The sequence below is a fragment of the Streptomyces sp. LaBMicrA B280 genome (assembly GCF_049222185.1).
GTDB classification, from domain to species: domain Bacteria; phylum Actinomycetota; class Actinomycetes; order Streptomycetales; family Streptomycetaceae; genus Streptomyces; species Streptomyces murinus.
The window spans coordinates 57,672-171,456 of the sequence record NZ_JBMJCT010000064.1 but is presented as its reverse complement, the minus strand read 5'-3'; the positions used below and the strand labels follow the sequence as shown (position 1 = coordinate 171,456).

96 protein-coding genes, 2 pseudogenes and 1 riboswitch (2 of these 99 only partly in view) are annotated in these 113,785 nt (G+C 71.9%); of the genes and pseudogenes, 30 read left to right on the top strand and 68 right to left on the bottom strand.

Translation table 11 applies throughout. The annotated features are described in order from the left end of the window. Both ACLF5H_RS35190 and ACLF5H_RS35185 read left to right on the top strand, forming a co-directional pair. On the top strand, positions 1–291 hold the end of the coding sequence (locus ACLF5H_RS35190; protein ID WP_421680061.1) for an aromatase/cyclase. The gene continues 651 nt to the left of window position 1, outside the view; 291 of the gene's 942 nt are visible here — the last part of the coding sequence; the start codon falls outside the window, past its left edge; its stop codon occupies positions 289–291. Positions 292–496: 205 nt separating this feature from the next. Then, the gene (locus tag ACLF5H_RS35185; RefSeq protein ID WP_365200010.1) at positions 497–1,318 is read left to right on the top strand and encodes an AfsR/SARP family transcriptional regulator; all 822 of its coding nucleotides are present in this window, start codon (positions 497–499) and stop codon (positions 1,316–1,318) included. 105 nt (positions 1,319–1,423) lie between these two features. Here the strand turns inward: ACLF5H_RS35185 and ACLF5H_RS35180 are convergent, their stop codons facing one another. After that, positions 1,424–1,564, bottom strand: a complete 141-nt coding sequence (locus ACLF5H_RS35180; RefSeq protein WP_421680060.1) for a hypothetical protein — start codon at positions 1,562–1,564, stop codon at positions 1,424–1,426. Between the two features lie 13 nt (positions 1,565–1,577). After that, positions 1,578–2,155: pseudogene (locus ACLF5H_RS35175) on the bottom strand (transposase). A 194-nt stretch (positions 2,156–2,349) separates the two neighbouring features. Between ACLF5H_RS35175 and ACLF5H_RS35170 the strand changes: the two are divergent. Further along, complete coding sequence (locus ACLF5H_RS35170) at positions 2,350–2,493, top strand: hypothetical protein (RefSeq protein WP_421680059.1); 144 nt, start codon at positions 2,350–2,352, stop codon at positions 2,491–2,493. A 125-nt stretch (positions 2,494–2,618) separates the two neighbouring features. Here ACLF5H_RS35170 and ACLF5H_RS35165 read toward each other — a convergent pair whose 3' ends face one another. The 3 genes from ACLF5H_RS35165 to ACLF5H_RS35155 all read right to left on the bottom strand — a co-directional run bounded on the left by ACLF5H_RS35165 (position 2,619) and on the right by ACLF5H_RS35155 (position 7,330). Further along, on the bottom strand, positions 2,619–3,089 hold the full coding sequence (locus ACLF5H_RS35165; RefSeq protein WP_421680058.1) for a hypothetical protein: 471 nt from the start codon (positions 3,087–3,089) through the stop codon (positions 2,619–2,621). 642 nt (positions 3,090–3,731) lie between these two features. Further along, positions 3,732–5,060 carry a class I SAM-dependent RNA methyltransferase gene (locus tag ACLF5H_RS35160; protein WP_421680057.1) on the bottom strand — a complete coding sequence of 443 codons (1,329 nt, stop codon included), beginning with the start codon at positions 5,058–5,060 and terminating at the stop codon, positions 3,732–3,734. Positions 5,061–5,218: 158 nt separating this feature from the next. Then, a complete protein-coding gene (locus ACLF5H_RS35155; RefSeq protein WP_421680056.1) occupies positions 5,219–7,330 on the bottom strand; it encodes an APC family permease in 2,112 nt (703 codons plus the stop codon). A 420-nt stretch (positions 7,331–7,750) separates the two neighbouring features. On the opposite strand from ACLF5H_RS35155, the gene ACLF5H_RS35150 reads away from it, so the two are divergent. Next, positions 7,751–8,422, top strand: a complete 672-nt coding sequence (locus ACLF5H_RS35150; RefSeq protein WP_128792054.1) for a potassium channel family protein — start codon at positions 7,751–7,753, stop codon at positions 8,420–8,422. Further along, positions 8,422–9,096: a potassium channel family protein gene (locus tag ACLF5H_RS35145; protein ID WP_421680055.1), complete on the top strand. Its 675-nt coding sequence runs from the start codon at positions 8,422–8,424 to the stop codon at positions 9,094–9,096. Before ACLF5H_RS35150 ends, ACLF5H_RS35145 begins: the two co-directional genes overlap by 1 nt. A gap of 226 nt (positions 9,097–9,322) precedes the next feature. Here the strand turns inward: ACLF5H_RS35145 and ACLF5H_RS35140 are convergent, their stop codons facing one another. The 7 genes from ACLF5H_RS35140 to ACLF5H_RS35110 all read right to left on the bottom strand — a co-directional run bounded on the left by ACLF5H_RS35140 (position 9,323) and on the right by ACLF5H_RS35110 (position 16,011). Beyond that, positions 9,323–10,120 carry a DUF3159 domain-containing protein gene (locus ACLF5H_RS35140; RefSeq protein WP_421680054.1) on the bottom strand — a complete coding sequence of 266 codons (798 nt, stop codon included), beginning with the start codon at positions 10,118–10,120 and terminating at the stop codon, positions 9,323–9,325. Positions 10,121–10,123: 3 nt separating this feature from the next. Then, positions 10,124–10,522 (bottom strand): OB-fold nucleic acid binding domain-containing protein, encoded by a 399-nt coding sequence (locus ACLF5H_RS35135; RefSeq protein ID WP_078967283.1) that lies wholly within the window; start codon positions 10,520–10,522, stop codon positions 10,124–10,126. A gap of 68 nt (positions 10,523–10,590) precedes the next feature. After that, on the bottom strand, positions 10,591–11,304 hold the full coding sequence (locus ACLF5H_RS35130) for a response regulator (RefSeq protein ID WP_421680053.1): 714 nt from the start codon (positions 11,302–11,304) through the stop codon (positions 10,591–10,593). Further along, positions 11,298–13,892 carry an ATP-binding protein gene (locus ACLF5H_RS35125; RefSeq protein ID WP_421680052.1) on the bottom strand — a complete coding sequence of 865 codons (2,595 nt, stop codon included), beginning with the start codon at positions 13,890–13,892 and terminating at the stop codon, positions 11,298–11,300. The genes ACLF5H_RS35130 and ACLF5H_RS35125 overlap by 7 nt, the downstream gene beginning before the upstream one ends. 193 nt (positions 13,893–14,085) lie before the next feature. Next, complete coding sequence (locus tag ACLF5H_RS35120) at positions 14,086–14,850, bottom strand: DUF3710 domain-containing protein (protein ID WP_421680051.1); 765 nt, start codon at positions 14,848–14,850, stop codon at positions 14,086–14,088. A gap of 1 nt (position 14,851) precedes the next feature. Further along, positions 14,852–15,430, bottom strand: coding sequence for a dUTP diphosphatase (gene dut, locus ACLF5H_RS35115; RefSeq protein WP_421680050.1), 579 nt, complete (start codon positions 15,428–15,430; stop codon positions 14,852–14,854). Next, positions 15,427–16,011: a PaaI family thioesterase gene (locus tag ACLF5H_RS35110; protein ID WP_421680049.1), complete on the bottom strand. Its 585-nt coding sequence runs from the start codon at positions 16,009–16,011 to the stop codon at positions 15,427–15,429. The genes dut and ACLF5H_RS35110 overlap by 4 nt, the downstream gene beginning before the upstream one ends. An 81-nt stretch (positions 16,012–16,092) precedes the next feature. On the opposite strand from ACLF5H_RS35110, the gene ACLF5H_RS35105 reads away from it, so the two are divergent. Continuing rightward, the gene (locus tag ACLF5H_RS35105) at positions 16,093–16,575 is read left to right on the top strand and encodes a DUF3093 domain-containing protein (RefSeq protein WP_421680048.1); all 483 of its coding nucleotides are present in this window, start codon (positions 16,093–16,095) and stop codon (positions 16,573–16,575) included. Positions 16,576–16,658: 83 nt separating this feature from the next. Here the strand turns inward: ACLF5H_RS35105 and ACLF5H_RS35100 are convergent, their stop codons facing one another. From ACLF5H_RS35100 to ACLF5H_RS35085, 4 genes are all read right to left on the bottom strand, one after another. After that, a complete protein-coding gene (locus ACLF5H_RS35100) occupies positions 16,659–17,573 on the bottom strand; it encodes a hypothetical protein (RefSeq protein ID WP_421680047.1) in 915 nt (304 codons plus the stop codon). A gap of 13 nt (positions 17,574–17,586) precedes the next feature. Further along, a complete protein-coding gene (locus ACLF5H_RS35095; RefSeq protein ID WP_037654155.1) occupies positions 17,587–17,883 on the bottom strand; it encodes a DUF4193 domain-containing protein in 297 nt (98 codons plus the stop codon). Between the two features lie 402 nt (positions 17,884–18,285). Then, positions 18,286–19,533 (bottom strand): sensor histidine kinase, encoded by a 1,248-nt coding sequence (locus tag ACLF5H_RS35090; RefSeq protein WP_421680046.1) that lies wholly within the window; start codon positions 19,531–19,533, stop codon positions 18,286–18,288. 6 nt (positions 19,534–19,539) lie between these two features. Then, the gene (locus ACLF5H_RS35085) at positions 19,540–20,193 is read right to left on the bottom strand and encodes a response regulator transcription factor (RefSeq protein WP_094216398.1); all 654 of its coding nucleotides are present in this window, start codon (positions 20,191–20,193) and stop codon (positions 19,540–19,542) included. Positions 20,194–20,606: 413 nt separating this feature from the next. On the opposite strand from ACLF5H_RS35085, the gene ACLF5H_RS35080 reads away from it, so the two are divergent. Beyond that, positions 20,607–20,780 carry a hypothetical protein gene (locus ACLF5H_RS35080; protein ID WP_164932606.1) on the top strand — a complete coding sequence of 58 codons (174 nt, stop codon included), beginning with the start codon at positions 20,607–20,609 and terminating at the stop codon, positions 20,778–20,780. Positions 20,781–20,890: 110 nt separating this feature from the next. Here the strand turns inward: ACLF5H_RS35080 and ACLF5H_RS35075 are convergent, their stop codons facing one another. Both ACLF5H_RS35075 and ACLF5H_RS35070 read right to left on the bottom strand, forming a co-directional pair. Continuing rightward, a complete protein-coding gene (locus ACLF5H_RS35075; protein ID WP_421680045.1) occupies positions 20,891–21,706 on the bottom strand; it encodes an inositol monophosphatase family protein in 816 nt (271 codons plus the stop codon). Between the two features lie 8 nt (positions 21,707–21,714). After that, the gene (locus ACLF5H_RS35070) at positions 21,715–22,842 is read right to left on the bottom strand and encodes a ferrochelatase (RefSeq protein WP_421680044.1); all 1,128 of its coding nucleotides are present in this window, start codon (positions 22,840–22,842) and stop codon (positions 21,715–21,717) included. 173 nt (positions 22,843–23,015) lie between these two features. On the opposite strand from ACLF5H_RS35070, the gene ACLF5H_RS35065 reads away from it, so the two are divergent. Continuing rightward, entirely contained in the window at positions 23,016–24,272 is a 1,257-nt protein-coding gene (locus ACLF5H_RS35065; RefSeq protein ID WP_421680043.1) for an MFS transporter, read from the top strand. After that, the gene (locus tag ACLF5H_RS35060; RefSeq protein ID WP_421680042.1) at positions 24,220–25,551 is read left to right on the top strand and encodes a D-arabinono-1,4-lactone oxidase; all 1,332 of its coding nucleotides are present in this window, start codon (positions 24,220–24,222) and stop codon (positions 25,549–25,551) included. Before ACLF5H_RS35065 ends, ACLF5H_RS35060 begins: the two co-directional genes overlap by 53 nt. Here ACLF5H_RS35060 and ACLF5H_RS35055 read toward each other — a convergent pair. Beyond that, a complete protein-coding gene (locus ACLF5H_RS35055) occupies positions 25,475–26,254 on the bottom strand; it encodes a hypothetical protein (RefSeq protein WP_421680041.1) in 780 nt (259 codons plus the stop codon). The two genes, ACLF5H_RS35060 and ACLF5H_RS35055, sit on opposite strands and share 77 nt — an antisense overlap. Positions 26,255–26,734: 480 nt before the next feature. Between ACLF5H_RS35055 and sepH the strand changes: the two genes are divergently transcribed. Further along, the gene (gene sepH / locus ACLF5H_RS35050) at positions 26,735–27,778 is read left to right on the top strand and encodes a septation protein SepH (RefSeq protein ID WP_086809847.1); all 1,044 of its coding nucleotides are present in this window, start codon (positions 26,735–26,737) and stop codon (positions 27,776–27,778) included. Positions 27,779–27,846: 68 nt separating this feature from the next. On the opposite strand, the gene ACLF5H_RS35045 is transcribed toward sepH, so the two are convergent. Then, positions 27,847–28,698, bottom strand: a complete 852-nt coding sequence (locus ACLF5H_RS35045) for a sulfurtransferase (RefSeq protein WP_421680040.1) — start codon at positions 28,696–28,698, stop codon at positions 27,847–27,849. A gap of 347 nt (positions 28,699–29,045) precedes the next feature. On the opposite strand from ACLF5H_RS35045, the gene ACLF5H_RS35040 reads away from it, so the two are divergent. Beyond that, entirely contained in the window at positions 29,046–29,837 is a 792-nt protein-coding gene (locus ACLF5H_RS35040) for a VOC family protein (RefSeq protein ID WP_421680039.1), read from the top strand. Between the two features lie 37 nt (positions 29,838–29,874). Here ACLF5H_RS35040 and ACLF5H_RS35035 read toward each other — a convergent pair whose 3' ends face one another. The 5 genes from ACLF5H_RS35035 to ACLF5H_RS35015 are packed head-to-tail and all read right to left on the bottom strand — an operon-like array spanning position 29,875 to position 35,705. After that, positions 29,875–30,525, bottom strand: coding sequence for a thymidine kinase (locus ACLF5H_RS35035; RefSeq protein ID WP_085566940.1), 651 nt, complete (start codon positions 30,523–30,525; stop codon positions 29,875–29,877). Positions 30,526–30,577: 52 nt separating this feature from the next. After that, positions 30,578–31,768, bottom strand: coding sequence for an alkaline phosphatase family protein (locus ACLF5H_RS35030; RefSeq protein WP_421680038.1), 1,191 nt, complete (start codon positions 31,766–31,768; stop codon positions 30,578–30,580). Beyond that, positions 31,768–32,364 (bottom strand): DUF5998 family protein, encoded by a 597-nt coding sequence (locus ACLF5H_RS35025; RefSeq protein ID WP_172636838.1) that lies wholly within the window; start codon positions 32,362–32,364, stop codon positions 31,768–31,770. Before ACLF5H_RS35025 ends, ACLF5H_RS35030 begins: the two co-directional genes overlap by 1 nt. A 1-nt stretch (position 32,365) precedes the next feature. Then, positions 32,366–32,818, bottom strand: coding sequence for a hypothetical protein (locus tag ACLF5H_RS35020; RefSeq protein WP_421680037.1), 453 nt, complete (start codon positions 32,816–32,818; stop codon positions 32,366–32,368). A 10-nt stretch (positions 32,819–32,828) separates the two neighbouring features. Continuing rightward, entirely contained in the window at positions 32,829–35,705 is a 2,877-nt protein-coding gene (locus ACLF5H_RS35015) for a GNAT family N-acetyltransferase (protein WP_421680036.1), read from the bottom strand. 145 nt (positions 35,706–35,850) lie between these two features. Here ACLF5H_RS35015 and ACLF5H_RS35010 point away from each other — a divergent pair, with 145 nt between their 5' ends. Beyond that, a complete protein-coding gene (locus ACLF5H_RS35010) occupies positions 35,851–36,132 on the top strand; it encodes an HPr family phosphocarrier protein (RefSeq protein WP_037654141.1) in 282 nt (93 codons plus the stop codon). Positions 36,133–36,365: 233 nt separating this feature from the next. On the opposite strand, the gene ACLF5H_RS35005 is transcribed toward ACLF5H_RS35010, so the two are convergent. The 4 genes from ACLF5H_RS35005 to ACLF5H_RS34990 all read right to left on the bottom strand — a co-directional run bounded on the left by ACLF5H_RS35005 (position 36,366) and on the right by ACLF5H_RS34990 (position 41,198). Then, positions 36,366–37,052, bottom strand: coding sequence for a GntR family transcriptional regulator (locus ACLF5H_RS35005; protein ID WP_421680035.1), 687 nt, complete (start codon positions 37,050–37,052; stop codon positions 36,366–36,368). Positions 37,053–37,274: 222 nt separating this feature from the next. After that, on the bottom strand, positions 37,275–38,018 hold the full coding sequence (locus ACLF5H_RS35000; protein WP_421680034.1) for a M23 family metallopeptidase: 744 nt from the start codon (positions 38,016–38,018) through the stop codon (positions 37,275–37,277). 13 nt (positions 38,019–38,031) lie between these two features. Continuing rightward, positions 38,032–38,189, bottom strand: a riboswitch (cyclic di-AMP (ydaO/yuaA leader). Positions 38,190–38,415: 226 nt separating this feature from the next. Next, positions 38,416–39,786: a M16 family metallopeptidase gene (locus ACLF5H_RS34995; protein WP_421680165.1), complete on the bottom strand. Its 1,371-nt coding sequence runs from the start codon at positions 39,784–39,786 to the stop codon at positions 38,416–38,418. A 17-nt stretch (positions 39,787–39,803) separates the two neighbouring features. Further along, positions 39,804–41,198: a M16 family metallopeptidase gene (locus tag ACLF5H_RS34990; RefSeq protein ID WP_421680033.1), complete on the bottom strand. Its 1,395-nt coding sequence runs from the start codon at positions 41,196–41,198 to the stop codon at positions 39,804–39,806. A 294-nt stretch (positions 41,199–41,492) separates the two neighbouring features. Between ACLF5H_RS34990 and ACLF5H_RS34985 the strand changes: the two genes are divergently transcribed. Further along, entirely contained in the window at positions 41,493–43,952 is a 2,460-nt protein-coding gene (locus tag ACLF5H_RS34985; protein ID WP_421680032.1) for a DNA gyrase/topoisomerase IV subunit A, read from the top strand. Here ACLF5H_RS34985 and ACLF5H_RS34980 read toward each other — a convergent pair whose 3' ends face one another. Further along, positions 43,953–45,056: a CobW family GTP-binding protein gene (locus tag ACLF5H_RS34980; protein ID WP_421680031.1), complete on the bottom strand. Its 1,104-nt coding sequence runs from the start codon at positions 45,054–45,056 to the stop codon at positions 43,953–43,955. A 224-nt stretch (positions 45,057–45,280) separates the two neighbouring features. Further along, entirely contained in the window at positions 45,281–46,444 is a 1,164-nt protein-coding gene (locus ACLF5H_RS34975) for a citrate synthase/methylcitrate synthase (protein ID WP_421680030.1), read from the bottom strand. Positions 46,445–46,565: 121 nt separating this feature from the next. On the opposite strand from ACLF5H_RS34975, the gene ACLF5H_RS34970 reads away from it, so the two are divergent. The 3 genes and pseudogenes from ACLF5H_RS34970 (at position 46,566) to ACLF5H_RS34960 (ending at position 50,615) form a co-directional block, all read left to right on the top strand. Then, positions 46,566–47,828: a citrate synthase gene (locus tag ACLF5H_RS34970; RefSeq protein ID WP_421680029.1), complete on the top strand. Its 1,263-nt coding sequence runs from the start codon at positions 46,566–46,568 to the stop codon at positions 47,826–47,828. Between the two features lie 130 nt (positions 47,829–47,958). Then, positions 47,959–48,914: pseudogene (locus tag ACLF5H_RS34965) on the top strand (sucrase ferredoxin). A gap of 36 nt (positions 48,915–48,950) precedes the next feature. Further along, the gene (locus ACLF5H_RS34960; RefSeq protein ID WP_421680028.1) at positions 48,951–50,615 is read left to right on the top strand and encodes an ATP-binding protein; all 1,665 of its coding nucleotides are present in this window, start codon (positions 48,951–48,953) and stop codon (positions 50,613–50,615) included. Between the two features lie 21 nt (positions 50,616–50,636). Here ACLF5H_RS34960 and ACLF5H_RS34955 read toward each other — a convergent pair whose 3' ends face one another. The 3 genes from ACLF5H_RS34955 to ACLF5H_RS34945 form a co-directional block, all read right to left on the bottom strand. Beyond that, complete coding sequence (locus ACLF5H_RS34955) at positions 50,637–51,689, bottom strand: ABC transporter substrate-binding protein (RefSeq protein ID WP_421680027.1); 1,053 nt, start codon at positions 51,687–51,689, stop codon at positions 50,637–50,639. Positions 51,690–51,800: 111 nt separating this feature from the next. Next, positions 51,801–52,664 (bottom strand): ABC transporter permease, encoded by an 864-nt coding sequence (locus ACLF5H_RS34950; RefSeq protein ID WP_421680026.1) that lies wholly within the window; start codon positions 52,662–52,664, stop codon positions 51,801–51,803. Further along, a complete protein-coding gene (locus ACLF5H_RS34945; RefSeq protein WP_421680025.1) occupies positions 52,654–53,469 on the bottom strand; it encodes an ABC transporter ATP-binding protein in 816 nt (271 codons plus the stop codon). Before ACLF5H_RS34945 ends, ACLF5H_RS34950 begins: the two co-directional genes overlap by 11 nt. Positions 53,470–53,627: 158 nt before the next feature. Between ACLF5H_RS34945 and ACLF5H_RS34940 the strand changes: the two genes are divergently transcribed. Then, positions 53,628–54,320 (top strand): response regulator, encoded by a 693-nt coding sequence (locus tag ACLF5H_RS34940; protein ID WP_421680024.1) that lies wholly within the window; start codon positions 53,628–53,630, stop codon positions 54,318–54,320. A gap of 19 nt (positions 54,321–54,339) precedes the next feature. Here ACLF5H_RS34940 and ACLF5H_RS34935 read toward each other — a convergent pair whose 3' ends face one another. The 6 genes from ACLF5H_RS34935 to ACLF5H_RS34910 all read right to left on the bottom strand — a co-directional run bounded on the left by ACLF5H_RS34935 (position 54,340) and on the right by ACLF5H_RS34910 (position 60,011). Further along, a complete protein-coding gene (locus ACLF5H_RS34935) occupies positions 54,340–55,944 on the bottom strand; it encodes a cation acetate symporter (RefSeq protein ID WP_421680023.1) in 1,605 nt (534 codons plus the stop codon). Next, positions 55,941–56,489, bottom strand: coding sequence for a DUF485 domain-containing protein (locus ACLF5H_RS34930; RefSeq protein ID WP_421680022.1), 549 nt, complete (start codon positions 56,487–56,489; stop codon positions 55,941–55,943). Before ACLF5H_RS34930 ends, ACLF5H_RS34935 begins: the two co-directional genes overlap by 4 nt. Positions 56,490–56,559: 70 nt before the next feature. Next, on the bottom strand, positions 56,560–57,258 hold the full coding sequence (locus tag ACLF5H_RS34925; RefSeq protein WP_421680021.1) for a response regulator transcription factor: 699 nt from the start codon (positions 57,256–57,258) through the stop codon (positions 56,560–56,562). Beyond that, positions 57,255–58,406, bottom strand: a complete 1,152-nt coding sequence (locus ACLF5H_RS34920) for a sensor histidine kinase (protein ID WP_421680020.1) — start codon at positions 58,404–58,406, stop codon at positions 57,255–57,257. The genes ACLF5H_RS34925 and ACLF5H_RS34920 overlap by 4 nt, the downstream gene beginning before the upstream one ends. Then, a complete protein-coding gene (locus tag ACLF5H_RS34915; protein ID WP_421680019.1) occupies positions 58,403–58,954 on the bottom strand; it encodes a DUF1453 domain-containing protein in 552 nt (183 codons plus the stop codon). The genes ACLF5H_RS34920 and ACLF5H_RS34915 overlap by 4 nt, the downstream gene beginning before the upstream one ends. Positions 58,955–59,360: 406 nt before the next feature. After that, entirely contained in the window at positions 59,361–60,011 is a 651-nt protein-coding gene (locus ACLF5H_RS34910; protein ID WP_421680018.1) for a TetR/AcrR family transcriptional regulator C-terminal domain-containing protein, read from the bottom strand. Between the two features lie 119 nt (positions 60,012–60,130). On the opposite strand from ACLF5H_RS34910, the gene ACLF5H_RS34905 reads away from it, so the two are divergent. Further along, positions 60,131–61,603 (top strand): FAD-dependent monooxygenase, encoded by a 1,473-nt coding sequence (locus ACLF5H_RS34905; protein WP_421680017.1) that lies wholly within the window; start codon positions 60,131–60,133, stop codon positions 61,601–61,603. Between the two features lie 501 nt (positions 61,604–62,104). On the opposite strand, the gene ACLF5H_RS34900 is transcribed toward ACLF5H_RS34905, so the two are convergent. Beyond that, complete coding sequence (locus tag ACLF5H_RS34900) at positions 62,105–64,228, bottom strand: DNA gyrase/topoisomerase IV subunit B (protein ID WP_421680016.1); 2,124 nt, start codon at positions 64,226–64,228, stop codon at positions 62,105–62,107. Between the two features lie 439 nt (positions 64,229–64,667). On the opposite strand from ACLF5H_RS34900, the gene ACLF5H_RS34895 reads away from it, so the two are divergent. Then, positions 64,668–64,898, top strand: a complete 231-nt coding sequence (locus ACLF5H_RS34895; RefSeq protein ID WP_421680015.1) for a DUF7455 domain-containing protein — start codon at positions 64,668–64,670, stop codon at positions 64,896–64,898. Positions 64,899–65,007: 109 nt separating this feature from the next. Here the strand turns inward: ACLF5H_RS34895 and ACLF5H_RS34890 are convergent, their stop codons facing one another. The 6 genes from ACLF5H_RS34890 to ACLF5H_RS34865 all read right to left on the bottom strand — a co-directional run bounded on the left by ACLF5H_RS34890 (position 65,008) and on the right by ACLF5H_RS34865 (position 73,702). Beyond that, positions 65,008–65,904 carry a serine protease gene (locus ACLF5H_RS34890; protein ID WP_421680014.1) on the bottom strand — a complete coding sequence of 299 codons (897 nt, stop codon included), beginning with the start codon at positions 65,902–65,904 and terminating at the stop codon, positions 65,008–65,010. A gap of 155 nt (positions 65,905–66,059) precedes the next feature. Next, positions 66,060–67,595, bottom strand: a complete 1,536-nt coding sequence (locus tag ACLF5H_RS34885; protein WP_421680013.1) for an RNA polymerase sigma factor — start codon at positions 67,593–67,595, stop codon at positions 66,060–66,062. 408 nt (positions 67,596–68,003) lie between these two features. Beyond that, positions 68,004–68,891 (bottom strand): FadR/GntR family transcriptional regulator, encoded by an 888-nt coding sequence (locus ACLF5H_RS34880; RefSeq protein ID WP_421680012.1) that lies wholly within the window; start codon positions 68,889–68,891, stop codon positions 68,004–68,006. 166 nt (positions 68,892–69,057) lie between these two features. Beyond that, a complete protein-coding gene (locus tag ACLF5H_RS34875) occupies positions 69,058–71,265 on the bottom strand; it encodes an ATP-binding cassette domain-containing protein (protein WP_421680011.1) in 2,208 nt (735 codons plus the stop codon). 148 nt (positions 71,266–71,413) lie between these two features. After that, entirely contained in the window at positions 71,414–72,172 is a 759-nt protein-coding gene (locus ACLF5H_RS34870; protein WP_421680010.1) for an NUDIX hydrolase, read from the bottom strand. Between the two features lie 108 nt (positions 72,173–72,280). After that, complete coding sequence (locus tag ACLF5H_RS34865) at positions 72,281–73,702, bottom strand: DUF4192 domain-containing protein (RefSeq protein ID WP_421680009.1); 1,422 nt, start codon at positions 73,700–73,702, stop codon at positions 72,281–72,283. A gap of 133 nt (positions 73,703–73,835) precedes the next feature. Between ACLF5H_RS34865 and ACLF5H_RS34860 the strand changes: the two genes are divergently transcribed. Continuing rightward, positions 73,836–76,016, top strand: coding sequence for a RecQ family ATP-dependent DNA helicase (locus tag ACLF5H_RS34860; RefSeq protein ID WP_421680008.1), 2,181 nt, complete (start codon positions 73,836–73,838; stop codon positions 76,014–76,016). 1,248 nt (positions 76,017–77,264) lie between these two features. Continuing rightward, entirely contained in the window at positions 77,265–77,879 is a 615-nt protein-coding gene (locus ACLF5H_RS34855) for a hypothetical protein (protein WP_421680007.1), read from the top strand. Positions 77,880–78,128: 249 nt separating this feature from the next. Here the strand turns inward: ACLF5H_RS34855 and ACLF5H_RS34850 are convergent, their stop codons facing one another. The 5 genes from ACLF5H_RS34850 to ACLF5H_RS34830 all read right to left on the bottom strand — a co-directional run bounded on the left by ACLF5H_RS34850 (position 78,129) and on the right by ACLF5H_RS34830 (position 82,456). After that, the gene (locus ACLF5H_RS34850) at positions 78,129–78,752 is read right to left on the bottom strand and encodes a hypothetical protein (RefSeq protein ID WP_421680006.1); all 624 of its coding nucleotides are present in this window, start codon (positions 78,750–78,752) and stop codon (positions 78,129–78,131) included. 69 nt (positions 78,753–78,821) lie between these two features. After that, positions 78,822–79,523, bottom strand: a complete 702-nt coding sequence (locus ACLF5H_RS34845; protein ID WP_421680005.1) for a ribonuclease HII — start codon at positions 79,521–79,523, stop codon at positions 78,822–78,824. Between the two features lie 605 nt (positions 79,524–80,128). Further along, positions 80,129–81,034, bottom strand: a complete 906-nt coding sequence (locus tag ACLF5H_RS34840; RefSeq protein WP_421680004.1) for an ADP-ribosylglycohydrolase family protein — start codon at positions 81,032–81,034, stop codon at positions 80,129–80,131. Between the two features lie 12 nt (positions 81,035–81,046). Next, positions 81,047–81,706 carry a histidine phosphatase family protein gene (locus ACLF5H_RS34835; RefSeq protein ID WP_421680003.1) on the bottom strand — a complete coding sequence of 220 codons (660 nt, stop codon included), beginning with the start codon at positions 81,704–81,706 and terminating at the stop codon, positions 81,047–81,049. 144 nt (positions 81,707–81,850) lie between these two features. After that, positions 81,851–82,456 (bottom strand): YdbC family protein, encoded by a 606-nt coding sequence (locus ACLF5H_RS34830; RefSeq protein WP_421680002.1) that lies wholly within the window; start codon positions 82,454–82,456, stop codon positions 81,851–81,853. Between the two features lie 150 nt (positions 82,457–82,606). On the opposite strand from ACLF5H_RS34830, the gene ACLF5H_RS34825 reads away from it, so the two are divergent. Further along, entirely contained in the window at positions 82,607–83,134 is a 528-nt protein-coding gene (locus ACLF5H_RS34825) for a TerD family protein (protein ID WP_421680001.1), read from the top strand. Between the two features lie 11 nt (positions 83,135–83,145). Continuing rightward, complete coding sequence (locus tag ACLF5H_RS34820; RefSeq protein WP_421680000.1) at positions 83,146–84,243, top strand: protein kinase family protein; 1,098 nt, start codon at positions 83,146–83,148, stop codon at positions 84,241–84,243. Between the two features lie 151 nt (positions 84,244–84,394). Here ACLF5H_RS34820 and ACLF5H_RS34815 read toward each other — a convergent pair whose 3' ends face one another. Together ACLF5H_RS34815 and nrdR are read right to left on the bottom strand one after the other, a co-directional pair. After that, positions 84,395–87,295 (bottom strand): vitamin B12-dependent ribonucleotide reductase, encoded by a 2,901-nt coding sequence (locus tag ACLF5H_RS34815; protein ID WP_421679999.1) that lies wholly within the window; start codon positions 87,293–87,295, stop codon positions 84,395–84,397. A 165-nt stretch (positions 87,296–87,460) separates the two neighbouring features. Then, positions 87,461–88,030, bottom strand: coding sequence for a transcriptional regulator NrdR (nrdR, locus tag ACLF5H_RS34810; protein WP_421679998.1), 570 nt, complete (start codon positions 88,028–88,030; stop codon positions 87,461–87,463). 586 nt (positions 88,031–88,616) lie between these two features. Here nrdR and lexA point away from each other — a divergent pair. Further along, positions 88,617–89,396 carry a transcriptional repressor LexA gene (gene lexA / locus ACLF5H_RS34805; RefSeq protein ID WP_037663236.1) on the top strand — a complete coding sequence of 260 codons (780 nt, stop codon included), beginning with the start codon at positions 88,617–88,619 and terminating at the stop codon, positions 89,394–89,396. A gap of 82 nt (positions 89,397–89,478) precedes the next feature. Here lexA and ACLF5H_RS34800 read toward each other — a convergent pair whose 3' ends face one another. The 4 genes from ACLF5H_RS34800 to ACLF5H_RS34785 all read right to left on the bottom strand — a co-directional run bounded on the left by ACLF5H_RS34800 (position 89,479) and on the right by ACLF5H_RS34785 (position 95,965). Continuing rightward, positions 89,479–91,464 carry an ATP-dependent DNA helicase gene (locus ACLF5H_RS34800; RefSeq protein ID WP_421679997.1) on the bottom strand — a complete coding sequence of 662 codons (1,986 nt, stop codon included), beginning with the start codon at positions 91,462–91,464 and terminating at the stop codon, positions 89,479–89,481. A gap of 76 nt (positions 91,465–91,540) precedes the next feature. Next, positions 91,541–92,233 (bottom strand): GNAT family N-acetyltransferase, encoded by a 693-nt coding sequence (locus tag ACLF5H_RS34795; protein ID WP_421679996.1) that lies wholly within the window; start codon positions 92,231–92,233, stop codon positions 91,541–91,543. A 31-nt stretch (positions 92,234–92,264) separates the two neighbouring features. Then, positions 92,265–94,214 carry an IucA/IucC family protein gene (locus tag ACLF5H_RS34790; protein ID WP_421679995.1) on the bottom strand — a complete coding sequence of 650 codons (1,950 nt, stop codon included), beginning with the start codon at positions 94,212–94,214 and terminating at the stop codon, positions 92,265–92,267. A 254-nt stretch (positions 94,215–94,468) separates the two neighbouring features. Beyond that, positions 94,469–95,965: a diaminobutyrate--2-oxoglutarate transaminase family protein gene (locus tag ACLF5H_RS34785; protein ID WP_421679994.1), complete on the bottom strand. Its 1,497-nt coding sequence runs from the start codon at positions 95,963–95,965 to the stop codon at positions 94,469–94,471. A 307-nt stretch (positions 95,966–96,272) separates the two neighbouring features. Between ACLF5H_RS34785 and ACLF5H_RS34780 the strand changes: the two genes are divergently transcribed. Then, positions 96,273–97,514 (top strand): trypsin-like serine peptidase, encoded by a 1,242-nt coding sequence (locus ACLF5H_RS34780; RefSeq protein WP_421679993.1) that lies wholly within the window; start codon positions 96,273–96,275, stop codon positions 97,512–97,514. Positions 97,515–97,638: 124 nt separating this feature from the next. Here ACLF5H_RS34780 and hflX read toward each other — a convergent pair whose 3' ends face one another. The 6 genes from hflX to miaA form a co-directional block, all read right to left on the bottom strand. Beyond that, a complete protein-coding gene (gene hflX, locus ACLF5H_RS34775; protein WP_148026251.1) occupies positions 97,639–99,129 on the bottom strand; it encodes a GTPase HflX in 1,491 nt (496 codons plus the stop codon). Between the two features lie 220 nt (positions 99,130–99,349). Further along, positions 99,350–101,080: a M1 family aminopeptidase gene (locus tag ACLF5H_RS34770; RefSeq protein WP_421679992.1), complete on the bottom strand. Its 1,731-nt coding sequence runs from the start codon at positions 101,078–101,080 to the stop codon at positions 99,350–99,352. A gap of 95 nt (positions 101,081–101,175) precedes the next feature. After that, positions 101,176–103,374 (bottom strand): RelA/SpoT family protein, encoded by a 2,199-nt coding sequence (locus ACLF5H_RS34765; protein ID WP_421679991.1) that lies wholly within the window; start codon positions 103,372–103,374, stop codon positions 101,176–101,178. A 282-nt stretch (positions 103,375–103,656) separates the two neighbouring features. Beyond that, a complete protein-coding gene (dapF, locus tag ACLF5H_RS34760; protein WP_421679990.1) occupies positions 103,657–104,526 on the bottom strand; it encodes a diaminopimelate epimerase in 870 nt (289 codons plus the stop codon). A gap of 110 nt (positions 104,527–104,636) precedes the next feature. Next, entirely contained in the window at positions 104,637–105,269 is a 633-nt protein-coding gene (locus tag ACLF5H_RS34755; RefSeq protein ID WP_421680164.1) for a hypothetical protein, read from the bottom strand. A gap of 108 nt (positions 105,270–105,377) precedes the next feature. Continuing rightward, a complete protein-coding gene (gene miaA / locus ACLF5H_RS34750; protein ID WP_421679989.1) occupies positions 105,378–106,316 on the bottom strand; it encodes a tRNA (adenosine(37)-N6)-dimethylallyltransferase MiaA in 939 nt (312 codons plus the stop codon). A 189-nt stretch (positions 106,317–106,505) separates the two neighbouring features. Here miaA and ACLF5H_RS34745 point away from each other — a divergent pair, with 189 nt between their 5' ends. Both ACLF5H_RS34745 and ACLF5H_RS34740 read left to right on the top strand, forming a co-directional pair. Further along, positions 106,506–106,667, top strand: coding sequence for a hypothetical protein (locus ACLF5H_RS34745; RefSeq protein ID WP_421679988.1), 162 nt, complete (start codon positions 106,506–106,508; stop codon positions 106,665–106,667). Between the two features lie 20 nt (positions 106,668–106,687). After that, positions 106,688–106,972 (top strand): antitoxin, encoded by a 285-nt coding sequence (locus tag ACLF5H_RS34740; RefSeq protein WP_421679987.1) that lies wholly within the window; start codon positions 106,688–106,690, stop codon positions 106,970–106,972. Between the two features lies 1 nt (position 106,973). On the opposite strand, the gene ACLF5H_RS34735 is transcribed toward ACLF5H_RS34740, so the two are convergent. Both ACLF5H_RS34735 and miaB read right to left on the bottom strand, forming a co-directional pair. Further along, positions 106,974–107,690, bottom strand: coding sequence for a class III extradiol dioxygenase subunit B-like domain-containing protein (locus ACLF5H_RS34735; protein WP_421679986.1), 717 nt, complete (start codon positions 107,688–107,690; stop codon positions 106,974–106,976). A 104-nt stretch (positions 107,691–107,794) separates the two neighbouring features. Next, entirely contained in the window at positions 107,795–109,321 is a 1,527-nt protein-coding gene (gene miaB, locus ACLF5H_RS34730; RefSeq protein WP_421679985.1) for a tRNA (N6-isopentenyl adenosine(37)-C2)-methylthiotransferase MiaB, read from the bottom strand. 119 nt (positions 109,322–109,440) lie between these two features. Here miaB and ACLF5H_RS34725 point away from each other — a divergent pair, with 119 nt between their 5' ends. Both ACLF5H_RS34725 and ACLF5H_RS34720 read left to right on the top strand, forming a co-directional pair. Then, entirely contained in the window at positions 109,441–109,800 is a 360-nt protein-coding gene (locus ACLF5H_RS34725; RefSeq protein ID WP_421679984.1) for a DUF6204 family protein, read from the top strand. 88 nt (positions 109,801–109,888) lie between these two features. After that, the gene (locus ACLF5H_RS34720) at positions 109,889–110,329 is read left to right on the top strand and encodes a MarR family winged helix-turn-helix transcriptional regulator (protein ID WP_421679983.1); all 441 of its coding nucleotides are present in this window, start codon (positions 109,889–109,891) and stop codon (positions 110,327–110,329) included. Between the two features lie 520 nt (positions 110,330–110,849). On the opposite strand, the gene ACLF5H_RS34715 is transcribed toward ACLF5H_RS34720, so the two are convergent. Continuing rightward, entirely contained in the window at positions 110,850–111,278 is a 429-nt protein-coding gene (locus ACLF5H_RS34715; protein ID WP_421679982.1) for a MazG nucleotide pyrophosphohydrolase domain-containing protein, read from the bottom strand. Between the two features lie 134 nt (positions 111,279–111,412). Here ACLF5H_RS34715 and ACLF5H_RS34710 point away from each other — a divergent pair, with 134 nt between their 5' ends. Next, the gene (locus ACLF5H_RS34710; RefSeq protein WP_421679981.1) at positions 111,413–112,411 is read left to right on the top strand and encodes a TAXI family TRAP transporter solute-binding subunit; all 999 of its coding nucleotides are present in this window, start codon (positions 111,413–111,415) and stop codon (positions 112,409–112,411) included. On the opposite strand, the gene ACLF5H_RS34705 is transcribed toward ACLF5H_RS34710, so the two are convergent. Continuing rightward, positions 112,401–113,785: the 3' portion of an ATP-binding protein gene (locus ACLF5H_RS34705; protein WP_421679980.1), read on the bottom strand. Its footprint extends 16 nt past the window's final position; 1,385 of the gene's 1,401 nt are visible here — the last part of the coding sequence; the start codon falls outside the window, past its right edge — the gene reads right to left on this strand; the stop codon is at positions 112,401–112,403. The two genes, ACLF5H_RS34710 and ACLF5H_RS34705, sit on opposite strands and share 11 nt — an antisense overlap.

Sequence of the window (113,785 nt, the reverse complement as noted above, 5' to 3'; positions counted from 1 at the left end):
CACACCACCACATCGGTGCGCGTCTGCTTCCCGGACGCCGGACGCATCGTCTACAAGCAGACGTCGGCACCCGCGCTGATGTCGGCCCACACCGGCGAGTGGCGGGTCGTCGCCGACGCGTCGGGCGTGACGGTCACCTCCCGCCATGACGTGATCCTGCGAGAGGAGAACATCCGGCGGGTGCTCGGCGAGAACGCCGGCGTCGCCGACGCGCACCGGTATGTACGCGAGGCGCTCGGCCGCAACAGCACGGTGACGCTCAACCTCGCAAAGGCATATGCCGAGAAATAAGCCGAGGGTTCGACGAGGAGCGAGATTTCCGAAATAAAGACGGGCTAAGAGTTCCGGGCAGACGGCATGGCCAGTTTTGACCAGAGCAAAGCCCGATCGGGGAAAAATCAAGTGTCGAGGGTGCGGGTGGACTACTGTGAAACAATGATGAGTTCTTGACTCATCTTTGACTCGGCGTGACAGCGCGGAGAGACGGGGAGCAGTTGTGGAGATCCAACTTCTAGGCCCCTTCGGGGCGACCATACGACGAGAGTCCATCGTTCCGACAGCGGGGAAGCCCAGGCAGGTTCTGGCCCTTCTGGCTCTGCATCCGGGCAGGGTTTTACCTGTGTCGACGCTCATGGAAGAGATCTGGGGTACAAAACCGCCTGCGAGCGCCCTGACCACGCTCCAGACCTACATACTCCAGCTCCGTCGGCGCCTGGCCACCGCCATGGATCCGGGTGCGTCGGGCACGGCGAAGGACGTGCTCGCGACCCGGCACGGCGGCTATGTCCTCCAGATCGAACCGGCATGCACCGATGTGCATCAGTACGAGCGGCTGACAGCCTCCGCCCAGAGCGCCTTCGAGCAGAACCGGGACGAACAGGCTTCCGCGACCTTCTCCAAGGCGCTGTCACTGTGGCAGGGCCCGGCGCTCGTCGACGTGCCGCTCGGGCCGGTCCTGGAGATCGAGGTCATGCGCCTGGAGGAGTCCCGGCTGGTCACGACGGAGCGCCGGATAGACGCCGATCTCCGGCTGGGCAAGCACGCCAGGCTGATCGCGGAGCTGTTCGAACTGATCTCCCGTCACCCGCAGCACGAGGGCCTGCACTCCCAGGCGATGGTCGCCCTCTACCGCTCCGGCCGCCAGGCGTCCGCCCTGGGCGTCTACCGCGATCTGCGCACCCGCCTGGTCGAGGAACTGGGCGTGGAGCCCTCACCCCAGCTGCAACGCCTCCACCAGGCCATCCTCACTGTCGACAGTCGCCTCGACGTCCTCACCGGCGAACGCCAGTGCTCCACCTTCGATTTGTACGCGGCCTGACCACCCCTCCGGTCCCGGTCGGCTCCGCCGCCCTCAACTGAACGGCGGAGCCGGCCGGGACAAGGGGCCTGCCCGCACGGCCGTTGCCCTGGTGGCCACCGACGATCACCGCTTCGCCTGTACCTGACCGGGCAGGAGTTCGCGTAGGGCATGGCGCGCTGTGACGGCTGACATGGTGAAGTCGATATCCGCCGGGCTGGTGAGCGCCATGGTGACCAGTCTCGGCAGGCCCAGCTCCTCCTTCATCCCGGCCGGGGGCTCATGGCCCTGCCCTGAGGGCTGGGCTGATCTGTCCGACGAGCGCCAGGTTGTGCAGGCGGGCTATGCCACGCATGGCGTGATGGACGCCGGCGCCCTTCAACCGGCAGTCTCGCAGGATCTTCCCGCTCTTCCTGCGGGCGAAGGTGCGCTCGACGCGGGCACGGACCTTGCGGTGTGAGCGGTTGTGCTCCTCTTTCCAGGCCGGGAGTTCGGCCTGGCCCGGTCCGGTTCACGGCGGTGCGGGATCACCAGGCCAGTGCCGCGGTAGCCGCCGTCAGCGATCACCGTGGTGTTGCCGACGGCCGCCTTCGCTGATGAGCACGGTGCCCTTGCGGAACCGTCGGCGCGGCCGCAGTGCGAGCAGCGGCGTGAGCTGGCGCGGCGTCAGTTTGGTGCGCCAATAGGCCGCGGCCAGCGGGACGCGGTCCTCCAGGGGCGGGCTCCACGGCCGCCTCGGCGGATTGCGTCCGCTCCCTCGCGGCGTAGGGCGGTCGCCAGTTTGCCGAAGCGGCGCGGGCTCAGCCCGGTGAACGGGCCCATCCAGGACGGCTGTGACGCCGTGATCACACCAGCCACGAGAAGATCGTCCCACCGCGCTGCAACCTGCCCGAGACGGAGGCACACATGGAGACGGACTTGGTCAGTCGTCTGGAAGAGGCGGCGAATCGTTTCGTGATCCCCCTGCGCATGAACGAGGGATTCGACAAGCGCTCCTTCAACTAGAGGAGGAGATCGATCGCTGCGGGACGACGTGGAGGGAGGCAACCCATGTGCCGAAGCGTGCGGCGTTGATCCTCGCCGAACTCCTTCCGGCCGTCGAGGCTTGCTCCTGGCTGTACGAAGGGGACATGCGTCAGCGGATCCAGGAAACCGGGCTGATGGTGGCCGAAGCGGTGGCCGCTGCTCTGGACTGACCACCTCCCCGGCGCCGTGAAACGTACTTCCTGTAGGCACCAGAGCGAAGGGAGCGCGAGACGGCAGCACGGCAGGCACTGGAGACGAACCCAGCGTCGCGGGACAACGCTTAGGGTCGAGGCGATCACGCGGCGGCGGGTTCTCGGGTGGTCTCGAGATCGTTGAGCACCGCGAGAACCGGCCCCCAGCACATGCCGACGGTGTCGCGGTCCGGAATGACGCCGCGTTCGCGTTGTTTTCGGAGGTGGACGAAATTTCGGTACTCACGGACGATTGCCATGAAGTCGTGGGCGTCCATCTGGATCCACCCTCGTGTACGAGCTGTGTCCAGGAGCAGGGCGAAGCTGGCTCGTTCAGGCGCGACACGCTTCTCGCCCTGAGGGATGCCCCGTTGCAGGCTGGGGTCTCTGTGCGTGAGCACGTCGAGGAGAAGAGCTTCTGTGAAGCTCCCGATGCCGATGAGAGCCATGCCGTACGCACCGTGCTGCTCGCAGATCTGTGTTTCGGTGACCCTCGCCATGAGTTGGCGCAGGAATTCCTCGCTGCTGACCAGGGGGCGGATTCGCTCTTCCAGGTCCTCGGGGGCTGAGAACACCGTGCTGTCGCCGTCCGTGCTGATTTCGCCCAGGACGGGGCGTCGGGCAACCGGGCAACTCCTCGCCCGGACCGGGGCGGCCGGTCTGACGGCCTTCGCCGGAGGCGGCCCGAGAACCGCCCGCTACCTCACCGCGCGCCAAGGACAGAAGTACTACCAGGTACCTGTGTTCGCTGCTACGTCGAGCGTCGATGACGCCGAGCTCTATGTAGGCGACACGAAGTTCGTCGGCACAGACCACGTCTTCCGGCTCGGATCTGTGCGCGTCGAAGCCTTCTCTGGAATGGCGAACGAGTTGTACGAGCTACTCAAAGAGGGGCGAGTAGAGGAATACCGGCGTGTGACATACGAGCGGAATCAAGAAGGCGCCTGCACAGCAGACGAAGGCACTGGCCCTCTTTCCCTGCAACCCGACGGCACAGCCATGGCGCTGAGAATCTTGCCGCTTCGGCAGCAGCGCAGGTAGGGCGGCCCTCGCCTCCTACGACCGCCAAGGCCCCTATCAGCACCTGCCCAGCGGGGGCCTCAGTCGCCGTCACATGTGCCATGTCGCACTGCGGAAGGTCCAGAAGTCGTCATCGGGCGGACGGCTCCCACGGTACCGCCCGCACCGCACACCGTGCGCACGAACGAAACCGCAGCTCAGGAGCCCTTCGCGGCCGGCTCCAGGATCGCCACGCACTCCACATGATGCGTCATCGGAAACAAATCAAACGCCCGCAGCATCCGCACCCGATACCCACTCTCCCCGAAGTACCCCAAGTCCCGCGCCAGCGCCGCCGGATCGCACGCCACGTACGCGATGCGTCGTGCCCGCAGGGAGGCGAGGTGCTTGACCGTGTCGCGGCCCGCGCCCGCGCGGGGTGGGTCGAGGACGATCAGGTCGACCTCGGTGATGCCCGTGCGCGGGAGGACGGATTCGACCTTGCCCTGTTCGATGCGGACGCGCGGGAAGTCGGCCAGGTTGTGGCGGGCGTCCTCGACCGCGCGCTTGCCGGACTCGATGCCGAGGACCGCGCCCTTGTCGCCGAGGCGGTCGGCGAGGGCGCCGGCGAAGAGGCCGACGCCGCAGTAGAGGTCGAGGGCCATCTCGCCCTTGCGCGGGAGCAGACCCTGCATGACGGCGGTGACGAGGGTGTCCGCCGCCTTCGGGTGGACCTGCCAGAAGCCGCCGGCGCCGACACGGTGGGTGCGGCCGTCCGCGCGCTCGCGGACGAAGGGGCGGCCGTGCACGCGGTGCACGCCCCCGGCCTTCTCGTCGACCCGCATGACCGAGACCGGCTTGTCCAGCTCGACCAGGGGCAGCCGGCCGCCCGGACGCGGGGTGAGGATCACCTGGCGGTCCTGGGAGCCCGTCGCCGCGATCGCCTCGACCGACTCCATGCCGGCCCACTCGTGCTTCTCGATACCCAGCTCCGACACGCCGGGCGCCGCGATCATGCAGTGGTCGATGCGCTCGACCTCGTGCGAACGGTGACGGCGCAGACCGGCGTGGCCCTCGGCGTCGACCGCGTACTGCACCCGGGTGCGCCACTGCGGCACCTCGCCCGCGGGCAGCTTGTCGCCCTCGGCCGGGACCACCGTGCCGTCCCAGCCGGCCTCCTCGGGGGTGAGGCCCGCGAGCCGCCGCAGCTGCTCGGCGAGCACGTCCGCCTTCAGCCGGCGCTGGGCGCCCGGCTTGGCGTGCTGCCAGTCGCAGCCGCCGCAGCGGCCGGGCCCGGCGAAGGGGCAGGGTGCCTCGATGCGGTCCTTGGACGCCTCCAGGATGCGTACGGCGTCCGCGCGCAGGAAGCGCGCGCCCTCCTCGCCCTCGGTCACCCTCGCCACCACCCGCTCGCCGGGCAGCGCGTGCCGGACGAAGAGGACCTGGCCCTCGGCGGTGCGGGCGATGCAGTGGCCGCCGTGGGCGACGGGGCCGATCTCGACCTCGTACTCCTCGCCCACCAGAGACGTGGTCGGTTCTGCCTGCATGGTGGGTGGCTCCAGAGGATCGGGTGCGCGACGGAGGACGGCAAAAAAGCAGACGAGCTGCGGAGACGGGTCCGGGGCGGTCGAGCGCAGCCCGGTGGACCGACAACAGCCCACCAGTCTACGGCCTCGCCGCCCCGGTCCCGTACCTCGGTGTCGCGTCAGTCCTTCGCCGCCGAGCCCGCCGAGCCCGCCGAGCCCGATGACCCCGACGTTCCCGACGGCTCCGACGGCTCCGACGGCTCCTTGGGCCGCTCCCCCGCCGGGCCGCGGCGGACCGCGCCGGGCGCGCTCCACTCCTGGCGCCTGCGGGCCCGCATCTTGGCCGCCTCGGAGGAGGCCAGCTGGTAGGGCACGGAGGTGACCATCACGCCGGGCGTGAACAGCAGGCGGCCCTTGAGGCGCAGGGCGCTCTGGTTGTGCAGCAGATGCTCGTACCAGTGGCCGACCACGTACTCGGGGATGATCACGGAGACCGCGTCCCGCGGGGACTCCTTGCGCAGGCCCTTGACGTACTCGATCACCGGCCGGGTGACCTCGCGGTACGGCGAGTCGAGGACCTTCAGCGGTACGTCGATGCCGCGCCGCTCCCACTCCTCGCGCAGCGCCCTGGTCTCGGCCGGGTCCACGTTGACCGTGAGCGCCTCCAGGCCGTCGGAGCGCATCAGCTTGGCGTAGGCCAGGGCCCGCAGGGTCGGCCGGTGGATCTTGGAGATCAGCACCACCGAGTGCACCCGGGAGGGGCGGACCAGGTCGTCGTCCGGCTCCTCGGGCGCGGCGATCTCCTCGGCGACGCGGTCGTAGTGCTTGCGGATCGCGGTCATGGTCGCGAAGAAGATGCACATGCCCAGCAGGGCGACCCAGGCGCCGTGCGTGAACTTGGTGACCAGGACGACGACCAGCACCAGGCCGGTGAGGAAGGCGCCGAAGGTGTTGATCGCCCGCGAGCGCATCATGTGGCGCCGCTTGGCCTGGTCCTTCTCGACCGCCAGGTGGCGGTTCCAGTGCCGGACCATGCCGGTCTGGCTCAGCGTGAAGGACACGAACACGCCGACGATGTAGAGCTGGATCAGGCGCGTGGAGTCGGCGCCGTAGATCACGGTCAGCAGCGCGGCGGCGCCGGCGAGCAGCACGATGCCGTTGGAGAAGGCGAGCCGGTCGCCGCGGGTGTGCAGCTGGCGGGGCAGGTAGCGGTCCTGGGCGAGGATCGAGCCGAGCAGCGGGAAGCCGTTGTACGCGGTGTTGGCCGCGAGGAACAGCACCAGCGCGGTGGCGGCCGCCAGGAGCACGAACAGGAAGCTGCCCTTGCCGAAGACCGCCTCGGCGACCTGGGAGATCACCGGGTTCTGGACGTAGCCGGAGCCGATGGGGTGCCCGTTGTGGATCAGGTCCGTGGCGGGGTTCGCGGCCATGCGCACCTTGGTCGTCGCGGCCAGGGCGATGATGCCGCAGAACATGGTGACGGCCAGCAGGCCCATCGCCGCGAGCGTGCTCGCCGCGTTCTTGGACTTCGGCTTGCGGAAGGCCGGGACGCCGTTGGAGATGGCCTCGACGCCGGTCAGGGCGGCACAGCCGGAGGAGAAGGCGCGCAGCATCAGGAAGACCAGCGCGAAGCCCGCGAGGCCCTGGTGCTCGGCCTTGATGTGGAAGTCGGCGGTCGGCGCCCGCATGGTGTCGCCGAGCACCAGGCCGCGGAACGCGCCCCACAGGATCATGATGAAGACGCCGCCGACGAACACGTACGTCGGGATCGCGAAGAGCTTGCCGGACTCCTTGACGCCGCGCAGGTTCATCAGCGTCAGCAGGACGATCACGGCGGTCGCGCAGAGCACCTTGTGCTCGACCACGAACGGGACGGCCGAGCCGAGGTTCTCGATGCCGGAGGCGATGGACACCGCGACCGTCAGCACGTAGTCGACGAGCAGGGCGCTCGCGACGGTGAGGCCGGCCTTGGGGCCGAGGTTGGTGGTCGCCACCTCGTAGTCGCCGCCGCCGCTCGGGTAGGCGTGCACGTTCTGGCGGTAGGAGGCGACCACGGTGAACATCAGCACGACGACCGCGACGGCGATCCAGGGGCTGAAGTGGTACGCCGACACGCCCGCGATGGACAGGACCAGCAGAACCTCCCCCGGCGCGTAGGCGACGGAGGACAGCGGGTCGGAGGCGAAGACGGGCAGTGCGATGCGCTTGGGCAGGAGGGTCTCCCCCAGCCGGTCACTGCGCAGTGCGCGCCCGATCAGGATCCGTTTGGGCACGTCGGTCAGTTTGGACACGAGAGAGGATCGTAAGCCTTCGAACTGGCAGCCGCCCACCCTGTCCGCAATATCTTCCCCATGGGTGAACTCGGCGGCGGAGTGATGTACGGATTCCGTGGCGCGGGCTCGGGTCGTGCCTAGATGGCAAACCCCGTCTGTCGCCGACTCGTGGAGGCACCATGCCACCGACCGCTGAGCTGATCGGGGCGGTGCTCGCCCTGGCCGGCCTCGGAATCCTGACCGTGTGCAGCGTGCGCAGCATCACTCGCAGACGAGCGGATGAGCCTCTGTGAGCCCGAATGAGCCCGTATGAGCCCGGTGCGCGGGCGCTACCCGGGTACGGGGGTGCCCGGTGAGGGTGATGCGTGTGTAGCTTGGGCGACGGTCTGAGAACCTGTTAAGGCCAAGCCAACGACTCTTGACATCGGAAGGACGGTCGTGCACATCGTCATCATGGGCTGCGGGCGAGTAGGCTCCGCTCTCGCCCAGACCCTGGAGCAACAGGGGCACACGGTCGCCGTGATCGACCAGGACCCGACCGCCTTCCGTCGGCTGGGACCGGGATTCGGGGGCCGCCGGGTCACCGGAGTCGGCTTCGACCAGGACACCCTGCGCGAGGCGGGGATCGAGGAGGCGGGCGCCTTCGCGGCCGTCTCCAGCGGCGACAACTCCAACATCATCTCCGCGCGGGTCGCGCGCGAGATGTTCGGCGTGGAGAACGTGGCCGCCCGCATCTACGACCCCCGGCGCGCCGAGGTCTACCAGCGCCTCGGCATCCCGACCGTGGCCACGGTCCGCTGGACCGCCGACCAGATGCTGCGCCGGCTGCTGCCCTCCGGGGCCGAGCCGCTGTGGCGCGACCCCACCGGCGGGGTGCAGCTCGCCGAGGTGCACGCCTCCCCGAAGTGGGTCGGCCACAAGATCAGCAAGATGCAGGAGGACACGGGAGTCCGGGTGGCGTTCCTGACCCGGCTGGGCGAGGCGATCCTGCCGACCTCCCAGACGGTGCTCCAGGAGGGCGACCTCGTGCACGTGATGATGCGGACGGACGACGTGGACACGGTCGAGGCGGCGTTCGCCGGGGGCCCGGAAGAAGAGGGCGGTCACTGATGAGGGTCGCCATTGCCGGAGCCGGCGCCGTGGGCCGCTCGATCGCGGGCGAGCTGCTGGAGAACGGCCACGAGATCCTGCTCATCGACAAGGCTCCGACCGCCATCTCGGTGGAGCGGGTGCCGCAGGCGGAGTGGCTGCTGGCCGACGCCTGCGAGATCACGTCCCTGGACGAGGCGGCGCTCCAGCGCTGCAACGTGGTGATCGCCGCCACCGGTGACGACAAGGTCAACCTGGTGGTGTCGCTGCTCGCCAAGACGGAGTACGGCGTCCCGCGTGTCGTCGCCCGGGTCAACAACCCCAAGAACGAGTGGCTGTTCAACGAGGCGTGGGGCGTGGACGTGGCCGTCTCCACCCCGCGTCTGATGTCCGCCCTGGTCGAGGAGGCGGTGAGCGTCGGCGATCTGGTGCGGCTGCTGCGCTTCAGCCATGGCGACGCCAACCTCGTGGAGCTGACGCTGCCCGAGGAGTCGGCCCTGGCCGGCACCCAGGTCGGGGACGTGCACTGGCCCGAGGACACCTCGCTGGTGACCATCATCCGGGGCACCCGGGTGCTGACGCCGTCCCGGGACGACTCCCTGGAGCCGGGCGACGAACTGCTGTTCGTGGCGGCCCAGGCCCGGGAGGAGCAGCTGGAGGAGCTGCTGTCGGTGCGCAAGCGCGAAGAAGGCTGACGGGCCGAGCGGACGGGCCCGCGGGCCCCGAGCACGCGGAAGGGCGCCCTTGGTGACAAGGGCGCCCTTCGCCGTCGTGGTGACCGCCTACGGTGCCTGGCTCACATCTGGCGACCGTCTACGGTACGTAGCTCACGCCTGGCGACTGTCCACGGTACGTAGCTCACGCCTGGCGACTGTCCACGGTACGTAGCTCACGCCTGGCGACCGTCTACGGTACGGAGCTTCACGCCTGCCTGCGATGGCGGCCGGGCAGGGACTCGGGCTCGCCGCTCTCCGCGGCCAGCGCGGCCTTGCGCTCCTTCTCCGCCTTCTCGGCCTGCTCCTCGGCCTCCATCTCCGCGAAGACGTCGATCGGCGCGGGCGCCTTGGCGAGGAAGACCCAGGTGAGCCAGACGGCCAGCAGGAAGGGCGGGATCTTCAGGGCGACGAGGACCCAGCCGAGCCGGGTGGTGTCGGACCACCAGTACAGCGGGAAGAGGACCGCGCACTTGGCGAGCAGGATCAGGCCCCAGGCCCAACTCGACTTCGCGTAGGCCTTCTTGCGGCCCGGGTTACGGGTGCGCCAGGAGAGGTTCTCCTTGAAGACCGGGCCCAGGACGACGCCGATCAGCGGCACCCCGAGCAGGGTGGTGACGATGTAGGCGAGCGCCAGGCCCAGCGTGTAGAGCATGCCGGGGAGGTAGAAGTCCTTGGCATTGCCGGTGAACATGGCGAACACCACGCCGAAGACCACGCCGAACACGCCGCTGAAGGCGTGCTTGACGGTGTCCTTCATGGCGAGCCGGACCACGACCAGCACCAGGGAGACGGCCAGCGCGGCGATCGCCGAGAGGTGCAGGTCCTTGTTGACCGTGAAGATCGCGACGAACAACAGGCCCGGCACGACCGTCTCGACCATGCCGCGGACGCCGCCGAACGCCTCGAACAGCGCCGCCTCCGTCACCGCACGGGCGTCGCCTTCGCCGGACACGCCGGGCGGGGTCTGGTCGGTGTCTTCGGTCGGCTTGTCGAGGGACGTCACCGGCTACTCCCGTCCGAGGGGTCGCAGTTCGTACTTCGGGTTGAACAGCACCCGGCGGCCTCGGCTCAGCGAGATCCGGCCCGATGCGATCAGCTTGCGCCCCGGTTCTATGCCCACGATGGAACGCCTGCCGAGCCACACCACGTCCAGCGCCGCGGAGCCGTCGAACAGCTCGGCCTCCAGGGCCGGGACTCCGGCGCGCGGACGCAGGGTGACCGTGCGCAAGGTACCAGTTACGGTGACGATCTGCCGGTCCTGGCAGTCGCCGATCTTCGTGCAGCCCGCCGTCTCGGCGTCCTCGCGCAGCTCCTCGGACTCCAGGTCCTCCTGGGACGTGGAGAGCCGGTCGAGCATGCGCCGGAACCGGCCGGCCGGCTTTTCTGAACGAGGAACAGCACTCATATCTGAAGCGTACCGGGGCCCGCCGACACCGCCGTATCCCCGCTCACACTTCCCCCGTACGCGCCCTGTCACTTCTCGAACCGGTACCCCATCCCGGGCTCCGTGATGAAGTGCCTGGGGTGCGAGGGGTCGGCCTCCAGCTTGCGGCGCAACTGCGCCATGTAGACGCGCAGATAGTTCGTCTCCGTCCCGTAGGACGGCCCCCACACCTCCTGGAGGAGCTGCTTCTGGCTGACCAGGCGGCCGGTGTTGCGGACCAGCACCTCCAGGAGGTGCCATTCCGTGGGGGTGAGCCGGACGTCGCGCCCGCCGCGGTGCACCTTCTTGGCGGCCAGGTCGACGGCGAACCCCTCGGTCTCCACCGTGGTGACGTCGTCCTCCCCGGCGCCGACCGGCTCGGCGCGGCGGACGGCGGCGCGCAGCCGGGCCAGCAGCTCGTCCATGCCGAAGGGCTTGGTGACGTAGTCGTCGGCGCCCGCGTCCAGGGCCTCGACCTTCTCGTCGGAGGAGTGGCGGGCGGAGAGCACCAGGATCGGCACCCGGGTCCAGCCGCGCAGGCCCTTGATCACCTCGACGCCGTCCATGTCGGGCAGGCCCAGGTCGAGGACGACCACGTCGGGGTGGCGGGAGGCGGCGAGATCGAGGGCGGTCCTGCCGTCGGCGGCCGCGTCGACGTCGTACTTGCGTGCCTTGAGGTTGATCACGAGGGCGCGCACGATCTGCGGCTCGTCGTCGACCACGAGGACCCGCGTGGGGGTCCGGTCCCCGCTCGGGCTCAGCATAGGGTCTGCCTTTCTGGTTCCGCGCTGCCCGGCCCACCGTGGGCCGGGGCGGGGATGGACGCCGTTTCGGGGGACTCCGCGACCGGCTCCCGCCCGTGGATGCTGCGCAGGCTCAGCACCATGGTGAGGCCGCCGCCGGGCGTGTCCTCCGCGGTCAGGGTGCCGCCCATGGCCTCGGCGAAGCCCCGGGCGACCGCGAGGCCGAGCCCGACGCCCGCGCCGCGCGGGGCGTCGCCGTAGCGCTGGAAGGGCTCGAAGATACGGTCCTTGGCCGTGTCCGGCACGCCGGGGCCGCGGTCCACCACGCGGACCTCCACCCGGTCGGCGAGGGCGCTGGCGGAGACCAGGACGCGCCGGCCGCCCGGGCTGTACTTGACGGCGTTCTCCACGAGGTTGGCCACCGAGCGCTCCAGCAGGCCGGGGTCGGCCAGGATCATCGGCAGCGTCTCGGGCACGTCCAGGTCGACGCTGTCCTCCGGCACGCCGCCCAGAGCCATCGGTACGACCTCGTCCACGTCGATCTCGCGGATCAGCGGGGTGACGGTGCCGGTCTGGAGGCGGGACATGTCCAGGAGGTTGCCGACGAGGTGGTCGAGCCGGTCGGCGCCCTCCTCGATGCCCTCCAGGAGTTCGGCGCGGTCCTCCTCGGACCACTCGACGTCGGCGGAGCGCAGCGAGGAGACGGCGGCCTTGATCCCGGCCAGCGGGGTGCGCAGATCGTGGCTGACGGCGGCCAGCAGGGCGGTGCGGATGCGGTTGCCCTCGGCGAGCGTCCGGGCCTGGTCGGCCTCCTCCTGGAGGCGTCTGCGGTCGAGGACGACGGCGGCCTGGGCGCCGAAGGCGGCGAGCACCCTGCGGTCCTCGGCGGGCAGCACCCGGCCGGTCAGGGCGAGCGCCATGTGGTCGCCGACGGGCATGTCGACGTCGGCGTCCTCGGGGCGCTCCAGGACGGGCCCGAAGCCGGCGCGGCCCGCGCAGGTCCACGGCTCGACGTCGCTCTGCCGCTCCAGCAGGGCCGCCGACTCCATGGCGAAGGTCTCCCGGAGGCGCTCCAGCAGCTCCTCCAGGCTGGTCTCGCCGCGCAGCACGTTGCCGGCCAGGAAGGACAGGATCTCGGACTCGGCGCGCAGCCGGGCCGCCTGGTGGGTGCGGCGGGCGGCGAGGTCCACCACGGAGGCGACCGACACGGCGACGCCGAAGAAGATCACTATGGCGACGATGTTCTTGGGGTCGGCGATGGTCCAGCGGTGCAGCGGCGGTGTGTAGAAGTAGTTCAGCAGCAAAGAGCCGAACGCCACCGAGGCGAGGGCGGGCAGCAGGCCGCCGAGCAGGGCCGCGGCGACCGTGACGGCCAGGAACAGCAGCATGTCGTTGGCGAGGCCGATGTCGACCGTGTTCAGCAGCAGCGCGAGCACGGCGGGGCCCGCGGCCCCCATGGCCCAGCCCGAGAGGATCCGGCTGCGGCCGAGGCGGGCGCCGCGGGTCACGGGCAGCCCGCGGCCCTTGGCGACCTCCTCGTGGGTGACGATGTGGACGTCGAGGTCGGGGCCGGACTCCCGGGCGACGGTGGCGCCGACGCCGGGTCCGAAGACGTACTGCCAGGCCTTGCGGCGCGAGGAGCCGAGCACGATCTGGGTGGCGTTGACGCCGCGTGCGAAGTCCAGGAGCGCGGCCGGTATGTCGTCGCCGACCACATGGTGGAAGGTGCCGCCGAGGTCCTCCACGAGGGTCCGCTGGACGGCGAGTTCCTTCGGGGAGGCGGCGGTCAGCCCGTCGCTGCGGGCGATGTAGACGGCGAGCACCTCGCCCCCGGCGCCCTTCTCGGCGAGCCGGGCGGCGCGGCGGATGAGCGTACGGCCCTCGGGCCCCCCGGTCAGCCCGACCACGATCCGCTCCCGGGAACCCCAGATCTTGGAGACCCGGTGCTCGCTGCGGTACTGGTTCAGGTACTCGTCCACCCGGTCGGCGACCCACAGCAGCGCCAGTTCGCGCAGGGCGGTGAGATTGCCGGGGCGGAAGTAGTTGGACAGCGCCGCGTCGACCTTGTCGGGCTGGTAGATGTTCCCGTGCGCCATCCGGCGGCGCAGCGCCTCCGGGGACATGTCGACCAGCTCGATCTGGCCGGCCCGTCGTACCACCTCGTCGGGGACGGTCTCGCGCTGGCGCACCCCGGTGATGGACTCGACCACGTCGCCGAGTGATTCCAGGTGCTGGATGTTGACGGTCGAGATGACGTCGATCCCGGCGGCGAGCAGTTCCTCGACGTCCTGCCAGCGCTTGGCGTTGCGCGAGCCGGGGATGTTGGTGTGGGCGAGTTCGTCCACCAGGGCGATGGCGGGCGCCCTGCGCAGCACGGCGTCGACATCCATCTCCCCGAAGACGCCCCCGCGGTACTCCAGCTCCTTGCGGGGCACCTGTTCGAGGCCGTGCAGCATCACCTCGGTGCGCGGCCGCTCATGGTGCTCCACGAACGCCACGACACAGTCCGTACCGCGCTCGACGCGCCGATGCGCCTCGGCGAGCATCGCGTACGTCTTGCCGACCCCCGGCGCCGCCCCGAGATAAATCCGCAGCTTCCCGCGTGCCATGGCTCCATTGTCTTCCGCTTACCCCTGCCTACGCAGCGTCGACCTTACGGCCAACGTTGGGGACAAACCGGACGGGGGTGGGCGTACGAGAGCACTTTGACGGAACCCTGATGGGTGCCGGGCGCCCTGTCCGCGCGCGGGCGCGAAAAACGGGCCGCACCTCGCGAAGGCGCGACCCGTCTGCTGGTGACCGTCAGCGGACTTCCGTGATCTCCGGACCCCGCTGAAGCTGTCCCATGCCCCCGGAGAACCGCGAACCCTCCTCCTGCTGGACCCCCTCGGGAACCATCTGGGCGTCGTTCGGCAGCTTGAGGACGATCGGGTCGCGGGGCGCCATCGGGCCCTCGCCGCGGACCACGACCGTGTCCCGGAAGATCTGCTCAAGCAGCCCGGCGGCCTGCGGCTGCACCGCGCCCTGGCCGGAGATCACACCGCGCAGGAACCAGCGGGGGCCGTCGACACCGACGAACCGCACCACCTGGAAGCCGCCGGTGCCGTCCGGCAGCTGCACCGGCACCTGGGCCCGCAGCTCCCAGCCGAGCGGACCCTCGACCTCGTCGACGATGCCGCCCTGCTGGGTGATCCCGGCCCCGATCTCCTCGCGGACCTCGCCCCAGATGCCCTCGCGCTTGGGCGCGGCGAAGGCCTGGAGCTGGACGGCGCTGTCGTTCAGGACGACGGTGGCGGCCACGATCGCGTCACCCGCGACCTCGACCCGCAGCTCCATGCCGTCCACGCCCGGCACGAACAGGCCGCCGAGATCCACCCGGCCCTCGGCCGGGTCGCTCACCTCGGTGCTGTCCCACGGGCCCTCGGGCCGCGGACCGGGCTCCAGCCGGACGCGCTCGCGCTCGGCCTCCACTTCCTCGTCCGCCTCGGTGTCGACGCTGTCGACGACCTGCTCGGCCTCGCCGGCCGCGTCCTCGGCGGCACCCTTCTTGTTGCGACGTCCGAACACGTCACTGTCCTTCCCGGTCGGATACGACCGAAGCGTATCGATTCCCACCCGTCGGGCCGCCCTCGGCGGACCGACCGCTTGTGCCGCTCTCGTCGCCCACCGCGGCATGGCCACCGGTGGACCCGAAGCCCCCTTCGGCCCGCGCCGAGCCGGGAAGCTCCGCGACCTCCTGGAAGCGGACCCTCTCGACCTGTTGGACGACCAGTTGGGCAATCCGGTCGAAGCGCTCGAACCGCACGCTCTCGCGCGGGTCGAGATTCACCACGATCACCTTGATCTCCCCACGGTACCCGGCATCAACCGTCCCTGGGGCATTCACCAGGGCGACACCGCAGCGGGCGGCGAGACCGGAACGTGGGTGCACGAAGGCCGCGTACCCCTCCGGGAGGGCGATCGACACTCCCGTGGGCAGAAGGGCCCGCTCACCGGGGGCCAGCTCGCACGCCTCGGTGGTGCGCAGATCGGCGCCGGCGTCCCCCGGGTGCTCGTACGCCGGCAGCGGTACGTCCGGGTCCACGCGCCGGATCCGCACGTCCAGCGGGGGGCGGCCGGCGGGGTTCAGGGGCTGCTGCGGGCTCACGGGTTCACCTCGAAGGCACGGGCCCGGCGGACCTGGTCGGGATCGCTCATGGCGGCCTGGATCTCCTCCGGGCGGCCGTGGTCGATGAAGTGGTCGACCTTCACCTCGACGAAGAGGGCGTCGGCGCGGACGGCGACGGGCCCGTCGGGACCGTCGAGGCGGCCGACGGCACGGGAGTAGATCTTCCGCCCGGCGACGGCGGTGACCTCGGCGGCGAGATGGAGTGTGGAGCCGACCGGGACGGGCCGCAGGTAGTCGGTCTCCAGGCGTCCGGTCACGGCGACGGTCCGCAGCAGCCAGTTCAGCGAGCCCAGGGTCTCGTCCAGGGCGGTGGCCAGCACCCCGCCGTGCGCGAGGCCGGGAGCGCCCTGGTGGGCGGGCTGGACGGTGAACTCGGCGGTCAGGGCGACGCCCTCGCCCGCCCGTGCCTCCACGTGCAGCCCGTGCGGCTGCCCGGGGCCACAGCCGAAACAGTGTTCGTAGTGGGCGCCGAGGAGGTCCCCGGGTGCGGGCGCGTCGGGGTGCCGTACCGGTTTCACCGCGTCGGCTGGGGGCTGAAGGCTTGCGGAACTACCACTCACGAGCGCAGACCTTACCCGCGCGTCGCCCTGTACAGGATCCCGCGCCGGGCTCGTACAGGAACCCGTGCCAAGCTTGGCTCCATGCAGCACTCCGCGACCCCGTACGAAGAACGCCTCACCGCCCCCCGCTCGTGGTGGCTGATCAGCTTTCTCGTGGGCGTCTCCTTCGCCCTGATCCTGTTCCCGTTCGGCACCCTGCCGATCCTGGGCGGCCTGGTCGGCGGTACGGCCGCGGCCGCGGTGGTCGCCAGTTCGTACGGCTCTCCGCGCATCCGCGTGGTCGGCGACTCGCTGATCGCGGGCGAGGCGAAGATCCCGGTGTCGGCGCTCGGCGAGTCCGAGGTGCTGGAGCCGGAGGAGGCCCGCGCCTGGCGCACGTACAAGGCCGATGTCCGCGCGTTCCTGCTGCTGCGCGCCTACATCCCGAGGGCGCTGCGGGTGATCGTCACGGACCCCGAGGACCCGACGCCGTACCTGTACCTGTCGACGCGTGAGCCGGAGCGGCTGGCGGCGGCGATCGAGGCGGCGCGCGAGGCGAACGCGCCCACTCCGGCGGAGAGCTAGGAACCCGCTCCCCGGAAGCCGCTCGGAAGGGTCCAGGAGGGCCGGAGAGGGCCCGGGGAGAGCCCAGGGGGGTTCGGGCTGGGTCAGAGCCCCTTGTGAAGACCGCGCAGTCTCAGGGGCTTCGCAGGCTGTTCCAGGGGTGGCAGCTGCTCCAGCTCCTCCCAGGGCACCTGGATCTTGCGCAGGTCGGCGCGGACACGGGCCGCGAGCTTTCTGGTGTCCCGGCGGTTGAGGACCGCCCCGACCGCGGCGCCCACCATGAACGGCATCAGTGTGGGCATGTCCCGCACCATCCGCTTCATGATCTGCTGGCGCAGTTCGCGCTTCATGCGGCCGCCGAGGGCCGCGTCGTACGTCGACGGCTTCGTCACGTCGATGCCGCGCTCCCCCGACCAGGAGGACAGATACGCGGTGCTGCGGACCTTGAGGTTGCCGGGCGGCCGCAGGCCGTAGACCTCGTGCAGTTCCGCGATGAGTTTCAGTTCGACCGCCGCGACGCCGGTGATCTCCGTGGCCAGTTCGGTCGGCAGGGCGGGCGGTACGGGCAGCATCGCCGCCGCACCGACCCCGGCCCCGATGGTCGAGGTCCCGGCCGCGGCGCCCGCCACCAGTTTGTCGGCCAGTTCCTCGGGTCCGAGACCGGGGAACTGCCTGCGCAGGGTCGCGAGGTCGCGTACGGGCACCCGCGGGGCGATGTCGATGACACGGTCCGCGAGGTACGCCAGGCCCGCCCGAGCGCGGTCACCGCTCCTGCGGGCGCCTTCCCGGGCGATGACCCGGGCTTTGCCACCGATGACCCGTGCCTGTCGCCTGGCGATGGGCACGGGTCCTCGCTTCGGCACCGGGTGGTCGGCCCGGTCCGCCGTCGGTTCGAGCGGGGCTCCCGTGTCCGGGGAGCCACGCTCGTCGTCACGCGCGCCGAGTGGGCCGTCGGACGGCCCTTGGTCCGCTTTCCGCAGGGAGAAGCGGCGCTTCCGGGGAGGGGTCGAGCCAGTCATGGCCGACCCGTCCTCAGTCGCAGTCGCGGCAGATCGGCTGACCGTTCTTCTCGCGGGCCAGCTGGCTGCGGTGGTGGACCAGGAAGCAGCTCATGCAGGTGAACTCGTCCTGCTGCTTCGGCAGGACCCGGACGGCCAGTTCCTCGTTCGAGAGGTCCGCTCCGGGCAGTTCCAGGCCCTCGGCGGCCTCGAACTCGTCGACGTCCACCGCGGAGGTGGTCTTGTCGTTCCGCCGGGCCTTCAGCTCTTCCAAGCTGTCCGAGTCGACGTCATCGTCTGTCTTGCGTGGAGTGTCGTAGTCGGTTGCCATATCGCTCTCCCCCTCTGGGTGTCTGCGGTGTCTCCAGCGCACGTAACGCGTGAGAGGCCGGACTTGTGCCCGACCTGAGGCGGAGATTTTGCCTCACATCAAGGGCTGTTACTCAATCGACACCCAACCCGATCCCTCAAGAGTGATCGGCTTGGATGGCGGTGAGGACCGTACACGCTTCGAATACCGCACCTCAAAGGCGCCTCATCGTGTACTTCCCGTGATCAAGAGCCCTGAAAACCAGGACTTTTCAGGCTTTCTGCCCTCTGTCATGATCACTGAACGTACATGGCCGGAAATCCGCCCATGTGATCGATCACACAAACACAAGCCCATTCGGCCCCCGGAAAATTCCGCGTGAAGCGAACATCTCCCGCGTGTGTCGACAGAATGGGCAGTGGATCACAGCGGAAGTGTCACACGCATCACGAGGCCACCGCCCTCGCGGGGTCGCGCCGCGATGTGCCCGCCGTGCGCCCTGGCCACGGACCGCACGATGGACAGGCCGAGGCCGACGCCCTTGTCGCTGCCCGTGCGCTCGGTGCGCAGCCGCCTGAAGGGCTCGAAGAGATTGTCGATCTCGTACGCCGGCACCACCGGACCGGTGTTCGAGACGGTGAGCACCGCCTGTCCGTGCTGGACCTCGGTGTCCACCTCGACCCAGCCCCCCTCGGCCACGTTGTACCGCACGGCGTTCTGTACGAGGTTCAGCGCGATGCGCTCCAGGAGCACGCCGTTTCCCTGCACCACGGCCGGTGCGCGCTCGCCGCGGATCTCCACGCCCTTGGCCTCCGCCTCGGAGCGCACCTGGTCGATGGCCTGGCCGGCCACCTCGGCCAGGTCGACCGGTTTGCGCTCCACGATCTGGTTGTCGCTGCGGGCGAGCAGCAGCAGGCCCTCGACCAGCTGCTCGCTGCGCTCATTGGTGGCCAGCAGCGTCTTGCCGAGCTGCTGGAGCTCCACCGGCGCGCCCGGGTCGGAGAGGTGGACCTCCAGGAGCGTGCGGTTGATCGCGAGCGGGGTGCGCAGTTCGTGCGAGGCGTTGCCGACGAAGCGCTGCTGGGCGGTGAAGGCCCGCTGGAGGCGCTCCAGCATCTCGTCGAAGGTGTCCGCCAGCTCCTTGAGCTCGTCGTCCGGGCCGTCCAGCTCGATCCGGCGGGACAGGTCGGAGCCGGCCACCGCGCGGGCGGTGCGGGTGATCCGGCCGAGCGGGGACAGCACCCGGCCGGCCATCGCGTAACCGAACGCGAAGGCGATCACGGCGAGCCCCAGCAGGGCCAGCAGCGAGCGGCTGAGCAGGTTGTCCAGGGCGACCTGGCGCTGGTGGTCCACGCACTGGCTGATCGTGTTGTTGAAGTCGGCCAGCGGCAGGCTGGTGGTGTTGATCGCGGGGCAGTTGTCGCTGGAGACCTTCAGCTCCTGGAAGCTGACGATCTTGAACAGCGGCTGGTTGCCGGTGCTGATGGCCTGTGCGGCGAGCAGGTAGATGATCGACAGCAGCAGGATGCCGGCGATCAGGAACATGCCGCCGTACAGCAGCGTGAGACGTATCCGGATCGTGGGCCGCAGCCAGGGGAAGGGCGGCTGGGGGCGCCGGGGGTCCCAGGTGGGCTTCGGGGGCGCCTGCGGGGGCGCGGGGGTCGTGGCCATGGCCGATCAGATCCGGTAGCCGGAGCCGGGCACGGTGACGATCACGGGGGGCTCGCCGAGTTTGCGGCGCAGGGTCATCACCGTCACCCGGACCACGTTGGTGAACGGGTCGGTGTTCTCGTCCCAGGCCTTCTCCAGCAGCTGTTCCGCCGAGACGACCGCGCCCTCGCTGCGCATCAGCACCTCCAGGACCGCGAACTCCTTGGGCGCGAGCTGGACCTCCTTGCCGTCGCGGAAGACCTCGCGGCGGTTGGGGTCGAGCTTGATGCCGGCGCGCTCCAGGACCGGCGGCAGGGGCACGCTGGTGCGGCGGCCGAGGGCGCGCACGCGGGCGATCAGCTCGCTGAACGCGAACGGCTTGGGCAGATAGTCGTCGGCACCGATCTCCAGGCCCTCGACACGGTCGCTGACGTCTCCGGAGGCGGTGAGCATGAGCACCCGGGTGGGCATGCCCAGCTCGACGACCCGGCGGCAGACGTCGTCGCCGTGCACGAGCGGGAGGTCGCGGTCGAGGACGACCACGTCGTAGTCGTTGACGCCGATGCGCTCCAGGGCGGCCGCGCCGTCGTACACGACGTCGACGGCCATGGCCTCCCGGCGCAGTCCGGTGGCCACCGCATCGGCGAGCAGCTGCTCGTCCTCGACGACGAGTACGCGCACGTCCGTTGTCCTTCCTGTGTCCACCCGCGTAGCGCTCCGGGGCGCCGGCGCGGGCAGGGGTGTTCGTGGAGTGTGACCTCCATCCTGCCCTTTTCGGCCATAAGTCGGCTGTAAGCGGGGTCCGGCCGCAGGAACGGGCGCCCCGGGCGGGAATACGAGAATTTCTGCACCGGCGAGGTTTCCCGCAACGGGAGCGGGGGGAGGACGGGTTTACACCCCGCGATCACGCTCTGCATGTGCCGCAGCACCATGCGGTACCTCGCGATCCGCTTGTGCAGGGCGGGCGCGGGTGTCCGGCACCGTAGCCGCGCCCGGCCGGGCGCGCCGGGCATCCGCGGGAGACGTGATCGTCCTTTCCCACCCGGCACACCCCCGTGCCACCGACCCACCGACCCTGGACGAGGGGGCGCAGCATGGACGCTTTCACCGCAGGACTTCTCCAGCGCATAAAGACGACCGAGTCCGACCTGTCGCGGGCCCGCGACGAGGGCGACGACTTCCTCGTGGAGGTGGAGCAGGCAGAGCTGGACGACCTGCGCCGCCTCGCCGCCGAACACGGTGTGGAGGTCGGCGCGACCCGCGTCTGATCCACCCGAGCGCACCGGCGCGACACCAGCACGCGAAGGGACCCCGGCGAATCCAGCGCCGGGGTCCCTTCGCGTCGTGCGGGAGTAATCGCCCGGTCGTCCGGAGGCCGTCAGTCGTGCCAGGCCCCGAAGTCCTCCAGCAGCCCCTGGAGGGGCTCGAAGACGCCCGGGGTACCCGCCAGCGTCAGTTCCCGTGAGGGGCCCTGTGCGGGCCGTCCACCGGTCAGCGCGCCCGCCTCCCGGGCGATGAGGTCCCCCGCGGCGTAGTCCCACGGGTTCAGCCCGCGCTCGTAGTAGCCGTCGAGCCGGCCGCAGGCCACGTCGCACAGGTCGATGGCCGCGGAGCCGCCCCGGCGGATGTCCCTGACCAGCGGGATGAGCCGGGCGGCCACCTCGGCCTGGTGGGCGCGCACCTCGGTGACGTAGTTGAAGCCGGTGGAGACCAGCGCCTGCTCCAGCGGGGGCGCGGGACGGCAGGCGAGCGCCCGTTCGCCCGCCCACGCGCCGGTGACCCAGGCGCCGCCGCCGCGTACCGCGTGGTACGTCTCGCCGCGCATCGGGGCCGCGACCACCCCGGCGACGGTCTCGCCGTCCTGCTCGGCGGCGATGGACACCGCCCAGGTCGGCAGGCCGTAGAGGTAGTTCACGGTGCCGTCGAGCGGGTCGATCACCCAGCGCACGCCGCTGGTGCCGGCGGCGGAGGCGCCCTCCTCGCCGAGGAAGCCGTCGTCGGGGCGCTGTCCTGCGATCAGATCGGTGATCAGCTTCTCGGCCGCGATGTCCATCTCGGTGACGACGTCGATCGGGCTGGACTTGGTCCGCGCCACGGCGAGATCGGCCGGGCGGCCGTCCCGCAGCAGTTCGCCGGCGCGGCGGGCGGCCTCCTGGGCCAGTCGCAGCAGGTCCCGGTGCAGGGCCTCGGTCACGGGTCTCCTCACGCGTAGGGGCTGTCGGCGCCCGCGGCGGCCGGGCGGGGCGCCCGGGACGGGCAGCAGCCGACGGGGCATACGTTGTGGCTCGCGCCCAGGGTGCCCAGGGCGCAGGGGGTGATGTCCTGGCCGCGCTCGATGGCGGCGCGCTCCAGGATCAGTTCGCGCACGGCGGCCGCGAACCGGGGGTCGGCGCCCACGGTGGCCGAGCGGCGCACCGGCAGGCCCAGTTCCCCGGCCTTGGCGGTGGCCTCGGTGTCGAGGTCGTACAGGACCTCCATGTGGTCGGAGACGAAGCCGATGGGGGCCATGACGACCGCCGGGACGCCGGCCGCGTGCCGCTCCTGGAGGTGGTCGCAGATGTCGGGCTCCAGCCACGGGATGTGCGGGGCGCCGGAGCGGGACTGGTAGACGAGGCGCCAGGGGTGGTCCACGCCGGTGCGCTCGCGGACGGCGTCGGCGATCAGCTGGGCCACGTCCAGGTGCTCCTCGACGTAGGCGCCGCCCTCGCCATGGGCCGCCACGGGACCGGAGGTGTCGGCGGCGGCCGTGGGGATGGAGTGGGTGCTGAAGGCGATGTGGGCGCCGTCGCGGACGTCCTCGGGGAGGTCGGCCAGGGAGCGCAGCACGCCGTCGATCATCGGTTCGACGAAGCCGGGGTGGTTGAAGTAGTGCCGCAGCTTGTCGATCTTCGGCAGCTCCAGGCCCTCGGCCTCCAGGGCGGCCAGCGCGTCGGCGAGGTTCTCGCGGTACTGGCGGCAGCCCGAGTAGGAGGCGTAGGCGCTGGTGGCGAGGACCAGGACGCGGCGGCGGCCGTCGGCGACCATCTCGCGCAGGGTGTCGGTCAGGTACGGCGCCCAGTTGCGGTTGCCCCAGTAGACCGGCAGGTCCAGGCCGTGCCCGGCGAAGTCCTCGCGCAGGGCCTTCAGGAGGGCGCGGTTCTGGCCGTTGATGGGGCTGACCCCGCCGAACCGGAAGTAGTGCTTCCCGACTTCCTTCAGGCGTTCCTTCGGGATGCCGCGCCCGCGTGTGACGTTCTCCAGGAACGGGACCACGTCATCGGGGCCCTCGGGGCCGCCGAAGGAGAGCAGGAGCAGGGCGTCGTACGGAGTGGCATCGAGCGCGTCTGGCATGTGCCGATCCTGCCACCCGGTACCGACACCCCGGCAACCGCGGGGTGAAGAGTCGAGATCCAGCTGGTTCATACCGAAATTTCCCCAGCCGAAATCGAGTGTACTTAGGGTCACCTAACTCGTAAGCTGTATCCACCGCATTCGCGCCTTACCGGAATCGCCTCGGAGACCACGTGCCCAGCCCCTACAGAGCCCTCTTCGACGTGCCCGGCACCAAGGCCTTCTCGGCCGCGGGGCTCCTCGGCCGGATGCCGCTGTCCATGATGGGCATCGGCGTGGTCACGATGATCTCCCAGCTCACCGGGCGCTACGGGCTCGCGGGCGCGCTGTCGGCCACCATCGCGCTGTCCGCCGCGGTGCTCGGACCGCAGGTCTCCCGGCTGGTGGACCGGCACGGACAGAGCCGGGTGCTGCGGCCCGCGACCCTGGTGGCCCTCGCCGCGGCCGCCGGGCTGCTGCTGGCCGCGCACTTCCGGTGGCCGGACTGGGTGCTGTTCGCCTGCGCCGCCGGGATCGGCGCGGTGCCGAGCCTGGGCGCGATGATCCGGGCCCGCTGGGCCGCCCTGTACCGGGGCACACCCAAGCTGCACACCGCCTACTCGTTCGAGTCGGTCATGGACGAGATCTGCTTCGTCTTCGGGCCGATCATCTCCATCGGCCTGTGCACGGTCTGGTTCCCGGAGGCGGGCCCGCTGCTCGCCGCCGTCTTCCTGGCGGCCGGGGTCTGCTGGCTGACCGCCCTGCGCGCCACCGAGCCCGCGCCGCACCCCCGTGCGCGGCACGACGGGGGCGGCGGCACCGCGCTGCGCTCGCCGGGGCTCCAGGTGCTGGTGGCGACCTTCGTGGCGACCGGCGCGATCTTCGGCTCGGTGGACGTGGTCACGGTCGCCTTCGCCGACGAGCGCGGCCACAAGGGCGCCGCCAGCGTGGTGCTCGCCCTGTACGCGGCCGGCTCGTGCGCGGCGGGCGCGGTCTTCGGGCTGCTGCGCCCGGCCGGGGCGGCGGAACGCCGCTGGCTGCTGGGCGTGGCCGCCATGGCCGTGAGTATGATCCCCCTCCTACTGGTCGGAAACCTGCCGCTTCTGGCCGTGGCGCTGTTCGTTGCGGGGCTGTCCATCGCACCGACGATGATCACGACGATGTCCCTCATCGAAGAGCACGTACCTCGCGCGCAGCTCACCGAGGGCATGACCTGGGTGAGCACCGGCCTCGCGGTCGGCGTGGCGCTCGGCTCCTCGCTGGCCGGTTCGGTGATCGACGCCGCCGGCGCGCGCGCCGGGTACGGGGTCCCGGTGCTCTCCGGGGCCGTCGCGGTCGTGGTCGGTTTCCTCGGGTACCGCCGGCTGCGCAGGCCGGCCGCGGGTCGGGGAGGAACCGTTGAGCAGCACAGCGAGCGGGAAGACGAGCGGCGCGAACAGCACATGGCGTAACTGGGGCGGGAACGTCGCGGCCCGGCCCGCCCGGCAGGTCGCTCCGGTCTCGGTGGAGGAACTGGCCGAGGCGGTGCGCCGGGCGCGGGAGGACGGGCTGCCGGTGAAGGCCGTCGGCACCGGGCACTCCTTCACCTCGATCGCCGCCACCGACGGCGTGTTGATACGCCCTCAACTATTGACGGGCATACGCAACATTGACCGGGGCTCCATGACGGTCACGGTCGAGGCGGGCACCCCGCTCAAGCGACTCAACGCGGTGCTGGCGCGCGAGGGTCTGTCGCTCACCAACATGGGCGACATCATGGAGCAGACGGTCTCCGGGGCCACCAGCACCGGCACCCATGGCACGGGCCGTGACTCCGCCTCCATCGCCGCCCAGATCACGGGCCTCGAACTCGTCACGGCGGACGGCTCGGTGCTCACCTGCTCCGCGACCGAGAACCCCGAGGTCTTCGCCGCCGCCCGCCTGGGGCTCGGCGCGCTCGGCATCGTCACCGCGATCACCTTCGCCGTGGAACCGCTGTTCCTGCTGACCGCGCGGGAGGAGCCGATGCCCCTCGACCGAGTGCTCGCCGAGTTCGATCAACTCTGGGCGGAGAACGAGCACTTCGAGTTCTACTGGTTCCCGCACACCGGGAACACCAACACCAAGCGCAACAACCGCAGCGCGGGCCCCGAGCAGCCCGTCGGGCGGTTGGCCGGCTGGTTCGAGGACGAGTTCCTCTCCAATGGCCTCTTCCAGGTGACCCAGTGGGTCGGCCGGGCCGCGCCCGCGAGCATCCCCGGGATCGCGAGGATCTCCAGCAGGGTGCTGTCCGCGCGGACGTACACCGACATCCCGTACAAGGTCTTCACCTCGCCGCGCCGGGTGCGCTTCATGGAGATGGAGTACGCCGTTCCGCGCGCGGCCCTGGCGGAGACGCTGCGCGAGCTGAAGGAGATGGTCGAGCGCTCGGGGCTGCGCGTCAGCTTCCCCGTGGAGGTACGCACCGCCCCGGCCGACGACATCACCCTGTCCACCGCCTCGGGCCGGGACAGCGCCTACATCGCCGTCCATATGTACCGGGGCACGCCGTACCAGTCGTACTTCACCGCCGCCGAGCGGATCTTCACCGCGCACGAGGGGCGGCCGCACTGGGGCAAGGTGCACACCCGGGACGCGGAGTACTTCGCGCGGGTGTATCCGCGGTTCGCCGAGTTCACGGCGTTGCGGGACCGTCTCGACCCGGATCGGCTGTTCCGGAACGACTACTTGCGGAGGGTGCTGGGGTCGTAGGCGCCCCGGCGGAACCGCTGGGCGCGGGGGCCGGCGTGGACCGGTCCCCGTCGGCCTGCCCGTCCGGCGAGGCGCTCGGGGAGGGCGTCGCGGAGTCCGTCGTGCCGCCCTCGGAGCCGGAACCCGGGCCGGAGTCCGCGCCCGAGCCGGATCCCGGCCCGGTGTCCGGGGTGGCGCCGCCGTCCGACGAGGCGCTGTCGCCCGGGGCGACATGCGAAGGAAGCTGACCGGGGTCATCCGTTCGGTGGACGGCGGATTTCCGGCCACCGACCGCGTCGCCGACCGTCGTGCCGGAGCCGCCGCTGAAACTGCTGCCGGACGCCAGTTCGTACGTCGTGATGCCGCCCATGGTCACCCCGAACACGAGAGCGGCCGCGATCACCGGCCGCCGCCAGCTCTTGACCCGCGCGCGGTAGACGGTGCCCGCGGAGAACTCGCCCTCGGCGGGCGGAACCGGCACCGGGGAGGCTCCGGCGGGCGTCTTGGGCACCCGCAGCTGCTCCCCGGTGCGCCGGAAGAAGTGCTGGAAGAGGGTGCCGCCGCAGGTGGCGATCACGCTGACGACACCGGCGCCGAGGATCGTGCCGTACACGCCGAAGGACGAGGCCAGCTTCGCCGCGATGACCGCCGCCAGGGCGCTGCCCGCCACCTGCGGGACGTTCAGGTCGATCCGCTTCCGCTCCGCATCGGGTGTTTCGCGCATACCCGGAACTTGCCTGCCTTTCCCGTACTTGATCGACATCGGGGTACCGACTGCACGAGATAGGGACGTATGCGCGAAACCATTAGTTCCGTTTCTGGGGATTGCGTGAACTTCGCCACGTTCATGATCCACAAAACCGGTTGCGCGCGGCGCGGACGCGTCCCTTGCGAGAAGTTGGGCGGCGCGCCAATCCACGTACATGGCCCGAATGGAGTACTGTTGCGAGCCCTGGGCCCGGCCTCCCACCAGGGTGTCCACGGCCACCAAGGACCGCCAGGAGGGGGCTAGTTGCACAGGGTGACGGACTTTGTCACTCAGCGTGGCGAACTGGTTACCGTGCCATAACGGCGTTCCAGGGCCCGTGCCCGACACGCCGGGCAACTCGGCAAGGTTGTGGCAGGCTGCACCCGGGCAGGCCACACTCGACTAGCGGAAGCAGCGACGCACGTGACGTCGGCAGGCACCACCCGGGAGGTCCCCATGCCCGAACTGCGTGTCGTGGCCGTCTCGAATGACGGCACACGGCTGGTGCTGAAAGCTGCCGACGCAACGGAGTACACGCTTCCGATCGACGAGCGGCTGCGCGCCGCCGTGCGCGGCGACCGGCCACGCCTCGGCCAGATCGAGATCGAGGTCGAGAGCCATCTGCGCCCCCGTGACATCCAGGCGCGGATACGAGCCGGTGCCACGGCGGAAGAGGTCGCACAGCTCGCGGGCATCCCCGTCGACCGGGTGCGGCGCTTCGAGGGTCCGGTGCTGGCCGAACGCGCCTTCATGGCCGAGCGCGCCCGCAAGACCCCGGTCCGCCGCCCCGGCGAGAACTCGGGGCCGCTGCTCGGCGAGGCCGTCCAGGAACGGCTGTTGCTGCGCGGCGCCGAGAAGGACACCGTGCAGTGGGACTCCTGGCGCCGCGACGACGGCACCTGGGAGGTGCTGCTCGTCTACCGGGTCGCCGGTGAACCGCACTCGGCGAGCTGGACGTACGACCCGCCCCGGCGGCTGGTCCAGGCCGTGGACGACGAGGCGCGCTCGCTGATCGGCGAGTCCGACGATCTCGCCGTACCGGAGCCGAGCTTCCCGTTCGTCCCGCGCATCGCCCGGCTGCCGCGCGAGCGTTCGATGGACCGTGCCCTCGACCGGCAGACCGAGCGGGAGCGGCCGAGCCTGCCCGCGCAGTCCTCCGAGCCCGCCGAGGAGACCACCGGCGAACGGGACTCGCTGACCAGCCTGTTGGAGGCGGTGCCGTCCTTCCGCGGCGACATGGTGGTGCCGGAGCGCACCCCGGAGACCCCGGACGAGCCCGACGAGGAGGCCGCCGTGGAGGAGCCGCCGGCGCCCGCCGCCTCGGCCGGTTCGGCCTACGCGGACGTCCTCATGCCCCGCTCGGTCGGCAGCCACCGCGACCGGCTGACCGGCGCCACGGACCGCCAGGCCGAGGCCGACGGGGTCCGCCCCGGTCGCCGCGCGGCCGTCCCGAGCTGGGACGAGATCGTGTTCGGCACCCGGCGCAAGAAGCAGGAGTAAACCGTCGTACGACGCCAAGAGGGGCGGAACACCCGGGTGTTCCGCCCCTCTTGGCGCTGCCGTGGCCGCTACTGCGGGTCGGCGCCCACCGCCACCGGCCGGGACGGGTCCGCGGACCACTCCGACCATGAACCGACGTACAGGGCCGCCGGGATGCCCGCCACCGCGAGCGCCAGCACCTCATGGGCGCCCGACACTCCCGAGCCGCAGTAGACGCCCACCGGCGCGTCCGAGGAGACGCCGAGGGCCTTGAAGCGGTCCTTCAGCTCGACCGCGGGCAGGAACCGGCCGTCGGGGCCCACGTTCTCCGTCGTCGGCGCCGAGACCGCGCCGGGGATGTGCCCGCCGACCCGGTCCACGGGCTCCACCTCGCCCCGGTAGCGCTCCCCCGCGCGGGCGTCCAGCAGCACGCCCGTACGGGCCAGTTCGGCGGCACCGTCCGCGTCCAGCAGGCCCGCCGCGTCCGGCGCGGGCACGAAGTCGCCCGCGTCCGGGACGGACGCCCCGGTGGCCAACTCCCCCGTCCAGGACGGCAACCCGCCGTCGAGGACCCGCACGTCCGGGTGACCCGTCCAGTGCAGCATCCACCACGCGCGGGCGGCGGCCCAGCCCTGCCCGCCGTCGTACACGACGACCGGACGGCTCCCCGACACGCCCGCGCGGCGCATCGCGGCGCCGAACTCCGCGAGGTCCGGCAGCGGATGGCGGCCGTGCTCGCCCGGGGCACCGGCCAACTCCCGGTCCAGGTCGACGAAGGCCGCGCCGGGGATGTGCCCGGCCGCGTGCTCGGCCCGGCCGTCGAAGGGCGGGGCGCCCGCCGCCTTCGCCAGGCTCAACTGCCAGCGCACGTCCAGCAGGACCGGCGGCGCCTCGCCGGCGAGCGCCTCGGCGAGTTCGGGTGCGGTGATGATGACTGTCATGGCGCCATGCATACGCCAGGGGTGGCCGTGACGTCCAGGTCCGGCTACTCTGCTCGGCCGGGCAGGCTCGATCACGAACCGTAGGGGATCGGGCACATGCCGTACGCCCCGACGGACATCGGTCGGGCACCGGTCGGACCTCGTCAGGAAGCGGCGAAAGACGTCAGCCCAGGCATTCTTCCGGAAGACACCGCCGGACAGGCGGCGCGGCGACACGAGAGGGCCGTGCGACCGAGGAGGATGCGGACACACCGGTACGGGCGTACGCGCCGGCGGCGTGCACACACCTGCCGGAGGAGCGGAAGCGACACGGCCACCGCACAAGGCGGCCGAGGAGAGAGTGATCGATGACCGAGGCACGGGAGTCGGCCGGTCCGCAGGCGCTGCGCGCGCCCGGCACACCCTGCTGGGTGAGTCTGATGGCGCACCGGCTCACCGCCACCGAGGAGTTCTACGGGGAGCTGTTCGGCTGGGAGTTCCAGCCGGGCCCGCAGCAGCTCGGCCCGTATGTGCGGGCATTGCTCGACGGGCGCGAGGTGGCCGGGATGGGCCAGCTGCCGCCGGAGAACCGGCTGCCGATCGCCTGGACGCCCTATCTCGCCTCGACCGACGTGGACCGCACGGCCGAGGCGGTACGGCTGTGCGGCGGCACGGTGGCGGTCGGTCCGCTGGACGCGGCCGAGGCCGGGCGGCTGGCCATCGCGGCGGACCCCTCGGGCGCGGTGTTCGGCATCTGGCAGGCGCCCGCGCATCTGGCCCCGGCGATCACCGGGGTGCCGGGCACGCCCGCGTGGAACGAGCTGCTCACGTTTGAGACGGAGAGCGTCGCCAAGTTCTACGCGAGCGTGTTCGGTTACGAGACGGAGCCGGTGGTGTCCGCCGGGTTCGACTACGTGACCCTGTGCGTCGAGGGGCGCCCGGTGGCCGGGGTGCACGGTGTGGGCCATGGGCTGCCCCGGGACCGGGGGCCGTACTGGGGGACCTATTTCGAGGTGGCCGACACCGCGGAGACGCTGCGTCAGGTGACGGGGCTCGGCGGCCGGATCGTCCGCCCGGCCAAGGACAGTCCGCACGGGCGGGTGGCCACGGTGGCGGACCCGGAGGGCGCCGTCTTCTCGGTGGTCCAGGATCCGCGCTGAGCGCGTGGTGGGACCGGCGCGTGGGCCCCTGGTGGGCTCAGGAGGACGAGACGGGCAGCACGTCCGGGGACAGGGCCGCCGCGCGGGCCGTCGCGGCGGTCATCCGGCGCCGGTGGTGGCGGCGGCACAGCACCTCGTAACCGACCTCGCCCGCCGCCTGGTTGACGTCCCCGACGACGACCTGGGCGCCCTCGACCACCATCTCGCCGCCGACCGTACGGGCGTTGTGCGTGGCGCGGGCGCCGCACCAGCACAGCGCCTCCACCTGGAGCACCTCGACGCGGTCGGCCAGCTCCACGAGCCGCTGGGAACCGGGGAAGAGCTTGGAGCGGAAGTCGGTGGTGATGCCGAAGGCGAAGACGTCCACGCCGAGGTCGTCCACCACGCGGGCCAGCTGGTCGATCTGCACGGGCGCGAGGAACTGCGCCTCGTCCGCGATCACATAGTCGATCCGGCCGCCCTGCGAGAGGTGGTCCACGATGTACACATAGAGGTCCTGGGCGTCGGCGACCTCCACCGCGTCGGTGACCAGGCCGAGGCGCGAGGACAGCTTGCCCGCGCCCGCGCGGTCGTTACGGGTGAATATCATCCCGGCCAGGCCGCGCGCGGAGCGGTTGTGCTCGATCTGCAGAGCCAGCGTCGACTTCCCGCAGTCCATCGTTCCGGAGAAGAACACCAGCTCGGGCATGAGAAGTTGAGCACCTTTCGGCGAGGGGACGGAACGGCGGGCGGGGCAGCGGTCAGGAGCGTACTTCGAGCAGCGGGACCAGCTGCTCCACGGGAGTCATCGAACCGTGGTTGCCCACCAGCGCGGACTCCTTGGGCTCCCGCTCGGAGGCGATGATCAGGACGTCGTCGGACGCGGCCGCGATCACATCGCCGAGCCGGTCGTACACCCGTTCGTCCACGTGCGGCCCGAACCAGCCGGTCTCGATCGCCTCGTCCCGCGAGGCCACCCAGAACTGCTCGCCGAGCACCTCGCGCCAGCAGGTCAGTACGTCGTTCGCGGCGCCCGGCACCGCGTACACATGGCGGGCCCGGCCCTCGCCGCCGAGCAGGGCGACCCCGGCGCTCAGTTCCCAGTCCGTGTCGAAGTCGAAGCGGTGCTCCTCGTCGAACGGCACGTCGATCATGCCGTGGTCGGCGGTGACGTAGAGCGCGCTGCGCGGGGGCAGTTGCTCGGCGAGGCGCTGGGCGAGCCGGTCGACGTACATCAGCTGGCCGCGCCAGGTGTCGGAGGCGACGCCGTAGCGGTGGCCCGCGCCGTCGAGTTCGGCGTAGTACGTGTACACCAGCGAGCGGTCCCCGGCGGCCAGTTGCGCCGCCGCGAGGTCCATCCGCTCCTCGCCGGACAGCCTGCCGTGGAAGCTGCCGCCGCTGAGCGCGACCTTGGTGAGCGGGGTGTGCTGAAACGTGGGCGAGGAGACCTGCGCGGCGTGCACCCCGGCGTCATGGGCCAGCTGGAAGACGGTGGGGTACGGCTGCCAGCGGCGCGGGTCGGTGTACGGCTGCCAGCGGAGCTGGTTCATCAGCGCGCCGGTGGCCGGGTCGCGGACCGTGTAGCCGGGCAGGCCGTGCGCGCCGGGGGGCAGGCCGGTGCCGACGGAGGCGAGGGAGGCCGCGGTGGTCGCCGGGTAGCCCGCGGTGAGCGGCCGCCCGGTGCCGCCGCGCGAGCTGCCGAGCAGCGAGTTGAGGAAGGGCGCCTCGTCCGGGTGGGCGCGCAGCTGCTCCCAGCCGAGGCCGTCGACCAGGAAGACGCAGGCGCGGTCGACCGGGGCCAGCTCCGTGATCGCGGCGGTCATGCCGGGGACGCCCATGCCGGCGGCGAGCGTGGGGAGCAGGTCGGCGAGGGAGCCGGTGCCGTACTCGGGCAGCGGGGCGGTGGCCAGGGCGAGGGGTTCCGGGTGGTCCCAGGCGGAGAGCTGGGACATCAGCGGTCGAGGTCCGCGGTCGCCTCGGAGAGGGCCTGCGCGAAGGTGAGCGCCTCGCGCACCGTCTCGGGGCCGTCCCCGGCCTCGCTGACGCGCAGGCTGAGGTCGTCCGCCGTGGAGTTGCCCGTATAGCCGTGGTCGGCGTCGCAGTTGGGGTCGCCGCAGGCGGCGGGCTCCAGGTCGATACGGCTGACCGCGCCCCAGCCGATGGTGAGCACGACCTCGCGGGGCAGGGTGCCCGGGGTGTACTGCTCGGGGTTGGCGACCACCCGGCTGACCACCACGGACGAGATCCGGCCGAGCTTCACCGACTCGGTGGAGGTGGTGGCGTACGGCGTCGGTGAGGTGCTGTCGGCGGCCTGCTCGTCGGTGTGGCTGACGATGAAGCGCTGGCCGGTGAGGACCAGGACGGTCACATGGCGGCGCACCTCGTTCTGGTCGAACGTGGTCTCCTGGTGGACCAGGTACGACCGGATGGGCTCGCCGCCCACGGCAGCCTCCACCGCCTCGGCCACGAGGGCCGGGTAGTAGCCGCTGCGCTCGATCGCCGCTCGCAGCCCCTGGGTCGTCGTACTGGTCTTGGCCATGGCGTCCATCCTAGTCCGTGGACAGGGGCACTCCGGGCCAACGGGGCGTGCCGCCGGCCGGGGCTCCCGGCGTGTCAGGGGCGCCGGAACCGGGCGTCCGCGCGTCCGGTGGCCGCGTGTTCCTCGGGACCGGCCCCTGTCTGATCTCCACCCGCTCGGCGGCGATCAGACAGGACACGGGTTCAGACCCACCGGCGTCCGCCTCGAACGCGACGACGACGGGCGGTCGCTCCCCGAGGGTCCGGGCCAGGTGCTCGGCCTCGTCGGTGGTGGGCGCGCGGAAGACGGGGTCCTGGAAGGCGAGGGGGCAGGACACCAGGGCGGGTGCGACGAAGACCACTTCCAGGGTGTGGTGGTACGTGAGGTCGTGATCGGCGGCAAGCCTTAGCGCCCCGGCGTCCCAGCCGATCACCTCCCAGTCCCACCAGCTGCCCTCCGGGAGCCGGTGCCCGGCGATCTCCATCGGGCGCCGCTCAGTAGGCCGGCATGGTGCGCGGGCCGTGGTCGTCGCGGGCGGGCGGGGGCGCGAGCCGGACGGTGGCGCCGAGGACGTTCGCGCCGTGCGGGGCCACGACGACCGGCTCCAGGGTGACGGCGACCACCTCGGGGTGGTCGTCGACCAGGCGGGAGACCCGCAGCAGCAGTTCCTCGAGGGCGGGGGTGTCGACGGGGGTGGAGCCGCGCCAGCCGAACAGCAGGGGCGCGGTGCGGATCGCGCGCACCAGGGAGGTCGCCTCCCGGTCGGTGACCGGGATCAGCCGGTGCGCGGTGTCGTCCAGCAGCTGCGAGGCGGCGCCGGCGAGACCGAAGGACAGCACGGCTCCGGCCGCCGGGTCGATCACGGTCCGTACGACGGTGTCGACGCCCCGGGGCGCCATGCCCTGCACCACAGGGCGCAGCTCCTCCGGCTTGCCGAACAGCTCGCTCAACTCCGCGTAGGCCCGGCGCAGTTGCTCCTCGTCCGCCAGGTCGAGGCGTACGCCGCCCAGGTCGGCGCGGTGCCGCAGATGCGGGGCGGTCGCCTTCAGGGCCACCGGGTAGCCGAGGGCGCGGGCGGCCGCCACGGCGTCGTCGGGGGTGGGCGCGGGGAGCGCGCGGCGCACCTGTATGCCGTACTTCGCGAGCAGCTCGCAGGTCTGCGCGTCCGAGATGGTGAGCCCCTCCCCGCGCTCCAGCAGCTCCCCGATCAGCCGCGCGGCCCCCTTCTCGTCGATGTCCTCGTACTCCGGCACCCTGCCGGGCTCGGCCGCCTCCCGCCGCCACTGCCCGTACCGCACCGCTTCGGCGAGCGCGCGTACGGCACGCTCGGCGGCGGGGTAGGCGGGGATGAGACGGGGGGCTTCCGAGGAGGGCGCCCCGTCCGTCTCCGCGGTGGGCGGGCGTTCCGCAGGGCGGTACGGGTGGGCGCCGCCATCCGTACCGGGCGCCTTTTCGGGGCCGGGTGCCCTATCGATACCGGCTGCCCGCGCCGCGGCCGGTGCCGTACTCGCCGCCGCCGACAGCGCCTCCGCCAGCCCGCCCAGCTCCACATGCACCACCAGCACCGGCTTTCCCGGCACCCCGGCGGCAGCCGACCGCAGGGCCTCCGCCAGCTCCGCGTCGCCCGGCGACGCCTCCCCGATCGCGGGTATCGCCGTCACCACGACGGAGTCGTTCGTGTCGTCGGCCAGCGCGGCGCTCAGCGCCCGGTGGAAGTCCTCCGGCGTGGCCCCGGTGGTCAGATCGAGGGGCCGCGCAGGTCGCAGCCCCTCGGCGAGGCACCGGTCGTACGTCAGCACGCCCAGCGACTCGGAGTTCCCGAGGATCGCCACCCGGGGCCCGGCGGGCAGCGGCTGCCGGGCGAGCAGCAGCCCGGCGTCGACCAGTTCGGTGATGGTGTCGACCCGGATCACCCCGGCCTGCCGCAGCAGCGCGGAGACGGTCGTGTGCGGCAGCCGCGTGGCGCGCACCGCGTGTCCCTGCGGTGCCGTACCGGTGCCCTGCACCACGACCAGCGGCTTGGCCGCCGCCGTCCGCCGGGCGAGCCGGGTGAACTTGCGCGGGTTGCCGATGGTCTCCAGGTACATGAGGACGACGTCGGTGTCCGGGTCCTCGTACCAGTACTGGAGGACGTCGTTGCCGGACACGTCCGCGCGGTTGCCCGCGGAGACGAACGTGGAGACGCCGGTCGTGCCGGTGACCCCGCCGCCGCGCCGGTGCAGCCGGGACAGCAGCGCGATGCCGATGGCGCCGGACTGGGCGAACATGCCGATGCGGCCGGGGCGGGGCATCTCGGGGGCGAGGGAGGCGTTCAGCCGTATGTCCGGGGCGGTGTTGATGACGCCGAACGCGTTGGGCCCGATGATCCGCATGCCGTACGCGCGCGCCTGCTGCACCAGCGCCCGCTGCCGCTCCTTGCCCTCGGGGCCGCTCTCGGCGTACCCGGCACTGAGCACGACGAGCCCCTGGACGCCGTGTTCCCCGCACTCGGCGACCACCGCGGGCACGCACTCGGCCGGTACGGCGACGACGGCGAGGTCCACCGGTGCGTCGACGTCCCGCACACAGCGGTACGCGGCCACCCCGTCGACCTCCGTCAGATCCCCGGGGAACGCCTTGTTCACGGCGTACAGCGGGCCCGCGTACCCGGCGTCGCGGATGTTGGCGAGGACGCCCCGGCCGACCCCGCCGGGCGCGCGGCCGACGCCGATGACCGCGACCGAGCCGGGCGCGAGCAGCCGCTGCACCGAGCGTGCCTCGGCGCGCTGCTCGCGCGCGTACTGCACGGCCAGGGCGCGGTCCGTGGGTTCGAGGTCCAGTTCCAGGCGTACGACGCCGTCCTCGAAGCTGCGCTTCTGGGTGTACCCGGCGTCCGTGAACACCTTGATCATCTTGTTGTTGGCGGGCAGCACCTCGGCGGCGAAGCGGCGGATGCCCCGCTCCCGGGCGACGGCCGCGATGTGCTCGAGGAGGGCGGAGGCGACTCCCCTGCCCTGGTGGGCGTCCTGTACCAAGAAGGCGACTTCCGCCTCGTCGGCAGGTCCGGAGGCGGGCGCGCCGCCGGCACCGATGCGGTCGTAGCGCACGGTCGCGATGAACTCGCCGCCCACGGTGGCCGCGAGGCCCACCCGGTCCACGAAGTCATGGTGCGTGAAGCGGTGGACGTCCTTGGCGGAGAGCCGGGGGTAAGGAGCGAAGAAACGGTAGTACTTGGACTCGTCCGAGACCTGCTCGTAGAAGTGGACCAGGCGGTCGGCGTCGTCGACGGTGATGGGCCGGATGCGGGCGGTCCCTCCGTCCCGCAGCACCACGTCCGCCTCCCAGTGCGCGGGGTACTCGTACCGGCTCCGCGGTTCCGCCGAGGTTCGCATGGGGCCCAGCGTACGGCTCGCGTACGACAACGGCGCGGGGCACTCTGTGGAGCACGGCGGAGGGGGTGCGCAGCCCCTCTTCTGGCACGCGTCACGATATGGAACACTGGTCTAGACAACCCTGAACAGTGAAGGGCAGCAACACATGGCTGAGCGCCGCGTCAACGTCGGCTGGGCCGAGGGTCTTCACGCCCGCCCCGCCTCCATCTTCGTCCGGGCCGCCACGGCCGCAGGCATCCCGGTGACGATCTGCAAGGCCGGCGGCACCCCGGTCAACGCGGCGTCCATGCTGGGTGTTCTGGGCCTGGGTGCCCAGGGCGGCGAGGAGATCGTGCTCGCCTCCGACGCCGAGGGCGCGGACGCCGCCCTGGACCGACTGGCCAAGCTGGTCGCCGAGGGCCTGGAAGAGCTGCCCGAGACGGTCTGAGCGGGACCGGGCCCGTCTACGCGGGACCCGGGGCCGGCTGCGCGGACCCGGAACGGGCCGGGCGGGATTTCGAGAAGCCGCGCCATCCTCAGTGGGTGGCGCGGCTTCCGCGTTTTCGGCCGCCACCTTATTGGTCGCGGCCAGCATTCACCATGACCCGTTCACCGGAATTCAGGGCATCCAGAAATACACGGCCGTCGAATATCCCGCCCACTTTGTATACGGCACCGGTGTTAATTCCCCGCACCGGACATGTTTACGGCATGTTGCGAAGTCCGCGTGCGCGGCGCGGCTCCGGGGACGCGCAGCCGGTGCGCCGCCGTCGCCCGCTCGGTGTGCAGCGCGGTCACCGCGCGGGCGCGCTCGCCGTCGCCGCGGGCCACCGCGTCCACGATCGCGCCGTGCTCCGCCCAGGTGCCGACCACGTCGGGCGGCGTGGCCACCGTGTACATCCAGGCGATCTTGTGGCGCAGTTGGACGAGTGCCGAGGTCAGCGAGGGGCTGCCGCAGGACTGGGCCAGCGTCTCGTGGAACCAGCCGTCCAGGGCGCGGAGATCCTCGCTGCCGCCCCTCCTGGCGCGCTCCTGGCCCAGCCGGACCAGGCCGCGCAGCACCTTCAGATGGGCCTCGGTACGGCGCCGGGCGGCGCGCGCGGCACCCAGCGGCTCCAGGAGCAGGCGCATCTCCAGCAGGTCGGCGGCCTCCTGCTCGGTCGGTTCGGCCACACAGGCGCCCGCGTGCCGGCGGGTCACCACGAAGCCCTCCGCCTCCAGGGTGCGCAGGGCCTCGCGCACGGGGACGCGGGAGACGCCGTAGCGGCGGGCGAGCACCTCCTCGGTGAGGCGGCCGCCGCGTTCGAGGGCGCCGGCGACGATGTCGTCCCGGATCGCCGTGCACACCGATTGCGCCGGAATACGCATGACCGACCTCCGCCTTAATACCCGCGACACGACACCGACGACGGGCGCGTGTTTTCCGTGACTCTATTCCACCGCGCCGGAATTTCCGATGGCGGGCCCCGAACCATGGATATTTTTTGGACAGGGCCCGCCGAGAACCGCCGGAGAACGGCGAAAAGCCCCGGCCGGGTGGGCCGGGGCTTTTTCATGCCGTGCGGGTCGGTTTGACGCCGTGCGGGTCGGTCAGACGTTCACGCCGTGGCCGCGGAGGTAGGCGAGGGGGTCGACGTCGGAGCCGTAGTCGGGGCCGGTGCGCGCCTCGAAGTGCAGATGCGGGCCGGTGACATTGCCGGTCGCGCCGGACAGGCCGATCTGCTGGCCCGCGGTGACCTGCTGGCCCACCGTGACACCGATGGACGACAGATGGCCGTACTGGGTGTACATGCCGTCGGCCATGCGGAGCACGATCTGGTTGCCGTACGCCCCGCCCCAGCCGGTGGAGACGACGGTGCCGACGCCGACCGCGTGGACGGAGGTGCCGGTCATGGCGTGGAAGTCGATGCCGGTGTGGGAGCCGGATGACCACAGAGAGCTGCTGGCCTTGTAGCCGGTGGACACGTAGGAGTGCGCGATCGGGGCGACGAAGGCGTTCAGTCGCTTGCGCTCGGCCTCGCGGGCGGCGCGGGCCTTGGCCGCACGGGCCTCCTTGGCGCGCACCGCGGCGGCCCTCTCGGCCGCCTCGTGCTCGGCGATCCGCTGCTGGGCGACGGCCTGGGCGTCGATGTGCTCGGCGAGGTCGTCGCCGGCGGTGAGCACCGGGGTGAGGCCGGTCTGCTCGACGGTGTGCTCGGCGGCGAGCGCCGGGGACGCGGCGAGGGTGCCGATGACACCGGTGGTCGTCAGGGCCGCGACACCGGCCGCCTGGGCGGTGGTGCGCTTGACCCGGCCGGGCTTGCGGTGCTTCCCGGTGGCGCATATGAACGCCATGTGTGTGGCTGTTCCTTTCCTTCCCTCTCGCCTACCGGGTTAGCTGACGGGTTCGGAGCAGGAAGGTCTCCTACGGGCCCCGCGCTCGCGCACGGACGCCCGATTCACCCCAGGGACGTGTGGGTCCCCGGCTCCCCTGACTCGCGCCTGGGGACTCGGCGATGGCTGTCCGGTGCCGCGGCTGCGGCGCACTGCCCGACGGACAACCCGGACGACGCTAAGCGGACCGGCTCTCAATCCTCAAACAGAACGCGGCTTTTGTAGCGCATCCCACAGGGCAGACGGGCAACCTCCGCCGCAATTCGGACATCTTGAGGAGGCAGTGGAACAAAGTGGGGCCCTGACGACCTGTAGGCCGTCAGGGCCCCACCCGTAAGAGGACCGCCCGCGTGCGCGGTTACTCGGCCGCCACCACGGTGACCTCGCCGATGCCGAGTGCCTCCACGGGCGCCTTGATCTCCGACGCGTCACCCACGAGAACCGTCACCAGACGGTCCACCGGGAAGGCGTTGACGACCGCCGCGGTGGCCTCCACGGTGCCCGTCGCGGCCAACTGCCGGTAGAGCGTCGCCTGGAAGTCGTCGGACAGATGCTGCTCCACCTGGTCGGCGAGCGTGCCCGCGACGGCCGCCGCGGTCTCGTACTTCAGCGGCGCGACCCCGACCAGGTTCTGCACGGCGACGTCCCGCTCGGCGTCGGTCAGGCCCTCTGCGGCGAGGGTGCGCAGCACCTTCCACAGGTCGTCCAGCGCGGGGCCGGTGTTGGGGGTGTCCACGGAGCCGCTGATGGCCAGCATGGAGGCGCCGTTGCCCTCGGGTCCGGAGCGGAGCACCTGCCCGAACGCGCGCACACCGTAGGTGTAGCCCTTCTCCTCGCGCAGGACGCGGTCCAGGCGGGAGGTGAGGGTGCCGCCGAGGCAGTAGGTGCCGAGCACCTGGGCGGGCCACACCCGGTCGTGCCGGTCCGAGCCGACCCGGCCGATGAGCAGCTGCGTCTGGACGGCGCCGGGCCGGTCCACGATCACGACACGCCCGGTGTCGTCGGCCGTCACCGCGGGCACGGGGCGGGGCTCGCCCGGGGTACCGGTCCAGGCGCCCAGGGTCTCGCCGAGCAGCGCGTCCAGGTCGATGCCGGTGAGGTCGCCGACCACGACCGCGGTGGCGGTGGCGGGGCGCACATGGCGGTCGTAGAACGCGCGTACGGCGGCCGCGTCGATCTTCTCGACGGTCTCCTCGGTGCCCTGGCGCGGCCGGGACATGCGCGCGGTCGCCGGGAACAGCTCCTTGGAGAGCTCCTTGGCGGCGCGCCGGGCGGGGCTGGCCAGCTCGTGCGGGATCTCGTCCAGGCGGTTGCGGACCAGCCGCTCCACCTCGCTCTCGGCGAAGGCGGGGGCGCGCAGCGCGTCGGCGGCCAGGCCGAGGCCCTTGGCCAGGCGCGAGGCGGGGACCTCCAGGCTGATCCGGACGCCGGGGTGGTCCGCGTGGGCGTCCAGGGTGGCGCCCGCGCGCTCCAGCTCGGCGGCGAACTCCTCGGCGGAGTGCTTGTCGGTGCCCTCGGAGAAGGCGCGCGCCATGATGGTGGCGACGCCGTCCAGGCCGGCCGGCTCGGCGTCCAGGGGGGCGTCCAGGAGCACCTCGACGGCGACGACCTGCTGACCGGGGCGGTGGCAGCGCAGCACGGTCAGACCGTTGTCGAGCGCGCCGCGCTCGGGGGCCGGGAAGGCCCACGGCTTCGCCTCGCCGGCCTGCGGCTGCGGGTGGAAGTCCATGGTGGCGAGCTGCTCGGTCACTTGGCCGTCTCCTCGTTCTCGTTTCCGGCCTCTACGGTGGCCTCCGACTCCGGGTCCTGAGGCACATCGGCGTCCTCGACGGCCTGCGGGGACTTCGGCTCGTAGACCAGGACGGCGCGGTTGTCGGGGCGCAGCCGGGCCTTGGCGACCTCCCGGACCTCCTCGGGGGTGACCTCGAGGATGCGCTGCACGGCGTTCAGGGCGAGCTGCGGGTCGCCGAACAGGACGGCGTAGCGGCACAGTTCGTCGGCGCGGCCCGCGACGGTGCCGAGCCGGTCCAGCCACTCGCGCTCCAACTGGGCCTGGGCGCGCTCCATCTCCTCCGCGGTGGGGCCCTCCTCGGCGAACCGGGCCAGCTCCTCGTCGATGGCGGTCTCGATGACCGGCACCTCGACATCGCCGGAGGTCTTCACGTCCAGCCAGCCCATGGAGGGCGCCCCGGCCAGCCGCAGCAGCCCGAAGCCGGCCGCGACGGCCGTACGGTCGCGCCGCACCAGCCGGTTGTACAGCCGGGAGGACTCGCCGCCGCCGAGGACGGTCAGGGCGAGGTCGGCCGCGTCGCACGCGCGCGTGCCGTCCTCGGGCAGCCGGTAGGCGGCCATCAGGGCGCGCGCCGGTACCTCCTCGACGACGACCTCGCGCAGCTGCTCGCCGATGACCTCCGGCAGGGAGCCGTCACGGGGCGCGGACTTGCCTTCGTGGCCCGGGATGGAGCCGAAGTACTTCTCGACCCAGGCGAGGGTCTGCTCGGGGTCGATGTCGCCGACCACGGAGAGCACCGCGTTGTTCGGCGCGTAGTAGGTGCGGAAGAACTGGCGGGCGTCCTCCAGGGTGGCCGCGTCCAGGTCCGCCATCGAGCCGATCGGCGTGTGGTGGTAGGGGTGGCCCTCGGGGTACGACAGGGCGGTCAGCTTCTCGAAGGCGGTGCCGTAGGGGACGTTGTCGTAGCGCTGGCGGCGCTCGTTCTTGACGACGTCGCGCTGGTTCTCCATGGACTCGTCGTCCAGGGCGGTCAGCAGCGAGCCCATGCGGTCGGCCTCCAGCCAGAGCGCGAGCTCCAGCTGGTGGGCGGGCATGGTCTCGAAGTAGTTGGTGCGCTCGAAGCTGGTGGTGCCGTTGAGGGAGCCGCCGGCGCCCTGCACCAGCTCGAAGTGGCCGTTGCCCTTGACCTGCCCGGAACCCTGGAACATCAGGTGCTCGAAGAGGTGGGCCAGGCCGGTGCGCCCCTTGACCTCGTGGCGGGAGCCGACGTCGTACCAGAGGCAGACCGCCGCCACCGGGGTCAGGTGGTCCTCGGAGAGCACCACGCGCAGACCGTTGGCCAGGCGATGCTCGGTCGCTGTCAGGCCCCCGGAGCCTGCCTGGGCTGTGGTCGTGTGACCCATGGGCATGTACGTCCCTTCGCGAGCGGAGGCGGTTGTGAAAACCGCGTTTTTCCTGCCGTTCCTGCCACTGTATGCAAAGCGTGCGAGGCCTCGGCGAAGTTCCCGCGGCACGTACGCCGACAGCGGATCGCGTAGCCTGCCTCGCACCCGGATCACGGTGATCGTCCGGGGCGCCGGTCCGGGTTGTCAGTGCCCCGGTCCACAATGGTCCGCGACAGATCCGTCAGACGCTTCAGCACGAGCGAGCCGAAGGGTGCGCGCCCCGAAGGCGAGCGACCAGATCAGGAGGAGCCGGCAGCGATGGCCCGCCGCAGCACGAAGACCCCGCCGCCCGACGATTCGTACGAGGAGAAGATCCTCGACATCGACGTCGTGGACGAGATGCGTGGCTCCTACCTCGAGTACGCGTACTCGGTCATCTACTCGCGCGCCCTGCCGGACGCCCGTGACGGCCTCAAGCCGGTGCACCGCCGGATCGTCTATCAGATGAACGAGATGGGCCTGCGCCCCGAACGCGGCTATGTGAAGTGCGCGCGTGTCGTGGGCGAGGTCATGGGCAAGCTCCACCCGCACGGCGACGCGTCGATCTACGACGCCCTGGTGCGCATGGCCCAGCCCTTCTCCATGCGGCTGCCGCTGGTCGACGGCCACGGCAACTTCGGCTCGCTGGGCAATGACGACCCGCCGGCCGCCATGCGGTACACCGAGTGCCGGATGGCCGAGGCCACCAGCCTGATGACCGAGTCCATCGACGAGGACACGGTCGACTTCACGCCGAACTACGACGGCCAGGAGCAGGAGCCGGTGGCCCTGCCGGCCGCCTTCCCGAACCTGCTGGTCAATGGCTCCTCGGGCATCGCGGTCGGCATGGCGACCAACATGCCGCCGCACAATCTGCGCGAGGTCGTGGCCGCCGCCCGCCATCTGGTCAGGAACCCGAACGCGGACCTGGACGCGCTGATGAAGCACGTCCCCGGCCCCGACCTGCCCACCGGTGGCCGGATCGTCGGCCTGGACGGCATCCGGGACGCGTACGCGACCGGCCGCGGCACCTTCAAGATGCGCGCGACGGTCTCGGTCGAGCCCGTGACCGCCCGCCGCAAGGGCCTGGTCGTCACCGAACTGCCGTTCACGGTGGGCCCGGAGAAGGTCATCGCGAAGATCAAGGACCTGGTCAACGCGAAGAAGATCCAGGGCATCGCCGACGTCAAGGACCTCACCGACCGCGAGCACGGGCTGCGCCTGGTCATCGAGATCAAGAACGGCTTCGTGCCCGAGGCCATCCTGGAGCAGCTCTACAAGCTGACGCCGATGGAGGAGTCCTTCGGCATCAACAACGTGGCCCTGGTGGACGGCCAGCCGCTCACCCTGGGCCTGAAGGAACTCCTCGAGGTCTACCTCGACCACCGCTTCAACGTGGTGCGGCGGCGCAGCGAGTTCCGCCGCAAGAAGAAGAGCGACCGGCTGCACCTGGTCGAGGGTCTGCTGACCGCCCTGGTCGACATCGACGAGGTCATCCGGCTGATCCGGTCCAGCGACAACTCCGCGCAGGCCAAGGAGCGCCTGATGGGGCGCTTCTCGCTGAGCGAGGTGCAGACGCAGTACATCCTCGACACGCCGCTGCGCCGGCTCACCAAGTACGACCGCATCGAGCTGGAGGCGGAGAAGGACAAGCTCACCGAGGAGATCGCGGAGCTGACCCGGATCCTGGACTCCGACCAGGAGCTGCGCAAGCTGGTCTCGGCCGAACTGGCCGCCGTGGCCAAGAAGTTCGGCACCGACCGGCGCACCGTCCTGCTGGAGGCCGGCGGCGCCCCGGCGGCGGCCGTGCCGCTCCAGGTGGCCGACGACCCGTGCCGGGTGCTGCTGTCCTCCACGGGGCTGCTGGCGCGTACGGCGACCGCCGAGCCGTTCCGCGACCAGGCGGGCGGCAAGCGGGTCAAGCACGACGTGATCGTCTCGGCGGTGCCGGCGACGGCGCGCGGTGAGATCGGCGCGGTGACCTCGACGGGCCGGCTGCTGCGGATCAATGTGGTCGACCTGCCGCAGCTGCCCGAGGCGACGGGCGCGCCGAACCTCTCCGGGGGCGCGCCGCTCGCGGAGTTCGTGTCCCTGGAGGACGACGAGACGGTGGTGTGCCTGACCACACTGGACGAGTCCTCCCCCGGTCTCGCGCTCGGCACCGAGCAGGGTGTGGTCAAGCGCGTGGTGCCCGACTACCCGTCCAACAAGGACGAGTTGGAGGTCATCACGCTCAAGGAGGGCGACCGGATCGTCGGCGCGATGGAGTTGCGCACCGGCGAGGAGGACCTGATCTTCATCACGGACGACGCGCAGCTGCTGCGCTTCCAGTCCTCGATCGTGCGTCCGCAGGGCCGTCCGGCGGGCGGTATGGCGGGCATCAAGCTCACCGAGGGCGCGAAGGTCATCTGCTTCACGGCGGTCGACCCGGCCGCCGACGCGGTGGTCTTCACGGTGGCCGGGTCGCGCGGCACCCTGGACGACTCGGTGCAGACGACGGCCAAGCTGACGCCGTTCGACCAGTACCCGCGCAAGGGCCGGGCCACCGGCGGCGTGCGCTGCCAGCGGTTCCTGAAGGGCGAGGACTGTCTGGCGCTGGCCTGGACGGGCCCGGTGCCCGCGCGCGCGGCGCAGAAGAACGGCACCCCGGCCGAGCTGCCGGAGCCCGACCCGCGCCGGGACGGCTCGGGCACCTCGCTGCCGAAGACGGTGTCGGTGGTCGCGGGGCCGGTCTTCTAGCTAGCCGCCGCAGGGCTCCGGGTCGGGTTCGTCCTCGGAGCCCTGCACGTAGCGCAGGACGCCCCACATGCCGTGCTCGTCGGCGTGCGGGGCGTCGCTCTCGCAGCCCTTCAGTTCCCGGCCGAGCGCCTCGGTGTCGATGCCGGAGCCGATCAGTACCAGTTGGGTGCGGCGTTCGTCGGCGGGCGCCCAGGGCTCGGGGTAGAAGCGCAGGAACCGGCCGACGGCGTGCATGGTGTACCGGTTGCGGGGGTCGTTGGGGCCGAGGTCGACATGTCCCTTGATCCGGTACAGACCCTCGGGGCGGCTGTCCAGGAACCGCATCAGGCGGCGCGGGTCCAGGGGGACGTCCGAGGCGAAGGACAGGCTGTCGTAGCCGGTGTGCAGGTGTCCGGCGTGGCCGTTCGTGTCGTGGTCATCGCCGTGGTCGTGCAGGTCGTCGAAGGACAGCTGGCCGATGCGTTCCTCGCTCGGCCGGCAGTCGAAGAGGAACTCGGGGTCGACGCGCCCGTAGGTGGCGGGCACGACGGCGGCCCGATCGGTCAGCGACCCCACCAGGGTGAGCACCCGTTCGGGGGCCGCGGTCCGGTCCAGCTTGTTGACGACGACCAGGTCGGCGAGGGCGAGATGCCGGTCGATCTCGGGGTGCCGCGCGCGCGTGTCGTCGAACTCGGCGGCGTCCACGACCTCGACCAGACCGCCGTAGACGATGCCGGGATGCTCGCTGGCGAGCACCATCCGCACCAGTTCCTGGGGTTCGGCGAGTCCGCTGGCCTCGATGACGATCACATCGACACCGGTCTCGGGCGCGGCGAGCTTGCCCAGGTAGACGTCGAGTTCACCGGCGTCCACGGCGCAGCACAGGCAGCCGTTGCCGAGGGAGACGGTGGAGTCGCCGAGGGCACCCGCGACGGCCAGCGCGTCGATCTCTATGGCGCCGAAGTCATTGACGATCGCCCCGATCCTGCTGCCCGCGCTGCGGTGCAGCAGGTGATTGAGGAGCGTGGTCTTCCCCGATCCGAGAAACCCGGCCAGGACGACGACCGGAATCTGCTGCTGGGGACGACGACCGCCGTCCGTCTCGTGCGCCGAGCTGTTCCCCAAGGGGCGACCTTTCTCCTGTGACCGGGCTGCGGACCAGGATAAAAGGGTTCGGGGGTGGGGGCGGGCCCTGGGGAGGTGAGCCGAAGGCGCCCGGGGCGGGGAGGGAGGCGTCCCGGCCCAGGAAACCGGCAGAGGGATCCCGGCCCGGTCGGCCCGGTGAGGCGGTCGGCCCGGTGAGGCGGTCGGCCCGGTGGGGCGAGGCGGTCTGTGGGGCGGTCGGCCCGTCACACGGCGGGTACCGCCACCGCCGGCTCCGGTCCCACATATCGCGCCGCCGGGCGGATGATCTTCGAGTCGGCCGCCTGTTCCAGGATGTTGGCGCTCCAGCCCACCACCCGGCCCGCCGCGAAGGTCGGGGTGAACATCTCCCGGGGCAGGCCGCACAGTTCCATGACCACACCTGCGTAGAACTCGACGTTGGTGTGGAGTTCACGGCCCGGCTTCAGCTCGGCGAGGACGGCCTCGACCCGGCGTTCGACCTCCACCGCGAACTCCACCCGGGGGCCGCCGAAGCCGAGGGCGATCTCCCGGAGCATCCGGGAACGCGGGTCCTCCGTGCGGTAGACGGCGTGTCCAAAGCCCATGATCCGCTCACCGGCGAGCACCCGTTCCCGGATCCAGGCATCGACCCGGTCAGGCGTGCCGATCGCGTCCAGGGTGTCCAGGGCCCGGCTCGGTGCCCCTCCGTGCAACGGGCCGGACAGCGCGCCCACGGCACCGGTCAGACAGGCCGCCGCGTCGGCCCCGGTGGAGGCGATGACCCGGGCCGTAAAGGTTGACGCATTGAATCCGTGATCAATGGTGGAGATCAAGTATTGCTCGACCGCTCGGGCCCGGCGGGGATCGGGTATCGAACCGGTCAACATGTACAGGTAGTTGGCGGCGTACGGCAGGTCCGCCCGCGGCTCCACGGGCTCAAGCCCCTGTCCCAGCCGGTACAGAGCGGTGAGCAACGTGGGTACGGCGGCGCAGGCGGCGAGCGTGTCCGCGCGGCGCCGGTCGGCGTCCAGGTCGTACAGCGGCCGGAATCCCCGCGCCGCGCCCAGCAGGGACAGCCCGGTGCGCAGTCCGGCCAGCGGGCCGGAGACGCGGCTGGCGGCGGCGATCGCGGGCAGGCTCGCCCGGACCTCCTCGGGCAGCCGCCGCAGCGCCGCGGTCTCGGCGGCGAAGGCGGCAGCACGCTCGGCGTCGGGCAGGGTGCCGTGCACGAGCAGGTGCCAGACGTCCTCGAAACGGCGGGTGCCCGCGAGGTCGACGGCCGAGTACTGCCGGTAGTGGTAGAAGCCCTCCCGCCCTCGTACATCGCCGATCTCCGTCTCGGTGACGACGACACCGGCGAGACCGCGGGGGACGTCGACAAGGGGTGTTGCGGTCCTGTTGATGGCCATGAGTGTCCTCTCTGAGCTTGACCCGACTGTCCACTCTTGACGTCAAACGTGTCAACGTTGATTGCATCAATACGTACAGGGTTGGCCATCAACATGTGCAGAGGCCGCTACGGTGACCCCCATGCGCGATCACGAACCCGCCCCCAATCGCCCGGGGCGAAGGCTGACCACCAAGGAGACCGCCGAACTGCTCGGTGTGAAGCCCGAGACGGTCTACGCGTATGTCAGCCGCGGCCTGCTGAGCAGCAAACGCGAGCCCGGCGGTCGCGCCAGCACCTTCGAGGTGCGCGAGGTGGAGGACCTGGCCCGGCGCAACCGCCGTGAGAGCGCCGGGATCCCGGGTTCCGGCGGCGATCTCTCGGTGCGCACCCGGATCACCCTGATCGAGGCAGACCGGTACTACTACCGGGGCGTCGACGCCACCGAACTGGCCGCCCGGCACTCCTACGAGGAGGTCGCGGAGTGGCTGTGGACCGGCCGGCTCGTCCCCGGTACGGCCTTCACCGCGCCCGAGGCGACCGTACGCGTCGCCCGCTGGGCCGTGGAGGCGCTGCCCGAGCACACCTCCCCCACCGACCGGCTGCGGGTCGCGACGATCGCGGCGGCGGCCGAGGACCCGCTGCGCTTCGACCTGTCCGAAGAGGCCGTCCTGAACACGGCGCGCGTGCTCATCCCCACGCTCGTCACCGCCCTGCCACCGGTCGCCCACGACCCCGGGGACGACGCGCCGCTCGCCCACCGCCTGTGGTCCCGGCTGACCGCCCGCCCGGCGGACGAGGACGCGGTGCGCGTACTGGACGCCGCCCTGGCCCTGCTCGCCGATCACGACCTGGCCGCCTCCACGCTCGCGGTCCGGGTCGCCGCCTCCGCGCGGGCGCACGCCTACGCGACCGTCTCGGCCGGTCTCGGGGTCCTGGAGGGCCCGTTGCACGGCGCCAGCAGCGGACTGGCCCACCGGATGCTGGTGGACGTGCTCGAACTGGGCAACGCGGGCCCGGTGATCGCCGACGAGCTGCGCGCCGGTCGCCGCATCCCCGGGCTCGGCCACCGCCTCTACACCGGCGAGGACCCCCGCGCACAGTTCCTGTTCGGCCTGCTGGAGCGGCTCCCCCGCGCGGAACCCGCCCTGCTCGCCGCCCGCGACATCGTCGCCACGACCGCACGGCACACCCCGCTGCACGCCAATGTCGACCTGGCGCTCGCGGTGTTCACCTCCTCCTTCGGCATGCCCGCCACCGCCGGGGAGACGATCTTCGCCGTCGCCCGTACCGCGGGCTGGATCGCGCACGCCCTGGAGGAGTACGGCGAACGCCCGCTGCGGATGCGCCCGGTCGGCCACTACGTCGGCCCGCGCCCGCCGCAGCCCCTCCCTGAAGCCGACTGAGTCCCCGCTGAGTCCCCGCGCGTCGCCCACCGGGGCCCGCGCCCCCACCTGGAGGCCGGCGTCCCGCCATGAGCGGGGCACGGCCCCGGCCGGAAGTCGCCCTGGCCTGAGTCAGGTTAGGCTCACCTCTGTGAGTAGGTGCGCGTCCGTCTCCCTGAGCCTCGACGAGCCCGTTTCGGCGACGGCGGCCACGGCGACGACGTGGCTGCTGCTGGAACAGCCCGGCCCGTGGGGCGCCAAAGCGCTCACTTCGAGCCATCTGGACCCGGCGGTCGGCCGCGCGCTGGAGACGGCCGCGGCGGGCACCGGCGTACGCGTGGCCCTCATCCGGCGCCCCGGCCGCCACGCCGACCCCGGCACCCCCGAGATCCGCCAGGTCTACGCCGCCCACACCGTGCCGGGCCGCGGCTGGCTGCGCGCGGCCACCACCCGCGACCCCCGGCACCTGCTCGACCTGGACCTCGGCGCCCTCGGCGCGGGCGACCACCGCTCCTTCGACGCGGTGCTCGGCGGGCGCCCGCACACCGGCGATCCGCTCGCGCTCGTGTGCACCAACGGCAAGCGCGACCGCTGCTGCGCCCTGCTGGGCCGCCCGCTCGCCGCCGAGCTCGCCGCGTCCGGGGAGGACGGCGTCTGGGAGGTCACTCATCTGGGTGGACATCGTTTCGCGCCGACGGTGCTCGTGCTGCCGTACGGCTACGCCTACGGACGCGCCGACGCGCGCACCCTCAAGAAGGCCCTGGACGGCGTCCGGGAGGGCCGGGTGGCCGTCCAGGGGTGCCGCGGCTGCTCCGCCTTCGAACGCCCCGGTCAGGCGGCCGAGCTGGCGGTGCGTGAGGCGGCGGGCGAGTACCGGGCGGGCGTGCTGGGCGTCGTACGGACCGACGGCGCGGCGCCGCGCTGGGCGGTGACCGTCGCCCCTCCCTACTTCCCCCTCCTCCCCTTCACCCCCCCCGGGTCACCGTGGCGCGCGGGGCGTCGCTGCCGCCGCGCCCGGAGAGCTGCGGCGCCGCGGTGCTCGGCACACCGGCGCGGATGACCGTCGTAGCGGTACGTGAGCTGCGCCCGGCGGCGCTGGCGAGCTGAACCGCGCGGCGGGCGCACCCCGTACTGTCGTCCCCCATGAGTCCGACTCCCTCCGCACGCCGTCTGCGCCTCGGTATGCCACGGCGGGTGTTCTCGCAGGTGCTGCTCATGCAGGTGACGATCGCCGCGGGCGTCGCGGTGCTGGTGACCGGCCTGTTCCTCGCGCCGCTGAGCAAACAGCTGGACCACGAGGCGATGCGCCGCGCGCTGGCCATCGCCGAGACCACGGCCCAGGACCCGGGGATCGCCCAGGGCCTGCTGACCACGCCGCCGACCAAGGACGGCCCGGTGCAGCAGGAGGCCGAGCGGATCCGGCGGGCCACGCACGCCGAGTACATCGTGGTCCTGGACCGGCACTGGGTGCGCTGGTCGCATCCGACCACGTCGCAGATCGGCCGCACCGTGTCCACGAGCCCCTCCGGCGCCCTCGCGGGCAAGGAGGTCATGGAGATCGACCGGGGCACCCTGGGACGCTCCGCGCGCGGCAAGGTGCCGCTGTACGACGCCCACCACCGCCTGATCGGGGCGGTCTCGGTCGGCATCGCCTACGACAGCGTGCGCGCCCGGCTGATCGGTGTCATCCCGGGGCTGCTCGCCTACGCGGGCGGCGCCCTGGCGGTGGGTGCGCTGGCCGCCTGGCTGATCGCCCGCCGAGTGCAGCGGCAGACCCGGGACCTCGCGTTCTCCGACATCTCGGCGCTGCTCGCGGAGCGTGAGGCGATGCTGCACGGCATCCGTGAAGGCGTGGTCGCGCTGGACCGGGGCGGCCGGATCCGGCTGCTCAACGACGAGGCGCGGCGGCTGCTGGGCATCGGCGACGAGGCCGTGGGCCGCGTTCCCGACGAGGCGCTCGGCGAGGGCCGTACGACCGATGTGCTCGCCGGGCGGGTGACCGGCACCGATCTGCTGACGGTGCGCGGCCGAAGGGTGCTGGTCGCCAACCGGATGCCCACCGACGACGGCGGTGCGGTGGCCACCTTGCGCGACCGCACCGAACTGGAGCAGCTGGGGCGCGAACTCGACTCCACGCGCGGGCTGATCGACGCCCTGCGCGCCCAGGACCACGAGCACGCCAACCGGATGCACACCCTGCTCGGGCTGCTGGAACTGGAGATGTACGACGACGCGGTGGAGTTCGTCGGGGAGGTGGTCGGGGATCACCGGGTCACCGCCGAACAGGTCACCGAGAAGGTCCAGGACCCGTTGCTTGCCGCCCTGCTGGTCGGCAAGGCGACGGTGGCGGCCGAACGCGGGGTCGCCCTGTGGGTGTCGGAACGCAGCAGGCTCCCGGACCGGCTGGTCGATCCGCGGGGGCTGGTCACGGTCGTCGGCAACCTGGTGGACAACGCCCTGGACGCGGTCGCGGGCACCCCGCACGCGCGCGTGGAGGTCGAGTTGCGCGTCGAGGGCCGTACGGTCGTGCTCCGGGTACGGGACACCGGGCCCGGAGTGCCGAAGGACCAGCGGGAGTTGGTCTTCACCGAGGGGTGGTCCACGAAGCGGGCGCCCGCGCACGGCAAGCGGGGGCTCGGGCTGTCGCTGGTGCGGCGGCTCGCCGAACGCCAGGGCGGCAGCGCGACCGTGGACACCGCGGGCGGGGGCGGTGCGGAGTTCACGGTGGTGCTGCCGGAGGCGCTGGGCGAGCCGGAGCTGGAGCCCGGGCCCGGACGGGAGCCCGAGCCCACGGCACGCAACAGTTGATTACATTGACCGCCCGCCGTACTACTTGACCGCCTTGGCGAACTCGGTCGTGTACGTCTTGCTCAGGTCGACGTTCGCGTTCTTGATGTTGGGGTTGAACGCCTTGAGCACCTTCTCCACGGTCTCGGGGCCGTTCTCCGGCATCACACCGTCGTCGGTGAACATCGGCAGGGTGCTCTTCACGGACTGGGTGTAGAGCGCCTTGTCGCCCTGGGAGTAGTCGGCGGGCATCTTGGCGGCTATCTCGTCGGCGCTGTGGGTGGACATCCACTTGAGCGTCTTGACGAATGCGTTGACCAACTTCTGCACGGTCGCCTTGTGTCCCTGCACCCAGTCCGTCTGCATGTACAGACTTGACGACGGGTACGGCCCGCCCAGCGCCTGCTGCGAACCCTCGGGGGTGCGCATGTCGAGCAGGATCCTGCCGGCCTTCTTGTCGAGGATCGTCGCCACGGTCGGGTCGGTGGTCATGCCGCCGTCGATCGAGCCCTGCTGGAGCGCCGCGACGAAGGTCGGTCCCGCGCCCACCGCGACCGGGGTGAACTCGCTGACGTCCACGCCGTTCTTGACCGCCAGGTACTTGGTGAGGAAGTCGGTCGAGGACCCGAGCCCGGTCACGCCCAGCTTGCGGCCCTTGAAGTCCTTGGGCGAGGTGATGTCGCCCGCGGCCTTGTCGGACACGACCTCCACCTCGCCCGGGGCGCGCGAGAACTGGACGACCGACTCGACCGACTTGCCCTTCACCTGGAGGTCGAGGGTGTGGTCGTAGAAGCCGACCGCGCCCTGCACCTGGCCGGCGACGAGCGCGGTCTCGGCCTGGACCCCGGCGGGCTCGGACATGAGCTGGACGTTCAGGCCCTCGTCCTGGAAGTAGCCGAGGCGCTGGGTGAGCATCGCGGGCAGGTAGATGACCTTGTCGAGGCCACCCACCATGATCTTGACGCTCTCGCCCTTGCCGCCACCCCCGCCGGAGCCGGACGCGGAACCGGCCGCGTCGTTGGCGCAGGCGGTGAGCGAGGACAGGGCGAGCAGGCCGGCGGCGGCCAGGGAGGCGTGTCTGGCGGTCTTGCGCATGGCGGTTCACGTCCTTGTGAGAGGGCGGTGCGGGTGAGGATGTGGGGGCTGGTCGTGCGGCGGGGCGGCCGGTGGTCCGGGCCGGGGCGCCCGGCTGCCGGAGCCGGTGGGTCAGCTGTCCGAACCGGCGGGCTTCCAGCGGAAGATGCGCCGCTCGGCGAAGGTCAGCAGGCCCTCGGCGGCGAGGGCGACGACGGCGAGGATGACCATCGCGGCGTACACACCGGCGGCGTTGAAGGTGTTCTGCGACTGCGCGACGAGCAGGCCGATGCCCTTGGTCGCGCCGATGTACTCGCCGACGATGGCGCCGATCAGCGCGAAGCCGAAGCTGACATGAAGGCTGGTGAAGATCCAGGAGGTGGCCGACGGGATGACCACCTGGAGGGTCACCCTGCGGTCGCTCGCGCCCAGGACGCGGGCGTTGGCCACGAGGTTGCGGTCCACCTCGCGGGCGCCCTGGAAGGCGTTGAAGAACACCGGGAAGAAGACCAGCACCACGGCGGAGGCGACCTTGGAGGACGGGCCGAGTCCGAACCAGATCAGGAAGATGGGCGCAAGGACGATCCGGGGAATCGAGTTGAGCACCTTGATGTATGGACCAAGCACCTCGGCGAGCAGGCCGATCCGGCCCAGCGCGATACCGAGGAGGACACCGGCGACCACACCCACGAGCCAGCCGAGCAGGGCCTCGTAGAGCGTGTACCAGACCTGCTCGCCCAGGGAGCCGAGCGCGGTGCCGTGCAGGACCCACGTGGAGATCTGGTCCCAGATCTTGGAGGGCATCGAGAAGTTGAACGGATCGATGACCTTCGCCCGGGACAGCGCCTCCCACAGGCCGAGCACGGCGACCAGGAGCACCACCCGCGCGGTGTTGACGAGGAGCTTGCGCCGGCGGGCGGCCCGGGCACGGCTCTGCGCGCGGTCGGGGGCCTTGGCGGCACCGGCGAGCGGGGTGTCGAGGACCTCAGGCGACATGGGCGGCACCCCTCTCGCGGGTGATGCGGACCTCTTCGCCGAGCGACTCCCAGATCTCCCGGTAGATCTCGATGAACCGGGGCTGGAGGCGCACCGCCTCGACCTTGCGCGGCCGGGGCAGATCGATCTCGAAGACCTGCTTGACGGTCGCGGGCCCGGCGGTCATCACGACGACCTTGTCGGCCAGCGCGATGGACTCCTCCAGGTCATGGGTGACGAAGACGACCGAGGCGCCGGTGCCCTCCCACAGCTCCAGCAGTTCGTCCGACATCAGCGCCCGGGTCTGCACGTCGAGCGCCGAGAACGGCTCGTCCATCAGCAGGATCTCGGGGTCGTTGACGAAGGTCGCGGCGAGGGCGACGCGCTTGCGCTGGCCGCCGGAGAGCTGGTGCGGGTAGCGGTCCTCGAAGGCGGCGAGTCCGACCCGGGCCAGCCACTCGCGGGCCTTCTGCCGGGCCTCCGCCTTGGGGACGCCCCGGAAGCGGGGACCCGCCATGACGTTCGACAGCACGGTGCGCCAGGGGAAGGTGGCGTCCTGCTGGAAGACGAAGCCGACCTTGTCGCCGACGCCGCCGACCGGCTCCCCGGCCACCGTCACCTCACCCTCGGTGGGCTCCTCCAGCCCGCTGACCAGGGTCAGTGTGGTGGACTTGCCGCAGCCGGTCGGCCCCACGACGGCCACGAACTCACCGCGTCCCACGGTGAGATCCAGACCGCGCACGGCCGTGTGCAGTCCCCCTGACGGGGTTCTGAAGGTCTTGCTCGCGCCCCGCAGCTCGATGGCGGGGCCGGTGTGTGCGCTCATGACCCGGGACGGTAGGTCCGCCCCTGCACGAGCAGCAGTCTTGTGTGCACAAGGCGTTCTTTTGCTCGCAAGAACCTGTTGTGCTCATTTTGCTCGCGCTACAACTGCGGAGCCGCACAGGCGGGCCGGACGCCCGCCGGCCTTGAAGGAGAGGCCTGATGATTGACGTCCTGGTGGTCGACGACGACTTCCGCGTCGCTGAGATAAACGCCAAATACGTGGGAAAGGTTCCGGGGTTCCGGGTGGCCGGCCGCGCGCACAGTGCCGCCCAGGCACTGGCCGCCGTGGAACGCGGCGCCATCGATCTGGTGCTGCTCGACCACTATCTGCCGGACCGCACCGGCCTGGAACTCGTCCACCGCATGCGGGAGCAGGGCCATGGCGCGGACGTCATCATGATCACGGCGGCCGGCGATGTCGCCACCGTCCAGCAGGCGATGCGCCTCGGGGCCTTGCACTATCTGGTGAAGCCGTTCACCTTCGCCGCGCTGCGCACCCGTCTCGACTCCTACGCCGCGCTGCGCCGCACGGTCGACCGCGTGGGCGGCCGGGGCGTGGCGGGCCAGGAGCAGGTGGACCGGATCTTCGGGGCACTTCGTACGGCTCCCGCCCCGTCCGCGCCCGGCCTGCCGAGCGGCCACACGGCGCCCACGACGGACCTGATATGCGACGTCCTGTACGGCGCCGATCATCCGCTCTCCGCCCACGAGGTCGCCGCCCGCACCGGCCTGAGCCGCTCCACGGCCCAGCGCTACCTCCGCCACCTGGAACAGGCCGGCCGCCTGCGGCTCTCCCTGAAGTACGGCGACACCGGGCGCCCGGAGCACCGGTACGCGTGGGTGGCGCCCTGACGGTGGCCGCCCGGCAACGCTAGGCGGCCCCTGCCCCGGTGAGGGAGCGCACCTCCGTCTCGGCGTACTTGGCCTCGTCCGGGATCTCGTCCGAGGTGACCGTGCCCAGCCAGCCGGCGAGGAAGCCGAGCGGGATGGAGACGATGCCCGGGTTCTGCAACGGGAAGTACTGGAAGTCGACGCCGGGGAACAGTGAGCCGCGGCAGCCGGACACCACCGGGGACAGCAGTACGAGCCCGAGCGCCGGGATCAGTCCGCCGTACACGGCCCACACCGCGCCACGGGTGGTGAAGCCGCGCCAGAACAGCGAGTACATCAGTACTGGCAGATTCGCCGACGCGGCGACCGCGAAGGCGAGTCCGACCAGGTAGGCGACGTTGAGGTCCCGGGCCAGCAGTCCGAGCGCGATCGCCACCACACCGATCCCGACGGCAGCGAACCGTGCCACGGCCACCTCGCGGTGTGCCCCGCCCTTCGGTCCGCCGCGCGGGCGCCGGAGGGAGGCGTACAGGTCGTGGGCCACGGAGGCGGAGGAGGCGAGCGTGATGCCGGCGACCACCGCGAGGATCGTGGCGAAGGCGACGGCGGCCACCACCGCGAACAGAACCGTTCCGCCGGTGGAGCCCGCGCCGCCGCCCAGGTCGAGGGCGAGCAACGGCATCGCCGTGTTCCCGGCCGCGTTCGAGGCACGCAGGGCCCCCGGTCCCACGACCGCCGCCGCCCCGAACCCGAGGACGATCGTCAGCAGATAGAACCCGCCGATCAGGCCGATCGACCACACCGCGGAACGGCGCGCGGCGCGTGCGGTCGGCACCGTGTAGAAGCGGGACAGGATGTGCGGCAGCCCCGCGGTGCCCAGCACCAGAGCCAGGCCGAGGCTGATGAAGTCGAGGCGGGCGGTCCAGCTCCCGCCGTACTTCAGGCCGGGCGCCAGGAAGGCGTCTCCGTGGCCGCTGCGCCGCGCCGCCGTCACCAGCAACTGGTCGACATCGCCATGGAATCGCAGCAGCAGGAGCACGGTCAGCGCGATCGTCCCGCCGAGCAGCAGCACCGCCTTGACGATCTGGATCCAGGTAGTGGCCCGCATCCCGCCCAGCGACACATAGATCACCATGAGCGCGCCGACCCCGATGACCGTCCACGCCTGGGCCGCCCCGCTCGCGCGTCCCAGCAGCAGCGCGACCAGGCTGCCCGCGCCGACCATCTGCGCCACCAGGTAGAGCACGGACACCACGACCGACGACGTGCCCGCCGCGATCCGCACCGGGCGCTCGCTCATCCGCGCGGCCACCACGTCGGCCAGGGTGAACCGGCCGCAGTTGCGCACCAGTTCGGCGACCAGGAACAGCACCACCAGCCACGCCACGAGAAAGCCCACCACATACAGCAGCCCGTCGTAGCCGTACAGCGCGATGAGCCCGGTGACACCCAGGAAGGAGGCCGCCGAGATGTAGTCGCCCGTGATGGCAAAACCATTCTCCATGGGGGAGAACAGCCGCCCGCCCGTGTAGAACTCCTCCGCCGAACCGCGCCGCCGCCGGCTCACCCATGTCGTGATCCCGAGGGTGACCGCGACGAACCCGCTGAACAACAGCAGCGCCAGCGTCTGATGATCGCCGGTCACCGGGCGCCTCCCCGCGTCTCTCGGGTCAACTCCTGCGTGTCCCAGCGCAGTTCCAGCGCCGCCCGGTCCCGCCGCAGCCGCGCGTGCCGGGTGTAGGCCCAGGTGAGCAGGAACGTGGTGAGGAACTGCCCCAGCCCCGCGAGCATCGCCACGTTCACCGCGCCCACCACGGGTCGCGCCATCAGCCCCGGAGCGGTGGTCGCCGCGACCACATAGGCCACGTACCAGCTCAGGAAGACCGCGACCCCCGGCACCACGAACCGCCGGTACCTGCCCCGCACTTCCTGGAAGGCAGCGCTGCGCTGCACCTCGACGTACACCTCGCGGGCGCGCACCGCCGCCGCGTCCCGCTCCCCGCGCGCCGGGGGCACGGTCGGCGCGGGTGACCCGGTGCCGTACGGCTCGTCCCAGCCCAGGGCCGACGGGTCGTACCACGGGTCTTCGTGCCGCACATCGCGGGTGGGTGCGCCGTGGTCCCTCCGGTTCTCGGCCGAACGCTCGGGACCGTCCCCTGCCCCCCGGGCACGATCATCGCTTGACTGCATGCCCAAGGATGGACAGACCCGGAAGTTCCGTGACTCTTCTTCTCCGGGCTCTTCACCCCATCAGGTGACCTCACCCGGCGGTCGGCCGCACCAGCCCCTTCGCATAGGCGTAACGCACCGCCTGCGCCCGGTCCTTGAGGCCCGTCTTCGCGAACAGGTTGTTGATGTGTGTCTTCACGGTCGCGTTCGAGACATGCAGCCGGTGGGCGATCTCCTGATTGCTGAGCCCCTCGGCGATCAGCACCAGGACCTCGGTCTCGCGCACGGTCAGTCCGTCCGGTGGGACAGGCGCCGTGGGCACGGCCGCGGCCGGCTGGGGCTCGGCCTGCGACAGGCGCTCCAGCAGACGGCGCTGCACGCTCGGTGACAGTCCCGCCTCCCCCGACAGCACGCTCTCCACGGCGCGCACGATCTCCTCGCCGCCCGCGTCCTTGGTCAGATACCCCCGGGCGCCGGCCCGCAGCGCGGGGAACAGGGACTCGTCGTCGGCGTACGTGGTGAGCACCACCACCTGGGTCCCGGGGTACTGCTCCCGGATCCGCCGGGTGGCCTCCACACCGTCGCAGCGGGGCATCCTGAGGTCCATCAGGACGACGTCCGGAGAGAGTTCCCCGACCAGTCGCACCGCTTCCTCGCCGTCTCCCGCGGCTCCGATGACCTCGACGCCCGGCAGCAGCCCGAGCAGCATCACGATGCCTTCCCGGACAACGGTCTGATCGTCGGCGACCACCACCCGCGCCGGCTTCTTCTCCCCCTCCGGCTCGGTCATACGGGCACCTTCAGTGTCACCGCGAACCCCTCCTCGTCCGGCCCCGCGTCCAGCGAGCCGCCCAGCAGTTCGGCGCGCTCGCGCATACCGAGCAGACCGTACCCGCCGCCGGAGGACGTGAGGTCGCCGGGCCGTCCGCCCGAGTCCCGCACATTCAGCGTCACCTGGTGGTCGCTGTAGTCGAGGCGCAGGTCCACCCTGGCGCCCTGGGCGTGTTTGCGGACGTTGGTCAGCGCCTCCTGGGCGACCCGGCGCACGGCCTGGGAGGCCTCGGCCGGCAGGGGCCTGGGCTCACCCGTGACGGTGACCGCGGCGCCCTCGGCCCCGCTGACGAGTTCACCGAGGAAGTCTTCCAGCGGGGTCAGTTCGCCCCGCAGCGCGGACAGTGCCTGTCTGGTCTCGGCGAGACCGTCGCGGGCCATGCCGCGGGCGGCCACCACCCGCTCCAGGATCCGCTCGCGGTCGGCGCCCCGCTCGATCAGCAGCCGGGCCGCCTCCAGGTGGACGAGTTGCGCGGAGAGGCTGTGGGCCAGCACGTCGTGGATCTCGCGGGCGATTCTGGCCCGCTCGGCGAGTGCCGCGGACTCGGCCTCGGCGGCACTCGCCGCGCGCTCCTGGTCGAGCAGCCGCTGTGCGTTGCCGCGGGCCTCCGCGTCCAGCCGCAGGACGTAACCGGCGAGGGCCATGCCCGCGACCGAGGCGGCGGTGGTCAGCCAGACGTCGTTGTTGAAGGCGGAGTACGCGGCGAGGCCCGCCGAGGTCACCGGCGTCGCGGCCGCGAGCGGAAGCCGCTCCAGGGCGGTGATTCCGCAGCCGCACCACAGGACGAGGGCCAGTGCCCTGAATCCCCCGGCTTCGGCGGCGACCGCGATGCCCATGAGCGTCGCCAGCAGGAGCAGGGAGGGGAGCAGCCGATGCCGGTAGGTGGTGCGGAAGAAGGCCCAGGCGAGGAATCCGGCGGCGACGACCCCCGCGAGGGCGGCGGCCCCGGTCCAGACGCCGACATGCTTCTGCTTGTACGCGCCCCACAGCAGCAGGGCGATCACCAGAACCCTGACGGCCCAGGCGAGCAGGCGGCGGGGGCGGGTGGTTCCGGAGCGGCCCAGCGCCTCTTTCGAGGGCCACCGCGTCCACGCGTTCTCGGTCACAGGCGCTCCTCTCCGGCGGGCCTGCCGTCACCGTACGCCGTGGCGCGACGGCTCGTGGCGCCGAGAGGCTGGGTGGTCAGGGGCTTGCGAGCGCCGAGGGTGCTCGCCCGCCAGGTCAGGATCCCGGCGCGGACCAGCAGGGAGGCGGCGAAGCCGAGAAGCAGGGCGGAGCTGTGCTGGTGCAGGCCGAGGGCGGCGCCGATGGCGAAGAGGCCCATGCGCAGGGCGATGCCGGCGACCCAGACGGCCGCGCTCGCCTTGGTGCCCTTGCTCCACACCGCGCCGTCCGGCTCGGTCCAGACATGGGTGGTCCAGGCCCAGCCCGCGCCCATGGCCAGGCCGATGAGGAGTTCCACGGCGAGCAGTGCGGCGGATCCGACGCGGTGATGAGCGTCGAGGATGCCGGGCTCGCGCAGCGCTATGACCCCGAGGATGAGCGGCAGCAGCCACCAGCGGCGGTCCGTGTCGATCGGGCGTGCGCGGAACTGCCGTACCAGCACGAGCGCGACGACGGCCACGATCACCAGCGCGTTGGCGAGCCCCACCATCAGATCCTCCGTGAGCGAGAAGTCGTTCGCCGGGAGCGAGCGCTGCCCGACGCTTCGAAGTTACGGAAATTCGCAGGTCGGGAGATCGGAGCTGGGGTGGATCAGAGGTGGAGATCTTGGAGGGCGTGCCTCCACCCAGGGGTGGAGACGGAGTGGGTGGGCGGGGTGGATTCTCGGCGAGGGTGAGGGTGGGTGGGGTGGGTTCCCGGCGAGGGCGGGAGCGGGAGCGGCACGCGTCTGGCCAACCCGCGCAGGGGGACGGGTCCTGGGGGGCGGATCTCGGGAGCCGGATCTCGGGAGCCGGATCTGTCGGGCCCGACCCGGCCCGGCCAGCCGGTTGGCCGGCTGGCTGGCTGGCTGGCTGGCTGGCTGGCTGGGCTAGCGGGCGGGGCTGTGGGGCGAACGGTCAACCGGCCGGAAGGCCGCCCACATCACCGTCGGCATCGGGACCGACGGGCCCCTCGGTCCGGGAAAGGCCGGCGATGATCAGGCCGAGGGCGAATTCGAATCGCTGCTCGAAGCTGTCGGGGCCGACGTACGGCAGGACCTCGGCCAGGGCCGGGTAGTCGGCGGCCGGGGCCTGGTCCGGGTGGAGTGCCGGTGCGGTTTCCTGGGCGGCCTGCTGTTCCTGGGTGAGGCCCAGGGTCAGGTAGAAGATCGACCAGTGGGTCCACGCGGCCGTGCGCGGCGAGTGGCCGGCCGCGAGCAGGGTGGCGATCACGGTGTCGGCGTAGCGCAGCGTGTGCGGCTCGGCCGCGAAGACGCCCGCGACCATCCGGGCGGCGTCACGGTGGGAGAGCAGCGCCGTGCGGCAGCGGCGGCTCAGCTCCCTGAGCCGGTCGGGGAACGCCTCGGGCAGCGGCTCGTCGAGACAGTGCGCGAGGAGTTCGTCGGAGGCGAGTTCGAGCAGGCGGCCCTTGCTGGAGGCGTGCCAGCGGACGGTGTTGTGCTGCACGCCGAGCCGGGCCGCGACGGCGCGCATGGTCACGCCGTCCAGTCCGTGCTCGTCGAGGACCGCCAGCGTGGCGTCGACGATCTCACCCCGTGTCGTACCCATCCGATGCACCTCTCCGGTCGGCTCGCGCGCCTTGTCGCCCCAACCCCTGTTGTCCAATGGACAATTCTAAGGCATGCTCACTCTTATCCATTGGACAAGAGTGAGAGGAAGTGGTGGTCATGCTCGACGTGCTCATCGCCGGGGGCGGGCCCGTAGGGCTCTGGCTGGCCGCGGAGCTGCGCCTGCACGGGGTGGAGGTGACCGTCGTGGAGCGCCGGGCGGCACCGGACGGACGGTCGCGCGCGGTCGGCATGCAGGCCGGCACGCTGGACACCTTCGCCACCCGCGGACTCGCTGAGCGGTTCATCGAACGGGGCACCCCGGTGCCCACCGGTCACTTCGGGGCGGCGACCACCCGGCTCGACTTCTCCACGATCGGAGCGGTGCACCCGTTCATGCTGGCGCTCGGCCAGTCCGTCACCGAACAGCTCCTGGAGGAGCACGCGGTTGCCGTGGGCGCCCGGGTGCTGCGCGGGGAGGAGGTCGTCTCGCTCACCCAGGGGCCGGACGCCGTCGAAGTGGTGATCCGGGCCGGCGACACCCATCGGACCGTGCGGGCCCGCTGGGTGGTGGGCTGCGACGGCACCCGCAGCGCGGTGCGCCAGGCGGCCGGCATCGACTTCCCCGGTCGGGACACCACGCTGACCGGGTGGCTCGCCGACGTCGAGCTCGACGACCCGCCCACCGCGCCGCTCTCCGCCGCCAGCCCCGCCGGTTCGATACTGGCGGCCCCGATCGGCGACGGCGTCCACCGGCTGGCGGGCCTGTCCACGGCCACCATGCACCGCGGCACCGGTGACCCGCTGACCCTGGAAGAGGTACGCGAGCAGACCCGCGCGCTCCTCGGACGGGACCTGGGCATCCGCAACCCCCGGTGGCTGTCGCGCTACGGCAACGCCACCCGCCAGGCCGCCCGGTACCGGTCAGGACGGGTGCTGGTGGCCGGGGACGCGGCGCACATGTTCTTCCCGGCCGGCGGGCAGGGCATGAACGTCGGCATCCAGGACGCCACCAACCTCGGCTGGAAGCTGGCCGCCACCCTCCAGGGGCGGGCGCCCGAAGGACTGCTCGACAGCTACGACACGGAACGCAGGCCGGTCGCCCGCGCCGTCATCGACAACACCCGGGCGCAGCTCGCCCTGTTCGCCGCGGCGAGCCCGGAGCAGATCGCACTGCGCGAGGTCTGGTCCGCCGCCCTGGCCGAACCGCGGACCAACCGCCAGTGGGCCCGCAGGATCGCCGGCTTCGACGACCCGCTGCCCACCGGCAGCGCACCCGGCGCGCACCCGCTGGACGGCACACGACTGGCCGGCCTCACCTTGAAAGCGGCCGAGGCACCCACCGCCCACCCGTTGATGCACCGCGGCCGACCCCTGCTGCTGGACCTCGACGGGACCCGGACGCCGTGTTCCGCGGACGGTCTCGAACAGCGGGCGGTCGGTGTCGACACCGAAGCGTCGGATCGGATCTGGCGGGACGTCACCGCCGTGCTGATCCGACCGGACGCCCGGATCGCCTGGGCCGGGACCGACACCGACCCGCGGCGCCGGGCCGCGGACTGCCTCACCGCCCTGCGCACCCTGTGCCGCTGAGCGGGTTCGGTGAGCCCGCGCACCGGACAGCGCCGGCCCGTCAGCGCGGTGGGCCGGTGGATCCGGGGTACGGGCCGACTGAAGCCGGCCGGGGCAAGTGTGAGCCTGGCCGGAGCACGTTGTCAGATCAGAGGAGGCCGGACGGGTTGTCATACAAACCCGCCCGGCTGCCGCGCGCGTCCCCGCAGGCCGGGCGTCGGCTCGTACAGGCGGTGGTACGGCTCTCCGCAGGCCGCCGAAACGGGCTGCGCGGGCCGGATCGCAGGCCCCGCCCGGGCCGCCGTACCCGCAAGGCGAACCGGCAGGGCCCGCCTCACCCGAACCGGGCGAGGCGGGCCGATCCCCGTACGTCGACGCGCCCCGTAGGACAGGGGGCCGAGGGGCACCAGCACGACCAGCGGCGACCCGACACCGTCCCGTCCCGCCTGCACGGCCTCGGCCTCAGCGGAACCGGCTTGCCTGCGGCGGGTCCGGAGCACCCGCTCCAGCCCGCCGCAGGGGTCACGCGTCGATCCGGGACCGGTCCAAGGTCGCCGCCGAGCCGGAGATGAACTCCTTGCGAGGGGCCACGTCGTTGCCCATCAGGAGGTCGAAGACCTGTTCGGCGGCTTCGAGGTCGGAGAGGTTGATGCGGCGCAGGGTGCGGTGGCGGGGGTCCATGGTGGTCTCCGCCAGCTGGTCGGCGTCCATCTCACCGAGGCCCTTGTAGCGCTGGATGGAGTCCTTGTAGCGGACGCCCTTGGTCTGGAACTCCATGAGCTTGTCGCGCAGCTCGCGGTCCGAGTACGTGTAGACGTACTTGTCCTGGCCCTTCTTCGGCTGGACGACCTCGATGCGGTGCAACGGCGGCACCGCGGCGAAGACACGGCCGGCCTCGACCATGGGCCGCATGTAGCGCTGGAACAGCGTGAGCAGCAGACAGCGGATGTGGGAGCCGTCCACATCGGCGTCGGTCATCATGATGATCTTGCCGTAGCGGGCCTGGTCGATGTCGAAGGTGCGGCCCGAGCCCGCTCCTATGACCTGGATGATCGCGCCGCACTCGGCGTTCTTGAGCATGTCGGTCACGGACGAGCGCTGCACATTGAGGATCTTGCCGCGGATCGGCAGCAGGGCCTGGAACTCGGAATTGCGCGCCAGCTTGGCGGTGCCGAGCGCCGAGTCGCCCTCGACGATGAACAGCTCGCTGCGGTCGACGTCGTCGCTGCGGCAGTCGGCGAGCTTGGCCGGCAGGGACGAGGACTCCAGGGCGGTCTTGCGCCGCTGGGCGTCCTTGTGCTGACGGGCCGCGACACGCGTCCTGGCGGCGGCGACCACCTTCTCCATGACGACCCGGGCCTGGGCGGCGGCGTCCCGCTTGGTGGCGGTCAGGAACGCCTTCAGTTCCTTGGTGACCACCTGGTTCACGATGCGACGGGCCGCCGAGGTGCCGAGGACCTCCTTGGTCTGGCCCTCGAACTGCGGCTCGGCCAGGCGCACGGTGACGACGGCGGTGAGGCCCTCCAGGGCGTCGTCCTTGACGATGTTGTCCTCGGCCACGCGCAGCATCTTCTTGGCGCGCAGCACGTCGTTCATCGTCTGGGTGAGGGCCTGCTCGAAGCCGGAGACGTGAGTGCCGCCCTTGGGGGTGGCGATGATGTTGACGAAGGACCGCAGGTTTGTGTCGTAGCCCGTGCCCCAGCGCATCGCGACGTCGACGCCCAGTTCGCGGGCGACCTCGGTCGGGGTCATCTGGCCGTGCTCGTCCAGGACGGGGACGGTCTCCTTGAAGGTGCCCTTGCCGGAGAAGCGGAGCACGTCGCAGACCGGCTTGTCGCTCGCCAGGTACTCGCAGAACTCGCTGATGCCGCCGTCGAAGCGGAAGGACTCCTCACCCTTGCTGCCGCCCTCGCCCAGGCCGTACTCGTCGCGGACGACGATGGTCAGGCCGGGCACCAGGAAGGCGGTCTGCCGGGCGCGCTGGTGCAGCGTGTTCAGGGAGAGCTTGGCGTCCTTGAGGAAGATCTGGCGGTCCGCCCAGTAGCGCACGCGGGTGCCGGTGCGGGTCTTGGGGATCTTCTTGGCCTTGCGCAGACCGCTCTTGGCCTCGAACTTCGCGTCCGCTCCGGCGCCCGAGAAGGCGCCCGGCACGCCGCGCCGGAAGCTGATGGCGTGGGTGTTGCCGCTGCGGTCCACCTCGACGTCGAGGCGGGCGGAGAGGGCGTTGACCACGGAGGCGCCGACTCCGTGCAGACCGCCGGAGGCGGCGTACGAGCCGCCGCCGAACTTGCCGCCCGCGTGGAGCTTGGTCATGACGACCTCCACGCCGGACAGGCCGGTCTTGGGCTCCACGTCCACGGGGATGCCGCGGCCGTTGTCACGCACCTCCACGGACGCGTCGTCGTGGAGGATCACCTCGATGTGGTCGCAGTAGCCGCCGAGGGCTTCGTCCACCGAGTTGTCGATGATCTCCCACAGGCAGTGCATCAGGCCGCGGCTGTCGGTCGAGCCGATGTACATGCCCGGACGCTTGCGCACCGCCTCAAGACCCTCGAGGACGAGCAGGTGCCGCGCGGTGTAGTTGGAGCCGTCGCGGTCTGCTCCTGCCAGCAGCGCTGTGGACGGCACGGACGTATCGGCGGTCACGCGGTTCGCTCCTCGCTGAATTTCAGGTTGCCCCCTTCTGGGTAAGGGGGAGGCTTCAGTTGCCCGTCAGAGGGTACCGAGGCCTGGTAGAGCCGGTGTAACGCCACCCTCGTCGGCTACTCAGACTAGTCCAGACTCGTATACACGTTCGATCCCTCGATGGGGTGAAGTACATATCACGTTCCCTTGGAGGCATGAACCATTTAGGCTCCGGGCACGTCCTCATGAACAACCGGCAAGCCAGCCGGGAGGACCGAGATACTAGACAGCGCGAACCCGTAAGCATCCCCAACACGCACTACGGCACATTCGCCGCCAACCGGCAGCAGACAGCCGCCCCGGAAGATTTTTTCCAGGAAAAGCCACGAGCGGGAACGTTTTCGGGCTGGTTGGATGTTGACCCTGGTACGACAGCTCGTCGAGCTAGAGAAGAGGCGACGTGACTACTGTTCTGACCCCCGCGAGCCCGCTGACGGCCGCTGATCGCTGCGACCGCTGCGGCGCCCAGGCATACCTGCGCGTCGTCCTGCTCAGCGGCGGAGAGCTGCTCTTCTGCGCCCACCACGGTCGCAAGTTCGAGCCGGAACTCAAGAAGATCGCCGCTGAGATACAGGATGAGTCGGAGCGGCTGACGACCGCGCCGAACACCGCTTCCGAAGAAGAACACTGAATCTCCTACGGACGACGAGCCAGCAACGGCACAGGCCGAAGCACGGGCGGCCGCTCCTCCTCGGAGCGACCGCCCGTGCTCATACCCTCATGACCCCCACGCAAGGCCCTCAGGAGCTTCTGAGAGGCCTCTCGCGGGCTTTCGTGGGCGCTTTCCCGTCGCCGCCGTCCCCGCCCGTCCCAAGGGCGCGTACGACCTCGGAGACACGGGTGTAGACGCCGGGGCTCCCGGCCCGCCCGCAGCCGCTGCCCCAGGACACGAGCCCGATCAGCCGCCCGCCGGCCACCAGCGGGCCACCACTGTCTCCCTGGCACGCGTCCGGGCCCCCAGCGCTCTCCCCCGCACAGAGCATGCTGGCGGCCCGGTAGACGCCGTCCGGGCCGCCCGGATAGGCGCGGCCGCAACGGTCGTCGGCGAGCACATGCACGTCCGCGGCATGGAGCCGGTGCGCGTAGGCGCCGCCGCCGGTCAGGTCGCCCCAGCCGGAGACCAGGGCCTTGGTGCCTGGCGTGTAGGCCGGGTCGCCGGGTCCCGCCATGGCGATGACCGCGCTCTGCGGCAGTGGCTCGGCGAGCGTGACGACGGCGAAGTCGCCGGAGTTCGTCGCGCTGTCGAAGCCCGGATTGACCCGGACGTCCCGTACGCCGATCTCCTGACCCTCGTCGGACAGCAGGTCCGTGCGGCCCGCGATGACCTTGAGGTCGCGCACGCGGTCGGGTGGCGCCCCGAGGACATCGTCGTTCATGCAGTGGGCGGCCGTGAGCACCGTGGTGCGGGCGATCGCGACACCGCCGCAGAACTGGCCCGCGCGGGTGCCTCCGAACCGGTCACGGCTGGACAGCGCCACCGTCCACGGGGCCTGCGAGACATCGATGGGGAATCCCCCCACGACCACGCTCCGGACCGCCGCGGGCGCCGCCGGGGACGCGCTCATCAGGGGTATGGCGGTCACGGTGGCCGCGAGGACGAGCGGCCGGATCAGTGCACGGCCGAAGGAACGGCGCATGTCGACTCCTCACTCAGGGTGGGAACTGGAAAACCCAGAGTGATCCACATGATCTCCGCTCGCAGCACGAAGGCCCGGCTCCCACGAGGGGAGCCGGGCCTTCGGTGCCGTACGACCGGCCCTGCCGGCCGGATCGCGGACTACCGGATCGCGGACTAGTCGAGGTAGTCGCGCAGCACCTGGGAACGCGACGGATGACGCAGCTTCGACATGGTCTTGGACTCGATCTGGCGGATGCGCTCACGCGTCACGCCGTAGACCTTGCCGATCTCGTCCAGGGTCTTCGGCTGGCCGTCGGTGAGGCCGAAGCGCATGGAGACGACGCCGGCCTCGCGCTCGGAGAGGGTGTCCAGGACCGAGTGCAGCTGCTCCTGGAGGAGGGTGAAGCTGACGGCGTCCGCGGGGACGACGGCCTCGGAGTCCTCGATGAGGTCACCGAACTCGCTGTCGCCGTCCTCACCCAGGGGGGTGTGCAGGGAGATGGGCTCGCGGCCGTACTTCTGGACCTCGATGACCTTCTCCGGGGTCATGTCGAGTTCCTTGGCCAGCTCCTCCGGGGTGGGCTCGCGGCCCAGGTCCTGGAGCATCTGGCGCTGCACACGGGCGAGCTTGTTGATGACCTCGACCATGTGCACCGGGATACGGATGGTGCGGGCCTGGTCGGCCATGGCGCGGGTGATCGCCTGACGGATCCACCAGGTGGCGTACGTGGAGAACTTGTAGCCCTTGGTGTAGTCGAACTTCTCGACGGCGCGGATCAGACCGAGGTTGCCCTCCTGGATGAGGTCCAGGAAGAGCATGCCGCGGCCGGTGTAGCGCTTGGCCAGGGAGACCACCAGACGGAGGTTGGCCTCCAGCAGGTGGTTCTTGGCGCGGCGGCCGTCCTCGGCGATGATCTCCAGCTCGCGCTTGAGCTTCGGGGCGAGCTTGTCGGCGTTCGCGAGCTTGTCCTCGGCGAACAGGCCGGCCTCGATGCGCTTGGCGAGCTCGACCTCCTGCTCGGCGTTGAGCAGGGGGACCTTGCCGATCTGCTTCAGGTAGTCCTTGACCGGGTCGGCGGTGGCGCCGGCCGCGGCGACCTGCTGCGCGGGCGCGTCGTCCTCGTCCTCGTCGGACAGGACGAAGCCCGCGTTCTCGGTGCCCTCGGGCTCGTCGCCGACCTTGGTGTCCTCAAGGACCTCGTCCTCGAGGATCTCGGCGTCGTCCTTCTTGCCCGAGGTCTTCTTGGCCGCCGTCTTCTTGGCGGTGGTCTTCTTGGCCACCGCCTTCTTGGCGGTCGTCTTCTTCGCTGCGGCCTTCTTGGCGGACGATGCCTCATCGGCGGGATCGGCCGAGGTGGCGGACGCCTCGGGGGCGGCCGTGGTGGCGGTGGCCTTCCTGGTGGTCACCGTCTTGGCCGCGACCGTCTTGGTGGCGGTGCGCTTGGCCGGGCTCTTCGCTGCGACGCTCTTTCGGGTGCGCTTGGGCTCTGCTGCACTGACCATCAGCGTCACACCCTCTTCCTCAAGAATCTGGTTGAGGCTGCGCAGTACGTTCTTCCACTGAGTGGCCGGAATCTGGTCAGCTTCGAAGGCCCGACGCACATCGTCGCCGGCGATCTGCCCCTCAGCCTTTCCCCGCTCAATGAGCGCCATGACAGAGACGGACTCGGCGATCTCCGGCGGGAGCGTACGGGATGTGCTGGCCGACACGAACAACCTCTCGGAACGTTGGAAAACGGCTTCCGGCACCGTCCACTGCGGACGGGAACCGACCACCGGCCTGGGGATGGGCCGACGGCGCGGGCGCGGGCCGGGAAGATGCACAGCGCCATGTCTGGCGTCCGTATTCCCTTCGCGGCTGTCACCTCTTAGGTCATCGCGCTGTTCCCACGAGTGTTACGCCCATTCTGCGTGGCCCGAGTCACACCCCGTAAGCGAACAAAGACGGTCAGACATGGGCAAAAGATATCGCCCGCCGCATCGCCGGACCCCGCCGGGCTCCTGAAGGGATCCGGCGGGGTCCGGCGACGGCGGGTGCGACGACCGACACCCGGGCCGACGCGCCATGGGAACCGCGGGGACGCCGCACACCGGCGACCGCACCGCCCGCGAGGCGGGTCAGTGCTCGCGCGGGGCGGGAACCACCCGCTCCACCTCGGGGTGCGCGGTGAGCAGCTGGCGCATGGCGGCCTCCGCCGCGCCGCCGTCGCCGGTGCCGAGGGCGTCGACGATCCGCGCGTGGTGGGCGAGGGACGTGTCGTTCGGCCGGTCACAGGCCGTGACCGGGCCGCCGGAGACCTGGAGGGCGGCGCCGACGATGCCGGAGAGGTGCTCCAGCATGCGGTTGCCCGCGACCTGGATGAGCAGCGCGTGGAACTCGGTGTCGGCGCGCGAGTAGGTGAGCGCGTCGCCCTGCGCCATGGCATGGCTCATGATCTCGACCATGTCGGACAGGCGCTGCTGCACCTCCTCACGGCCGTGCCCGGCGGCGAGACGGGCGGCGAGCGGCTCGATGGTCCAGCGCAGCTCGCTGAGCTCGCGGCGCTGGTCGTCACGCTGGGGGCCAAAGGCCCGCCACTCGATGATGTCCGGGTCGAGGAGGTTCCAGTCGCTGACCGGACGCACCCGCGTGCCCACGTTCGGCCGGGCGCTGACCAGGCCCTTGGCCTCCAGGACACGGAGGGACTCGCGGACGACGGTGCGGGAGACCTCGAAGCGCTGGCCGATCTCCTCGGGCACCAGCGGACGGTCCGCGCCCAGGTCGCCCGAGACGATCATCTGACCCAGCTGCTGGACCAGTTGGCCGTGCAGACCGCGGCCGCGGTTGCCCGCGGGCCGCCGGCCGACCCGGCCCAGCTCGGATTCGCCTCCGTCCCAGGCGGGCGTTCCGACGCGATCGCCCACCGGGGCGTCGCCGTAGGAGTAGCGGTCGAGTTCGCCCGGACCGACCAGACCGGAGTCGGTGGAACGGGCGGCGGTCATCATGGTGTGCGCAAGGGTACTCACGGATCCTTTGTCGGCGTCGCTTCCAACTCCCTTGAGGTCTTTGGTGAAAAGCACACGAAAGGGTGATCGCTCACCCCGTCGCAATTGACGCCTTATCGGAAAGAAACGAGCCGCCCACGGGGAGTTGTGGGCACAAGCCGCATCAGAACCGTAAGAACCCCAGTCATCAGGCCCTGGCGCGCAGGGTCGTGAACAGATACGCGCACAGCAGTGCCGCCAGGGACAACACCATTGCGCCACCGACGGGTTGGACGAACAGCCGCGCCACCGCGAGCAGATACCGGTCCCCTCCGAACGGCCACTGCAGCAGGAACACCTCCCGCGTCCGCGAGGGGAGATCGGCCACCGTGCGCTCGGCCGGGCCCCGGAACGCCGTGTGCATGAGGGGTACGACGGCCACGGGTACGGCGAGGACGGCGGCGAGCCCGCCCGAGGTGGAGCGGAAGACGCCGGCCGCGAGCACGCCGGCCCAGGCGCACCCGATGACGAGTGCGATCCAACTCGCGCTCAGCGAGAGCCAGTCCTCCGGAACCTGGGTCAGCTCCTTGCCGTAGACGAGATAGAGCGCCTCGGCGTCGCAGCCCGCGACGAGGAAGGCGAGCAGCGCCGCGGTGGCACCGGAGACCAGGAGTTTCGCGGTCAGCAGCCCGAGTCGGCGGGGCACCGTGCCGCGGTCCGCGGCGAGGGCGGGGTGGCGGAATTCGTCTCCGAAGGCCAACGCCCCGAGCAGCCCGGCGGCGAGCGCGACGGGCGGCAGCGGCAGTTCCCGGGGCCAGGCCGCGAACAGCCGCGCCTGCGGGGTGTGGCCGATTCCGGCCAGCGCCACGGCGGTCAGCACGGACAGCGCGAGCACCGCGCCGCAGATCAGGAACCCGGTGCCGACGCCCGCGGCCCGCCGGATCTCGTACCGCAGGGGGCGCAGCGGGGTGGGGGCGGGACGGACGGAGATGGGGGGCGGGAGGGGGGAGTCTCTGTCGAAGGAGCGAGCACTGTGGTCGTTCCCGCCGGTCCGGGTCTCGGGGTCCACCGTCCACGACGGACGGGCGAACGGCCCTCTGGCTCCGGGCAGGAGGGTGCGGAGGGCGGAGATACGGGTGGTGGCGATACGGGTCGGGACGATGCGCGTGTGGGTGAGGCGCCTCGGGCCGGTTTCCGGCCTTCCGGGGTGGCGGGCGGTGGTCTCGGCGTCGCCGGTCGCACGCGTCTCGGCCCGGTGCGCGGCGTCGGCGGGTTCGGTCGACGGGGCCGGGGCGGCAGGGGTCGGGGCGGCAGGGGTCGGGGCCGGGGCGGTCGAGAGCGCTTGGGCCGCCGGGGAGTTGGGCCGAGGCGGCTGCCGCGAGGAGGGGGTCGAGGTGGTGGACCCGGTGCGCGTCATGGTGATCGGATCCGATACGGAGAAGCCGAACACGGTCTTCTCGCGCTCCGGTGGCGTACGACCGCCCGCCGGGCCGCCCATGGCCGGCGCGCGCTCGGGCAGCGCGTTGTCCGCGGCGGAGCCGGGCCCCATGTCGCCGATCTCGTCGGCGAGTTGATGGACGAGGATGCCGTGCCGGAAGGCCGTCTCACCGATGACCGAGGTCGTGGTGCCGTACACGGAGAGGCGGTTGCCGCCCTCGCGTACGACCTCGACGGAACGGCGGCCGGTGCGGGCCTCCTTGGTGAGCGCGGCGGCGAGGCGCCCGGCGTACGGGCTGCGCACGGCCACGCGCGGGCGCAGCCGGGTGCGGGCGAACTCCCCGGCCGCCTGGTCGGCGACGAGCCTGCCCGCGTCGAGCGTGACGACCCGGTCGGCGATGCGCGCGGCCTCCCTCGGGTCGCCCGTGGTCGTCAGTACGGTGCCGCCCTGATCGGCGTGGGCGCGCAGCATGCCGTGCAGCCACTGCGCCTCGCCGGGGGAGAGTCCGCGGGTGGGGTCGTCCAGGACGAGCGTGTGCGGGTCGGGCAGCAGGGCGCAGGCCAGGCCGAGCCTGCGGTCCATGCCGCGCGAGAGCGTGCCGAGCCGTTCCTCGCGGAAGCTGACGAGGCCGACGGCTTCGAGGACCTCGTCGGCGCGGCGCCCCGGGACGCCCGACGCCGCGCACAGCATGCGCAGATGCCCGCGGACCGAGCGGGCCGGATGCCCCGGGACATCGCCGAGCAGTACGCCCACCTCCCGCGCCGGATGAGCGATCCGGTACAGGGGCCGTCCCCTGAAGTAGGTGATGCCACGACCGGGCCGCAGGGCGAGCATCAGTCTCAGGGCCGTGGTCTTGCCCGCACCGACGGCCCCCAGGAGCACGGTGATCCGGCCGGCGCGCGCTTCGAAGGAGACGTCGTCGACGGCGGGCGGCCGCGCCTTGCGGGAGGTGCTGGTCAGTCCGAAGGCTTGGATCACCTGCAGCAAGATAGCGTGCGATGTCCGGTTTTTTGGTGTATGGGATGGTTTGGCGATGCATGCCACGCCCCTGCGCCGGTCCCTGTCCTCCGTTCGACGCAACGAGGACCCCGCCCCGGGCCCCGCGACCGGGCTCCGCGACCGCCGGTCAGACCTCGGGGCGCAGCATCGGCGGGTTCAGCAGTGTGGCGCCACCGGCCCTGAAGAGCTGGGCCGGGCGGCCACCCTGACGTGTGGTCGTGCCTCCCGTCGGGACGAGGAACCCGGGGGTCCCGGTGACCTTGCGGTGGAAGTTGCGCGGGTCGAGGGCCACCCCCCACACCGCCTCGTACACCCGGCGCAGCTCGCCGACGGTGAACTCGGGCGGGCAGAACGCGGTGGCCAGCGAGGAGTACTCGATCTTGGAGCGGGCCCGTTCCACGCCGTCGGCGAGGATCTGGGCGTGGTCGAAGGCCAGCGGTGCCACGGGCTCGCCGTCGCGGCCGTAACCACCCTGCTGGAGCAGTTCCTCGACCGGGGCCCAGCGCGCGTTGCTGGCGTCGCCGCCCGCGCGGGGTGCGGGCAGGTCGGGGGCGAGCGCGAGGTGCGCCACGCTGACCACGCGCATCCGCGGGTCCCGGGTGGGGTCGCCGTAGGTGGCGAGTTGTTCCAGATGTGCTCCGTTGTCCTGGGCCGGGGTCGAGGGGTCGTGCGCGTGCAGGCCCGTCTCCTCGGCCAGTTCGCGCGCCGCCGCCTGGTTCAGGTCCTCGTCGGCCCGTACGAAGCCGCCGGGCAGTGCCCATCGTCCCTGGAAGGGTGACTCGCCCCGGCGGACCGCCAACGCGCACAGCGAATGACGGCGAACGGTCAGCACGACCAGGTCCACGGTGACGGCGAAGGGCGGAAAGGCTGACGGGTCGTAGGGCATGCCGCGATCATAGTCGTCTTCCTGACGATAAACACGCCCTTCGAGGGCGGCACCGCCGGTGCTGCCGCTTCGTCGCGTTATGGGAGGCGAGGCGGGCTCCCGCGCCGTTCAGCTCGTGGTCTCCTCCGTTCCCTTGGTGGGCAGGCGGGTGCCCGCCGGGTGCCGGGTGTTCGACCGCGGAGCCCGGCCTGCGGTCGGACCGGGGCCCGCCGGAGGGCGCCGTCGACCGGGCACGCGGGCGGCGCGGGGGCCGTCCCCGGCGGCGGCGAGGGCCGATCGCAACCGACGTCGGCGGCGGATGCGCGCGGCCGGATCCGGTTCCCCGACGAATGCCGGGCCCTCCGCGCTTTCGGCGCGCCCCGTGGCTTCGGTCGCCCCCGAGGCACCCGCCGAAGGTTCCGCGCGCGGCGCTTCCCCGGGCCGTCCCAGCCGCAGGCACCGGCGGATCGACTCCACGTCCAGTCCCTCGTTGCACGCCTGGTGCAGGAGGCCGGCGAAGAGGTAGTCCGGGTCGGCGCCCAGCGCCATGGCCAGGGCCTCGCGGGCCTCGAGTTCGTCGCCCGTGGACCAGGCGACCCAGCCGGCCAGGGTCAGCGGAGGGGCGGCGTGCTCGGCGTACGGACCGACGCAGCGGCGGGCGAGGGCGCGCCAGAGCCGGAGCGCGGGGGCCGCTTCGTCGCCCTCCATCCAGGCGGCGGCGCGGTCGCGGGTGTTGCGGTCCTGGAGGCCGAGGATCAGCCGTGCCGCCTCGTCGTGTCCGATCAGGCCGTCGTCGCGCAGGTCGGCCGGAAGGGCGCCCGCGACCGGGGTCGCCGCGGCGAGGCGGTGCATGACGCGCTCGGCGAGGAGGATGGTCTCCTCGGCCACCTCCGCACGGCCCGCCTCGTCGAGGATACGGGGCACCAGGGCCAGCCCGCCCGCGTCGAGCGCGGCCTCCTGCTCCCGTGCCGCGGCGGCCTCCCAGGGCTGGAGCCGGGCGCGCAACTCCTTGAGGGTGCCCCGGACTTGGAGTCCGGCGTAGGTGGCCGCGGCGGCGAGGACGGAGGTGCCGGGCAGGCCCATCGGCGTACCGTCCTCGGGGCAGCAGTCCGCGGTGGGGCAGCAGTACGACCAGTAGCGGCCGTCGGAGATGCAGAGTGCCTCGATGACCGGCACGTCGAGGTCGCCGCACTGGATGCGCAGCAGATGGGCGAGGCGGGCGAGACGGCGCTTGACGTCCCGGCCGCGCTCTCCCGGGGCGGGTTCCTGGCAGACGTAGGCCACCAGCTGCTCGGGTTTGGCGCCCCGCCGCTCGCTGCTGGTCACCAGGCCCCGGGCCAGCTGCCGGGCGGCCTCTTCCCAATCCTCCTCGTGCGCGGGGATGCCGAGCCGGGCCCGGCCGCCGAACCTGCCCTTGCCGGAGCTGTCGTGCAAGGCGACCAGGACCATGCTGTCCTCCGGCCGGTAGCCCAGCAGATAGGGCAGGGCGTCGGCCAGTTCGGCCGGGGTACGCAGGGTGACCTGCGCGGTGGTTTCGCTGTGATTCGTCATGCGCCGACGATCTCGCGGATTGCGCGAACCCGCTCGGGCCTGTGGATAAGTCGAATCAGGGACACGACAAGCCACCGAGGGTTGTCCACAGATCCGCGGCCGGCCCGCCCGTTCGTCGGTCCCGTCCTGTTGTATGGAACGCATGGAGCACGAGCACACGAGCAACGCGGATCTCCGGGCAGGGGCGGACGCCGTCCTTGCCCGGCTCGTCGGGGACACCACGGGCGCCGCCCGGTTGCGCGAGGACCAGTGGCGGGCGATCGAGGCGCTGGTCGCCGACCGGCGCCGGGCGCTGGTCGTGCAGCGCACGGGATGGGGCAAGTCCGCGGTGTACTTCGTGGCGACCTCGCTGCTGCGGGCCCGGGGCAGCGGGCCGACCGTGATCGTCTCGCCGCTGCTCGCGCTCATGCGCAACCAGGTGGAGGCGGCGGCCCGCGCCGGTATCCACGCCCGGACCATCAATTCCTCGAACACCGAAGAATGGGAGGACGTGCAGGCCGCGATCGCCGCCGGCGAGGTCGATGTGCTGCTCGTCTCGCCCGAGCGGCTCAACAACCCCGACTTCCGCGACCAGGTCCTGCCCAAGCTGTCCGCGGCGACCGGGCTGCTGGTCGTGGACGAGGCGCACTGCATCTCCGACTGGGGCCATGACTTCCGCCCCGACTACCGGCGCCTGCGCACCATGCTCGCCGACCTCCCGCCCGGCGTCCCCGTGCTGGCCACGACCGCGACGGCGAACGCCCGGGTGACCGCCGACGTCGCGGAGCAGCTGGGCACCGGCGGCGGCTCCGACGCGCTGGTGCTGCGCGGCCCGCTGGACCGGGAGAGCCTGAGTCTGGGGGTGCTGCGGCTCCCGGACGCGGCGCACCGGATGGCCTGGCTCGCCGACCATCTCGACGATCTGCCGGGCTCCGGCATCATCTACACCCTCACGGTCGCCGCCGCCGAGGAGGTCACCGCGTTCCTGCGGCAGCGGGGCCACACCGTCGCCTCGTACACGGGCAGGACGGAGAACGCCGACCGGCAGCAGGCGGAGGAGGATCTGCTGGCCAACCGGGTCAAGGCGCTGGTCGCCACCTCCGCGCTCGGCATGGGCTTCGACAAGCCCGATCTCGGGTTCGTGGTCCATCTCGGCTCGCCCTCCTCCCCCATCGCCTACTACCAGCAGGTGGGCCGCGCGGGGCGCGGGGTGGAACACGCGGAGGTGCTGCTGCTGCCGGGCCGGGAGGACGAGGCGATCTGGGAGTACTTCGCCTCGCTCGCCTTCCCCGCCGAGGAGCTGGTGCGTCGCACCCTGGACGTCCTCGCCCACGCGGACAAGCCCCTGTCCCTGCCCGCGCTGGAGCCCCTGGTCGAGCTGCGCCGCTCCCGCCTGGAGACCATGCTCAAGGTCCTCGACGTGGACGGGGCGGTGCGCCGGGTCAAGGGCGGCTGGCTCGCGACCGGGCAGCCGTGGTCGTACGACGCGGAGCGGTACGCGTGGGTGGCGCGGCAGCGGGCGGCCGAGCAGCAGGCGATGCGCGCGTACGCGGACACCACCGAGTGCCGGATGGAGTTCCTGCAACGGCAGCTGGACGACGAGGGGGCCAAGCCGTGCGGTCGCTGCGACAACTGCGCGGGGCCGCGCTTCACGGCCGACGCCTCCTCGGCGGCGCTCGACGCGGCACGCAGCGATCTGGGCCGCGCGGGGGTGGAGGTGGAGCCCCGGCGGATGTGGCCGACGGGGCTCGGGGCCATCGGGATCGGCCTCAAGGGGCGTATTCCGGCCGGTGAGCAGGCGGCGCCGGGGCGGGCGCTGGGACGGCTCTCGGACATCGGCTGGGGCAATCGGCTCCGTCCGCTGCTCGCCCCGCGGACGCCGGACGGGCCCGTGCCGGACGACGTGGCGCGCGCCGTGATCGAGGTGCTGGCCGACTGGGCCAAGGGGCCCGGCGGCTGGGCACCCGGGGCCGAGAGCGCCCAGCCGAGGCCGGTGGGGGTGGTCACCGTCGCCTCACGCACCCGGCCGCGGCTCGTCCACTCCCTGGGCGCGCGGATCGCGGAGACCGGGAGGCTGCCGCTGCTGGGGTCCGTGACATACGACGAGGACGCGCCCCGGGTGTCGCGCAGCAACAGCGCGCAGCGGCTCAAGGCGCTCGACGGCGCGCTGGCGGTGCCGCCCGCCCTCGCGACGGCACTGGCCGAGGCGAACGGTCCGGTGCTGCTGGTCGACGACTTCACGGAGACCGGCTGGACCCTCGCGGTCGCGGCGCGTCTGCTCCGCCGGGCCGGTGCGACGGGGGTGCTGCCGCTCGTCCTCGCGGTGCAGGGCTGACCGGGGCGAGGGGGCGCGGGGCCTGGCTCGACAGCACCGGGGGCGCGGCTCGGGGGGGCGGGGGTGCGCGGTTTGGAAGGGGGTTGGGGGGTATCGGGCCGGGAGGTTGGGGGCGGCCAGTTCGGAAGGCCGGGGGCCGGGGCCGGGAGTCGGGGGCCGGGGGTCGGGGGTCGGGGAGTTCGGCCCGGAGGCTAGGGGATGCCTCGCTTGGAAAAGAGGTACCGGCCCGGATGGTCGCAGGCGGCCAGCTCGGAAAGTCGGGAGCCGGGAGCGTTCGGCCCGGTGATCGGGGGATGCACCGCTCGGAAAAGGGTCGCCGGGCCGGAAGATCGGAGACAGCCAGCTCGGGAGGTCAGGCGCGACCGGCCCGGCTGCCAGGGGATATTCGGCCCGGAAGGTCGGGGGCGACCGGCCCGGAAGGTCTGGGGGACAGGCCGGAAGGTCCGGGAGCGGCCAGGTCGGGAGCTGGGGGCGGCTGGTCCGGGAGATCGGGGGCGGCCAGTCCCAGAGGGCGGGGGCGTTCGGTCCGGGAGATCGGGGAGGCGATCAGTCCGAATCCCAGCCGGTGTCGGCCCGAACCCCGGGCGGTGTCGACGTCGATCGCGGCTCGGCCCATGTCGGCCCGGAGGCCGGGTGCTGTAGGCCCGCGGCTCGGCCGTTGTCGACCCGAAACCCGGCTGGGGCCAACCCGGAGGCCAGCCGACATCGACCCCAGGCTCAGCGGGTGTCGGCCCAAGGTTCAGCCGGTATCGGACCGAAGGTGGCCGGTGTCGACACGAAGCCCAGCTGGGGTCAACCCGAAGGCCAGCCGGTGTGGACCCCCAGCTCAGCCGGTGTCGGCCCAAGGCTCAGCCGGTATCGGACCGAAGGCGGTCGGCGTCGACACGAAGCTCGGCCCATGTCGGCCCATGACTCAGGCGGTATCGGGCGCTGTCGGACTCAGCCGTTGCCAGGCCGGAGGCCAGTTGCCGGCGGTCTGATGGTCGGGCCGTGTTCGGGGTATTCGCTGCGGAGAGGCGCGAGCGGCCCATGCGTCATCCGGCTGAGCCTTGGGTAGGGATATAAGCCACGCACCACCCGATACCCGGCGGCGACCCCAATTGCTCGTTGCCGCATTCCAGTTCGACAGGAAGAATTGAGATCCGCTCCCCGCACGGTCGGTCCGTGATCCGGTTGGGCTTCGCTGCGGTGCGCGGTCCCCGAATCCGACCTCGCCCGCTGTGTGGGCGCGTAGCCGAAGGGAGGAACGTGACCTTCGGATTCGCCTCGTCCCCGGCGGCCTCGTTGTCGACGCCCGCCGCTTCCGCCAGCCGTGTGCTGGAGCCGGCGGAGTGGGCCGCCGCGGGGATCCCGCTGCTGCGCAACCCCCGCGAGGTCGTCAGCGGACTGCACGCACGGCATCATCCGCGCCCGTCCACGGCGGTGGTGGCCGTCCTTGATCCGGATGAACGGCTGTGTGCCAGCGCCTCGTTCACCCGCCGGGCCGCCCCTGCGGACGGCTGGATGTTCCGCAACGCCCTGCTGTCCCAGCTGCGCCGGGTCATACCGCACGACCTGCGCCGCCGTACCCCGGTGCGCACCGCCGTCCTGCTCTACTGCCGTGAGGGCGACGCGCGTTGGACCGAGGAGGACGGTGCCTGGATGTGGGGCCTGCGCGACGCCTGCACGCTGCACGGGCTGCGGTGCGGGGCGTACATCACGCTGACCCACGACGGCTGGCAGGTGCTGGGCGAGGGGCGCGGTGGCCGCCGTCCCCACGCACACTCGGCGCCGGAGCCGTTCGCCACGGCGGATGCCCCGCCGCCCGTACCGCGCACCGGTGGACCGGTCTCCGAGGTCCTGCGCCGCGCGGCCGCCCGCTGAGGGCCGGACGGCACGGAGCCGACGGCGGGTCCGACGGACCGGGCCAGGCAGGCGCAGGCTCAGGCATGGATACGCCCTGCTCAAGCGCCCGACCGGTCGCACTCCGCAGCAAGGCGTCCCGGGGTCTGCCAGGTGCCTTCCCCACCACCGGGGCACTGAGGGAGGCACACGACCGACCGGGCATGCCGGAGGGCGCACCGTGCGGTGCCCCCTCGGGCGGTTGCCGGCTCCGGGAGCCCGGCGCGTGGTTCAGACGCCGGTGCCGAGGACCGCGTTGATCTGCTGCGGGTCGCCGCAGACGATCAGCAGGGCTCCGGCACGGGTGTGGGCCAGGGAGAGGACGTCGGCGGAGGCGGCGCCCCCGTTGACGGCCACGACGACCACCGGGCGGGAACCGGCGCGGGAGGCGATGGCGGCGTCCGTGTAGAAGACGTCGTCACCCGCGTCGTGCTGCGCCCAGTAGGCGGTCTCACCGAACGACAACTCGTGCTCGGCCCACGGGTGCTGGGCACCCGTGGTGATCACCAGCACGTCGCCGGGGGCGCGGCCCGAGTCCAGCAGCAGGTCGACGGCCTCCTCGGCGGCGTCGATCGCACCCTCGGCCGAGGCCGGGATCAGCTGGATCTGCGGGCCCGCGGCTGTGGCGGGGACACCCGGACCGGAGGGACCGGGCTTGGCCGGAGCCACGTCACGCGGCGTGCGCTGCACCGGCGGCACAGGCCGCTGAGGGCCGGGACGACCGGGGCGGGACGGCGCCGCGGGACGGGGGCCGGGTACGGGGCGAGGGGTCGGCGCGGTGCGGCCGCTGGCCGGCGTGACGCGGGGACCCTGGGCACTCTCGTGAATCTGAGGCTCCTCGGGAATGAGAGGCATGAGCTGATTTTTATCAAACGTTGAAGTGGCGCTGATGAACGGGGTGGCACATCAGTGCGATCGGAACCGTCAGAAGTCGAAGCCGAGCTGACCCTCGATCTCCGGAACGCTTCCGTCCGCCCAGTTGCGGGCCTTCTTGAGATGCCGCCACTGGGGCAGCGCATCAAGATACGCCCACGACAAACGGTGGTGCGGGGTGGGGCCCCGCTCTTCCAGTGCGGCCTTGTGCACGGGTGACGGATACCCGGCGTTGTCCGCAAACCCGAAGTCTGCATGGTCGACAGCCAGTTCGGCCATCATTTTGTCGCGCTGAACCTTGGCGATCACCGAGGCCGCCGCGACGGCGACGCACGAGCGATCGCCCTTGATCACCGTACGCACCTGCCACGGGGCACCGAGGTAGTCGTGTTTCCCGTCGAGGATCACGGCGTCGGGGTGGACCGGCAGTGCGTCCAGGGCGCGGACCGCGGCGAGCCGCAGCGCGGCCGTCATCCCCATGCCGTCGATCTCCTCGGGAGAAGCATGCCCCAGCGCGTAGGCCGTCACCCACGCCCGCAGGATCTCGTCCAGCGTGGTGCGCCGCTTGATGGTCAGCAGCTTGGAGTCGGTCAGGCCCGCGGGAGGTCGACGCAGTCCGGTGATCGCCGCGCAGACGGTGACGGGCCCGGCCCAGGCGCCGCGCCCCACCTCGTCGACACCGGCGATGACCTTCGCTCCGGTCGTGGCACGCAGGGAGCGCTCGACAGTGTGAGTGGGAGGTTCGTACGGCATGGCGCCCTTAGATTACGCCGCCCGGGGCAGTGGCCGACACCCCGGTCTACCGGAGGGCGGCGGAAGCACCGGCGAGCGGGGGGTCGTAACGGAATCCGGATCGTCGGATTTGCTTGTGCATATCGACAGGGACGGTCCGCCGGGCGGTGCCGACGGTGGACAGCGGCCAGGTGTCCGCGCCGGTGACGCCGAGGGGCAGGGTGCCGCCCGCGAACGAGGACAGCACGGGGAACGGGCCTCGACGGCGACGAACGCTACGGCTGTGACCACCGAGACCGCCGGCGGCAGGAGCGGGGCGGGGGCGGCCCAGCCCAGCGAGCCGCCCCCGATCAGACAGGCGGCGCACGCGGAGTCCCCGGGCACCGGCACCGCCGACATAGAGATCGCCGCCGCCCGTGAGGTGCACCGTGGCGGCCGAGCCGGTGTGAGCAGGACCTGCGCGAGAAGGACGAGCCGCAGGGCGGTAGTTATGGGGCCGTCGCGCCGAACCGGCGGGACGGACCCGTGACTTGTCCGCGGTGCCGAGCCCGTCGCCCGCGCGCCGCGCGCATGAGGCGCGGTCGTCCGCTCTCCAACTACCGCTGCCCGGAGAGGACTTCCGCCCGTCAGCCCATCCGTGTCACCCAGTCGGGCAGTGCCTCCGCCCGTCGTGTCCACTCGGCGGGCGGTGCCCCGGCCTTGCCCGCGGCGAGGACGCCGCCCACGATCGCGCAGGTGGTGTCGATGTCGCCGCCCACCCGGGCCGTCGTCCAGAACGCCGTCTCGAAGTCACCGAGGCCGCGCGCGGCGGACCACAGGGCGAAGGGCACGGTGTCATGGGCGGTCCTGCGGCGGCCGCAGCCCAGCACGGCGGCGACGGTGCCGGCGTCGCCGTAGTCGAGCATGTCGCGGGCGCGGCGCAGGCCCTGGCCGACCGCGCTCTTCGGGACGAGCGCGATCACGCCGTCGAGGAGCGCCTCGGGGGTGGGCGGGCCGTCCGGCGAACCGGCGAGGGCCGCGGCCGCCGCCACCGCCATGGCGCCGACCACCGCCTCCCGGTGCTGGTGCGTGGGGTAGGCAGAGATCTCGGCCTGGTGGGTGGCCTGCTCCGGGTCGTCCGCGTACCAGGCGCCCAGGGGCGCGGTCCGCATCGCCGCGCCGCTGCCCCAGGAGCCCCGCCCGTGGAAGAGCGCGGCGGCGGGCCCTCGCCAGTCCTCGCCCTGCCCCACGAGGCTCAGCAGCCGGCTCGCGGTGGGGCCGTAGCCCCGGTCCGGGTCGTGGTGGTCGGCGAAGGAGCGGGCGAGGGCGTCCTGGTCGATGCGCTGGTGCGTGGCGAGCACGGCGAGGACGGAAGCGGCCATCTCGGTGTCGTCCGTCCATCGCCACGGGCCGGGCGGCAGCTCGCGCCGCTTGAGCAGGGGGTGATGGGCCGGGACGAAGAACTGGGCGCCCAGGGCGTCCCCGACGGCCAGTCCGCGCAGGCTCGCCAGGGCGCGCTCATGGCGTCCGTGGGGGGAGAAGTGTGCGGTCATCGCTCCCCCACTCTATCCGGTGGCCCAGTCCGGCACCGGTTCACGCCAGCGCTCGAAGGGCCGGTCGAGTGTGTAGCGGCCGTCCTCGCCGAGTACCAGCATCCGCATCTCGGCGTTGCCCGGATTGGACAGGGATTCGAATTCGGCGACCGTCCAGTGGAACCAGCGCATGCAGAACAGCCGCATCGCGAGGCCATGGGTCACCAGGAGCACGTTGGGCGGGTGGTCGGGGGCCTCGAAGCTGCGGAAGAGGCTCTCCAGGAAGCCGCCGACCCGGTCGTAGACGTCGGCGCCGGACTCGCCCTGCGGGAAGCGGAAGAAGAAGTGGCCGTAGGCGTCGCGGTAGGCCTTCTGCAGGCGTACGTCGTCGCGGTCCTGCCAGTTGCCCCAGTCCTGCTCGCGCAGCCGGGGCTCCTCCCGGACGCGTATGAGGTCGGGGTCGAGCCCAAAGGCGCGGAGGGTCTCATGGGTACGGCGGTACGGGGAGACGTACACGCTCACATGTTCGGGGCCGAACAGCTCCCGGAGCCGTTCGCCGGTCTCCTCGGCCTGGCGCCGGCCGAGGTCGGTCAGCGCCAGGGCGTGGTCCGGTTCGCGCTCGTACACGGAGTCGTCGGTGTTGCCCGTCGACTCGCCGTGCCGGACAAGGACGATGCGCCGTGGTCGTGCCATGCCGAAACCCTAGAGCGAGGGGCGGGGAACCGGGGAATCGTACGGGGTCCATACAGCGCACGTCACAGGCCCCGTTTCCGGACCGACCAGCCGGTATCCTAGGGCTCGACCATGTATCCCAGGACTGGACCGTGCATCCCGGGACTAGACCGTCCAGGACGGCTCCAGGTCGACGATGTCGCCGGAGAGGGCCGCGATGTCCGCCTCGGTCTGGGCGCGCAGGGCGAGGCGTTCGATCCGTTCGGTGCGGTACTTGCCGTGTTCGGCGGCGGCCCGCCACATCGAAAGGATCAGGAACTCCTGCTCGGGGGCCTCGCCGAACATGCCGCGGATCATGCCGGGCGAGCCCGCCATGGCCGGGTTCCAGACCTTCTCCTGCATGAGGGTGAAGTGCTCCACCCGCTCCTCGTGGACCCGGCACAGGGCGAGTCTGAGCAGGTCGGAGTCGGTGAAGCGGGGTTCAAAGCCGGTCTTCACGTCGAAGCGGTACTCGAACAGTTTGGCCTGGGCGTCCTTGAAGGTGCCGGCCTGGGCGGCGGCGAGGCGGTCGTAGGAGCGGGCCATGAAGGAGTCGTAGAAGGCGCGGCTCTCCCAGAAGGTGACGATGTGCGCCACGTCGGGCCGCCGCCGGCTCCAGCCTCCGCCCTGTCCCCGGAAACCCGGCTCTCCCGGGAGCCCCGCCCATTTCCGCTGCCCCCGCTCGAACCCCCGGCGGTCCACCACGGTGCAGCGAATCCACTTGACCAGCACCGCGCCATCGTAAGGCCACCGGACGTGGCGCCGGTCACGCTCCGGTGGAGTTCGTCCGCGCGCGCGAGGCCGGGTACGTGGCACGATGGGCAAGGATCCTCGGCTGAACGGGAGTTGGGGACGTGGTGCCCACAGGGAAGGGGAGGCCCGGTGACCGGTTTCAGCAAGGGAATGCACAAGGTCGAGGTCGCGCTCAAGTGGGACCCCAGTCCCACGGGTACGGCGCCCACGGATCTCGACATCATCGCGGCGACCTTCGACGCGCGGGACCCGTACGGCGCGCCGGCGTATCTGGTGCACTTCGACAGCCGTTCGCCCGACGGCACCATCTTCCTCAACCGGGACAGCACGGACGGGCGGGGCTTCGGCTGGGACGAGGTCATGACCCTGGAGGTCGAGCGGCTCAGCGAGCGGTTCGGCCGCGTGGTGGTGGGCGTCGTCATCCAGCAGCAGCCCGTCCGCCGCACGTTCTCCGGTGTCCTCAACCCGGCCATGCGCGTCCGCGAGGGCTACACCGTCCTGTCCGAGGACGACTTCACCGCCGTCCATGACGCCACGGCCGCCACCATCGCCGAGTTCGTCCGCAACGACTCGGGCGAATGGATCTTCCACCCCGGCGTCCACGGCTTCCAGGAGGACCCGGAGAGCTTCACCCGGGTGATGGGGCGCGCGCGATAGGCCCGTCCTCGGTGCCCCTCGCTTCGGCGGGTCGCCATCGGGCCGATCCGTCGGACGGCGCGCGCTCGGCCGCCTACGGCACCGTCTCCACGTCCCTCGCGCTGCGAAGTGATCGCCGGCTGGGCGCACTTGTGGACGCCGCCGTGCCGCTCGGGACCGGCATCGGCGGGAGGTCCGCGCTGCTGGAGGTCGACGGGACGCAGGTCTTCGTGAAGCGGGTGCCGCTCACGGACCGGGAGCGGCTGCCGGAGCATGTACGGTCCACGGCCAACCTGTTCGGGCTGCCCACCTTCTGCCAGTACGGCATCGGCGGGCCCGGTTTCGGGGCGTGGCGGGAGCTCGCCGCGCAGGCCATGACGACGAACTGGGTACTCGGCGGGCGGTGTCGGGGGTTTCCGCTGATGTACCACTGGCGGGTGCTGCCGGACACCGCGCCCGCACCGGCCCCGGAACTCGCGGACGTGGAGCGGGCCGTGGCCTACTGGGGCGGCGGGCCGGAGGTACGACGCCGTATCGAGGGCCTTCGGCGGTCGTCCGCGAGCCTGGTGCTCTTCCTGGAGTACATCCCCCGGACGCTCCACGAGTGGTTCACCGAGCAGGTGCGGGCCGGTGCGGAGTCCGCCGACCGGGCCTGCTCGCTGGTGGAGCGCGAGCTGGAGGCCGGTACGTCCTTCATGAGCGCTCACGGGCTCGTGCACTTCGACGCGCACTTCCAGAACATCCTGACCGACGGCCGGCGCCTCTACTTCGCCGACTTCGGCCTCGCCCTCTCCGCCCGCTTCGCTCTCTCACGGTCCGAGACCGGCTTCCTCGAACTGCACCGGGACTACGACCGCTGCCACACCCTCAACTGGCTGGTGAACTGGCTGATCACGGCCCTGTACGGCTCCGGGCGGACCGAACGCCACGCGCTGATCCGCGCCATCGCGGAAGGCCAGGACCCACCGCCCGGACCGCCGGGAGCCACGGCGCTCCTCTCCCGGCACGCCCCTCTCGCCGCGATCCTCACCGACTTCCACACCAGGCTCCAGGACGACAGCCGCGAGACCCCTTACCCCGCACAGGCACTCCGACGGGCCCTGCGCACGGGCGGGTCACATCGGGACTGAGCGGCCTGCTGATCCTCGACACGGCGGGACCCGGCACACCACACCCCGTCCGGACACGACGACAGTGGGCGCCGGCCACAAGGTCGGCGCCCACTGTCGTCAGGGCTCAGTGGATCGCGTCGGACGGCATGGTCGACGCGGTCCGCTCAGGTCAGCTGCAGCCGCTCGTCGAGCCGCAGCCCTCGCAGATGTAGCAGGAACCGGCGCGCTGCATCTTGGTGCCGCAGGAGAAGCAGAGCGGGGCGTCGGCCTGGATGCCCAGCTGCATCTCGACCAGTTCGGCGCTGGTGTGGGCCTGCTTCGGGGCGGGCTTGATGGCCTCGGGCTCGGTCTTCGGGGCGGCGGTGACGGCCGCCGGCTCCTGGGCGCGGGGCGCCGACTGGGCCAGGCCCTCGACGTCGACCTCGTCGTCCGACGGCTCGTAGGAACCGGTCTCCAGGTGCCGCTGGCGCTCCTCGGCGGAGTGGATGCCGAGCGCGGAGCGGGTCTCGAAGGGCAGGAAGTCCAGCGCCAGGCGGCGGAAGATGTAGTCCACGATGGACTGCGCCATCCGCACGTCCGGGTCGTCCGTCATACCGGCAGGCTCGAAGCGCATGTTGGTGAACTTCGAGACGTACGTCTCCAGCGGCACGCCGTACTGGAGGCCGACGGAGACCGCGATGGAGAAGGCGTCCATCATGCCCGCGAGGGTCGAGCCCTGCTTGGACATCTTCAGGAAGACCTCGCCAAGACCGTCGTCCGGGTAGGAGTTGGCGGTCATGTAGCCCTCGGCACCGCCGACGGTGAAGGACGTGGTGATGCCGGGACGACCCTTCGGAAGGCGCTTGCGGACCGGGCGGTACTCGACGACCTTCTCGACCGCGGTACGAATCGTGTCCTCGGCCTTCTCGGTGATCTCGGCCTTCTCCTCCTCCTTCTTCTTGGCGGAGAGGGGCTGGCCGACCTTGCAGTTGTCCCGGTAGATCGCGAGCGCCTTGACGCCGAGCTTCCAGGCCTCGAAGTAGATCTCCTCGACCTCCTCGACGGTCGCCGTCTCCGGCATGTTGACCGTCTTGGAGATCGCGCCGGAGATCCACGGCTGGATCGCGGCCATCATGCGGACGTGGCCCATCGGGGAGATGGCCCGCTCGCCCATGGCGCAGTCGAAGACCTCGTAGTGCTCCTGCTTGAGACCGGGGGCGTCGATCACATTGCCGTGCTCGGCGATGTGGGCGACGATCGCCTCGATCTGCTCCTCCTGGTAGCCCAGGCGGCGCAGGGCCTGCGGCACGGTGCCGTTGACGATCTGCATCGAGCCGCCGCCGACGAGCTTCTTGAACTTCACGAGCGCGAGGTCGGGCTCGACGCCGGTGGTGTCGCAGGACATCGCCAGACCGATGGTGCCGGTCGGGGCGAGCACGGACGCCTGGGAGTTGCGGAAGCCGTTCTTCTCGCCGAGGCGGACCACGTCCTGCCAGGCCTCCGTGGCGGCGGCCCACACCGGGGTGTCCAGGTCGTCCATGCGGACGGCCTTGCCGTTGGCGTCGGCGTGCTGCTTCATGACGCGCTTGTGGGCGTCGGCGTTGCGGGCGTAGCCGTCGTACGGGCCGACGACCGCGGCCAGTTCGGCGGAGCGGCGGTAGGCGGTGCCGGTCATCAGGGAGGTGATGGCACCGGCCAGGGTGCGGCCGCCCTCGGAGTCGTACGCGTGGCCGGTGGCCATCAGCAGGGCGCCGAGGTTGGCGTAGCCGATGCCCAGCTGGCGGAAGGCGCGGGTGTTCTCGCCGATCTTCTGGGTCGGGAAGTCCGCGAAGCAGATCGAGATGTCCATCGCGGTGATGACCAGCTCGACGACCTGCTGGAAGCGCTCGGCCTGGAAGGACTGGTTGCCCTGGCCGTCGTCCTTCAGGAACTTCATCAGGTTCAGCGAGGCGAGGTTGCAGGACGTGTTGTCCAGGTGCATGTACTCGCTGCACGGGTTCGACGCGGTGATCCGGCCGGACTCGGGGCAGGTGTGCCAGTTGTTGATCGTGTCGTCGTACTGGATGCCCGGGTCGGCGCAGGCCCACGCGGCCTCGGCGATCTTGCGGAAGAGCGACTTGGCGTCGACCTCCTCGATCACCTCGCCGGTCATCCGGGCGCGCAGCCCGAAGTCGCCGCCCGCCTCGACGGCCGTCATGAACTCGTCGTTCACCCGGACCGAGTTGTTGGCGTTCTGGTACTGGACGGAGGCGATGTCGTCGCCGCCCAGGTCCATGTCGAAGCCCGCGTCGCGCAGGACGCGGATCTTCTCCTCCTCCTTGACCTTGGTCTCGATGAAGTCCTCGATGTCGGGGTGGTCGACGTCGAGCACGACCATCTTGGCGGCGCGGCGGGTGGCGCCACCGGACTTGATGGTGCCGGCGGAGGCGTCGGCGCCGCGCATGAAGGAGACCGGACCCGAGGCGTTGCCGCCGGAGGAGAGCAGTTCCTTGGAGGAGCGGATGCGGGACAGGTTCAGGCCGGCGCCGGAACCGCCCTTGAAGATCATGCCCTCTTCCTTGTACCAGTCGAGGATCGACTCCATGGAGTCGTCGACGGCCAGGATGAAGCAGGCGGAGACCTGCTGGGGCTGCGGGGTGCCGACGTTGAACCAGACCGGGCTGTTGAAGCTGAAGATCTGGTGCAGCAGCGCGTAGGCGAGCTCGTGCTCGAAGATCTCCGCGTCGGCGGGCGAGGCGAAGTACTTGTGGTCCTCACCGGCCTTCCGGTACGTCTTCACGATGCGGTCGATCAGCTGCTTGAGGCCGGTCTCGCGCTGCGGGGTGCCGACGGCGCCCCGGAAGTACTTGCTGGTGACGATGTTGACCGCGTTCACCGACCAGAAGTCGGGGAACTCGACGCCACGCTGCTCGAAGTTGACCGAGCCGTCGCGCCAGTTGGTCATGACGACGTCACGGCTCACCCACTCGACCTCGTCGTACGGGTGTACGCCGGGGGTGGTGTGGATGCGCTCGATGTGCAGTCCCTTGTTTCCCGCCTTGCCGCCCTTGGCGCGGGAACCTCGTGCCGGACCGCTCGCCGTCTCTGTCATGCCGCCTCCCTGTAGGGCGAAAACGCCCAGAAGTGCCCCGTTTGTTCCCGTGGCACGGTGTTCTGTCTTGTGCTGCGGGCACCCTCAACTGCCGCCCGCAACAGGTCTTCGGTCGCCGCCTCGCGGCGGGGTGTCCGGGCCCTGCCCCGGTCTCCCGCGCGCCGGTCAGTCGGCGGCTTGCGCGGGCTGCGGGACCTGGGAGGTCCCGCCGGTCCCGCGTTCGTCTTCCTGGCTCCCCGCGGCCGCGGCCGTCTCGTCCGCCGGGCCCGTCCCGTCCGCGGCGGGGCCGCGCGTCGCCTGCCGCAGTTCCGCGATGGCGGCCTCGAAGTCCTCGAGCGAGTCGAACGCCCGGTAGACCGAGGCGAACCGCAGATAGGCGACGAGGTCGAGCTCCTGCAACGGGCCGAGTATGGCCAGACCCACGTCATGGGTGGTCAGCTCGGCGCTGCCGGTGGCCCGCACCGCCTCCTCGACCCGCTGGCCGAGCTGGGCGAGCGCGTCCTCGGTGACAGGCCGCCCCTGGCACGCCTTGCGCACGCCGTTGATGACCTTGGTACGGCTGAAGGGCTCGGTGACTCCGGAGCGCTTCACCACCATGAGCGAGCACGTCTCCACGGTCGTGAAACGACGGGAGCAGTCGGGGCACTGGCGGCGCCTGCGGATCGACGTGCCGTCGTCGGTCGTACGACTGTCGACCACACGGCTGTCGGGGTGCCTGCAGAAGGGGCAGTGCATGATCTCCAACCCTCCTCACAGCAGACTCGATGGCCTCGCCGAGCCCCAGGGGCCTCGCGAAGCAGCCCTAAGCATAGGCGATCGAATAACCACCCCGGACCGGGGTCACCACAACTTGTGGGCTGCTGTAGCCATCCAACCACTAGATGTGGGGATCGGCTTATTCGCCGAGGCCGGGTCGCGTGTCGCGCGGGGACGGCGGTGCGGGGCGCCCCGCGGGCCTTCGGACGCGCCGGCCGGAAAGGACACGCGGGCGCGGAACCGTACCCCTGTGGCGCTTACGGAGATACCGTGGGCGCCGCACGGAGGATGCGTAGGACTCCGGCGCAGAACGGACCCCTCGCCGCGGTGGGACGGGTTCCGGATGGCAGACTGGGGAAGCGCCCACGAGGTCGGCGACCCCGGCGGGAAAGAGTACAACGCACGACAAAGAGCACTTTTGCCCGCCCCGTGCCGCGTCAGCCCATACACCCAAACACGCGATCGCAACAGGTGAATCGCACTTTTTCACTCGAACGTGTGTTTGGCGCAACCTTTCGAAAGCAACTACCGTTGTCCAGCAGGGAGACCATCGAGAGGGGCCGACGTGACCACCACCGCAGACAGTGCCACCATCACCGCCCAGGACCGCTCCCAGGGCCGGGTCGAGCCGGTACATGCGATGAACGAAGCCACGAATCCCGAGGGGCCCCGGCGCTCCCTGCCGGGCCGACCTCCAGGCATCCGGGCGGACAGCTCCGGACTCACCGACCGGCAGCGCCGGGTGATCGAGGTCATCAGGGACTCCGTGCAGCGGCGCGGATACCCGCCGTCCATGCGGGAGATCGGCCAGGCCGTCGGCCTCTCCAGCACCTCCTCCGTGGCACACCAGCTGATGGCGCTGGAGCGCAAGGGCTTCCTGCGCCGCGACCCGCACCGCCCGCGCGCCTATGAGGTGCGCGGCTCCGACCAGGCCGTGTCGGTGCAGCCCACGGACACCAGCGGCAAGCCCGCCGCGTCGTACGTCCCGCTGGTCGGCCGGATCGCCGCCGGTGGGCCGATCCTCGCGGAGGAATCCGTCGAGGACGTCTTCCCGCTCCCCCGCCAGCTGGTCGGCGACGGTGAGCTGTTCGTCCTCAAGGTCGTCGGCGACTCCATGATCGAGGCCGCGATCTGCGACGGCGACTGGGTCACCGTGCGCCGCCAGCCGGTCGCGGAGAACGGCGACATCGTGGCCGCCATGCTCGACGGCGAGGCCACGGTGAAGCGCTTCAAGCGCGAGGACGGCCATGTCTGGCTCCTCCCGCACAACGCTGCCTACGAGCCGATCCCCGGCGACGACGCCACCATCCTGGGCAAGGTGGTCGCCGTACTGCGGCGCGTGTGACGCCCGCGGCGAGCGGACACCCCCGCTCGCCCCCTGACCGGACCCCGGAACCTCTGCGCCGGTTCCGGGGTCCTGCCTGTGCCTACGCGGGGCCCTCGGCTTCCGCCTGCTTCGCCGCCGCGTCGATCGCCGAGAGCGACCTGCGGGCCTGGTTACGGTCCGTGGTGAACCAGAAGTCCGGCAGGGACGCCTTGAGGTAGGAGCCGTACCGCGCCGTGGCGAGCCGCTGGTCCAGTACGGCGACCACGCCCCGGTCCCCCGACGCGCGCACCAGACGGCCGGCGCCCTGGGCCATCAGCAGGGCGGCATGGGTGGCGGCCACCGCCATGAAGCCATTGCCGCCCGCGTCCTCCACCGCCTTCTGGCGGGCGCTCATCAGCGGATCGTCGGGGCGCGGGAACGGAATCTTGTCCATGACGACCAGCTGGCAGCTGGGCCCGGGCACATCCACGCCCTGCCACAGCGACAGCGTGCCGAAGAGGCAGGTCTTCGGGTCGGCCGCGAAGTTCTTGATCAGCTCGCCGAGCGTCTCCTCGCCCTGGAGCAGGATCGGGTACTCGGGGATCCGCGCGCGCAGGTCCTCGGCGGCGAGCTGCGCGGCCCGCATGGAGGAGAACAGCCCGAGGGTGCGGCCGCCGGCGGCCTGGATCAGCTCCGTCAGCTCGTCGAGCATGTCGCCGCGATCGCCGTCCCGCGCGGGGCGGGAGAGGTGCTTGGCGACGTACAGGATGCCCTGCTTGCGGTAGTCGAAGGGGGAGCCGACGTCGAGGCCCTTCCACTGCGGCAGGTCCTCGCCCTCGACGCCCTCGGGGCCGAGCCCGAGGGAGGCGCCGACGCCGTTGAAGTCGCCGCCGAGCTTGAGGGTCGCGGAGGTGAGGACGACGGCGCGGTCGGCGAACAGCTTCTCCCGCAGCAGCCCCGAGACGGACATGGGGGCGACGCGCAGGGAGGCGCCGAAGCGGTCATGCCGTTCGTACCAGACGACGTCCCACTCCGAGCCGTTCAGGACCCGCTCCGCCACGTCGTGGACGGACTCGACCGAGGCCAGGGCCTGCTTGCGCACGGCGTCCTCGTCCTGGACGGACTTGTCGCGGGTGGTGCCGAGCGCGGAGATGACCGTCCGGGAGGCGTCCCGCAGCGTCATCAGGGCGTAGCCGAGGTCCTCCGGGATCTCCTCCAGACGGCCCGGCAGGGCCAGCTCCATCAGCCGCTCGAAGCCCTCCGCGGCGGTCTGGAGCTGGTCGGCCGCCTTCTCATTGACGAGTTTCGCGGCGCGGCGCACGGCACGGTTGACCTGGCCGGGGGTCAGCTCGCCGGTGGCGACGCCGGTGACCCGGGAGACGAGTTCATGCGCCTCGTCCACGATCAGCACCTCGTGCTGCGGCAGCACCGGGGCGCCTTCGATGGCGTCGATGGCCAGCAGCGCGTGATTGGTGACGACGACCTCGGCGAGCTTGGCGCGCTCACGGGCCGCCTCCGCGAAGCATTCCGCGCCGTACGCGCACTTGGTGGCGCCGAGGCACTCCCGTGAGGACACCGACACCTGCGCCCAGGCGCGGTCCGAGACGCCCGGGGTGAGGTCGTCCCGGTCGCCGGTCTCGGTCTCGTCGGACCAGTCGCGCAGCCGCAGCAGGTCCTGGCCCAGCTTGCTGGTGGGCGCGGCGGCCTCGAACTGGTCGAAGAGGCCGTCCTCCTCGTCCTGCGGCATGCCTTCGTGCAGCCGGTGCAGGCACAGGTAGTTGGAGCGGCCCTTGAGCATCGCGAACTCGGGGCGGCGGCGCAGCAGCGGGTGCAGGGCGTCGACCGTGCGCGGCAGATCGCGTTCGACCAGCTGGCGCTGGAGGGCGAGGGTGGCCGTCGCGACGACCACCCTCTCCCCGTGCGCGAGCGCGGGCACGAGATAGCCCAGCGACTTTCCGGTGCCGGTGCCGGCCTGGACCAGCAGATGGGATGCGTCGTCGATCGCCTCGGCGACCGATTCGGCCATGGTCACCTGGCCGGGGCGCTCCGTGCCGCCGACCGCGGCGACGGCGGCATGCAGGAGTTCGGGGAGGGAGGGCTTCGTCATAGCCCGACCACCCTACGGCCCGGGACTGACAATCGGAGGCCGTTCACACCCATCGTGAGACCCCGCTCACTCGACGCTACAGCACATCGCGCAGCACCCGGTCCCGGATCATGAGCGCGGCCCGTTTGCCGGGCAGGTCGACCTCGGCCGCGTACCGGAATCCGGCGCCGAGGAACGCGGCGAGCGAGGGGGTGTTGCGGTGATCGGGTTCGGCCACGACGCGGGCGCAGGCGGGGCGCCGGTCGAGGACGAGGTCGGCCACGGCCCGCAGCAGCGCGGAGCCGAGTCCACGGCCGCGGTCCCCGGCGGCGCCGAGGAGCAGGTGGATGCCGGTGTCCTGGGGCAGGACCGGGCAGTGTAGGGCCAGCGGGTCCAGGTCGGCGCGGTAGATCTCCCAGTAGCTCATCGGGGTGCCGTCCAGCACCCCGAGGCAGGGCACGCTCCGTCCGTCGCCGTCGAGTTGGGCGCGCAGATGGTCCGCCGTGCGGTGGCGGGGTCCGGCCAGTTCCCAGAACTCGGCGACGGCGGGGTCGTTCATCCAGGCGTGTACGAGGGGGAGGTCGCGGTCGAGGCGGACGGGGACCAACTGGAAGGTGCCGACGGGGGTTCGCACCGGTTCCCAGGAGGCGTGGAGGCCGTCGAGGAGGTCGTCGGTGAAGTCGACGGTCTCGTCGGTGAAGTCAACGGTCTCGTCGGTGAAGTCGACGGTGACGTCGGTGAAGAGGTCCAGGAACTCGGTGGGGGCGGTGCGCACATCGGTGGGCGGCACGGCGGGTTCCTCTCTGCTCTGCCCAAGGGCCTTACGGGTGCAGGGGGTTGGCGATGGTGACGTACACGGACTGGGTGTCGACCGGGCCGACGAGTTCGTCCAGGCCGTGCAGCCGGGTCAGCAGGTTGGCCTTGCAGCGCAGGACGGGTGAGTCGAGCAGCCGGGCGGGCAGGGGGGTGCGCAGGGCCGCGGGGCCGGTGGCGAGGCCGGTGAGGAAGCGGCGGAACGCGGCGAGCAGCAGGCGTTCGTCGGCGAGATGCTGGGAGCCGAGGGCGCCGATCAGGCCGAGGACGTTGTTGACGGCGAGGTAGTAGGCGAAGCGTTCGTCGGTGACCTCGTCGGGGACGAAGGTGTCGCTGTGCTCGCCGATGCCGGGCAGCCGGGCGTCGAGTTCGGCGCGGCGGGACGCGCGGAAGTAGTAGCCCTGGTTGTCCCGGTAGCGGCCGCCCCCGGGCCAGCCGTCGCGGTCGAGCAGGACGAGGGTGTTCTGCTGGTGCGCTTCGAGGGCGATGCCCGCCTCGGCGTCCAGCCAGAGAACGGGGCGTACGACCTGCTCCAGGTAGCGCAGGAACCACTCCGTGGCGACGGCGGCGACGGGACGGCCGGTGCGGGCGGCGAGCCGGGCGACGAGCAGGGCGAGCCGGGAGCGCATGGGAGGGAAGGGGGTTCCGGGGGCGCCGGGGGTTCCGGAAGTACAGGGGGTGCCGGGGTCGGAGGGGGCGCCGGGGTCGAGGGCGGTGGCTTCGGTGAGCGGCCGGGGTGAGATCAGTCCCGCGAGGCAGCCGGCGTCGTCGGCCGGGGTGAAGGGGTTGTGCCGGATCATCACGTCGAGGCCGGGCACCGGCCGCCCGTCGGGGTCGTCCACGGCGAGCCAGGCCGGGTCGCGCACGATGTCGAAGCCGGGGTGGGCGGCCTGCCACTGCTTGAACAGGCCCGCGCGCAGCAGCCGGTGCACCTCGACGCCGCGCCGCAGTTCCTTGCGCAGGTTCTCCCGGCGGGAGTTGGTGATGCGCAGGCCCAGCGACAGCTTGAGCATCGCGGGGGCGCCGGAGCGGTGGACGGTGCGCACGGAGGAGGTGGGGTGCCAGCCGGGGCCGACCGGGCCGAGGTCCCTGAGGAGTCCCGCGTCCAGCAGCGCGGCGACGGGCGCGCGGTGCCGTACCTCGCGGGCCTGCCAGGGGTGCAGCGGCAGGGCGGTGTATCCGTCGGGCAGGGGCAGGGCGGCGCCCGCGAGATGCCGGGTGAGGTGGTCGGCGGGGACGGGGCGGCCGCGCTCGGTCCAGGCCGAGTCGGTGGCGAGCAGCGAGGGGGCCACGGCCAGCCAGTGCAGCGGGAAGGAGCCGCGCGTCTCCGGTGAGTAGAGGCCGGCCTCGGCCTCGGTCAGGCCCTCGCGGCTCTTGGGGGTCGGGTGCAGGGGGTGGCCGAGGAGGAGGGCCTGTTCGGCGCCGAGGAAGAGGTCGGGGCCGTCGGCGGGGCGGGCGCGCCGGTCACGGATGAAGACGGCGGTACGACGGAGGGAGTCGGCGACCCGGGCCACGAGGTCGCCGTCGTCACCGCCCGTGCTCTCCCTGGTGAGCAGCGCCGCGAGGGTGACGGCGTCGACGGGCGGGGCGGTCTCGGGCGCGTCGGCGAACCGGGGCGGTCCGAAGCGGTGCCAGCCGGCCGGGGACCAGTACCGGACCGGGGCGAGCAGACAGGTGCCGGTGGCGGGCAGCACGATGCGCAGGGTGCCGGTCGTCGGGGCGCGCAGGCCGGTCTCCCGCACCCAGCAGCGCAGCAGGTTCTCCACGGCGGCGGCCTGGGCTGCGGCCGAGGCGTCGGGATCGTCCAGCGGCTCCGCGCCGGGCTCGGTCCACCGGCTCGGGTCCACGATCCGCCGGCGCTGCTGCGGAACCGCCTCGGCGTACGGCGCTCCGGTCCCGGCGGCGCCCGGTTCGTCGGGGGCGCCGGAACGGCCGTCGGGGGTGGGGGTGGCGGTCAAGTCGGCTCCTCGGGAGGTGTGCGGGGCCGGGGCGGCGGGGCCCGGTTCGGCGAGGTCGGGGGAGGCGGCTGCTCTGGTGCGGGGGCGGGGCGGGGCGGGTACGGCGGTACGGCGGTGTGGCGTGGGCCGGGGCCGTGCGGTGGCCGGAGGCGGTCGCACGGGCACCGGGTGGCGGCCCGGGGTCGTCGGCGGTCTCGGGGCGGTCGGTCGATCGGGCGGCTGGGGTGGCCGGGGCGGCGCGACGGCCCGGCCGGTCAGTCCGTGCTCGTGCCCGGGTCCAGGTCGTGTCCGCGGCCCGCTCGGGGGCCGTGCCTCTCCTCGGCCCGGGCCACCGCCGCCACCGCGTCCGTCAGCCGGTCCAGCACGGCCGCCGTCTGCTCGTCGCTGATGGTCAGCGGCGGCAGCAGCCGGACCACCGAGGAGTGCCGGCCGCCGAGCTCCACGATGAGCCCCCGGCGCAGGCACTCGCGCTGGACGGCGGCGGCGAGTCCGGGGGCGGCGGGCCGGGGTGCGCGGGCGGGCGCAGTGTCGAAGTCGTAGGCACCGGGTTCCATGCCGGAGGACCCTTCACCGGCCGTCGGCTCCCCCGCCGACTCCCCCGGCGTCCCCTCCGGTTCCACCAGTTCCACCCCGATCATCAGCCCCCGCCCCCTGACCTCGCCCACGCACGCCAACCCGCCGATGTCCGACCGCAGTTGCTCCATCAACCGGGTCCCGAGCCGCCCCGCCCGCTCCGCGAGACCGTTCTCCCGGACGTACGCCAGCGTCGCCGTGCCCGCCGCCATCGCGAGCTGGTTGCCGCGGAACGTGCCCGCGTGGGCGCCCGGTTGCCAGACGTCGAGGTCGTCGCGGTAGACGATGACGGCCAGCGGGAGGCTGCCGCCGATGGCCTTGGAGAGGACCATGACATCGGGGGTGATGCCGCTGTGGTCGACGGCCCAGAAGGCGCCGGTGCGGCCGACGCCGGTCTGCACCTCGTCGGCGATCAGCGGGATCGCGCGGTCCGCGGTCAGGCGGCGCATCCGGCGCAGCCAGTCGTCCGGGGCCGGGAGCACCCCGCCCTCGCCCTGCACCGGTTCGAGGATCATCCCGGCGGGCAGCGGCACCCCGGACTTGGGGTCGTCCAGCAGCGACTCGGTGAAGCGGGCGGCGAGTTCGGCGCCGCGCGGGCCGCCGACGCCGAAGGGGCAGCGGTAGTCCTGGGGGTAGGGCAAGCGGGTGGCCTGGACCTCGGGCGCGCCCCCGGAGACGGCCAGCGCGCCGGCCGTCATGCCGTGGTACGCGCCGGTGAAGGCGAGGACACCGCTGCGGCCGGTCGCGGTCCGGACGAGTTTGAGCGCGGCCTCGACGGCGTCCGTCCCGGCCGGTCCGCAGAACTGCACCCGCGCCCGTCCGGCGAGACCCGGCGGGAGGGTGCGGAACAGCTCGGTGATGAACGCGTCCTTGACCGGGGTCGCGAGGTCGAGGACCGACAACGGGGCCCCGGAGTCCAGGACTTGGCGCACGGCCGCCAGGACCACCGGATGGTTGTGGCCGAGCGCGAGGGTGCCCGCGCCGGAGAGGCAGTCCAGATAGCGGCGGCCGTCCGCGCCCTCGATGGTCAGCCCGCGCGCCCGCACGGGCACGATGGGCAGGGCCCGTGCGTAGGTGCGCGCCGAGGACTCGCGCGCCGACTGGCGCCGCAGGATCCCCTCGTGCACGGCACCGGCCGGCCCGTGCGCTTCTTCCGCCAACGACTCGGTCACGGCCACGGCTGGCTGTCCTCCCGCTGTAAACAGGCGAGTTGATCCACGGGGACCAAGGACAGGCAGCGGGCCCCCCGCCGCCTACAACCGCTCACCGGCCACCGGGGTCACGGCCTCGCCCCGGATCGTTGTGCCGGTCCGCGCGCCGCTCGTAGCGAAACCGTTGCCGTACCGGCAAAAGTCCAGGGCGCCGAACGCATAGGGTGTGATGCCGTTCCGAAAGGTCATGGCACCGGCCCGAACTCTCCTTGAGAGGGCCGCCGATGCCCTGGCCGAGCGCCGAAGTTCCGTCACCACACGGGGAGTCACGAGCATGCGATCCATACGGCCGTCGTCCACCGACCGGCAAGGAAGGGGCAGAGGAAGGGGCATCCGCACCCGCCGCGCCTCGACCTCGCTGGCGGCGGTCGCCCTCGCCTCGGCACTGGCGCTGACCGCCACCGCCTGCAACGGCGACGACCAAGCCGACGGCAATCCGTCCGCCTCCGCCGCGGCGGCCGGCACCGGCGACGGAAAGATCAAGATCCCGGACGATGTGCGCCAGAAGCTCAAGGAGCACGGGATCGACATCGACAAGTGGAAGAACGGCGCCTGGAAGGACTGGAACCGCAAGGACTGGCTGCGCGAGGCCAACGACTTCATCAACCCGATCATCAAGGGCCTGTGGGACCCGGACCGGATGCGGCACGCGGGCGACCCGGACAAGGGCGTCCACGACAACGACATCTCCGGTGACCAGGGCGTGACCGACCCGACCCCGCAGCCGGTGAAGGCGCGGCAGGTCACGGCGCCTTACCACGCCAACGCGGCCACCTCGGGCAAGGTGTTCTTCGACTCCCCCGAGGGCCACATGGTCTGCTCGGGCACGGTCGTGGAGGACCCCGCGCACCCGGGCAAGTCCAACCTGGTGTGGACGGCGGGCCACTGTGTGCACGCCGGCAAGAGCGGCGGCTGGTACCGCAACCTCGCCTTCGTGCCGTCGTACAACAACGCGGCCCAGTCGGTCGACCAGCTCCAGCACGCCTCCCGGGAGCAGATCGCCCCGTACGGCGTCTGGTGGGCGGACGCGGCGCAGACCTCCCAGCAGTGGATCGACAAGGGCGGCGAGACCGGTGGCGACGGGGCGCCGTACGACTTCGCGGTCATCCATGTGACGCCGGAGCAGGGCAACGGCGGCAAGTCGCTGGAGGAGACCGTCGGCGGGGCGCTGCCGGTGGACTTCGACGCGCCCGCCGTGCCGAAGGTGCGGGACATGACGGCCTCGGGCTACCCGGCGGCGGCGCCGTACGACGGCCAGCTCCTGTACCAGTGCGCGGACAAGCCGGGGCGGCTGTCGATGAACCAGGCCGACCCGACGATGTACCGGATCGGCTGCACCATGACCGGTGGCGCCTCCGGCGGCGGCTGGGTGGAGACCGGTTCGGACGGCAAGCCCGAGCTGGTGTCCAACACCTCGATCGGCCCGGTGACGTCCGGCTGGCTGGCGGGTCCCCGCTTCGGTGATGTGGCCAAGGGCGTGTACAAGTCGGTCAGCGACAAGTTCGCCGGGCGGTAAGCCCTACGGACCGTAGGGCTGTCTGACCGTAGGGCTGTAGGACCGTAGACCTGTACGTCTGTACGTCTGTACGGCGAAGGCCCGCCGCCCCCGAGGGGGTGGCGGGCCTTCGTGCTGCCGTGGGTCAGGCCGCGGAGACCGGCGTGTACGGCGCCAGGTCCGCCGCCAGTTCCTCGTGCACCCGGACCTTGAGCAGGGTGCCCTCCGCGGTGTGCTCCTCGGAGATCACCTCGCCCTCGGTGTGGGCGCGGGCGACCAGCTTGCCGTGGGTGTACGGCACCAGCGCCTCGACCTCGACCTCGGGGCGCGGCAGCTCCTCGTCGATGAGCGCGAGCAGCTCGGCGATGCCCTGGCCGGTGCGGGCCGAGACGGCGATGGAGCGCTTCTCGACGCGCAGCAGCCGCTGGAGGACCAGCGGGTCGGCCGCGTCCGCCTTGTTGATCACGACGATCTCGGGCACGCCGGTGGCGCCGACGTCCCGGATGACCTCGCGCACGGCGGCGAGCTGCTCCTCGGGGACCGGGTGCGAGCCGTCCACCACATGCAGGATCAGGTCGGAGTCGCCGACCTCCTCCATGGTGGAGCGGAACGCCTCGACCAGGTGGTGGGGCAGATGCCGGACGAAGCCGACGGTGTCCGCCAGGGTGTACAGCCGGCCGCTCGGGGTCTCCGCGCGGCGCACGGTCGGGTCCAGGGTCGCGAACAGCGCGTTCTCGACCAGGACGCCCGCGCCGGTGAGGCGGTTGAGCAGGGAGGACTTGCCGGCGTTGGTGTAACCGGCGATGGCGACGGAGGGCACCTTGTTGCGGCGGCGCTCCTGGCGCTTGATCTCGCGGCCGGTCTTCATGTCCGCGATCTCGCGGCGCATCTTCGCCATCTTCTCGCGGATCCGGCGCCGGTCCGTCTCGATCTTGGTCTCACCGGGACCACGCGTGGCGAGGCCGCCGCGACCGCCACCCATCTGCCGGGACAGCGACTGGCCCCAGCCGCGCAGCCTCGGCAGCATGTACTGCATCTGGGCGAGCGCGACCTGCGCCTTGCCCTCACGGGACTTGGCGTGCTGGGCGAAGATGTCCAGGATCAGGGCGGTGCGGTCGATGACCTTGACCTTGACGACGTCCTCCAGCTGGATCAGCTGGCCGGGGCTCAGTTCACCGTCGCAGATCACGGTGTCCGCGCCCGTCTCCATGACGATGTCGCGCAGCTCCAGAGCCTTGCCGGAGCCGATGTAGGTGGCCGCGTCGGGCTTGTCGCGGCGCTGGATGACGCCGTCGAGCACGAGGGCGCCCGCCGTCTCCGCGAGGGCGGCCAGCTCCGCGAGGGAGTTGTCGGCGTCCTGCACGGTGCCGGTGGTCCACACGCCGACGAGCACGACCCGCTCCAGGCGGAGCTGGCGGTACTCGACCTCGGTGACGTCCTCCAGCTCGGTGGACAGACCCACCACGCGGCGCAGGGCCGCGCGCTCGGAGCGGTCGAACTGCTCGCCGTCCCGCTCTCCGTCGATCTCGTGGCTCCAGGCGACGTCCTCTTCCATCAGGGCATCGGCCCGAAGACCCTCGGGGTAGGCGTGCGCCGTGCGCTTGGCGTCCTGGGAAGGGGAAGAAGAGGAGGTCATTGGATCCTTACGTCGATGGGAGTGCCGTGGCGGCGTCGGTACGGCGGTCCGGCGGGGCCGCTCGTCATGGTCAACGCTCGGGTACCCCGGGAGATTCCCGTGTCCCGCGCGGCGCCGACCCGAAGATGGTCGCACGTGGCGGCGCGTCGCGTCACGGCGTTATCGCGGGGCCGCGGCGCCGCCGCCCCGGTCTCCCGGGGCCGGGGCGCCGTCCGCGGGCTCATCTGCGGGCCGGCCGCTTGGCCGCCTTCGCGGACTGCGCGGGCGGGTCGGCCGGCTTCCAGTCCGGGTGGCCGGGCATCGGCGGGGTCTTCTCGCCGTACAGCCAGTCGTGCAGGAAGCCGCTCAGGTCCCGGCCGGCGACCTCGGAGGCCAGGGCGATGTAGTCGTCGGTGGAGGCGTTGGCGTCGCGGTGGTCGCGGACCCAGAGCCGTTCCAGGCGCTCGAAGGCGGGGCGGCCGATCTCCTGCCGCAGGGCGTAGAGGGCGAGGGCCGCGCCGTCGTAGACGCTGGGCCGGAAGATGCTGATCTTCTGGCCGGGCGCGGGCAGCTTGGGCAGGGCGGGCGGGCCGCCGGAGGCGCGCCAGCCGTCGGAGGCGGCGTAGGCGGCCTTCATCCGGTCGATCATCGGCTGGTGGCCCTTCTCCTCCGCATACAGGGCCTCGTACCAGGTCGCGTGGCCCTCGTTCAGCCATACGTCGGACCAGGAGGCGGGGCTGACGCTGTCGCCGAACCACTGGTGGGACAGCTCGTGCACCATGACCGACTCGACGTACCACTTGGGGTAGGCGGGCTCGGTGAACAGCTTCTTCTCGAAGAGCGAGAGGGTCTGTGTCTCCAGTTCGAACCCGGTGGTGGCGTTCGCCATGATCACGCCGTACGTCTCGAAGGGGTACGGGCCGACCTTGCCCTCCATCCAGGCGATCTGGTCGGGCGTCTTGGCGAGCCAGGGTTCGAGGGTCTTGCGGTCGGCGCTGGGCACGACGTCGCGCAGGGGCAGTCCGTGGGGGCCCTCGCGGCGCGGCACGGCGGAGCGGCCGATGGAGACCTGGGCCAGTTCGGTGGCCATGGGGTGCTCGGTGCGATAGGTCCAGGTGGTGCTGGAGCCGGTGCGCCGCGATCCGGTGGGCAGGCCGTTGGCGACCACGGTGTAGGCGTTGGGCGCGGTGACCCGGAAGGTGAACATCGCCTTGTCCGAGGGGTGGTCGTTGCACGGGAAGACCAGGTGGGCGGCGTCGGCCTGGTTCGCCATGACGAGTCCGTCGGTGGTGGGCACCCAGCCGCCGTCGCCCTTCTGGTCCTCGGTGGGCCGGGGGTCGCTGGTGTGCCGCACGGTGATCCGGACCCAGTCGCCCCGGCGCAGCGGCTGGACGGGGGTGACGACCAGGTCCTCCCCGGCGCTCTGGAAGTCCGCGGGGACGCCGTCGACCTCGACGGAGCGGACGGTGCCGCGCGCGAAGTCCAGGTTGAGGCGGTCCAGGTCGGCGGTGACCCAGGCGTCGATGGTGGTGACGGCCTGGAGCGGCTTGTCGTTGGCGCCGGGATAGGTGAGGTCCACGTCGTACGACGCGACGTCGTATCCGGGGTTGCCCAGCGTCGGGTACAGCCGGTCGCCGACGCCGAGCGGCACGGGCGGAGCGGCGGCCCCGAGCAGGCACAGCGAACAGACGGAGGCGGCGGAGGCGAGCAGGACGGCCTTACGGCGACGGGGGGCCGTCCGCTGCCGGGGGGCGGGAGCGGGGGTGGACCGGTCCCGGGAGGCGGCGACAGGGGCGGACCGGTCGTGGGGGGCGGGAGCGGGGGCCGATCGGTCGCCGGAGACGGGAGCGGGGGTGGACCGGTCGCGAAGGGCGGGGGCAGGAGCGGACCGGTCGCCGGAGGCGGGGGCAGGGGCCGCCCGGTCGCCGGAGGCGGGGGCAGGGGTGGACCGGTGGCGGGGGTTGAGCAGCATGGACCACCGCTACCAGCGCCCGCCCGCCGTACGGCGGCGACGCGCGCCCGGCCCACCCGAACGGATTGCCCGCGGTGAGCGGCCCGGCGGGGCCGCTACGGAATCCGCGGCTCCGCTGCCTGGTTCTGGGTGCGGCTCACGTCGTAGACGCCCGGGACGTCGCGCATGGCGCGCATGAGGGACGGCAGGCCCGCGGCGTCCGGGAGCTGGAGGGTGTAGGTATGGCGCACCCGCTGCTCGCTCGGTGGTTCCACCGTGGCGGAGACGATGTCGCCGCCCGCCAGCGCGATGGCCTCGGTGAGGTCGGCGAGCAGACCCCGGCGGCCGAACGATTCGGCGACCAGGGTGACCCGGCACGCGGTGCTCTCCCCCCAGCGCACCCCGATCTCCGTGCGCCCCCGGCTCTTCATGTGCGCCACCGCGACGCACTCCACCCGGTGCACGGTCACCACGCCCCCGCGTACCGGGAAGCCGGTGATCTCGTCGGGCGGCACGGGCGTACAGCATCCGGCGAGGCGTACGGCCGCGCCGGGGCGGTCGGTGCGGACGTCGGCGCCCTGGGGGCGTCCACCGGGCCCGGACTCATGGGCACGCCGTTCGCGGAAGTCGGCGTCGGCGCGATACCCGGCCGGCTCGTCGGCGGGGGCGCCGCCGCCGGGGTGCGTGGTCAGCCAGCGCTGGATGGCGATGCGGGCGGCCGGGGTGTGGGCGTGCTCCAGCCACTCCCGGGAGGGCTCCGAGGCGGGGTCCTGGCCCATGAGGAGCTCGACGGTGTCGCCGTCCTTCAGGACCGTGCTCAGCGTGGCCAGGCGGCCGTTGACGCGGGCGCCGATACAGGCGTGCGCGTCCTCGCCGTACTGCCCGTAGGCGGCGTCCACGCAACTGGCGCCCTCGGGCAGGCCCAGGGTGCCGCCGTCCGGGCGGAAGACGGTGATCTCCCGGTCCTGGGCGAGGTCCTCGCGCAGGGTCGACCAGAAGGTGTCCGGGTCGGGTGCGGCCTGCTGCCACTCCAGGAGGCGGGAGAGCCAGCCGGGCCGGGTGGGGTCGGCGCGCTCGCCGTCGGCGGGGTCGTCGGCGCCCGGGCCGTCGGTGGCGGAGACGTCCGCGGCGGAGGCGTAGGGGTTGCCGAGCGCGACGACACCGGCCTCGGCGACCTTGTGCATCTGGTGGGTGCGGATGAGGACTTCGACCACCTGGCCGTCGGGGCGGGCGACGGCCGTGTGCAGCGACTGGTACAGGTTGAACTTGGGCACCGCGATGAAGTCCTTGAACTCCGAGACCACCGGCGTCATACAGGTGTGCAACTCGCCCAGCACGCCGTAACAGTCGGCGTCCTCGCCCACCAGCACCAGCAGCCGGCCGAAGTCGGCACCCCGCAACTGCCCGCGCTTACGCGCCACTCGGTGCACGGAGACGAAGTGGCGCGGGCGGATGAGGACTTCGGCGGAGATCCCGGCCTCGCGCAGCACCCCGCGCATCTCCTCGGCGACCACCGCGAGCGGATCGGCGGTGCGGGCCGCGTTCTCCGCGATGAGTTCCCTGGTGTGCTCGTACTCCTCGGGGTGGAGGATGGCGAAGACCAGGTCCTCCAGTTCGGTCTTCAGCGCCTGGACGCCGAGGCGTTCGGCGAGCGGGATGAGGACGTCGCGGGTGACGCCCGCGATCCGCTCCTGTTTCTCGCGGCGCATCACACCGAGGGTGCGCATGTTGTGCAGCCGGTCGGCGAGTTTGATCGACATCACGCGGACGTCGCTGCCGGTGGCCACGAGCATCTTGCGGAAGGTCTCGGGTTCGGCGGCGGCCCCGTAGTCGACCTTCTCCAGCTTGGTGACGCCGTCGACCAGGTAGCGGACCTCCTCGCCGAACTGCTCGCGCACCTGATCCAGCGTCACCTCGGTGTCCTCGACGGTGTCGTGCAGCAGCGAGGCCGTCAAGGTCGTGGTCTCGGCGCCGAGTTCGGCGAGGATGAGGGTCACGGCGAGCGGATGCGTGATGTACGGCTCGCCGCTCTTGCGCGTCTGGCCGCGGTGCGAGGATTCGGCCAACACGTAGGCGCGGCGCAGAGGTTCGAGGTCGGCGTCGGGATGGTGGGCGCGGTGCGCCTCCACCACATGGCCGATCGCGTCGGGCAGTCTGTCCCGGGCGTTCGGCCCGAGCAGCGCGGCCCGGCCGAGCCGGCGCAGATCGATCCTGGGCCGGGACTTCCGGCGCACCGACGCGGGTGCCACGGCGGCCGTCGCGGCCGTGGGCACTACCGGGACCGGGGTCGAAGGGTTCGTGGCCTCCGCACTCATGGGCACCTCCGGCTCGTGGACCGGCGGACGGATCCCCAGGGCATGCGCGGCTCAGGGTGCCGACGCTCCCCCGTCCGTGCCGGTGCTTGATGCTACCGAGCCCATCACGTGCGACAGACCGCCTCTCGCCGAGCGTGAAACGGATCACCCATTCGAGCGACGAAAAGGAGGTTTAAGTTTTGCGCCACCTGCCCTGGCCTCGTCCGTGGATTCGATCCGGCCCCGGCCACCGGAACCGCTGCTCCGGATGCCCGAGGCCGTCGCGAGGGCGGTTTCGGCAGGTCAGCGAAGCGCGTTTTCCAGCCACTCGCCGTCGATCGCGCCTTCGGCGACGATCACCGCGGGTCCGGTCATCTCGATCTGTCCGTCCGGCCGTTCGGTGATGACCAGGCGGCCGCCGGGTACGTCCACGGTGTACGTCGCGGGGGTGCCGGTGACGGCCGGGTCGGCGCCGTCGCGGCGGGCGGCGGCCACGGCGACGGCGCAGGCGCCGGTGCCGCAGGAGCGGGTCTCGCCGGAGCCGCGCTCGTGCACCCGCATCGCGACATGGCGGGGGCCGCGGTCCACGACGAACTCGACGTTGACCCCGTCCGGGTAGGCGCCCTCGGGGCTGACCGGCGGCGGGCTGTACAGGTCACCGGCGTGCGCGAGGTCGGCCACGAAGGCGACCGCGTGCGGATTGCCCATGTTGACGTTCCGCGCGGGCCAGCCGCGCTCGCCGACACGCACCGTGACCTCCCCCTCGGGCAGGCGCGCGACGCCCATGCCGACGGTCACGTCCCCGTCCTTGGCGATGTGCACGCTCTTGACGCCACCGCGCGTGGCGATGGTGAGGTCGCCCTCGGCGACATGCCCGGCGTGCTGGAGGTAGTGGGCGAAGACGCGGACGCCGTTGCCGCACATCTCCGCGATCGAGCCGTCGCTGTTGCGGTAGTCCATGAACCACTCGGCCTCGCCGACCAGCTCCCGCGCCTCGGGGTGCGCGGCGGAGCGCACCACGTGCAGCACACCGTCGCCGCCGATGCCGGCCCGGCGGTCGCACAGGGCGGCCACGGCGGCCGGGGACAGCTCGATGGCGTTGTCGGGGTCGGGGACGATCACGAAGTCGTTCTCCGTGCCGTGCCCCTTGAGGAAGGCGATCCGCGTGCTCATTCCTCGATCGTACGGGGTCGGTACGACAGAGGTTCGACGACGATCACGGGGGCTGCGGGGACCCCGGGTGCTGCGGGGGGGGCTGGCCCTGTGGGCCTGGCCCGGTGTGGTCAGCGCAGTCGGGCCACGCGCCACACGGCGAGTACGGCCACCACGGCGACCAGCAGGGCGTAGCCGAGGACGACGCGCCAGTCCGGGCGGCGGCCGGAGCCGCGCGGGGACAGACCGGGCCAGGTGTAGCCCACGCGGCGGGCGGCCATCATGCCCCAGCCCGCGGCGCAGGAGCAGATCAGCAGGCCGAGCATGGCGATGACCGCGCCGCTGTCGCCGTCGAAGGCGAGCGGGAAGGCGAACATCAGGGAGCCGACGGCGGACAGTCCCACGATCGGCGCGAGCTGCCAGATGCGCAGTCGGCGCTGCGGGCGCAGCTCGACCTCGACCTCGGGGCCGCTCGTGTACATCTCCTCGGGCGCCGGACCGTCCTCGGTCACACCGTCCGTGGTCTCGTCGGGCCCGTCGTCGGCGAGCCGGTCCTCGGCCTCGGCTTCCACGAGGGGATGTTCGCCCTCGGGCACGAGGCCGTCGTCGAGGGCCTCGTCGAGGTCCTCCCGACGATCTTCCCCCAGGTCCTCGACGAGGTCCTCGCGGAGATCCTCTTGGGGACCCTCGTCCTGGTCCGGTCGGTCACCCTCGGTGGTGACGCGCTCGGCACCCGGTGCGGTGTCGCGAGGGCCGGCCTCCATCGCCACGCGCCCTCCCAACTAGGACTCCACTTGGTCGATCGAAGCACGATGATGGCACGGCCCCGAAGGCGCCGATGACCGGCGGCGCATCCCGATGCCATCACGTGATCAGGCTGTGACCGGTCGTTCGACCAACGTCAGGGCCTGCCCCGGAAGTTCCCCGCGGTCGGCTTCGGCGCCGCTCAGCCAGTGCACACGGGGGTCGCGGCGGAACCAGGAATCCTGGCGGCGCGCGAAACGCTTGGTGGCGCGCACGGTCTCGGCGCGCGCCTCCGCTTCGCTGCACTCACCGGCCAGCGCCGCGAGCACCTGCTGGTATCCCAGCGCGCGCGAGGCCGTGCGCCCCTCGCGCAACCCCCGCGCCTCCAGGGCGCGCACCTCGTCCACGAGACCGTCGTCCCACATCCGGTCGACACGGCGCGTGATCCGGTCGTCCAGCTCCGGGCGGGCCACGTCGACGCCGATCTGGATCGTGTCGTAGACGGAGTCATGGCCCGGGAGGTTGGCGGTGAAGGGCTGGCCGGTGATCTCGATCACCTCCAGGGCGCGGACGATACGGCGGCCGTTGCCGGGCAGGATCGCGCGCGCGGCCTCGGGGTCGGCGGCGGCCAGCCGGGCGTGCAGGGCGCCGGAGCCGCGCAGGGCCAGCTCCTCCTCCAGGCGGGCGCGGACCTCGGGGTCGGTGCCGGGGAACTCCAGGTTGTCGACGGCCCCGCGGACGTACAGCCCGGAGCCGCCGACGAGGATCGGCCAGCGGCCCTCGGCGAGCAGCGCGTCGATGTGGCCGCGGGCCAGCTTCTGGTACTCGGCGACCGAGGCGGTGGCCGTGACGTCCCAGACGTCCAGGAGGTGGTGAGGTACGCCGCCGCGCTCCTCGGGTGTCAGCTTGGCGGTGCCGATGTCCATCCCCTGGTACAGCTGCATCGAGTCGGCGTTGACGACCTCGCCGCCGAGTTGCTGGGCCAGGAAGACGCCGAGATCGGACTTTCCGGCCGCGGTGGGTCCGACGACGGCGATGACGCGGGGGGCGGGGGATGCGCTGCTCACCGCACCAGTCTCGCAAACCTCGCGGCGGGGTCTCGAACGAGTTACGTGACGGAGCCGGTCGCCGGGTCGTTGCCCGGGTCGAGGTGTCCGGTGCGGGCCGTGCGAGGCGGTGACCCGGGTGGCGTGGCCGTACGCACCGTGTGACGCGGGAATTCGCCCGCGCGAGTACCGTATGGAGTGGATATGGGCATGATTTCACGGCTCCTGGGCAGGTCGAAGACGACTCGGCAGGCGTCGGTGGAGGCGGCCGAGGCGGAGGAGACGGAGCCGGTGGAGGCGACCGGCGCGGACGAGACGTCCGAGGCCACCCAGATCCCCCGGCAGCAGTCCGCCAAGGGCGTCAGCAAGTAACCCGCGAGGGAAGGTGGATCATGGGTCTGTTCGACAACATGAAGGCCAAGCTCGGCCCGGCCAAGGACAAGGTGTCCGACCTCGCGCGCCAGCACGGCGACAAGGTGTCCGAGGGTCTCGACAAGGCGGCCAAGGCCGTCGACGAGCGCACCAAGCACAAGTACAGCGACAAGATCCAGGCGGGCACGGGCAAGGCGAAGGACGCCATGGACCGCCTGGCGCACATGGACGAGCATCCGGACGGCACACCGGGCGCGGAGCCGAAGCCGCCCACGCCGCCGCAGGGGCCGCCGCCGGCCTCATGAGCTAGGACCAGGTGGCGACCAAGTACCCCACCCCGTACGGCGCGTCCTCGTACAGCAGCCCGCCGCCGAGGTCCGTGCCCTCGGCGGCGCCGGCCAGGATCTGCCAGGGGGCGCGGCCCGATGACTTCAGGGTGCGGGCGAGGGCGGCGTCCAGGGAGAGCAGGGCGGGAAGGTCGGCCGCGGCCAGGGCGCGGGCGGCCGCGGTGTCGTACGGGGCCGCGCGTTCGTCCAGGTAACCCGGGGCCTTGACGGTGCGGCACGCGCTGCCGTCACCCAGCACGAGCAGGGCCGCGCGATCGGCGCGCTCCGCGAGTTCCCGCCCGATCTCGGCGCACCGCTCGGGCGGGAGCGTCTCCTCCGCGCCGAGGCCCTCGACCGGGGCGTCCGCCCGGCCGGTGCGCTCCAGCAACCAGGCGCCGACGGCCAGCGAGGACGGCAGCTCGCGCTCCGTCGCCGCGTGCTGAGCGCCGGCCCCCAGACGGACGTCCAGGTCGACGCCGTACCCCTTGAACGACCCCCGGGCGCCCGGCGGGAACACCCCGCCCTCGCCCGGTCCTGCGGGCCCGACGACGATCAGCAGATCCGGCCGGGCGGCCGCGAGCACGCCGAGCGCGTCCGCACAGGCCGCACGCACGGCGTCCATCTCGGGCGCGGCACCCACGGCGACCTCGGGCACGAGCAGCGGCGGACAGGGGCAGACGGCGGCGGCGACAAGCATGATCGGCAGGGTAACCCGGCAGGGCCCCGGCCGGGCAGCCCGGCAGGGGGTGATGGCTCCGCCGGTGTCGGCGCCGCCGCCCGTCGCCCCGTCCGGGCCGCCGCTCAGTCGCAGCCGCAGCCGCTGGTCGCCGCCGGGAGCGGGGCCGGGACGCCGATCTTCGGGAGGCCCAGCATGACGCCGGTCGGCGCGGCGGCCGCCTCGGTGGTGCGCTTCTCCCAGGCGTCGCCGGCGCGGGTGCGGCGCACGGCGAGGACCTGGCCCTCGGCGAGGAGGTGGTGCGGGGCGGCGTACGTCACCTCGACGGTGACCACGTCGCCGGGCCGTACCTCCTGGTCCGGCTTGGTGAAGTGGACCAGGCGGTTGTCGGGGGCACGCCCGGAGAGCCGGTGCGTGGCGCCGTCCTTGCGGCCCTCGCCCTCCGCGACCATCAGCTCCAGCGTGCGGCCGACCTGCTTCTTGTTCTCCTCCCAGGAGATCTCCTCCTGGAGGGCGACGAGCCGCTCGTACCGCGCCTGCACGACCTCCTTGGGGATCTGGTTCTCCATGGTCGCGGCCGGCGTGCCGGGGCGGATGGAGTACTGGAAGGTGAAGGCCTGCGCGAACCGCGCCTCGCGCACGGCGTGCAGCGTCTCCTCGAAGTCCGCCTCGGTCTCGCCGGGGAAGCCCACGATGATGTCGGTGGTGATCGCCGCGTGCGGGATCGCCGCGCGCACCTTCTCGATGATCCCGAGGTAGCGCTCCTGCCGGTAGGAGCGGCGCATCGCCTTGAGGACCGTGTCCGAGCCGGACTGGAGCGGCATGTGCAGCTGCGGCATCACGTTCGGCGTCTCGGCCATGGCGGCGATGACGTCGTCGGTGAAGTCACGCGGGTGCGGGGAGGTGAACCGGACCCGCTCCAGGCCCTCGATGTCGCCGCAGGCGCGCAGCAGCTTGCTGAAGGCCTCGCGGTCGCCCATGTCGGAGCCGTACGCGTTGACGTTCTGGCCGAGCAGCGTGATCTCCGAGACGCCCTCGGCGACCAGCGTCTCGATCTCGGCGAGGATGTCGCCGGGCCGGCGGTCCTTCTCCTTGCCGCGCAGCGCCGGGACGATGCAGAAGGTGCAGGTGTTGTTGCAGCCGACGGAGATCGAGACCCAGGCGGCGTACGCGCTCTCGCGGCGCGTCGGCAGCGTGGAGGGGAACGCCTCCAGCGACTCGGCGATCTCGACCTGCGCCTCCTCCTGGACGCGGGCGCGTTCCAGCAGCACGGGAAGTTTGCCGATGTTGTGCGTGCCGAAGACGACGTCCACCCAGGGCGCCTTGCGCACGATGGTGTCGCGGTCCTTCTGCGCCAGGCAGCCGCCGACCGCGATCTGCATGCCGGGCCGGGACGCCTTGCGCGGCGCGAGCCGGCCGAGGTTGCCGTACAGCCGGTTGTCGGCGTTCTCCCGTACCGCGCAGGTGTTGAAGACGACGACGTCCGCGTCGCCGTCCGCGTCCTCCGGCGCCCGCACGTATCCGGCTTCTTCCAGCAGTCCGGCCAATCGCTCGGAATCGTGGACGTTCATCTGGCACCCATAGGTGCGGATCTCGTAGCTCTTGGGTGCGGGCACGTCCACTGCGGGGCTCCGGTCGCTGCTGCTGGTCATGGTTCAAGGGTAGGCGGTCCCCGGGAGGGGCTTCGCCGCCCCGCTCGCCCACGTCCGCTTGCGGCACCGGCGGGAAAAGCAGGTGGAGAACGACGCCCCGGCATGCCTAAGGTCGCGGGATGAACACCCGAACCTTCCGGATCACCGTGCGCGGTGTCTTCGACGGCCTCACCGACGACCAGCGTGCCGCGCTGCTCGCCGACGCCGACGCCCATGACGTGCTGCGCGCCGCCTTCACCCGCGAGGGCAGCCTGACCTATGACATCGCCGCCCGCCCGGCCTTCGTCTTCCGCTTCTCCGACACCGGCGAGAAGGAGGAGGACATCCTGGGCGCCACCGAACGCGCCGAGACGGCCGCCAAGAGCTGGCTGTCCGAACGCGGCTACGGCTTCAAGAACCTCCGCTCCTCCGCCGAGGACCTCTCCCAGGCCCCCTTGGGCAAACGCCGGCGCCGGGCGGCACGGTCGGCCGAGGGCTGACGTCTTCGCGTTCATCCACCTCATAAACTTGACTACTCAAGGAACCCACAAGAACTCCGAAGGAGCTGTTTCCGGATGAGCATGGACCATGAGTGACGCCCTGGACGCCGCCCTGCGTCTCGTACGGGCCCAGGCGGCGCTCGTACGGCGGTTCGACGCCCGGCTCGGCGGCCTGCACGGAGTGAGCCTCGCCGACTTCACCCTGCTGCTCCGGCTGGGACAGGCGCCCGGCGGCCGGATGCGGCGGGTCGATCTCGCCGAGGCGCTGGGGCTGACGGCCTCCGGGGTCACCCGGGCGCTGGCCCCCCTGGAGCGGATCGGACTGGTGACCCGGGAGCCGGACGCGCGGGACGCACGCGTGGCCTATGCGTCGCTGACCGGCACCGGCCGGGCCCGGCTGAAGGAGATGCTGGCCACGGCCGAGGAGACCGCCGAGGATCTCTTCGCCACCCCGGCCTGGGGAGAGGAGGAAGTCCCGCTCCTCGCAGGCCTGTTGACCCGGCTGGGCGGTACCGGGCCGCGGGCCTGAGGCGAGGCCGCCGTACGGCGAGGGCGGGCGCGGCGGCCGGGACCGGATGGTGCTCAGCGGCGCTGCCCTGCTGCGCGAGCGGGCCCAGCGTCGCGCTCGCGCCCGGCGGCGCTCCCCGGGGCTCGGTGCGCCACCACTTCCCCGGCGGGCGGGCGCCGACCATCGACGAGGTGGTGGCGCCGCGCCGGGGACTTCATCGCGGGGGCTGATGGACGCCGCCGCGCGGGCGGACGATGGGCTGTCCGATCGTCGCGGTGGCCGTGGAGACCGCGATGAGACCCCCGGCCCGGTCCGCCGCCGCCGCCGTCGGCCGCGATGAGGCCCACGGCCCGGTCCGCCGCCGTCTTCGGGAGCCGGCAGCGGGCACTCGCCGCCCTGTCCCTGGCCGAGCGGAGCACCGCCCCGCCGGACGCGGCCGCCGCCGAGATCCACGAGCCGCTCACCCACACCCTGCACCCCACGCCCTGCGCCCCGGGCCGTGGCCCCGGGGCCGGGCCCGGCAGGATCCGGGCGTGCGGCCCTAGGCGCTCGTCTCCACGGCGCCTTCCTGCGCCGCCGGTGTCCAGCCCTGGCGGCGCAGGACCGACGACACGTCCGGTGCCCGGTAGTGCTCGCCCTTGAGGACCTTGCCGTCGGTGCGGCGGCTGATCTGTCCGTCGGGGCCGATCTTGCTCATGTTGGCGCGGTGGATCTCGGCGATCACCTGGTCCAGGTCGATGCCGTGGACCAGGGCGGTGCCGTACGCCACGTACACCACGTCCGCCAGTTCGTGCGCCAGCTTGTCCAGCGGGCCCTCGACCGAGACCTCGCCGACCTCGGCGGCCTCCTCGGCGAGCATGTCCCAGCGGTGGGCGGCCAGTTCGGGGGAGACCTCGGTGGGGGTGCTGCGGGCATCGAGGCCGAAGGCGCGGTGGAACTCACGGACGAGATCGACGGGCGAAGTGCTCATGCGTCGACCCTAACGGCCCCCACCGACAACGCCCGCCGCGCGCCCCGCCCCGTGCCGCCTCCCGTCCAGGCCCGCGTCCCACCTCACAGCACCGGCCCTGGTCAGCGTCGTACCCCGCCTGGCAGGATCGCCGCATGTCCAAGCTGTTCCCCCGGATCGGCGGACGCCGGGCGCTGCCCGTCGCGGCCGCCGGTGTCGTCGTCCTCGGTCTGCTGGCGTGGTGGCTGCTGCCGCTGGGCGAGAAGCCGCCGAGCGGGACGATCGTCTTCAGCACCGGCACGCCCAAAGGCGTCTACCAGGAGTACGGCGAGCGGCTGCGCACCGAGCTGGCCAAGGACATGCCCGGGCTGAAGGTGAAGCTCCTCAACAGCGCGGGCTCCCAGGAGAACGTGCGGCGGGTGGCGACCGGGAAGGCCGACTTCACCATCGCGGCGGCGGACGCGGTGCAGACGTACGAGCTCGGGCACGGCAGCGGCGCCGGGAAGCTGCGCGGGGTGGCCCGCCTCTACGACGACTACGTGCACCTGGTCGTGCGCAGCGACTCGGACATCCACGACATCGACGACCTGCGGCACAAGCGGGTCGCGACCGGGCTGCCCAACTCGGGGGTGAAGTTGATCGCCGACCGGGTGCTGCGGGCCGCCGGCATCGATCCGCGGACGGACATCACGCCCGCCGCCGACGGCATAGACACCGGACCCGACCGGCTGGAACGGGGCGGGATCGACGCGTTCTTCTGGTCCGGCGGCCTGCCCACCAAGGGGCTGGTCACGCTGGCCAAGAAGGGCGCCTTCCGGTTCATCCCGATCGACGCCGATCTCGTCACCGCGCTGCACGCGCAGGGCGAGGAGACGCGCTACTACCGGGCCACCAACATGCCCGAGTCGGCGTACCCGGGCGTCCAGCACGGCGTCGAGGTGCCGACGATCGCGGTGTCCAACCTGCTGATGACCCGCGCGGACATGGACCCCCGGCTCACCGAGTGGGTGACCCGCACCGTGATCAAGAGCCGCGACGGCATCGGCGCCCATGTCCACTCCGCCCAGCTGGTGGACCTGCGCACCGCCATCTACACGGATCCTCTCCCGCTCCAGGAGGGCGCCCGGCGCTACTACCGCTCGGTCAAGCCCTGAACCTCGGCACCGACACGGTCACCCGCAGCCCCCGGGGCTCGTGCGGGCCATAGGCTATCGAGCCGCCGCCCGCCTCCAGGAGGGCGCGGGTGATGGACAGGCCGAGCCCGGATCCCTTGACGTTCTGATGGCGTCCGCTGCGCCAGAACCGGTCGCCCACGCGCGCGAGTTCCTCCTCGGTGAGGCCGGGTCCGGTGTCGGTGACGACGACTCTTGAGGTGTCCCCCGCGAAGGACACGGAGACCTCGACGGCGCCTCCCTCGGGGGTGAACTTCACCGCGTTGTCGATCACCGCGTCCAGCGCGCTGGACAGCGTGATCGGGTCGGCCCAGCCGGTGGTGGCCGGGCAGTCGCCGGTCAGCCGGACCCCCTGGGCCTCGGCGGCCGGTGTCCAGGCGGCCAGCCGCTCCTCCGTGAGGGCGCCTATGTCGGTCAGGCTCAGATCGGCCTCGGCGTGCTCGGCGAGCGCCAGATCGAGCAGGTCGTCCAGGACGTGGGCGAGGCGCTTGCCCTCGGTGCGCACCGAGGCGATCTCCTCGTTGTCCTCCGGGAGTTCGAGCGCGAGGAGTTCGATGCGCAGCAGCAGCGCGGACAGCGGGTTGCGCAGCTGGTGGGAGGCGTCCGCGACGAAGGCGCGCTGCTGTTCCAGCACTTCCTCGACATGGTCCGCCATCTCGTTGAACGAGTGGGCCAGGCGCCGGAGCTCGGGGGGTCCACCGGCGGCCGCCACCCGGGACTTCAGGCGCCCGGTGGCGATGTCGTGGGTGGTGGCGTCCAGGACCCGTACCGGCCGCAGCACCCAGCCGGTCAGCCGCAGCGCCGCGCCGACGGCGAGCAGCATGGCGGCGATCTCACCGGCCCCGATGAGCAGCCAGCCGTGCAGGATCCGCAGCCGCAGCGGCCCGGTGGGCGAGTCGGTGACGACGACCGCGATCACGTCGCCGTCCCGGATCACCGGTGAGGCGACCACCAGCCGGCTGTGCTGCCAGGGCCACGCCTGCCGGGGGTCGTGGCTGCGCCGGCTGAGCAGCGCCTCCTCGAACGCCTCCCGCACCTCCCCCGACGGCGGTACGAACCAGTCGCCGGGCGCGTTGGCCATGGCGGAGCCGTTGCGGTAGAAGACACCGGCGCGAATGCCGTAGACGTCGTAGTAGCTGTCGAGTTCGCTGCGCAGGGTCTCCCAGCGCTCGTCCGTGCCGGTGCGCCGGGAGCCGCCGGGGCCCTCGGTGACGAACTGGGCGAGCGCGGCGAAGCGTGCCGTGTCGTCGATCCGGTCGACCACGACCCGCTGTTGCTCGGCGGCGGCCATGCTGACGGCGAGCGGGACGCCGAGGGCGAGGAGTACGGCCGCCATCAGGACGATGAGCAGCGGCA

Excerpts from the sequence above, each read along its gene's own strand:
- ACLF5H_RS35180 (WP_421680060.1), bottom strand. The coding sequence starts at position 1,564 with ATGAAGGAGGAGCTGGGCCTGCCGAGACTGGTCACCATGGCGCTCACC.
- ACLF5H_RS35160 (WP_421680057.1), bottom strand. The coding sequence starts at position 5,060 with ATGCAGGCAGAACCGACCACGTCTCTGGTGGGCGAGGAGTACGAGGTC.
- ACLF5H_RS35145 (WP_421680055.1), top strand. The coding sequence starts at position 8,422 with ATGAGGGTCGCCATTGCCGGAGCCGGCGCCGTGGGCCGCTCGATCGCG.
- ACLF5H_RS35135 (WP_078967283.1), bottom strand. The coding sequence starts at position 10,522 with ATGAGTGCTGTTCCTCGTTCAGAAAAGCCGGCCGGCCGGTTCCGGCGC.
- ACLF5H_RS35130 (WP_421680053.1), bottom strand. The coding sequence starts at position 11,304 with ATGCTGAGCCCGAGCGGGGACCGGACCCCCACGCGGGTCCTCGTGGTC.
- ACLF5H_RS35125 (WP_421680052.1), bottom strand. The coding sequence starts at position 13,892 with ATGGCACGCGGGAAGCTGCGGATTTATCTCGGGGCGGCGCCGGGGGTC.
- ACLF5H_RS35105 (WP_421680048.1), top strand. The coding sequence starts at position 16,093 with ATGCAGCACTCCGCGACCCCGTACGAAGAACGCCTCACCGCCCCCCGC.
- ACLF5H_RS35100 (WP_421680047.1), bottom strand. The coding sequence starts at position 17,573 with ATGACTGGCTCGACCCCTCCCCGGAAGCGCCGCTTCTCCCTGCGGAAA.
- ACLF5H_RS35095 (WP_037654155.1), bottom strand. The coding sequence starts at position 17,883 with ATGGCAACCGACTACGACACTCCACGCAAGACAGACGATGACGTCGAC.
- ACLF5H_RS35090 (WP_421680046.1), bottom strand. The coding sequence starts at position 19,533 with ATGGCCACGACCCCCGCGCCCCCGCAGGCGCCCCCGAAGCCCACCTGG.
- ACLF5H_RS35080 (WP_164932606.1), top strand. The coding sequence starts at position 20,607 with ATGGACGCTTTCACCGCAGGACTTCTCCAGCGCATAAAGACGACCGAG.
- ACLF5H_RS35070 (WP_421680044.1), bottom strand. The coding sequence starts at position 22,842 with ATGCCAGACGCGCTCGATGCCACTCCGTACGACGCCCTGCTCCTGCTC.
- ACLF5H_RS35055 (WP_421680041.1), bottom strand. The coding sequence starts at position 26,254 with ATGCGCGAAACACCCGATGCGGAGCGGAAGCGGATCGACCTGAACGTC.
- sepH (WP_086809847.1), top strand. The coding sequence starts at position 26,735 with ATGCCCGAACTGCGTGTCGTGGCCGTCTCGAATGACGGCACACGGCTG.
- ACLF5H_RS35045 (WP_421680040.1), bottom strand. The coding sequence starts at position 28,698 with ATGACAGTCATCATCACCGCACCCGAACTCGCCGAGGCGCTCGCCGGC.
- ACLF5H_RS35040 (WP_421680039.1), top strand. The coding sequence starts at position 29,046 with ATGACCGAGGCACGGGAGTCGGCCGGTCCGCAGGCGCTGCGCGCGCCC.
- ACLF5H_RS35035 (WP_085566940.1), bottom strand. The coding sequence starts at position 30,525 with ATGCCCGAGCTGGTGTTCTTCTCCGGAACGATGGACTGCGGGAAGTCG.
- ACLF5H_RS35030 (WP_421680038.1), bottom strand. The coding sequence starts at position 31,768 with ATGTCCCAGCTCTCCGCCTGGGACCACCCGGAACCCCTCGCCCTGGCC.
- ACLF5H_RS35025 (WP_172636838.1), bottom strand. The coding sequence starts at position 32,364 with ATGGACGCCATGGCCAAGACCAGTACGACGACCCAGGGGCTGCGAGCG.
- ACLF5H_RS35020 (WP_421680037.1), bottom strand. The coding sequence starts at position 32,818 with ATGGAGATCGCCGGGCACCGGCTCCCGGAGGGCAGCTGGTGGGACTGG.
- ACLF5H_RS35015 (WP_421680036.1), bottom strand. The coding sequence starts at position 35,705 with ATGCGAACCTCGGCGGAACCGCGGAGCCGGTACGAGTACCCCGCGCAC.
- ACLF5H_RS35010 (WP_037654141.1), top strand. The coding sequence starts at position 35,851 with ATGGCTGAGCGCCGCGTCAACGTCGGCTGGGCCGAGGGTCTTCACGCC.
- ACLF5H_RS35005 (WP_421680035.1), bottom strand. The coding sequence starts at position 37,052 with ATGCGTATTCCGGCGCAATCGGTGTGCACGGCGATCCGGGACGACATC.
- ACLF5H_RS35000 (WP_421680034.1), bottom strand. The coding sequence starts at position 38,018 with ATGGCGTTCATATGCGCCACCGGGAAGCACCGCAAGCCCGGCCGGGTC.
- ACLF5H_RS34995 (WP_421680165.1), bottom strand. The coding sequence starts at position 39,786 with ATGGACTTCCACCCGCAGCCGCAGGCCGGCGAGGCGAAGCCGTGGGCC.
- ACLF5H_RS34990 (WP_421680033.1), bottom strand. The coding sequence starts at position 41,198 with ATGCCCATGGGTCACACGACCACAGCCCAGGCAGGCTCCGGGGGCCTG.
- ACLF5H_RS34985 (WP_421680032.1), top strand. The coding sequence starts at position 41,493 with ATGGCCCGCCGCAGCACGAAGACCCCGCCGCCCGACGATTCGTACGAG.
- ACLF5H_RS34975 (WP_421680030.1), bottom strand. The coding sequence starts at position 46,444 with ATGGCCATCAACAGGACCGCAACACCCCTTGTCGACGTCCCCCGCGGT.
- ACLF5H_RS34970 (WP_421680029.1), top strand. The coding sequence starts at position 46,566 with ATGCGCGATCACGAACCCGCCCCCAATCGCCCGGGGCGAAGGCTGACC.
- ACLF5H_RS34960 (WP_421680028.1), top strand. The coding sequence starts at position 48,951 with ATGAGTCCGACTCCCTCCGCACGCCGTCTGCGCCTCGGTATGCCACGG.
- ACLF5H_RS34955 (WP_421680027.1), bottom strand. The coding sequence starts at position 51,689 with ATGCGCAAGACCGCCAGACACGCCTCCCTGGCCGCCGCCGGCCTGCTC.
- ACLF5H_RS34950 (WP_421680026.1), bottom strand. The coding sequence starts at position 52,664 with ATGTCGCCTGAGGTCCTCGACACCCCGCTCGCCGGTGCCGCCAAGGCC.
- ACLF5H_RS34945 (WP_421680025.1), bottom strand. The coding sequence starts at position 53,469 with ATGAGCGCACACACCGGCCCCGCCATCGAGCTGCGGGGCGCGAGCAAG.
- ACLF5H_RS34940 (WP_421680024.1), top strand. The coding sequence starts at position 53,628 with ATGATTGACGTCCTGGTGGTCGACGACGACTTCCGCGTCGCTGAGATA.
- ACLF5H_RS34930 (WP_421680022.1), bottom strand. The coding sequence starts at position 56,489 with ATGCAGTCAAGCGATGATCGTGCCCGGGGGGCAGGGGACGGTCCCGAG.
- ACLF5H_RS34925 (WP_421680021.1), bottom strand. The coding sequence starts at position 57,258 with ATGACCGAGCCGGAGGGGGAGAAGAAGCCGGCGCGGGTGGTGGTCGCC.
- ACLF5H_RS34915 (WP_421680019.1), bottom strand. The coding sequence starts at position 58,954 with ATGGTGGGGCTCGCCAACGCGCTGGTGATCGTGGCCGTCGTCGCGCTC.
- ACLF5H_RS34910 (WP_421680018.1), bottom strand. The coding sequence starts at position 60,011 with ATGGGTACGACACGGGGTGAGATCGTCGACGCCACGCTGGCGGTCCTC.
- ACLF5H_RS34905 (WP_421680017.1), top strand. The coding sequence starts at position 60,131 with ATGCTCGACGTGCTCATCGCCGGGGGCGGGCCCGTAGGGCTCTGGCTG.
- ACLF5H_RS34890 (WP_421680014.1), bottom strand. The coding sequence starts at position 65,904 with ATGCGCCGTTCCTTCGGCCGTGCACTGATCCGGCCGCTCGTCCTCGCG.
- ACLF5H_RS34870 (WP_421680010.1), bottom strand. The coding sequence starts at position 72,172 with ATGCCCTACGACCCGTCAGCCTTTCCGCCCTTCGCCGTCACCGTGGAC.
- ACLF5H_RS34865 (WP_421680009.1), bottom strand. The coding sequence starts at position 73,702 with ATGACGAATCACAGCGAAACCACCGCGCAGGTCACCCTGCGTACCCCG.
- ACLF5H_RS34860 (WP_421680008.1), top strand. The coding sequence starts at position 73,836 with ATGGAACGCATGGAGCACGAGCACACGAGCAACGCGGATCTCCGGGCA.
- ACLF5H_RS34850 (WP_421680006.1), bottom strand. The coding sequence starts at position 78,752 with ATGCCTCTCATTCCCGAGGAGCCTCAGATTCACGAGAGTGCCCAGGGT.
- ACLF5H_RS34845 (WP_421680005.1), bottom strand. The coding sequence starts at position 79,523 with ATGCCGTACGAACCTCCCACTCACACTGTCGAGCGCTCCCTGCGTGCC.
- ACLF5H_RS34840 (WP_421680004.1), bottom strand. The coding sequence starts at position 81,034 with ATGACCGCACACTTCTCCCCCCACGGACGCCATGAGCGCGCCCTGGCG.
- ACLF5H_RS34835 (WP_421680003.1), bottom strand. The coding sequence starts at position 81,706 with ATGGCACGACCACGGCGCATCGTCCTTGTCCGGCACGGCGAGTCGACG.
- ACLF5H_RS34815 (WP_421679999.1), bottom strand. The coding sequence starts at position 87,295 with ATGACAGAGACGGCGAGCGGTCCGGCACGAGGTTCCCGCGCCAAGGGC.
- nrdR (WP_421679998.1), bottom strand. The coding sequence starts at position 88,030 with ATGCACTGCCCCTTCTGCAGGCACCCCGACAGCCGTGTGGTCGACAGT.
- ACLF5H_RS34800 (WP_421679997.1), bottom strand. The coding sequence starts at position 91,464 with ATGACGAAGCCCTCCCTCCCCGAACTCCTGCATGCCGCCGTCGCCGCG.
- ACLF5H_RS34780 (WP_421679993.1), top strand. The coding sequence starts at position 96,273 with ATGCGATCCATACGGCCGTCGTCCACCGACCGGCAAGGAAGGGGCAGA.
- hflX (WP_148026251.1), bottom strand. The coding sequence starts at position 99,129 with ATGACCTCCTCTTCTTCCCCTTCCCAGGACGCCAAGCGCACGGCGCAC.
- ACLF5H_RS34770 (WP_421679992.1), bottom strand. The coding sequence starts at position 101,080 with ATGCTGCTCAACCCCCGCCACCGGTCCACCCCTGCCCCCGCCTCCGGC.
- ACLF5H_RS34765 (WP_421679991.1), bottom strand. The coding sequence starts at position 103,374 with ATGAGTGCGGAGGCCACGAACCCTTCGACCCCGGTCCCGGTAGTGCCC.
- dapF (WP_421679990.1), bottom strand. The coding sequence starts at position 104,526 with ATGAGCACGCGGATCGCCTTCCTCAAGGGGCACGGCACGGAGAACGAC.
- ACLF5H_RS34755 (WP_421680164.1), bottom strand. The coding sequence starts at position 105,269 with ATGGAGGCCGGCCCTCGCGACACCGCACCGGGTGCCGAGCGCGTCACC.
- ACLF5H_RS34745 (WP_421679988.1), top strand. The coding sequence starts at position 106,506 with ATGATTTCACGGCTCCTGGGCAGGTCGAAGACGACTCGGCAGGCGTCG.
- ACLF5H_RS34740 (WP_421679987.1), top strand. The coding sequence starts at position 106,688 with ATGGGTCTGTTCGACAACATGAAGGCCAAGCTCGGCCCGGCCAAGGAC.
- ACLF5H_RS34735 (WP_421679986.1), bottom strand. The coding sequence starts at position 107,690 with ATGCTTGTCGCCGCCGCCGTCTGCCCCTGTCCGCCGCTGCTCGTGCCC.
- miaB (WP_421679985.1), bottom strand. The coding sequence starts at position 109,321 with ATGACCAGCAGCAGCGACCGGAGCCCCGCAGTGGACGTGCCCGCACCC.
- ACLF5H_RS34725 (WP_421679984.1), top strand. The coding sequence starts at position 109,441 with ATGAACACCCGAACCTTCCGGATCACCGTGCGCGGTGTCTTCGACGGC.
- ACLF5H_RS34720 (WP_421679983.1), top strand. The coding sequence starts at position 109,889 with ATGAGTGACGCCCTGGACGCCGCCCTGCGTCTCGTACGGGCCCAGGCG.
- ACLF5H_RS34715 (WP_421679982.1), bottom strand. The coding sequence starts at position 111,278 with ATGAGCACTTCGCCCGTCGATCTCGTCCGTGAGTTCCACCGCGCCTTC.
- ACLF5H_RS34710 (WP_421679981.1), top strand. The coding sequence starts at position 111,413 with ATGTCCAAGCTGTTCCCCCGGATCGGCGGACGCCGGGCGCTGCCCGTC.